Raw genomic sequence first — 92,921 nt, 5'->3', positions numbered from 1 at the left:
AGCCAGCCCAGCAGCCCAACCCCGGTAAGCTCACCGGGCCCTCCCACATAGCTTGACCCTGACCCCCATGCGCGGCGCCGACACCTTCACCGAGAGCCTGTTCTCTGTCCGCAAGCTCGAAGACTTCGTGCCAGCCTCGCACCCCCTGCGCCCCGTTCGCAAGATGGTCAACACCGCCTTGGCCAAGATGGATGCCCTGTTCTCGCGCATGTATGAAGCAGACATCAAGGGCGGGCGTCCCAGCATCGCCCCCGAGAAGCTGCTGCGCGCCATGCTGCTGCAGGTGCTGTACAGCGTGCGCTCTGAACGCCAGTTGATGGAGCAGGTGCAGTACAACCTCTTGTTTCGCTGGTTCATCGGCCTGTCCATGGACGATGAGGTCTGGGTACCCAGCGTGTTCACCAAGAACCGCGAGCGGCTGATCGAACACGACGCCGTGATCGAGTTCTTCAACGAAGTGCTCAAGATCGCCGACAAGAAACACTGGCTCTCGGGCGAGCACTTCAGCGTGGACGGAACGCTCATCCAGGCCTGGGCGGGCCACAAGAGCTTTGTGCGCAAGGACGACGATGACGCGGGTGGTGATGATCGTGATGGCAATGGTGACAACACAGATGATGGCCCTGATGCAGATGCCAAAGCCCACAGCGATGGCGGCAACTTCAAGGGCCAGCGGCGCAGCAACGACACCCATGAATCCACAACGGACGGCGATGCCCGGCTGTACCGAAAAGGCAAAACCGCCAGCGAGCTGCGCTACATGGGCCACACCCTGAGCGACAACCGCCACGGCCTGGTGGCCAATGCAGTGGTCACGCTGGCCGATGGCTACGCAGAGCGCGAAGCGGCCAAGGCCATGGTCAACGACGCCCGGCAGGCGCAGGCCGATCCCACGCGAACCATCACGCTGGGGGCGGACAAAGGCTATGACGCACGCGAATTCATTGAGGCCTGCCAGGCCATGAACGTCATTCCCCACGTGGCGCAGAACAACTCGGGCAGAAGCTCGGCCGTGCCCGATGCGATTGCGCAAAGCGAAGGCTACGCGGTATCGCAGCAAAAGAGAAAGCTCATCGAGCAAGGCTTTGGCTGGGCCAAAACCGTGGGCGGCATGAGGCAAGTGATGGTGCGAGGCCTTGAGCGCGTGGACCAGATGTTCGTGCTGACGATGGCGGGCTACAACCTGGTGCGCATGCGCACTTTGGAGCAATTGGGACAGGTGCGTCCGCAGGGGGCGTATTGAGGGCAAACGAAGGCCAAAGCGGCCTCTGAAGTGCAATAAAACGCTCAATTGGGCACGCTAATCCCGGAATGTGAAAAAAGCGAGCCAGCCTGCGGCTGTGGGGCAAGACGGGCTTGGAATCTGGGGAGTATTTCTTCAGCCTGCTAGGAGGCGCGTGTTTGGTCACTGCATATTCCGCCGCTGATTTATAGTCATCGCTTTGCCGGTCGGTGCTTCAGCGGGTATTTACTGAGATCGGGCCACGACATGCAAAAAAGCTAGGCCTGTGCCTTTCCCATGTTAACAGTAGCTGGCCAGCCGGCTATTGATCAGGCGCAAGCAGCTTGCCAACGATGCGGCAGTAATTCTTGCACCCGGCTAGCCCTGTGCGTGGGCAGCCGCGTCAGCACATCTTTGAGGTAGGCATAGGGGTCATGCCCGTTCATGCGGGCCGACTGCACCAGGCTCATCACCGCCGCCGCCCGCTGGCCCGCGCGCAAGCTGCCGGCGAACAGCCAGTTGCTCCTGCCAATGGCGATCGGCCGGATCTGGTTCTCGATCCAGTTGTTGTCTACGGGCAATTGCCCGTCATTGACGAAGCGCGTCAGCGCAGTCCAGCGCCGCAGGCTGTAGTCCAGCGCCTTGGCCGTCGCTGAGCTGTCCGGCAGTTTTTGCCGCTGCAGCGCCATCCATTCGTGCAGCGCATCAAGCACCGGCTTGGTGTGCTGCTGGCGGATGCCCTGGCGCTGATCGGCGTTGAGGTCTTTGACCTCGCGCTCTATGTCGTAGACCTTGGCGAGCTGCTCCAGCGCGAAGCCTGCGATCTGGCTTTTGTTCGCCGCATGCAGGTCAAAGAATTTGCGCCGCGCGTGCGCCAGGCAACCGACTTCCGTGATGCCCTGCGCAAAGCCCGCTTTGTAGCCAGCAAAGTCGTCGCAGATCAGCGCGCCCCGCCACTCGCCCAGGAAGTTACGCGCATGTTCACCAGCCCTGGACTCGCAGAAGTCGTACACAACGGCCTTGATATCCTGGAAGGCACCCGGTGCGTAGGCCCACAGGTAGGCGCGGTGGCTCGCACCCTTGCCGGGCTTGAGCATCTGCACCGGCGTCTCGTCGGCGTGCAGTACGCGCTGGCCCAGTATCTCGGCTTTGAGCGCATCCACCAGCGGTTGCAGCCGCACCCCGCAGGTGCCCACCCATTGCGCCAGGGTGGAACGGGCAATGGCCAGACCGGCGCGCGCAAAGATGGTTTCCTGGCGGTACAGGGGCAGGTGGTCGGCGTACTTGGCGACCAGCACCTGGGCCAGCAGACCCGTGGTGGGGATGCCCTTGTCGATCACATGCGCTGCAACTGGAGCCTGGGCGATGGTCTCGCACTTGGCGCAGACCCACTTGCCACGAACGTGGCGCTCCACCGTGAACACACCGGGCACATAGTCAAGCTTCTCGGCCACGTCTTCTCCGATGCGCTGCATCAGGCAACCGCACTGGCAGGTGCTCGACTCGGGCTCGTGCCTGATCTCGCGGCGCGGCAGATGGGCCGGCAGCGGCTGGCGCTTGGGTTGCTGCCTGGCCTCTGGGGCGGGCGCCGCAGGCGGCTGCAGTTGCGCGATCTCGTGGGCGACTGCAGCCAGGTCGGCCTCGATCTCGTCTTCAAGCAGGCTGCGCTGCTCGGCATTGAAGCGCTCGGACTGTGCGGCGAACTTCATGCGCTTGAGCAGCGCGTTCTCGTGGGCGAGCTTGGCGTTGAGCGCCTGGCTGTGGCGCAGCTCGGTGAGCAGGCGCGCGGTCATCTCGCGCAATTGCTCGGCGCTCAGATCATCCAGGGATTGCGGCTGCATCAACATGGCAGGCAGTGTGCCCAGGATGGCACTGCGCTGTCATGCGCAGATCCACGGATTGCAAGGCGGCTTCAGACCACGGTGATGATGCCGGCGCTTCCCATGCGCTGCCAGGGCAGACCCAGGACCAGGGCCTGAAGCTGATCGGACTCCAACTGCCACTGTTCATCGCCTGGTGCCGGCCAGACGAACTTGCCCCGGTGCAGGCGGCGAGCCGCCAGCCAGATGCCGATGCCGTCGTGCACCAGCACCTTGATGCGGTTGGCGCGCTTGTTGGCGAACAGATAGGCGTGGTGGGGGTGGGCGGCGCCGAACACGGTGACCACCCGGGCCAGCGCCGTGTCGGTGCCGGCACGCATGTCCAGCGGAGCAGTGGCCAGCCAGACTGCGTCGATGCGGATCATCGCAAGAGCTCGCGCAGGAGTGCGCCGCAGTGCGACAGCGGACATTGCAAGTGCACCAGCAATTCGCCGCGCTGAATTTGCAGACGCGCCTCAGGTACAGGTTGCTCGTCAGCAAGTGCCGCCAGCCTCGCAGGGGTCGCTTCACATGCAGGACCGCCAGTCTGCATCGGCAAGGATACGAACGCGGGCGGAGTCGACTTTTGTCGCTCCAGTTGCTCTCGCTGCTCACGCATCCAACGATGCACCATGTTCGAGTGCAGGCTATGGGCCAGGGCCACACCGCCTACACTGGCTCCGGGCTGTGCGCAGCGGGCCAACACCTCGGCCTTGAATTGCTTGCTGTATTCACGCCGCCGTGGGCGGACTTGATTCAAAGAGTTTTCCATCGTGTCCACGATCCTCCATCGTGGGGACGATGCCCGCTTCAAGCGGGGCGTTCAAGATGGGATCGCCAGCCGCATACTTTCCACACAGCCTCGGCCATCACCGGTCGGTCGATAGCAGTGGCCGAGAGCCGCCGCTCAGAGCTGCTCCCGACCCAGTGCTGCCGATCGACAACCTGCGTCAAATGTCCGCATGGAACGGAAGCTGTCGTTGGACAAGACCCCGTCGTGGTCTTGGTTCGGATTGCCAGCCAATTGCGCCACGAGGCGCTTGCAACCGATTGAGCTTGATGTACCAAGTAGCGCTTCTATTTCCAATCGCAAACTTGTCGAGCAGCGAAGCAACGGCTCAGCCGTACAGCCCTTTTTTTCAAAAGGCGTCACTGGCGCAAGTGATCAGTTCGCGCGGATCTTCGCCGCCTCCACCAGCTTGCCGAATCGGACGTACTCTTGCCGCATCATGCGCATCGTGTCTTCGCCATCCACGAACTTGACCTCGACGCCGAGCTTGGCAAATTGCGCCTTGACTTCAGGATCGTCCATCACGCGCTGCATGGCGGTCGCCAACTTGTGCTTGATCGGGGCAGGGCTCGCCGCCGGCAGGAACACGCCAACCCACGCGATCACTTCGGCGCTCGGATAGCCCGCCTCGACCACGGTCGGCACGTTGGGCAGGTCAGGCAGGCGGGTGGCCGAGGTCACGGCCAGCGCGCGCAGTTGCCCCTGCTTGACCCGGCTCACGGCGCCGATGGCGGTGTCGAAGCCGTAGCTCACCTCGCCTGCCAGAACAGCCTGCACGCACTGGGCGCCGCTCTTGTATGGGATCTCGGTGATGTTGACTCCGGCCGAGACTTTGATCGCCTCACCCGAAAGCTGCGCCGTACTGCCGACGCCGAATGAGGCGTAGCTGATGTTCTCACCCTTCTTTGCGGCCTGGACCACGTCGCCCAGCGTCTTGTAGGGCGAATCAGGCTTTACCAGGATGAGATTGGGGAACGACGCCAGCGTGCCGACCGCGGCGAAGCTGCGGATCGGGTCGTAGGGCACTTTGCCCATGACCTGTGGGCTGATCGTGAAGGCCGCGTTGGAACCCATGAACACCGTGTAGCCGTCAGGCTCGGCGCGCGCCACCGCATCGGCGCCGATCATGGTGCCTGCGCCGGGGCGGTTATCGACCACCAGCGGCTGGCCCAGGATCGCCTGGAGCTTGGGGATCAGCACCCGGGCCATGGCATCGATCGTGCCGCCGGCAGCGTAGGGCACGACGACCTTAATCGGCCGGCTCGGGTAGTCGGCGGCCATGGCCGGGCCGCCGGCTATGGCTAGCACGGTCATCGACAGCGCAGTCAGTACTTGTTTGAGGGGAATCATTTGCTAGTTTCCTTGAATTGTCTTGTGAGGTTTGTGCCGGCTCAAAACGTCGCCGACTGGCGGGCCTTGTCGATGAGCAGTTGCGGCGGTGCGAAGCGGGCGTCATAGCGCTCGGCCAGGTATTGGGCGCGCTGCACGGCCTTCTCCAGGCCGTACTGATTGAGGAACTGAAACACGCCGCCAGTCCAACGCGGAAAGCCGATGCCCAGCACCGAGCCGATGTTTCCGTCACCCGCGTTGTCGAGCACGCACTCTTGCAGGATGCGAACGGATTCGATAGCCATGCAGAACAGTAGGCGGTCCACCTTGTCCTGCTGCGGGTATTGGTTCTCTGGCTTGACGAAGTGTTGCGCCAGGCCCGGCCAGAATTGCTTGCCGCTCTCGGGGTAGTCGTAGAAGCCGCCGCCAGCGGCACGACCCTTGCGGCTGAAGTCGTTCAGCATGAGCTCCATCACTGCGTCCGCGCCATGGGGACGCAGGGGGCGCCCTTCTGCGGCGAAAGCCTTCAGTGTTTCCAGCCGGTTGTTGTAGGACAGGGCCAGGCTCACTTCGTCGAGTACGGCCAACGGGCCCACGGGGAAGCCGGCGAACATGGCGGCGGCTTCGATGCTGGCCGGATCCTGGCCCTCGCCGAGCATGGCCACGCCCTCGCGGGTTAAGGTGCTGAACACGCGGCTGGTGAAGAAGCCGCGGCTGTCGTTGACGACGATGGGCGTCTTGCCCAACTGCATCACTAAGTCCAGCGTCTGAGCCAGGGTCTCCTTTGAAGTCTCGGCACCCTTGATCACCTCGACCAGTTGCATGCGGTGCACCGGCGAGAAGAAGTGCGTGCCGATGAAGCGTTCGGGCCGGGTGGACGACTTCGCCAGCCCGGTGATCGGCAGCGTGGAGGTATTGGAGGCCCAGATCGCGTGGGGGCGCAGCAGTGGCTCCAACGCGCGGGTGATCTGATCCTTGAGATCGGGCCGCTCGGGCGCGGCCTCGATCACCATGTCCACATGGGCCAGCTCTTCGTAGCTCTCGACGGCGTGCATGCGGGCCAGGATCTGCTGGCGCTTGGCCGCGTCGATCTCGCCCTTTTCCTCTCGCTTGGCCAGCAGCTTGTCGGCAGCGGTAATCGCGCCCTGGGCCTGCTCAAACGTGGCGTCCTTGATCCAGACCTCGATGCCGCGCAGCGCCGCCACGTAGGCGATGCCCTTGCCCATCATGCCCGCGCCCAGCACGGCCAGCGTCTTGACGCTGCGCTTTTCGAAGCCCGGGGGGCGCTGCGCGCCATTCTTGATCTCGTTGGCGCGGAACCAGAATGTGCCGATGATGTTCTTGGACACCGATCCGGTGACCAGGCCGACGAAGTAGCGGGTTTCGATGCGGCTGGCAGTGTCGAAATCGACCTGCATGCCCTCCACGCTGGCGCAGACGATGGCCTCGGGCGCTGGGTAGCAGCCGCGGGTCTTGGCGCGGACCTGGGCGGCGGCGTTGGAGATCCAGCGCTTGGCCTCAGGCGCATCGCTCCAGCCGCCAGGCGGAGTGTAGCCCGGCGCGTCCCAGGGCTGGCTGCTGCCAGGGTGGGCGGCGATCCAGGCGCGCGCCTTGGACATCATTTCCTCGGAGGTGGCGGCCAACTCTTGCACTAGGCCGGCCTCGTGCGCCTCGGCGGGCGACATCAGCTTGCTGTCCTGCAGGAAGGGCTGGCTTGCGGCCAGGCCAAGTAGGCGCGTCATTCGCACCACGCCGCCGGCGCCGGGCATCAGGCCCAGCGTGGCTTCGGGCAGGCCAAACTGCGCCTTGGGCATGTCGAGCGCGATGCGATGGTGGCAGGCCAGCGCGATCTCGAAGCCCCCACCCAGGGCTGTGCCGTTAAGCGCGGCAACCACTGGCTTGCCCAATTTTTCCAGGCGACGCAGCGCACTCTTGCCCCGTTCGGTAGCGGCGAACAGCTTGTCGGCATCGGCCGGTTGCATGTTGTAAAGGCGCTTCAAGTCGCCGCCGGCAAAGAAACTCTCCTTGGCCGAGGTCAGGATGACGCCGGTGATGCGGTCCTTTTGCGCTTCCAGTTCGGCCACGCGTTGCGCGAGGCAGTCGCGCATGGCGTCGGTCATGGTGTTGACGCTTTGTTCGGGCGCGTCGAAGGTCAGGGTAACGATGCCGTCGTCGGCACGGTGGAATTGAATGGGTTCTTGCACAGTTGCGTTCCTCAAAATCAAAGACGTTCGATCACGCTCGCCACGCCCATGCCGCCGGCCACGCACAAGGTGGCAACTCCATAGCGCAGCTGGCGGCGTTCCAACTCGTCGAGCAGGGTGCCCAGGATGATGGCTCCGGTGGCGCCGATGGGATGGCCCATGGCGATGGAACCGCCGTTGACGTTGATCTTGTCCATGGGCACGCCCAGCGTCTTGGCAAAGTGCAAGGGCACTGCCGCGAAGGCTTCGTTGACCTCGAACAGATCAATCTGGTCGGCCCGCAGCCCGGCCTTGGCCAAGGCCTTCTGCGTGGCCGGCACCGGGCCGGTGAGCATGAGCGTGGCCTCTACCGTGACCAGACCCGTGCCAAGGATGCGGGCGCGCGGCCGCAGGTTCAACTCCTTGCCGATTTTCTCGCTGCCCACCAACACCAGGCTCGCACCGTCGACGATGCCCGATGAGCTGCCCGCGGTGTGCACCGCTGCGATGCGGTCGAGTTGCGGGTAGCGCTGGCGCGCCACGACGGCGTGGGCGCCGGCCGAGGCGCCGCCGAACGCGGGCTTGAGCGAAGCGAGCGATGCGGCCGTAGTCTCTTCGCGGATGTATTCGTCGTGGTCCAGCACGGTCAGGCCGTTGCCGTCCAGCACAGGAATCAGCGAGCGCTTGAAGTGGCCCGCACCCCGTGCCGCAGCGGCCAGCTGTTGAGAACGCAGGGCGAAGGCATCGAGCGTTTCGCGGTCGAAGCCGTGCAGGGCCGCGATCATATCGGCGCTGTAGCCCTGTGGCACGTAGGCAATTTTCAGGCTGGTGGCCGGGTCGTAGATCCAGGCACCGCCGCTGGCGCCCAGGCCCAGGCGCGACATGGATTCCACGCCGCCGGCCGCGATCAGATCGTGCCAGCCCGAGCGCACCTTCTCGGCGGCGAGATTCACCGCCTCCAATCCTGCGCCGCAAAAGCGCTGCAAGGCCATGCCCGGAACTTGGATCCAGCCACCCGGTGCGCACAGCGCCGCGATACGCGGCAGGCACGATCCTTGGTCGCCCACGGCAGAGCTGATTCCCAAGATGAGGTCATCAACGCGCCCGGGGTCCAGCGCAAGGCGTGTGCGCAAGCCCTCCAGCAAGCCAACTACCAGCTCGATGGGCTTTGTCTCATAAAGTGCGCCAGTCCCAGGTTTACCTTTGCCGCGCGGTGTCCGCACGGCGTCGAAAATCATAGCATCGGGCATATTTTCTCCAATAAAGCGAACCTAGTGTCTCGAAATAGTTTGTAGAAGTCAATTTTTTTGTGCATACTTCCCGCCAAGGATAGAAAAATGAATCAACCATCTCACTTTATGGATGCTCAAGCCGACTTGGACAAGCCAGGCAGCAGCGCGTTGGCGCGCGGCATCCACGTTCTGCAGGCCTTCGGCGTCGAAGCGCCCGCACTGACCGCCAAAGAACTCATGGCGGCCACTGGCTTGCCCAAGCCGACCTTGTTCCGCCTGGTCACCACCTTGTGCGAGGCCGGACTGCTGCGCTACGACGAGGACGACGGACGCTTTCTGCCCGCGCCGGGGCTGGCGCGCCTGGCCGCTCCGCTGCTGGCGCGCACCTCCATCCGGCAATTGGCATTCGGGCCGATGCAGGCACTGGCCGAGCGCGCCGTTGCGCAGGTGTCCTTGGGCCTGGGCCTGGGATTGGATCTCGTCTACATCGAGCTGGCGCAGTCCAAGGACTGCGTGACGGTGCGACCGGCCATGGGCAGCCACATTTCGCTGTCCCGGACCGCTTCCGGCCGCGCATACCTGGCCGCGATACCGCTCGAGCAGGCCCAGCGCTACCTGGATGGTGTGCGCGCCAGCGACGCGGAGCATGGTGCCTGGCTGGACGAGCGCTTGCAGGAAGCCCGGCGCGATTTGGCCGAACGCGGCTTTTGCGTCAATCGAGGCGACCTGCAGCGACAGCTCGAAGCGGTGGCCGTGCCAGTGCGTGCCGCCGGCAACCCCGACGAGATCTACGTCTTCGCTTGCAACGTCCCCAGTTTCGAATTGCGGCCCGGCCAGTTGCTCGACGACGTAGGCCCGCGCCTAGCCACGCTCGCGCGCAGCATCGAAGCCGCCTTGGGGACGACCACCGCATCGCCCCTCTAACAGATTTTTCACTCGCACTGTACTCCCCCACATGAACTTCGATCTCTCCGACGAACAGCAAGCCCTGTGCGACGCCGTTTCGCGCATCTGCACCCGCTTTGACGACGAGTACTGGCTGCTTAAAGACAAGGAGGGCGGCTTCCCGTTCGAGTTACACCAAGCGCTGGCCGAGTCCGGCTGGCTGGGCATCTGCATTCCAGAGAAATATGGCGGCTCGGGCCTGGGCATCACCGAGGCGGCGCTGATGATGCAGGCCATAAGCGCCTCTGGCGCGGGCATGTCTGGCGCCTCGGCTGTCCACATGAACATCTTCGGCCTGCAGCCGGTGGTGATCTTCGGCAACGACGCCCAAAAGAAGCGGATGCTGCCGCCGCTGGTCCAGGGCAAGGAAAAGGCGTGCTTTGCCGTCACAGAGCCCGACGCGGGCCTGAACACCACGCGGCTGAAGACCCAGGCCTTGCGCGAGGGTGACCACTACATCCTCAGCGGCTCCAAGGTCTTCATTTCCACCGCTCAGGTGGCCGAGAAGATGCTGATCCTGGCGCGCACCCTGCCGCTGGACCAGGTGAAAAAGCCCACCGATGGCCTGAGCCTGTTCTATACCGATCTTGATCGGCGCTTCGTGGAGGCGCGCGTCATCGACAAGATGGGACGCAAGGCGGTGGACACCAATCAATTGTTCATTGACTGCCTCAAGGTGCCGGTGGAAGACCGCATCGGCGAGGAAGGCAAGGGCTTCCACTACATCTTGCATGGCATGAACCCCGAACGCATCCTAATTGCGTCGGAGGCCATCGGCCTGGGCAAGGTGGCTCTGAAGCGCGCGACGCAGTACGCCGGCGAGCGCATCGTGTTCGACCGACCCATCGGCCAGAACCAAGCCATCCAGCATCCGCTGGCCGAGCGCTGGATGCAACTGGAGGCGGCCAACCTGATGATGCTCAAGGCGGCTGACCTCTTCGATCGAGGCCTTCCCTGCGGCGCCGAGGCCAACAGCGCCAAGTACCTGGGGGCCGAAGCGGGCTACCAGGCCTGCCTGCAGGCGGTGATGACTCACGGCGGCTACGGCTATGCCAAGGAGTATCACGTCGAGCGCTACCTGCGCGAGAGCCTGATTCCGCGCATCGCGCCAATCAGCCCGCAGCTCATTCTTTGCTTCATCGCCGAGAAGGTGCTGGGGCTGCCGAAGTCTTATTAAGCGCCACACCCATGACGACAGCTACCCCCATCGATCCTCAGGCGATCGACCGCTTGGCTCATTGGGCACAGGTCTGCCCCGAGAAAGTCGCCGTGCACCTTGTGGACGGCGACGCGGTCACGAGCTTGACCTATCGCGAACTCGACGCACGCGCCAGCGTGGCGGCCCAGTGGCTCATCGGCCTGGGCCTGGGCGAAGGCGAGGACATCGCGCTGCTGATGGATAACCGCCCGGACCTGTTCGCGCTGGCCTGGGGTGCCCGTCGTGCCGGTTTGTACTACACGCCGGTGAGCACGCACCTCAATCCCGGCGAGGTGGATTACATCCTGCGCGACTGCGGCGCGCAGTTGTTGGTCGCGACGCAAAAGACACTGCCGCTGGTACCTCAATGCGACAACTGGCGCGGCGCACGCTACCTGCTCGACGGAGACGCCGAGGGTTTCGAATCGATGACGCCGGCCCTGGCGCGCTACGCGCCTCGCGCCGCACTGCCCGAGCGCATGGTCGGGCGCGACTTTCTGTATTCGTCGGGCACAACCGGCAAGCCCAAGGGTATCAAGCGACCGCTCGTCCCCTTTGCGAACCGATTCCAGGACGCCTACGACGCAGTGGTATGGCGCGAGTTCTTCCAGTTTGGCGCGAACTCCATCTATCTCACGATGGCTCCGCTTTATCACGCTGCGCCACTGCGCAGTTGCATGCGCAACATCGACTGGGGCGGCAGCAACATCGTCGCCAGCCGATTCGATGCCGAGCGCGCGCTGCATCTGATCGCCAAGTATCGGGTGACGCACAGCCAGTGGGTGCCGACCATGATGGTGCGCCTGCTTGCCTTGCCCGACGCGGTGCGCGAAAGCGCTGACCTGAGCAGCATGCGCGTGGCCATCCACGCGGCCGCGCCGTGCCCGCCCGAGATCAAGCGCCGCATGATCGAGTGGTGGGGCGCGGTCTGGTATGAGTACTACGGCGGCTCCGAAGGCGTCGGGCTCACCGCCATCGACAGCGAGCAATGGCTGCGCAAGCCAGGGTCCGTCGGGCGCGTCCAACTCGGCGTCATCCACATCAAGGACGACGCAAGCCACGAACTGCCTGTGGGCGAGCAGGGCCGCATCTGGTTCTCGGGCACGCCCCGCTTCGAGTACCACAACGACCCGGCAAAGACCGCGGCGGCCTACGACGCGACGGGCTGCGCCACCTTCGGCGACATCGGCCATGTCGACGAGGAGGGCGACCTTTTCATCTCGGGGCGGCGCACCGACCTCATCCTCTCGGGCGGCGTGAACATCTACCCGCAGGAGATCGAGAACCTGCTCGCCACCTATCCGGGTGTCTCGGACGTGGCGGTGATCGGCGTGCCGCATGCCGAGTTCGGCGAAGAGGTGAAGGCCGTCGTCGAGCTGAGCGATCCGGCTCAGGCCGGCCCGGCGCTCGCCGAGGCGCTGATGATCTATTGCCGCCAACACATCGCACACCTGAAGTGCCCGCGCAGCGTTGACTTCGTCACCGCCCTGCCACGTCTCGAGAACGGCAAGCTCTACAAGCGCCTGTTGATAGACGAGTACGCGAAAGCTGCCGCCACTTCGCGCTGAACCGAATCAAAATCCTTTCATTTCCTAGGAATCACAACCATGCGTACGTCCCTCCGAGAGGACCACGAGCAGTTTCGCGACCAGGTTCGCAAGTTTGTCCAGCGCGAGATCGCGCCGCAGCACCACGGGTGGGAGAAGGCCGGATGCGTGCCGCGCGAGACTTGGCTGAAGGCCGGGCGCGAAGGCCTGCTGCTGCCGGCCATCCCTCAGGAGTACGGTGGCGGCGGCGGGGACTTCGGCCACTCCATCGTGGTCATTGAGGAGCTGATGCGGGTTCTGGCCACCGGACCGGGTTTCCCGCTGCACTCGGACATCGTGGCACCCTACCTGCTGGCCTACGGGACGGAGGCGCAAAAGCATGACTGGCTGCCCGCCATGGCGCGCGGAGAAAAGATCGGCGCCATTGCCATGACCGAGCCCGGCATCGGCAGCGACCTAAAGGCCATGCGCACCACGGCGCGGCGCGATGCCGACAGCTACGTGATCAATGGTGGCAAGACCTTCATCACCAACGGCGCGAATTCCGACCTCGTGATCGTCGCGTGCAAGACCAACCCCGATGCCGGCACGCGCGGCATCAGCCTGATCGTGGTGGATGCGGGAACGCAAGGCTTCACCAAGGGGCCGCTGCTGGAGAAGATCGGCTTGAAGGCGCAGGACACCTGCGAGCTGTTCTTCGACAACGTGCGTGTACCCGCTGCCAACCTTTTGGGCGAAGAAGGAAAGGGATTTGGTTACCTGATGCACCAGCTGGCGCAGGAGCGCTTGATGATCGCGGTGCGCAGCCCCATCGTGATGGAGACCATGCTCGAAGAGACCATCAAGTACACGAAATCTCGCAAGGCCTTCGGGCAGCCGATCTTCGACCACCAGAACACTCGCTTCAAGCTGGCCGAGATCAAGGCCAAGACCGTGGCGTGCCGGATCTTCGTGGACCACTGCATCTCGCTGCATTTCGACAAGGCGCTCTCGGCGGACCTGGCAGCCATGGCCAAGCTGTATGCGACCGAGGCACAGGGTCAGGCGGTCGATGAGCTGTTGCAGTTGCACGGGGGCTATGGCTTCATGCGTGAGTACCCCGTGGCCCGTGCCTTCGTCGACAGCCGTGTGCAGCGCATCTACGGCGGCACGTCGGAGATCATGAAGGAAATCATCTCCCGCGGGCTATGACAGACACCGCACATCCGCAGGCGCTGTCCGGCATTCGCGTACAGGACCTGACGCGCCTGCTGCCGGGCCCGTACGCCACTTAGATCCTGACCGGATATGGCGCAGATGTCGTGAAGGTCGGAGGACACCGCGGCCGGCGACTACGCGCGTCACTCGCCGCCGCTAGAGGCCAGCGACCTCGGTGCAGCTTTCACCGCCAGCAATGCAGGCAAGCGCAGCATCGCTATCGACCTCAAGACCGACGAAGGCCGCGCCCTTTTTCGTCGCATGGTGCAGGGTGCCGACGTGTTGGTAGAGAGCTTCCGCCCCGGCGTCATGCATCGGCTCGGACTTGGCTACGCCAAGCTCAGCGAGATCAATCCTTCACTCGTGTACTACACCATCTCAGGGTACGGGCAGCACACGCGACGGGCCGCGCTGACCGGTCACGACCTCAACTACCAGGGTGTCGCAGGCCTGTTGTCGCAACGCGTGGAAGGGGAACAAGAAGCGCTGCCGCCAGCGCTGCTGGGCTATCTGGTCGGAGGATCGTTTTCGGCTGTGATCGCGATCATGGCAGCGCTGCTAGAGCGCCGCGCAAGCGGACGCGGGCGGTTCATCGATATTTCCATAGCCCATGGCGCAATGGCTCTGATGCCTCCGGTTTCCGTTGCCGCAGTCAACGGCGAGGTAGTGAAGCCATTCGGCAGCACTGCGCTGAGCGGAAGCAACCCCGCGTACGGCATCTATGTGGCGAGCGATGACCGGCGGGTGGCGCTGGGTGCGCTCGAACACAAGTTCTGGAAGACCTTCTGCCTCAGAACTGGTCTCGACCACCTGGCCGGATGGCGACCGGAAGGGGCCGACGCCGCAAATGCCGTCGTGCGGCAGCGGCTGGAGACCTTGTTCCGCAGCCGGTCGGCCAAGGAATGGGAGACGCTAGACATCATGGTCGCCGCCCCCTGGATAGGCGGCCGGTCTCCGACATCGTAGATTGCGTTCAAGGACGTAGCGCTACATGCTGTGACTTGCGTCGTCAGCAACAAGGAGACCGACCATGCAAGAGAGTAGCAAGATTCACGTGGGCCTGGACGTCCACAAAGACAGCATCAGCATCGCAGCGGCCGAGCCTGGCCGAGTGCCCGGGCGCCTGATAGGCAAGGTCACGCACGATGTGAGCAAGCTGCTCAAGGTGCTGGCCAAGGTCGGCAACGCCGATCAACTGCACATCGTGTACGAGGCCGGCCCCACCGGCTTTGGCCTTCAGCGTGCTCTGCACAGCAGGGGCTACCTGTGCGAGATCATTGCCCCCTCGCAGATCCCGCGCCGCCCTGGAGATCGGATCAAGACCGACGGGCGCGACTGCGTTCAACTGGCCGAATGCTCTCGCGCTGGCCAGTTGACTGCCGTGTGGATCCCCGACCCAGAGGACGAAGCGATCCGTGACCTGTCACGGGCACGCGAAGATGCAGTCAACAGTCGCGTGCAGGCCCGCCACCAACTCAAGGGATTCTTGCTGCGTCACGACGTGCGATACACCGGCAAGACCTCATGGTGTGGGGCCTACTACCGCTGGCTGGGGACACTAAACTTCGGGGCGGGGGCCGCACAGACAGCGTTCACCGAATACTGGCAAGCCGTGACGGCTGCAGATGATCGCGTTGACCGGCTGACGAAGGCGCTGCAGGCCTCGATCACTGGCTGGCGCTTTGAGGCGGTGGTTGGTGCGCTGCAGGCACTGCGTGGCGTCGCCGCGATCACGGCGATTGGCTTGGCAGCGGAGATCGGAGACCTGGGACGCTTTGCCCATCCACGCAAACTCATGGGCTACCTCGGTCTGGTGCCCTCGGAGCACTCCAGTGGTCAGCGCACGAGCCGGGGCAGCATCACCAAGACCGGCAACGCGCACGCCCGGCGGCTGCTGACTGAAGCCGCCTGGAACTACCGCTTCAAGGCGCGCATCGGCAAACAAGCGCAGATCCGACAACAGGATCTGTCCGAGCCGATACGAAGGATGGCATGGACAGCGCAGTTGCGGCTGACACAGCGCTTCGCAGCGTTGAGTGCACGTGGCTTGCAGGCCAACAAAGCCTGCATCGCCGTCGCAAGGGAGCTGGCAGGCTTCGTCTGGGCCATCGGCATGCAGGCGCAGCGCGAGCAGGGCCAGCCAAACTGAAAGGGCATAACACGCAACAGGATCGATCTGGCGATGCGATACGAGCAACGATAGGGCAACCCTCGACGCTCCTACCAGGGCACCGCAAGGCAGATCCCCGATCCTAGAGCGAGGCAGGCCCGCGACGAATCGATGAAGTGCTGGTAACCAATCCGCGGATATGAGTCTGATTCATCGTCGCTGCAAACGCTCGTGTCGCATCACCCGATCGATCCTAAGAGAACGCACACCAAATGAGGCACTGACAGTATTGACAATGGCGACCATATGAGGAGGTTGTCGGACTTTCCATGCTCGCCAAACATGAGGCGATCCGAGAGAATTGCGTCAGTGCTTTTCATGACTACTTCGCAATGAGCCGCTTCATTTCAGTGGATCGAGATACCTCCTACCTGCTGCCACCATCGGTGGACGTGTGGCTGCCCAGCGACCACCTGGCGCGCTTTGTGGTCGAAGTCATAGAGCGTCTGGACCTGGATGATCTGACCAAGCAGTATGCGGGCCGCGGTTCAGCCGCACACCATCCGGCCGTGTTGCTGGGACCGCTGATCTACGGCTACGCCAGCGGCGTGCATTCAAGCCGCAAGATCGAACGCGCCACCTACGACTCGGTGGCATTTCGCTACGTGGCGGCCAACACGCATCCCGACCACGACACGCTGGCCACCTTCCGGCGGCGCTTTGTGAAGGAGGTCGAGGAGCTGTTCGTACAGGTGCTGGTTCTGGCTCGCGAGATGAAGCTGCTCAAGCTGGGCCACATCGCGCTGGACGGCACCAAGGTCAACGCCAACGCGAGCAAGCACAAGGCGCTTTCCTGGTCCCACGCCAACAAGATCGAAGCACAGTTGAGGCGCGAGGTGCAGACCCTTCTGAGCCTGGCCGAGAAAGACGACCGCGCCGCCGAGCCCGATGGCATGGACGTGCCCGCCGAGATCGCCCGGCGCGAGGATCGCCTGAACGCCATCGCACAGGCCAAGGCCAAGATCGCGCAACGTGCGGGCGAACGCTTCAAGGCCGAACAGCAGGAGTTCCAGGCCAAGCAAGCCAAGCGCCGTGCCCAGCGCGACGCAGGCAAGAAGCCGCGCGGCAAAGATCCCCAGCCACCCGAGGCCGGCCCCAAAGCCGGCGATCAGGTCAACCTGACGGATGAAGAGTCGCGCATCATGCCGGTGTCTGGCGGGGGCTTCGAGCAAAGTTACAACGCCCAGGCTGGCGTGGACATTGACACGATGATGGTGATCACCGCGCACGTCACAGGCATGCAACGACAAGCGCGAAGTGACCCCGACGCTGCAGCAGATTGCGGCGCTGCCTGAGGCGTTGGGCGCAGTGCAGACGCTCGTCGCCGACAACGGCTTCTACAGTCACGCAAACGTCATCGCCTGCGCGCAGGCAGGGGTCCAGCCACTGCTGGCGATCAAGCGAGAGTCGCATGACGAACCACTGATGGAGCGATTTGCTCCTGACCCGAGCGCGCCGCAGACGACGGATCCGCTCGCCCAAATGGTTCACCGGCTGTCCACGCAGGCCGGAAAGGCACTGTACAAGCTACGCAAACAGACGGTCGAGCCGGTGTTCGGCATCATCAAGCGAGTGATGGGTTGGCAGCAGATGAGCATGCGCGGGCTGCGCAAGGCTCAAGGCGAGTGGCACCTCGTGACGATGGCCTGGAACATCAAGCGCATGCACGTGCTGCGAGCAGCATGAGCGGGCGAAAGTGCGACCAGATTCGCCCTCCAACTGCACCTGAGGCGGCCTACGGAGTCGAAAAGAAGCAGCGAAGGCGGCGATTGCTCGCGGCGAACATCACAGCGTTCTGAAAAAACTCTTGGACTTGGCTAAACGACCTCGCTAAAAGCCAAGTCCGACGGCCTCCTAGTGTCGTGAGTTAGAAGTTCGTTGAACTAGTGATCACATGTCGAGTCAATCGTGTACCGTGTGCACACGAGGAGGCTGCGATGCGTGGACTACCCAAGGCGCAACTGGTACTGACGCAAGTCGAGTTTGAGCAGCTCACAGCGCTGACGCTGCGGCGCAAGACCGCGCAGGCGTTGGCGCTGCGGGCTCGCATCGTCCTGGCCTGTGCCCAGTACATTGACAACAAAGTGGTTGCCAGCCGCCAGCGCGTGACACCGCAAAACGTCTCGAAGTGGCGGGCCCGAATCGTGCGGGATCGACTCGACGGACTGCTCGATGCCCCTCGCACTGGAGCACCAGGCACCGTCGATGACGCTCGTGTCGATGCTGTGATCGCCAAGACGCTGGAGAGCGTGCCCGAAGCAGCCACGCACTGGAGCACCCGCACCTAGGCTATCGATGTTGCCAGCGAGTGCGCAGACTCGATGATCGAGCTGCTTTGATGATGCACAGTAAGCGGCCGGCCATCCCATCTTGACGGAAAGCAGTAAGCGGGCGGCCATCCCATCTTGACCGCCAGCTTTCGATAGCCTTGGACTTCCGCTCTGGGCTCATAGTCGCCGTCCGTCCGCCCGGAACCAGTCACTCAGAACACGCGAGGCGGGCGGGTGAGGCCAGCTTCGGCAAAGGGCCCAACCCGGGCGTTGGCGAGGCCAACATATAAATCACTCTTCAGCTGAACCGCCCTGACCGAAATGCCCATCAGCCCGGCCGATGGGGCGACAGATACGGTTTCTTCCACCGAAAGCACTGCAGGTCGCCCGAGGGGTGGGTGAACACCACCCAGTGGTCGCCCAGCTGTATGGCGTTGGCCATGGTGCCCGCCGAGGCCTGCCAGACCTGATCGCCGTTGAACTTGTCCCAGGCCTTGGGGCGGTAGTCCTCGATGCCGAACAGCAGGTCGCCCTCGGTGTTGATGGCGGTTATCTCGCGCCGGGTGTGCTCCACCCAGACGGGCCGCATCTTGTCGCCCGTCTCGGAGATTGCGACATACATCATGAACGAGCGCGACCTGGCGTTGAAGATGGCGAAGCCATCGCGCGCCGCGCTGATTTTGTAGGCGTAGCTGTTGCCGGTGAGGTGCCCGCTGGCCAGCAGGCCCTGCAAGACCGGCTCCTCCACGTAGTTGAGCTGATTCACCACCACCGCCGTTGCTGCTCTTGTATTCGGCCCCAGGTCAACGAGCAGCACCGTGTTGCCGGCCAGCACGAACAGCCGGTTTCCAGCCCGGTCCACGTGCTTCTTCAAGGGCCACTCGCCAATGCGGTAGGGCGCTAGATCCAGCTCCAGCAGCATGGCCTGCGTCTCAAGGCAGTAGACACGGAACACGTCGCGCGCCGTGCCGAAGCCGTAGAAATACTGGTCGGTGGGTGGGTATTCGAAAGCGATGTCCAGCGCGAGGTGGCCCACAACCTGGTAGTCCCGCACAACGTCCAGGCCCTGGCTGGCGTCGTTCCAGACCACGCTGCGGTACACAGCGCCGCCGTGGCTGAAGACCAAGCCGAAGTCGGACCACTCGGGGTTGGCGCGCGCCACGTACTCGCTGTATAGCACCTCGTTGGTCGTCAGGTCCAGGATCTCCGGGCGCTGGCCCGTCATGTACAGCCGGTTGTCGGCACAGAAAATGGAGCGGTACGACGTCGTGGCCTTCAGTGCATAGATCTGCTGGACATCGTCCTCTTCGCCATCAAACTCATTGAGCTTGAACTCTCGCAGGAAATTGATGCCTTCGTCCGCGGAAGGCTGGTACAGCACATACAGCGAATCACTACGCATGGTGGCAGAGACATACTCCCCATCTTCCGACGCTAACCGATGCACTGCTTTTTTTAATGGTAATCCAACGCTCACACTCACCCCCTTGTGCCTGACATTCACTTCGACGAATCTCACGTGCAGCCTACCAAACTAGCCGACCATGAATGCCTGCTTCCGCCGATATCGGCCATAGTAACGGAGAAGCAACGAAAGCCTATTTCAACGACCTCTCTGCGCTCCAGCGGTGAGGCAACAGCTCGCCGATCAAGCTGGCCTGCTGCGTTGGTAGCCGCTCAAGCACGTCGCGCAGGTAGGCATACGGATCATGGCCATTCATGCGTGCCGATTGGACAAGGCTCATTACCGCAGCCGCACGTTGCCCAGCCCGAAGACTGCCCGAGAAAAGCCAGTTGTTGCGCTTATGCGTAGCTGCGCATAAGCGCAATAAGGCGAACTCCGGTTTTATGCTCAGTCGACGCCGCGATGTTCAGTCGGTGGCGCTTCCTGCCTTTGCCGCGTCGGTCTGATCACCTGCTGGACTTCGCATAAGAAGTCGCGTCTCCTGGGGGGCCAACCCCCTTCAGGAGATCGCGATGGATGTCTTCGATGCCCTCACGGAACTGGCCGCTGCTCGACTTCGGGTGAGCGCTCTTGCCCCCTTTGTTCAGCCCTTCTGGGATCGGCTGAACGAGCAGCGTTACTCGCCGGGCACGGCTCGCCAGTACATGAACTGCGTTGCCCACTTCGCCCACTGGTTAAGGCGCCGTCGCGTCTCCCTTCAGACTCTCGATCAACACGTCGTTGCCTTCGTTGACGAACACCTGCCGCGCTGCACTTGCGCCGCTCCGGTGCAGCGCAGCCGCAACCAGGTCCGCGCGGCTCTGCATCATCTGTTGGCTGTTGTTTGCGCTTCGGGCGTCCAGCAAGATTCCCGACAGAGCAGTCTGATCGACGAGCAATTGCTGCGCTTTGACGAGCACCTGCTGCACGCGAAGGGACTCGTTGGCAGCACGCGTCTTCGGCGCACGAAGATCATTCATGCGTTGCTGTCTATGACATCGAACTCGACGACGCCGTCGGCCGATGAGTTGCGGCAATTCCTGGCCCAAGAGCTCTCGCGGGTGAGCGCCGCCAGCGGCGGCGTCACCGCGACCGCAGTGCGCAGCTACCTGCACTTCCGCGCCTTCGAAGGCGATCACGTCGAGCACCTACTGCCTGTGGTTGCCGCGCCGGCGCACTGGCGTCTTGCACCCTTGCCACAGACGCTCGCCCCGGACGAGGTCAGTCGGCTGCTGGTTGCCTTCCCGGTGGATCTGCCATCGCGCCTGCGCTGCTACGCCCTCGTGCGCTGCGTCGTTGACCTCGGCTTACGAAGCAGCGAGGCGATCGCGCTGGAACTCGACGACATCGACTGGGTGGCCGGCACCGTGCGCATCGGCACAAGCAAATCGCGACGCGCTGATGTGCTGCCGCTACCACAACTCACCGGTGCCGCCATTGCTGACTACGTACGATCGGAACGACCCCAGACCACAAGCCACCGGGTCTTCGTTCGGCATGTGGCGCCTGTAGATGAACCAGTGACCGCCGACGTCGTCAGGCGTGCCGTGCGCCAGGCCTATCGGCGCGCCGGGTTGCAATACACCCGGGTGCACATTCTTCGGCATACGCTGGCCAGCCGGCTCCTGAACACCGGCGGCACGCTCAAGGAAGTCGCCGATGTGCTTCGCCATCGCGAACTAGACACTTCACTCATCTATGCCAAGGTCGACTTCACTCGGCTGGGTGCGGTGGCCATGCCCTGGCCCGGGAGCCGGCCATGAGTGCGGCAACAACAATGCAAGCCGCAGTGGAGCGCTATCTCGAGGATCGCCGCCGCCTGGGTTTTGCGCTGACGGCACCGGCCACCGAGCTCGCCCGATTTGCCCGGTACGCCGATGCACGAGAGCACCGAGGCCCGCTCACGCAGGAGTTGATGCTCGGCTGGGCACGGGAGCATGTGCATCGAACCAGCGATGTGACTGCGGCACGCCGGCTGGAGATCCTGCTTCCATTCGCCGCGCACTACCGGCAGTTCGAACCGGCCACGGAGATTCCCCCGAGGGGGATTCTGGGTCGTGGTCATCGGCGCTTGGCGCCACACATTTACACGGACCAGGAGATCATCCAACTGCTGGACGCTGCCGGCGGACTGACCTTGACTTGGCCTCTTCGAGCGCTGACCTACCGCAGCCTGTTCGGGCTGATCGCAGCGGCTGGCCTCAGGCTGTCTGAAGCGCTGATGCTCACGATGGGCGACGTCGACCTACAGGCAGCCGCGCTCACCGTGCGCCAGACCAAGTTCCACAAGTCCCGCTGCCTGCCGCTTCATCCGAGCACAGTGCAAGAACTCAGGCGGTACCGGCAAGCCCGTGACCGATGCCGGAGCACCGACGATAGCGCCCCGTTCTTCGCCTCGCACGATGGTGGGCATCTTCCCAAACGCACAGTAGAGAACGTCTTCCGGCGCCTGCAGCCAAGACTCGGCTGGCGTGCCCGGGGGGATCATCCATACCCCCGGATCCACGATCTGAGGCACACGATGGCGGTCCGGCGCTTGCAGTGCTGGCGCGAGTCTGGTCAGTCGATCGACCAAGCGATGTTCTGGCTGTGCACCTATCTGGGCCACGCCAAGATATCCGACACCTACTGGTACCTGTCCGGCATCCCCGAGCTGATGGACACCATCAGCGCGAGGTTCGAGCGCTTCGTCGCGCAGGGGGACGAACAATGAGCAGTCAGACCACACCGACGTTCGCCGGTCTTGTGCAGGAATTCTTCACCGACTACATGGTGCAGCAGCGCGGCTTGAGCTCGCGCACGGTGGCGTCATATCGGGACACCTTCGTGCTGTTGCTGCGCTTCGCTGAAGACAAGCGACATCTGCCGGCGCACGGGATGACGATGGCCGACCTGAATGCCCGGTTCCTGGCCGACTTCCTGGATCACCTGGAGGTCCATCGGCACAACTGCGTGCGAAGTCGCAATGTTCGATTGGCCGCGGTACGGGCGTTCCTGAAGTTCGCCGCCAGGCGTGACCTGGCCAACCTGGGGGTGATCGAGAACGCGTTGGCCGTGCCGATGAAGCGCTTCGAGCGCAAGATGGTCGGCTTCGTGCCACACGAGCAGATGCTGGCGGTGATCGACGTGGCGATCGACACCTGGATCGGGCAGCGTGACCGACTGATGCTGACTCTCATGTTCAACACGGGCGCTCGCGTCTCCGAGATCATCGGCGTGCGAGTGGCCGACGTCGTGCTCGGGCCGAGCAACAGCATCCGACTGCACGGCAAGGGGCGCAAGCAGCGCTCGCTGCCGTTGTGGAAGAGTTCGGCGCGGGCCGTGCGCGAATGGCTGCATTTGAATCCGCAGTTACACGAGGATTCGCCGCTGCTGCCTACACGAGACGGACGGGCGATGACCAGGGCCAACATCGCCCAGCGGCTGAAGCTGGCCGTTGACGTGGCATCGGTCAAACACACGCAGCTCAAGACGATGTCGGTGTCGCCGCATGTCGTGCGGCACTCGACTGCAATGAGCCTGCTGCAGTCCGGGGTCGACCCTTGCGAGATCGCGCTCTGGCTGGGGCACGAGAGTCCGTCGACAACTCACATGTACGTCGAGGCAGACCTGGCCATGAAGGAGCGCGCGTTGGCGCGTCTGAAGCAGCCTGAGGTCAAGCAAACGCGGTACCAGGCGCCGAAAGCCCTGTTGGCATTCCTGCAAGGGTTGTGATTATGCGAAGCGGTATCGGTGCCTTGGGCCGGCCTGGCCCTGGTCGCCGACACCACAGCGCCGAGCCGACTGCGCATAAAACCGGAGTTCGCCTTATTGCGCCCGATGGCAATGGGGCGGATCTGGTTCTCGATGTGGTTGTTGTCAATGGGCAATCGCCCATCAAAGGCAAAGCGTGTCAGCGCCTCCCATCGCCTCAAGCTGTAGTCGAGGGCGCGTGCGATCGCTGATCCTTCCGGGACCTTCTGCCGCGTCTGGACCATCCACCAATGAAGCGCGTCGAGGATCGGTCTGGACCGAGCCTGGCGCTCGTTCAATCGCTCCTCGGCACTTGACCCCTGCAGGTCTCTCTCGACGTCGTAGATTCGGCCAAACTGCTTCAAGGCACTCTCGGCAACGACACTCTTGCTCGTGGCATGCAGGTCGAAGAACTTGCGCCTGGCGTGGGTCAGGCAACCGACCTCGGTGATGCCCTGGGTCATCAATGCCTTGTAGCCAGAGAAGTCGTCGCAGACCAGGCTACCCTGCCAGCCTTGCAGGAACGCGCGCGCGTGCGCTCCAGCACGGCTCTCGCAAAAGTCGTAGATCACTGCTCGGGTGTCTTCAAACGCACCTGGTGCATAGGCCCAGAGATAGGAACGGTGCGTCTTGCCTGTACCGGGCTTGAGCATCGCCACAGGGGTCTCGTCGGCATGAAGCACTGGATGGCAGAGGACGTCGACGCGCAATGCATCCACGAGAGGCTGCAGCTGAACTCCGCAGGTGCCAACCCACTGCGCGAGCGTGGAGCGCGGGACCGCATAGCCTGCGCGGCCGAAAATCGCTTCCTGGCGGTACAGCGGCAAGTGATCTGCGAACTTGGCCACCAGGACGTGCGCCAGAAGGCCAGCGGTTGGAACGCCTTTGTCGATGACATGCGCAGCGACCGGCGCTTGCACCAGCCGCTCGCACTTCCTACACGCCCACTTGCCGCGTATGTGGCGCTCGACGGTGAACACGCCTGGGACATAGTCCAGCTTCTCTGCGATGTCTTCGCCAATGCGCTTCATCTGGCAGCCGCATGGGCACACGGTCGATTCGGGCTCGTGCAGCACCTCGCGGCGCGGCAACTGGGGCGGGAGCAGTTGCCGCTTGGGCTGCATTCTGGCGTTGTGGGCCACCTGCGCCACTGGGGGGTGTGCGTCGATCGCCACATCCTCAACGAGACAGTCGTCGAACAGGCTGAACTGGTCGGTACCGAACCGCTCTGATTGCGCGGCGAACTTCATGCGCTTGAGGAGTGCGTTCTCGTGGGTGAGCTTGTCTATCAACGCCTGCTTGTGCTTGACCTCTGCAGTGAGCCGGACGGTGAGCCCGCGCAGCTGAACTGCGCTGAGACCATCCAGGGATTGCGACTGCACCACCATGGCTTGGCAGTGTGGATCCGATTGGGCCAGCGAGGAACTGTCGAATGCCCGGATTGCCAGGCGAGCGTAATTGCCTCAAACGAGCGCGATGACGCCATCGTCGCCAAGGCGCTGCCATGGCAGGCCGAGGACCAGGGCACTCAGCTGTGCCTGGCTGATCGAGAGCTGTTGCGCGCCACCTGGCATCGGCCACACGAAGCGGCCTTGGTGCAGCCTGCGCGCGCACAGCCAGACGCCGATCCCGTCGTGCACGAGCACCTTCAGTCGGTTGCCGCGTTTGTTGACGAAGAGGTAGGCATGATGGGGATGGGCAGCTCCGAAGACGATGACCACGCGCGCCAGTACCGTCTCGGTGCCTGCACGCATGTCCATAGGGGCAATGGCCAGCCAGGCGGCGTCGATGCGGATCATCGAAGCCAGTCGCGCAGCCAGGCCCCGCAGGACGTGGCACATTCGGTAGGCCAGTCGATGGAGACGACAGCCGATCCGCGGCGCACCTCGATGCGGATTGCACAGCTCGAACCGGTCGCCTCAGATGGCACAGGAGCTGTACCGGCCTCGGCTTCAATCACAGTGGCATCCTGCAGTTGAAGTGGCACGAACTGCTGACCTGATGCTTCAGCCGCCTCGACCAGAACGCGCTGACGCGCTTCTCGGATCCAGCGGTGGACCATGTTCGCGTTCAGGCTGTGGCTGAGCGCGACGCCCGAGACCGACGCCCCCTCCTGAGAGCATTGCAGCAGGACCTGGGCCTTCAACTGCGCGCAGTATGCCCGGCGCTTGGGCACTTCGAGTGTTGACTCTCTTAGCATCGTGTCCACGATCTCCTTCGTGTACACGATGCCCTATCGAGCAGAACGGCTCAAGATGAGTTCACCGTCCGCTTACGATGCACATCGATGCTATGCGGCTCGCAGTGGACCCTGTGGACATTCGTGCCGGGACTGCCTGATCGCCTGCGTGGTGCAGGTCTTTGGCGCAGCGCAGGCCCACCACACTGGCCATGGCTGCGCTTTGCCCCTTGCCTGGCATGGCAGCAACCGGGTAGCTTTATTTCGTCAACGGCCCTCCAACTGACGGTACCTAACCTAGACCAAGGCACACGCCATCGCGCAGGCTGGGTCAGTGCCGCCGTGAAGGCATGGACGGGAATCTGCGCCCTGCCTATGCTGGTCGCGAGTCGTCAGAACGCAGGCACCCCATCAGCATGACCTCTTGGGCCCCCACCTCGACAACATGCCCGGCCAGCGCGTACTCCCGCACTTGCTGCAACCCCCCGGCGTTGATCCGGTAGGCCTGCCCTCCCACCTGCAACAGCTCCACGCTGCGCAGCGTGTCCAAGTCGCCACTGGGAATGTGGCGCACCAGCACTTCGCGACTCTTGGTGCAGCAGGAGTAAGTCAGGGGCCTGACGCAAGCGGGCAGCAGCACGGGCGCGTTCACCCTCACCCTGGCGGGCCAGGCATGGCGCCTGGAAACCTCTTTGATCACACAGTCACCCTCGTGCCCAAACCCTGCCCTGCCCGCCTCGCCGTGACCGTCACACTGATCCGAGTGTGGACCTGATTGCTCCAACGGCAGCGATGGTGTCCTTCTGGTCCGCTTGCACGTAGATGGCCGTCGTCGCCATGGAGGAATGGCCAAGCACTTTTTGGACGATGGCCAGGTTCTTGCCGGTCACCCGCAGCAACAGGTGAGCAAAAGTGTGGCGCATCCAGTGCGTGGAGGCCTTCGAGAAGCGCGCCTGCTGGTCGGTATCCCGGCTGGTCTGGCCGCACAGCGCGAAAAACCGCTTGAGTTCCGCATAGATCGCGGGCGCCGACAGCTCCCCGCAGACACCGGCCTCGGCTACCGCTCCTCCAGGTGGCACATCTTGGCGTCCTGCCCCACCGCCGGCCGCAGCACCTGGTGCCTCACCTCGCTTAATGCTGCGCCGCTCGTCAAGCACTCCGATCAGGGGGAGTTCGCTATCGGGCACGTTCCCATAGCGCTTGAGCACGCCACTGGCGAGCAGCGCGCGCCGGTCCTGGCGGTGGGCCTCCAGCGCCCGCATGGCGTCGACATGGATTGGTACCTCACGCTTCTTGTTGCCCTTGCCCACCACCGCCAGCACCCAGTGGTCGCTTTCCCGGCCATCCACGCGGGCGCGCGAGAGCGCCCCCCAGCGCGCACCTTCCAACTCGGCACGGCGCAGGCCTGAGGTCTCCAGCAACTGGAGTACGGCCGCCAGCCGCCGCTTTCCGGGGCCATCGGGCAGCTGCTGAAACGTGGTGGCCACGAGTTCCATGTCCTGCTCCGACAATGAACGGCTGGTGTCCAGGGTGGCCTCCTCCCGGCCTGGTCCGGTGGGTATGCCCTCCGCAGGATTGGCGGACAGGTAGTTGGACGTGCGCCAAGCCGAGTACATCGAGCTGATCGCCGCAAACGTCAGGTTCAGGCTTCCTTGCTTCAAGGGCCCGCGCAGCGGCCGCCAGGCGCCGCCGTCGTTGCGACGTTTACCCGTATTGGAGTTCATCCAGTGCTCGGGCGGTTTCACCAGGAAATCCCGAAACTCCAGCAGGTCCATGCTGCTGAGCGAGGACAGCGCAGTGTTCTTCTCGTGCACAGCCCACATGACCAGCCGCTCGATTGCGCGTCGGTAGCTTGCCTGGGTGGCTGGCGACCTGCGCTCAATGAGCTTGAACCAAGCCTGCACGGCATCCAGGTCATCGTGCGCCTGCAGGGTATTGGGACTGTAACTCCTGTACACGCCCTGCTCGCCCCGCAAATGGCTGGGCCAGGTCGCCTGCGTGACCGGCGCCGGCCCGCGCTGCACAGGAACGAGCCCTTCGGCCGGCTTGGCCACCGTAAGGGCCGCGGCCTTGGCCAGCTGCAGCCCGATCTTTGGCAGACCCTGCGCAGGTTGCAGGCGCCATTTGAGGAGCCAGGCCTCCAGGGCACGGGCACGGGCAACGCCGTATCGCGGCACCCCTTTGAACCAGCGCTCGCCGCGCAGCGCAATCCAGTCCACCAGATTGCCCAGAGTGATCAGGCCCGCCGATGCCAGGGCCTGCTGCTGGTCGGGATTGAGCCGAATCCACTGCACGATGGGATGCCCCAGTTCGGGCACGACCGACAGGCGCGCTCCCAGCCAGTCGATCGCGCCGAGAAGTACCTCGATACGGCCGGCAGCGCTTCCTGTGGCCAACGTGGGGGCCTGGCGTGTAGCTGCGGCCACGGGCACGCCCTCCCCTCGCGCCGGTTCCAGAGGCAATTGCAGCTCCGGCGCCAAGGGCGCGCCTGCAGTGGCCGTGCCGCCGGGGTACTCGGCCTCGTACATCTCGATCAGCTCGGCCTCGCCGTACATATCCTCGTCGAACTGGCTTGCAAACTCTTCCAGCGTCGGCACCGTGGCCTCCGGCGCCGATGCGGGTTGGGATGCAGGCACATCCGGGCTGGACAGCAGAGGTGGCGCCGCTTCGGCGATCTCCTGGGCGGAAGGTAGACGGCTTTTGCCCACGGAAAGCAGTGCCAGCAGATCCTGCACCATGGCGCGCGCTGTGTCGCTGTCACCCAAGGTCACAGCCCCTGCGGCCACCCGCTGCAGCAGTTGGCGGTTGAACTGCTCGAGAGCGGCCCGCTCCGGCATGCGACCGGGCCACAGCAGATACTGGCGCGCGGCCACCGTCAGGTCCACGCCCTGGGCCAGCGCACGCAGAAACGCGAACTCGTCGGCGGTGACGTGTCCATGCTCCGTGCGCGTCTTGGAGCCCAAAGGCCGTCCGCGCCGGCGCTTTAGGCGGGCGCCGGGAGCGGCCAGCATGCCGCCAGGGGCGGCCTCGTCATCGATCAGCACGGGGCGGTGGTGGCGTACGCCTGGCTGGTCGGTGGAGTTCTCAGGGGGCATGTGATCGATTTCCTCGGCTTGCCAGGGAGTAACCATCCCCCGGCAAAGCCGGGGGCTTTCGGGATGTGAGCCGCTCAAAGCGGCTAAACGGGGTCGCTAACGCGGCCCCAACTCTTTGCGCCACCTATTCGGTGGCCGCTACCTCCACAATCCAAGCTGTTCCAATCTCGCGTCCTCCTCCTCTTGGTGCCTTATGTAGTTTCGGATCACCTCTTCGTCTCGTCCCACCGTCGAAACAAAGTACCCTCGCGCCCAAAAGTGTTGGCCTACAAAATTCCTTCTGCGCTCCGCATACACCCTGGCCAGATGGATCGCGCTCTTGCCCTTGATGTATCCCACCACCTGCGACACCGCGTATTTCGGCGGTATCGATAGCATCATGTGCACGTGGTCCGGCATCAGATGCCCCTCTTCTATCTGGCTCTCTTTTTGACTCGCCAATGTCCGAAACACCTCCCCCAGGTGCTTTCGCAGCTCCAGGTACAGCGTCTTTCTTCGACATTTCGGTATGAACACCACGTGATACTTGCAGTCCCATTTCGTGTGATTTAGGCTTTCTATCTTGTCCATCCAGTTCTTCCTTTCGTTTGCTTGGCGGCTCACGATTGGCAGTTTCTGCGATGGACATCCATACCTACGAATACGTCAAACTTCTACTGCCTCCCCGGCAGAGCCGGGGGGTCTCCCAACGGACTAGAGCCAATGGTGAGCTTGCACGGGGACCTGCTGCGAGGGCTGCGCTTAGCAAGTGGCATCTGCTGTTCCGCGCGGAACACCGCCCTCACCTACCCGCTTTGACCATCCGCATGCCTTCAAGCAGAGGCCATTTCCCGACGAAAAAGGAAATTCGCTCAATTAGCAAGCGATAAGATCAGAATCGCTCGCCACAAGCACCACGGACTTTTCCCTCACCTGTCATCGCGCGGGACTCGCCGAGGAAACACGAGCGTTAAATCGCTTACAGGTGGCCCGCAATACGCTTCACGGCGTCGGCGAACAATAGTTCTCCGGCGACTTCGACACTGCTGCATGCAAGCGTCACACCATTTAAGGCGCGGTGATTGCACCCCCGGCCCAGTGGCACATCAAAGCCGCCGATTTGCATTGCATACAAGGAACCGATTTCGAGATCAAGTAACGTGCTGCAGAGCGTCTTTCCAACACAGAAGAGGCTCTGGAATTCATCGGGGGCTTTTTTGGCCTAGTTTCCAAACGAATGCGTTCGCGCGTGAAAGCGGCCATTGACCGACTCCCTCTCGCTTGAGAACGAACCGCTCGACTTTCAGCGCTGAAAGTCACCAATGAAGCGCACCACACCCAGTAGATAACAAAAGAACGTCCAAGCCGAAAAAATATAAATTTTCTATACTGGAAAACTTGAAGTCGTATCGGCTTTGATAACCGAAAAATTCAGACCACTCCTGAGCTAAGAAACTCCGCGACGGGCAGACCGCACTCAGGCTTACAACAAAGAACAAGTTCCAGCTCGCTTTAAGGGAGTCATGAGATCACCCTCAAACAGGGAAGATTGATTCTGCGCTCAACTTTCAGCTCTGAAAGTCCATGAGGCCTCTCCGCTACTTACCAATAGTTGATCAACTCCTCGCTGCCACAGCACACCTACATACCCAAACAGCAAACACTCAGGCGAATGCACAAGGATTGACGATTCCACCTGCCAGTTACGCCGACTGGAGGAACTTTCAGCGCTGAAAGTTGTGACATTGCAGCATGACGAGGATGCCCCGCCCGAACACCCCTCGAAGAGCACCCAATGAGCAAATCTTGACAAGAAATTATTATTCCCTTGTTGTTAGATGTTATTTCTTTGTTTATTGGACTAAAATTCCGACATCAGTGAATCGGGCGAGACTTTCAGCGCTGAAAGTCCGCCCACCTCTAAGGAGTAGGCAATGACAGCAAAAGTGGTCACGGTTTTCAACCAAAAGGGCGGCTGCGGGAAGACCACCATCGCAATGAGCCTGGCCGGCTCATTAGGACTTCGCGGCTACACGTCGCTAGTGGTCGACATGGATCCACAAGGGACCGCCAGCCGGTGGGCGAGTTCTGCACCGGAAGAGCGTCCTTTCCCAGCTTCAGTGATGAGCCTTGCCCCTATGGAGGGGAAGATGCATAGGGAAGTAAGAAATCACATCGATAAATTTGATGTAATATTCATAGATTGTCCTCCTGCAATGAACTCTGCGGCTCCCACTTCAGCCATGCTGGTCTCCGACTTGGCGTTGATACCTCTGGTCCCCAGCCCGGCGGATATTTGGGCCGCGGAGTCTGCAAAGAAATTGGCAGAGGCGGCGCAGGCCAACAACGAAGAACTCGTCGCACGGGTCGTTGCCAACATGGTTCAGCGCTCGACTTCGTTGGCAAAGGAACTGTTGGAGCTCTTGGATGAGGACAAGGACTTTCCTCTCCTCAAAGCAACCCTGGGCTCCCGAGCCGCATTTAGAGAGGCTCAGATCCTTGGATCCACCGTTCACCAGGTTCCTCGCGCCACAGCTGCCGTGGAAGAGGTGGAGGCAATGGCCGAAGAAGTGCTCGGCTTATTGAACCTTCCCTCCCGCAAGAACTAAGGACTAAAGAATGACTTCCAAAGTCGACCGCAAAGCGGCTATGCGAGCCTCCCTCTCAGCTGAAAAGCGGGATGTACACGCCCGGTTTGCCGCAGCGGATGCAGTGCTTTCCGAGCGTCCAGCTGGCCTTGCTGTCGCAGCGCCCCCAGCAGTCGCCTCTGCAGAGGTGCCGGCCGGCCCGACTTTCAGCGCTGAAAGTCCCGTCCCGCTTCACCAGCGGATTGTCTCCGCACCTCTCGATAGGGTGCATGAGAACCCGCTGAATGCTCGCCACATCTACGATCCTGAAATCGTCAAGGAATTGGCGGCGTCGATTGCGACTCGCGGTCAACTCGTTCCAGCATCAGCGATAGAGCACCCGACGATTCCTGGCGACTACCTTCTGATCGATGGTCACTACCGAAAAAAGGCACTGGCCGCAGCTGGTCAACACACCGTTGACTTAGTAATCCGTGCACACGAGGGCGATCTCGAACTCTACCGTGTGAGCTGGCTGCTCAATGAGGAACGCAGCGCGCAAAGTTGCCTGGACAACGCGTTCGCGTGGCGAAAGCTGATCGACAAAGGCTTGGTGCAAACCGAGTTGCAGATCGCTGAGCTCCTGGGGGTTTCGCTCTCAACGGTGAACAAGACCATTGCACTGCTGAATCTTCCCACCGCTGTGCTCGACCGGATGCACGATAAGCCGGAAAAGTTCGGTGTGTTCGTTGGCTACGAGATTACTTTGGCCGCCAAGAAAGTGAACGAGACAGAAGTACTTGCGCTAGTAAACCGCATCATCGAAGAGGACCTGTCGTCTCGGGAGGTCAGCGCGATACGGGCGAAGCTTGATACGGGCGAGAAGCGCAAGCCGAAAGAAACGTCCCGTCAGTACAAGATCCAACGCACCGGTCAACAGATCGGATCCCTCAAGGAATGGGACTCTGGAAAGGTCGCACTGGAGGTTGTGCTTTCGGATCCAAAAGAAAGGGCCGCACTCGTCGCCGAGTTGAGATCCCGATTCGGCCTGGCTGACTGATCGAGAATTCGGTCCAAAGGTTGTGAACACGCGGCAATCCCCTGTTGACCGCATCCGCCCAGCCGGCTATCGATCAGTCGCTCGCAGCTTGCCAACGATGCGGCAGCAACTCTTGCACCCGGCTGGCCCTGTGCGTGGGCAGCCGCGTCAGCACACCCTTGAGGTAGGCATAGGGGTCATGCCCGTTCATGCGGACCCACTGCACCAAGCTCATCACAGCCTCCGCCCGTTGGCCCGCGCGCAAGCTGCCGGCGAACAGCCAGTTGCTCTGCCAATGGCAATCAGCCGGATCTTGTTTTCGATCCAGATGTTGTCCACGGGCAATTACCCTTCATCAACGAGGCGAGTCAGCGCAGACCAGCGCCTTGGCCGTCGCTGAGCTGTCCGGCAGTTTTTGCCGCTACAGCGCCATCCATTCGTGCAGCGCATCAAGCACCGGTTTGGTGTGCTGCTGGCGAATGCCCCTGAGCGAGTTTGGCGTTGAGCGCCTGGCTGTGGCGCAGCTCGGTGAGCAGGCGCGCGGTCATCTCGCGCAATTGCTCGGCGCTCAGATGATCCAGGGATTGCGGCTGCATCAACATGGCAGGCAGTGTGCCCAGGATGGCACTGCGCTGTCATGCGCAGATCCACGGATTGCACGGCGGCTTCAGACCACGGTGATGATGCCGGCGCTTCCCATGCGCTGCCAGGGCAGACCCAGGACCAGGGCCTGGAGCTGATCGGACTCCAACTGCCACTCTTCATTGCCTGGTGCCGGCCAGATGAACTTGCCCCGGTTCAGGCGGCGAGCCGCCAGCCAGATGCCGATGCCGTCGTGCACCAGCACCTTGATGCGGTTGGCGCGCTTGTTGGCGAACAGATAGGCGTGGTGGGGGTGGGCGGCGCCGAACACGGTGACCACCCGGGCCAGCGCCGTGTCGGTGCCGGCGCGCATGTCCAGCGGGGCAGTGGCAAGCCAGGCAGCCTGGATGCGTATCATTGCCGCAGCACCTGCAACAGACCCTGCAATGCGCGGGAACACTCGGCAGCAGCGCCCACAGGCCAGTTGACCGTCACGAGGGTGCCGTGATGGCAGCACTCGATGCGGATGTCTGAGGAGGCAGCTGCCGATGCAGCACTGGTGGGGGCCGCATGTGCACCCGCTGCCTGGGGACCCATCACTGGCGAGCCCAGTGTCATGGCGATGAAGGCGGGTGCGGGGTTGGCAGGCACCGGATGGGCCTGATGTGCTGGGGCGCAAACAGGCTGTGGATCGACCATGGGCTCAGCCGCTGCATCGTCGCAGTGTGGGGCGATGCAGCTCGCAACAGCATGCGCTGTATCGCATGCGCTCGGGTGTAGGCCCTGACGGTGCTCCTTGAGCCAGCGATGCACCACGTTGGCATTCATGCCATGTTCACGCGCCGTGGCGGCAATCGATGCGCCGGGCTGCTGGCACGCGGCGATCAGTTCAGCCTTGAATTGCGCGCTGTAGATCCGGCGAGTGCGTGGGGCGCAGGAGCGCTAATCGGAATCTCTTGAGGCATGGTGTGCACGATGGTGCTTGCAATTGCTCAACTGCGGTAGATGGGTTGGTCGGACGGAAACCAAAGGTGAGCTTCCACAGGGAGTGGATACTGCTATTGCCAAGAGGAAGGCCCGCAAGGAACGGCCTGGAAGCTCTTTAGCAATGCGATCTCGGCTTCACTGGTCTGCTGCCTCTCTGCGGATCTTTCAAGCGCTCATATGGACCTCGTTTTTCATCGAAGGTGAGCCTTTACAGGGAGCGAGAATAGACCCTTCTTTTCGCGCTCGCGGACGCACCCATCTCTGCGGGTGGGATGCAGTGCCAGAGTGGGCCCACACCCACGCAATGCCTAAAGGTGAGCTTTTCCAGGGCCCGCACAAACTGCGGTTCTAGGGAGGAAAAGAGGGCGGTTTAACCTACCTGCGCATCGAAGGTGAGCTTCTACAGGGACGTCCGATGCGCGACTAGTTCCCAGGGCGGGTGCCTCCAATCTGTCCAGGACGCGATTCTCACTGGTGGTGGCTAAACCGATCAGCACTTCCATTTCGTCCAACCAGACGTCTCTGTAGAGCACCAAAGGTGAGACTCAACAGGGACTAACAAGCGACTACTGGTCGGAGCAGAAGAATAGAAGTGTGTGCTTGCTCCTAAAAATAGCCTTATCCCAAGCCGATCCTGGGAAGGGTGAGCCTCTACGGGGAGCGAACAAATGGTGCCTATGCCGTTGTTTATCCGATCTGGACCGACCGCTATCGCCACGATCCTTACTAACCGACCGCAAAAGGTGAGCTCCATCAGGGACCTGTCTAACACCCTTTGCTGACCGTGCCCCGGTAGGATGGACTCGTACTCATCAGCTAACGGTGAGCTTCTACAGGGAATGCGGCCTACAGACGGACCTAGTTGGTTGGCCAGCCACTTAGGTAAAACGCCAGACTTCTCTAAGCGAGGCATCCGAGACGGTGAGCTTTTACAGGGACTGGCTCTGGATAGTGCGTTGGCGGTGGATCAACGTGGTTCGTCGCCGGTCAGCACTTTGGCGATCTGATGTTCGGTATTGGATCTCGCATGCAACGCCAGCGCGCAGTTGAGTCTTTTTATATTAAACATCCTTGGAAACCTTAAATACAATTAAGCGCTGCGAAACCTAAGGCCAGTGCGGCTTGCGAGCCGTTGAGGTGAGTGGATTCGGGGACTGAGGTGAGCCCGCACAGGGACATAGGTGAGACGCTCCGGGGGCCGGACACCCCAATGGTGAGTTCGTACAGGGACTACAGGTGAGTGGATTCAGGGGCAAAGTACGGAAAGGTGAGCCTCTACGGGGTGTGGACAATATGGCAGACCCCACAGACGCTGATTGCTTCGAATTTCAGCTGGGCCAAGCAACTGCCGCCCAATGTTCTGCACGGTCTCACCTGGCTCAGCGAATGGTTGCAACACAGCGATGTTTCAATCGTCAACGCCGTCATCACCTTCGGAAAGGTGAAACTGCCACAAACCGATACAAAGGTGAACACTCGACGTCCTCATCGAAAGGTGAGAGAATCTCGCCGAAATTTCACCGTTAGAGCCGGTCGCTTGGCAGCGCGCATCAGGCACCGTTCAGGAAAGGTCCATGCGATGGCGAGGAAGAGCAAGGCGAAAGCAGGGGAGGTCGTCACGATAGATGCCGGCGACCTTCGCGAGTTTCGCAAGACCAACGAAGCCATTGGCTTGCGGGTGGTAGAAGGCAACCTCTCGCTGCTTTCTCGCAAGGTGTTCAACGTGATGATGTACCACGCTCAGGAAATGAAAGTTCCTGGGCTCAACGCGCCGATCAACACAGCTGCGGCCAAGAAGTACTTCTGGATTCCTCTTTCAGATCTCGCCCGGGACGCTGCCTATGACAGCAAGGACGTGCAGTACCTGAAGAAGCAACTTGAAGAGATGCAAAACATCAAGCTGCTCATGGAGAACGAGCGACAATGGACGAGCGAGCGGCTGGTCTCCTCCGTTACTTTGGTGAACCCTGCGGGGCTAAACAAGCACGGGGGCCAAGTGTGGTTCGGTTTTGCCTTTCCCCCGGAGGTGCACGAGCAAGTAATGGCTCCGAGCACATACACCCGGCTCTCGATCGTCTACCAAAGCTCCCTCAAATCGGGGTCAGCGCTTGCGCTATACGAAATTTGTCGTCGCTATGCGACCAATCCATCGAAGGTCACGTTCATTCAGACCTATGAGCACTGGTACGGCGTGATCACCGGCAACTCCATTTCGGACTCGACGCCACCTGTCTACAAGTACTTCAAGCGCGACACGCTAAAACCGGCCATCGCAGAAATCAACGCGCTCACTGACATCAACATCGAACTGATCGAGCACAAGAACGGCCGACGCGTTGAGAAGCTGCAGTTTAGGGTCGAGCAGACAAAGCAAGCCCAGTTGGAGTTCCCCGCACCACCCATCATTGACATGGAGTTGATGACCCGGGTTATGAAGTTCGGCTTCAGCCAGGCAGACGCCAGCGACCTGGTCGCCCAGCACAGTGACGACGTCTTGCGCACCGCTATTACTCGGGTGGAAGCTCGTGCCGAGTCTAAGGGGATGACCCCTCTTGAGACGCCAGCAGGCTACTTCCGTTGGGCTCTCCAAGAACTCGCGCGCAATCCGACGCCCATGCCAGCCCTGGCGGCTCCAAAGGCAGGCTCGTTGTCAGGCAAGGCGAGCGGACGAAATGTCATGGAGCGCTTCCTTGCTGCTAGGGCCGTTGAGGCGCTTGGGGTCTACAAGGAGCTGGATGATGTAGAACGCAAGACGCTTTTCGAATCGTTCAAGGCACATCACGCCACGAAGTCTCTGAAGCTCGATAAGGGACTTGATAGCGCTGCGGTGCGAGGGATCTTCGCGCCCTGGTACGCGAAGGAGCTGTGGGGCGAGCCCACCGCCCAGGCGTTGGCCCAATTCATCGAGGAGTTTGGGGCCGCATCCAGCTAGCCAGTACCTGCACTTCGCTCTCAGCGATCTCTACGCCGCTGCTGCCAGTCCTGAGAAGGTAGAACGAGGCGCGACGTAGTCGGAGTGGGGCATCGTGAGAACCGGCCCCTTTCCAGCTAGCAAGTAAGCCCTGGTTCTCGCACAAGCTCAACCGAGACGGAATTCGACAGCAGGCCACTATAAGCACGCTTAACGCTGCATTTGGCGCAGGAGAGTCCTGAGCTGCAGAGCTTCTGTCGCCACCTCGTTGATGTCCAAAGGAGGCTAGGGCGCCTGTGAGTGACCATTTATTGAGCGCGCGACTCGCGCCTATAAGCGAAAAATCTCGCAAAAATTAGCTGTACCAGGCAACCCGGCTGGACCCAATGGGAAGTTCGAAGTCCAGCGCCCAGGCGATGTAATTTGCCGATCTGCGGCAGCTTGGCTCGGGTGAAGGCGGCGCTGCATGGGGCAAATTTAGACTGTGGCGGCCAGATCGAAAGCATTCCCTACTGCTGATTGCCTCGAAACGAGCTGTCCGGTCTATGATTTACATTTAATTTTATAGTGACGATAATTATAGTTATCGCCTTTTTAATTGAGTGAAAAAGTGCGGTAGCTACTATGAAGGCTGCGATTGGGCAGCAGAGCCCGGCGATCACCATCGACAACGACCCCGACATGACTGCAAGCGACAGCCTTCAATCAACGCGAACCCACGCTACGGTGGTGGTGGACGAACCTACCGAGGTGCCAGCCATTAAGTTGGATCGGCCCAAGCCCCGACGTGGGCGTCCGCTCGGCTCCAAGACGCGCACCGCCCACTGCCATGTCAGTGCGGACGAGTTTGCGTTCCTCAGAGCCATCGCCCAGGGCGTGGATCTGACGGTCGCATCCAGGCAGTACTTAGTCTGGCCCGGGCGCCCACCAGAACGCGCTGCATTGATTTCGTTCTGCCAAATACTGGTGGGGCGTATAACGAGTGGCGCGCGCGAACTCCCGGACTCTTCGACGGCGCGGCGAATGTTGGTTGACCTCCAGACCTTGCAAATCGGCGTGTCGCCGACACCGGTGGCCAGCGAGTCGTCTCGCGAGGAGGCTCGTCCAGCGAGTCCCCCGTTGCGAGTCGTACCGAGCCTTGAAGCGTTTGCGAGCGAGTTCGATGAAGGGATGTTTGGCGAAGCCGAGTTGATCGAGATGTATGCAGCGGAGTACGCAGCCGAATCCGCATCTGGCCCGTCGCATGAGCCTGGCTCAGGTTCAATAGATGAAGTTGCCAGACAGCGTGTGGCCGCGGAGCCTAGGGTACTGAGCAACGTCGCTCGTATGGAGATTCTTCTTGCAGCAATCGACTGGCTGAGTGCTCAGCTTGCCGTCGCACCTGAACGTGGACATAGATTGGAGCAATGGATCTCGCTGAGCTCGGCGCAGCGCGATGCCATGAACCGCGCCGGAATTATCTTCCTAGGGGATCTTGTGGACTGGATCGCGCTGCGGGGCACTCGCTGGTTCAACGAGGTGCCGAGGTACGGGATCACCCGCGCGAGCGCGTTGGAGAATTGGCTGCTTAAGTGGGGTGTCAGGCCCAGCGAAGGCCTCCCCACGTTGGGCATGGCTGCGCTTGCGAGCAGCCGGGTGGAGAAGCCTTCGGCCATCTTGCCGCTTGCCCACTCGAATTGGCCGCTCGAGCTGCGGGGCGAAAATGGGACGTTTCGCAGTGAGCGGCCCAATACCTTCAATGCTGCCAATGACCTTGAAGCGGTGCAGGCTTGGTTTTCGATCATTCAGGAGAAGTCACAGGCGACGCAGACGAGCTATCGTCGAGCCGTGGAACGCCTTGTGCTTTGGGCGATCCACGAACGCCGTACGGCTCTGTCGTCGCTCACCACGGTAGATTTGCTGGAGTTCAAGGCATTCCTCCGTAACCCACCTGCGCACTGGGTGCAGGAAGGCAATGCACGGAAGCTGAAGGCTGAGGCTGACTGGCGGCCGCTTCGCGCGCCACTGAACGATCACAGCGTGGTTCTGACATTTGCCGCCATTGGCGCCATGTTCGCGAGCTGGAAGTCGCAGGGTTACCTCATCAGCAATCCTGCGCAGGGCATCGCAACGCAAAGGCGCGAGACCGCGACCATGGATGTCATGCGTTCGTTCTCTGTGCAGAACCTTCAGGTGATCGGAGACACATTCCAAGGCCTGGAAGAGGGGGGCAAAAAGCGAAGGCTGGCTGCGATCATCCGCTTGCTGGAATCGTCAGGACTGCGGCGGGAAGAGGTGGAGAAGGCCAAATGGGGTGACCTGGCGCGAGCCCGTCTGGAAGGGCGAGACACTGACGACCTAGTCTTGAGTGTTGAGGGCAAAGGCCGCCGCATGCGCATGGTGCCAATCAACGAAGCGACCTACCAAGCGCTGCTAGCGCATCTCACGGACCGGCAGGAATTGGCGGCAGACGGCGTGCTCGCGCACTATCGCGGACTCAAGCTTCAGGACATGCCCCTCATCGGCATACTCGATGAGCGCTGGATCAAAGGGATGGCCAAGAAGCGGCACGCTGACCGACGCCGTTTAGCCGGCGAGGCTACGCAGTTGGTCGTAGATGGTATGTCGACAGCGCACTTGGAGGACTGGTCGGTCAATGTGGATGGGGGATTGTCAGCATCGGCGATGTACTCGCAACTCAAGAGCTTCTTTCGTGAATGCGCAGTGCAAGCGGGGGAGGACCTGGAGGCGAAGGGCGCCATGCGCGGCACGTTTTCAAAGGCCTCGACCCATTGGCTACGCCATACATTCGCCCACCATGCGCTAAAGTCCAGCGAGAAGGATTTGACTGTAGTGCAGGCGTTGCTAGGGCATGCATCGATCAACACGACCGCGATCTACGTCAAGGCCGATCTTGGTTCTCGGGTGGCTGCGGTGGCGAAGATTTCGACTGCAGTTTGATGGGGCGCCGTTCGTCAGAGCAATTGCGCCATATTCCCACTCTAAGAACGCCGAGTCGTGCACGGCTGGAGATCTTTTGAATGGCCCATTTTGAACTCGACGGACACATTTTCATCGCCGAACGGCTAGTGGACGGCGTTCTATTGAATCCTGGACTGCATACAGAAGAAATGTGCACTTCAGCGAATGAAATTTCGCGATGGCTCATGCGCCCATTTGTTCTCACGGAGCGCTATGAGAGGCCAAAGAATGAATTGCTGCACGAGGAGTTGAGTGCAGCGTGGGAGCGAGCTTGGCCTACCGGCGTGAAGTTTGATGTTCGATGCGTGGACCACACTACGGTTGGTGAGTGGTCAGACTGGGGCTGTTTCCCGACACTTGAAGAAGCCCTTGAGTGCATCCGAATGCGCAGGGAGGTAGCTTTTGGGGCCATGGGAACCAGACTGCGAGATTGAAAATTTTCGCTGCAGTAGCGAGCGACTTTCAGCGCTGATAGTTTTGAAAATCTCAATCCTGACCGTCAGTGTGCTATGCCGATCTGCTCGATGGCACGGCCGTGGGCGGGCGCGGGATCTTTCGATTTCCTGGAGTTGGGGCCTTGGCTTTCCTACATGCCCAGGTAGCGCTCGAAACTGATCCGTTCGTTCCACCGATTGCGCGCCATTGGTGCGCCCCTATGCCGCTTCAGTTGTCTCGATCAACCCAATGCTCCATTGAAGCGGTGGCCAGAAACGAGAAAGGGCCCCAAGGGGCCCTTCGATCCGCCGCATGAGCAGCAACGGGGTTACAGGCCTCAGTCCGCCATTGCGAACTGGGACCTGTCCTTGTCCTTGATCCATAGTGGCGGCTTGCCACGGCCTGTCCAGGTCGCGCCTGTCGCAGGGTCCTTGTACTTGGGCGCAACCGAAGAACCGGCGGTGGTTCTACGACGAACCGGGAAAACGTCTTCGGATGTCAGTCCAAATTCGGCAATCAGCGATCGTACTTGCGAAACAGCGTCTCCCTGTTCCCGCTTTTTCGCCTCGAGGATTTGCTGATCAAGGCGCTCACGTTGCGCCAATAGTGTTTTATAGCTGCTCATCGGTTTAAACCTATTTTTTACGGTATTTCATCTTAAACCAAATCAATTGAACGCCGCAGCTGGTTTGCGCCAAGTTGCGAGTTCGGGGGTGAATGTCTGCCAATGGTGGACATCCATTTCATATTCACCATCAAGAGATGGCCAATGGTCGACGTCACTGCAGGCTTTGATGGTCGCAAGCGCGGTTGCATATTTCCTTTCACCGTTGCGGAGAAAATCGTTGCTGCACGGCATGAAATGGACGCCATGGGGGGCAGCCGAATCCACAGGCACCAGGACAAATGGCTTCGCGGCGGGGGTTTGCTCGTAGAGCACCCGGGAAAGTGTGTACATGTAGACCGAAAGGTCGTAATGCAAAGCGATCGCGTCCTTCTGAAACTGGGCTGGGGCGCTATGCCGCGTGGATTTAAGGTCGAAGGTGAAATCGGGGTGCAGTAGGTCCAGGCGCGTGCGGCAGGCGATACCCGTGGTCGGGTCGTCAAAATAGAAGCTTGCCTCCACTTCCCCTTCCTCGATGTACTTCCAGAAGGGGCGACCCCGGAATGGCGCTTCCCGCACCTTGTCCGCCATGGCCTTGGCTGCAAAGAAGTCCGCCAGGCTCAGGCACAGCCGGCCCTCATTGATCTTGCGGAACTCCCTGGAAGCGGTGTCCTTGCCGAGCAGGCCGGGGTAGAGGGCCACTACCTGGTTGACGGTCTCCGGCTCCAGCACCAGCGCGTGGATGAGGGTGCCAAACAGTTTCTGGGGCGAGGAGGTATTCAGCTCGGTGAGGCTCGCGATGTAGTGAGCGGGATTGACCAAGGCCGTCTTGAGCATCGTGGATGACAGCACGTCCTTGTCCGCGTGGTACTGGGCATTCGACAGCGTGCGCTTTTCGCAGAGCTGGCGTTTGGTCGTGGTGATGGCGTTGTGCATGTACTCAAAATACCCTGCATTGCATCCCTGTCCAGTCCCTTTGCGGGGTTGACCGAGCGATGGCGTGGGCTAGATTGAGGCAATGACCTTTGCACCCAGCCGACGAATTGAAACAACCAACGCAATCCAACAACTGCCCGAACTCTCGGACCTCCTGGCCGTGTCGCGCGCCTTAGCCCGCGCCGACGACGTGACGCTGGAGCAACTGGTAAGGACAAGTCCTCAGCCTGAGGAGGTCTATCACCAAATCAGGCTGACGGCGCCGTTCGCATCGCACGCTTTGGGCAATGTCGGCGCGTGCGAACACTCTGCGCTGTGGGTGATCCCCATCACCACCAGCAGGGGCAGCAAGCCCGCGTCTCGCCAAGGATCAAGCTCGCCCGCCAAGGGCTCGACACTCGTCGCTCAATGGATCAGCGACTGGTTCGGCTTCAGGAATCAGGCCCGGTACTTCAATTTCATCCCAACCTACGAGGTCATCGCGCGGTTGACAGCAGGGGAGGTACGCCGTGCACTTGATGTCCTGGTGAGGCCGTCGGCATTCGCCATTCCTCGATTCAAGATAGAAAAAGGCGAGGCGACAGATCGATGCTTCGTACCGGAACTTGCCTTTATCTTGGGATCGGTGTCTCAGTTGAATGAGCCGCCCATTTTCCCGGGGGACGTTGGGGGTAGGGCGCATGCCCTCCAAGAAAAACTTTGCGGGGAGCTTGCATTTCAGAATGAGGAACGCGCTGTTCAAACGAAATCGTATTGGGCTGGCACACCTGCAGTTTTCTCCGAAGGGGTCTTGGAGGGATTGCTCCTCTGGATTGCAGCGGTACAGGCAGGATTTACGACGGAGGATCTTGATGTCCATCCGAGCGGCTTTGATGACGTAACTTTGGAGTGGACGGTGCGGTGCAATGAGAGCAATCAGCGATTGCTGCTCACGAAGCACCTCAGGTACAGCCAGCTTGGCGCAGAAGGGGTCGAATCGGTTATTTCGGCGACGGCGCACGCGGAGCGCTCGGCAATGAAGGCACACATCGGCCTCAATGCTTGACGAAAGCGCGGAGTGTGTTTTCATGGTTTGCAAGGAGATTTAAACCATGAACCTTTCAGCTGACAAGATTGGCCCATTCACCGAAGGCAGAGTGCAAATCGTCACACCCGAGGACGGCGGTGAGTGCCATTTCGCTATCACGGGCCACACGCATCAGAAAATGACCGACGGCGCAGTGCCCGCCTACGCTGATCACCCAGTAGCGGCGAAGGTAGGCCCGCCAAGCGCACGGTTGTGCGAGATCCCGGTGAAGGTGATGTTCGACCAGGTCAACCACAACCTGTTTACCCGCTACGAGGCCTGGAGCCCGGGCGTGCCGGACATGCCTGTGTGCATCGGCGACGGCGCGATTGCGAACGCGGTCAACGTAAGCACAGGGCAACGTCACGCCCACGTCTGCAAGGGCCCAGCGCTCTGTCGGTTGATCCTGGACAACAACCTGAACTGCTCGATCAGTGTGCGGATGCCGGTGCTGGTCCAAGGCGTTCCGCTGGAACTCAGGTCCAACGCGGTAAACACTCTTGCCGCCTTGACTGCCAAGCTGACCGAGCTGAGGGCGAGATTTGGTGGCCTGCGCCACCTGTCGCTCAAGCTGCGGATCTGGGAGAAGAGCACCAGGGCGTCGAGCTACCGTCGCTTCGGTTGCGCCACCATTGATCTGGAAGCCGACGCGGAGCGGGCCGAGGTATGTGAAAGCACCGACGATCGCAATGACGGCTATGGCGGCGCCATGCAACGCGCGTGGGCCGCGACATTCGTACCAAGCGCTGCTGATATGCGTCCAGAGCCAGCACTGTGCCTCTCGGTGCCAGCAGCGGGCCCACGCCTCTCTGCGGTACCCGAGCGGGCGGCGCTAGCACATGGCGATTCCACGTCGATGTTTGCGACGCCGCTGCGAGCCGCGCTGGATTCCTGCCACATCTTCGAGGCATACCCTGGTTCACAGGTGAAGAGCATCATGACAACGGACGGAGTTAGACAATGACAACGCCAGCCACACCAGAGCGCATCTGCAATGTGTTGCGGGAGCGCGGCATTCCAGCCGCGACGGTGCAGCAGTACCGCAGCCTACTCTTACGGGTCGACGAAGAACTGAAACTCACCGTTTCGCGACACCTGGCCAAGGTGGCAAGCGCGGTCGACGATTCTCAAAGCATCAAATGGGTCTCTGCGCTCAGCAAGATTGCAAAGGGTGAAGTGGTGGACACAGCGTTGTTCCAGGAACTTGCGCCCCTCGTCACAGTGCCTGGCTCGCCGGAATCTCCAGGCAGGTTGGATCCGCCCGTCGAATCCAATGCTCCCATCATGAAGACCAAGGCTGCACCAAAGAAGGACGCAGAACAGCGAGCGAAGGAGCGCCAGACCATCCACGTGTATGGGGCAAAGGCAGCGCTGTGCCTTGAACTCGACCGCTTGCGCCCCGACGACGCTGGCAGGGAAAAGGCGACCTTGACCATCGAGGCTGCGCTTCGCCGAGAGGACAAGGCATATGGCTGGAAGGACAAGGTTGCCGTGCAACTGGGGCTTGCCGAATTGCCGGCGTTCCTAGGGGCCGTTATGGGGTGGGTGCCCGAATGGTCCGTCAAAGCCCACGGCTCTGAACACGACAAGGTGCTGTTTGTCAAAAGCCAGCCCGGTGGCGTTCAGATCCTCGTGGCCCAACGCGCGCTTGGACTTTCAGTGCCCGTGACCTATGCCGACACCTATGCCATTTGCAGCCTTGCCCTGAAAGCCCTCCTTGAAAACGATCCCCACCTCTCCAGTGACACTGCCCTCCAGCTCTGCCGTCGGGCATGCGGAGGAACGGTCTGACGCTTTTGCAGGCACCGGTACCCAGAAGTGGGCGTCTCTCGGTCGATACGCACCGCTGGCATGGGCGCTTGTAGGCTGGCTGCTGGGAGCGCTCGCATGGGGCGGTAAGGGCGCGCCTGCGCTGGCGATCCTGGTGCCCGTGGCGGTGGTCCTCGCTCGGGTTAGGCTATCCGTCTATCTCTACTGGGTGGCCTACCACTTGGCGGTCGTGCGAGCGTTGCCTGCCTATGCCGAGGCGTGGTTTGACAGCGCTTGGCCCGGCACTGTGTCCTGGCTGCTGCTCGGACTCGTATGCGCGGTTCCCTGGACCCTGTTCTGGACAAAAAGTCACGAGCAAGGCCGCAGCGTAACGATGGTGATCCTCGGCTTTCTGACCGCATTGCTGCCGCCAATCGCAGCGGTCGCCCCCGGCCATCCGCTGGTGGCTTGGGGCTTCGTGCTCCAAGGGTGGGGGTGGGGCGGTTTGGTGTTTGGGGCCGTGTTGACGGGCTACGCGGCCGCGGTGATCTGCACAAAGCAACCGAAGGTGGCATGGGCAATGATCGCTGCCGGGGCGCTGGCCCTGTGGCTTTGGGGTGCCTCAGTACCTCAGCTTCCAATGCGCAGTGTGGGCATGCTGCACCCCATCGGCACGAAGTTCGGGAAGCCGCCGGTCAACGGCGAGGAAATGGTGTCGCGCCTGGAAAAGGTTGGCACGATCGTTCGACGCCTTGCTGCCAATCCAAATTTCGCTGGGTCTGTTCTGGTCTTCCCGGAGACGACTCTCGGGCGCTACGACGATACCTTCGCGCCGATCCTGCGCGGCGAGATTCTCGCCCCGGCACGTGAAGCCGGCATCCACCTGGTGCTCGGCATGGAGGTCAAGAACAAGGCGGGAGAGCGCTACAGCGTAGCCACTCTGTTTCGGGCCGACCAGGCTATGCAAACGGTGGCGCAGCGGCAACCTGCGGTTGTCTCGATGTGGGCGCCATGGCGCGCTGGATCGTTCTCTGCTGACTGGACAGGGGATGCCACGCTGCGACTGAACAAGGACATCGAGCTGCGGGTAGTCGTCTGCTACGAAGAGTTCCTGCCGTTCGTGCACCTGCTTGATGAGGCGCGAGGGCATTACATCGCCAAGGTCGTCATGTCCAACAATTGGGCGGCCAGCTCGATGGGATTGCCGATAGTGCAGCGGCAGCACACCGAGGGCATGGCCCGGCTGTTTGGTCGACCAGTGGTGCGAGCGGAGAACGTGCCGATCAGCTGAACATATGGAGAGCGCTTACTTCCGCGCTAGACGTAGCTTCCTCCTTGGTCACAAATCGGTTGCCACTGGCAATACCCAGCTCAACGCGACCGGTAAGATTTGATCAAGCGGTTTCAAGATTCGTTGATCCTTTGTCTGCGACATCTGCAATCCGCCAGTCATCCACCGTCCAAGCAGGACCCAAGGTCTTGCCAGGCTGTCGGGTTGTTGAGTACTTCTATCCGGCGAGGCCCGAAATCATTCCTGAACTACTCCGGCGACGAGGTGGCCCGCACAAAATGTATTTGACTGGGCGAAGATCAAATCTTGGTTGATTTCCGCAACCGCAGTCGGTCCAAGCCTTTTTCGTTTTTTAATCCCAAGTAAGGCACTAGCTCTGCCCTTGTCATTCCACCTCGGTACATTTCAACGATCGCAGTGTTGCGAAGCACCTGCGGCCCGACACGCATAGGCACAAGCTTGCGATCCTTGATCGCAGGGTCCTGACCAGCCCGAACCACTACCGCGCTTACCAACGTGAAAAGTGCGGGCACGGTCAGTTGGTGTCCACGGCTCGAGAAAAACAGCCACTCGACCTCCGCACCGGTCCGCGCGCAATGTTCGGCCCTTATGAAGAGCCAAGACTGCAGAGCGGATCGAACACCAACCTCAAGATGCAGCGCACGGGGCTGGCTGGCGCGCTTGCCGACCACGCTCAGAACGGTAGGGCTCGGTGCACCAGGGGGGCTGCTCCCATCGTAGGTCAGATCCGCCGGACGCAGATTGCGTACCTCCTCAGGCGCCAGCGCCAGTTCATAGAGCAAAGTGAGGATCGCCCGATCGCGCACATCGACCATTTCCTCGCCGGAAGGGAAGTGCGCCGGTAAAAGTTTCCAAAGCTCCGGCGCAAGCACATGACCGAGTTGTTCTACCTCAATCGGCTTCTCGCTTTCGTTCATATCAGCAGCAGGGTTGCTTGGCACCCAGTCTCGGCCTTTCGCGAACTCGTAAATCCGGTCGAGTAAAGTGAAGTAGCGCCGGCGCGTAACCATGCTCAACCGCCGCTCGGTGTTGTGATTGGCTCGCTGGCCGTGTCTCGGGGCCACAAACTTAGCCACTTGAGCCGCAGTTGCGTTTGTCCAGGAAGCCGTTTGGCAGGCGGCCTCATCTGAGACACATTCGGGACGTGGGAGGCTTTTAAGCCAAGCCGACCAGATGGCGATGTATGGTGCCGCCGAGTCGGGCTGAAGCGGATTTTTGGGCTTGGAGGACTCAACCTCAAGCCACAAATTGAACAGCTCCAAACCGTTGGGAACGGTTTTCATAGGTACACTCCCATAACTTATAAACCAACTTACATGGGTTATTTTAAGATAAAACACCTACCGTCCCCCTCCTTCTTGGTTAACTTGGGCTTTGGTTGTGGCGCAGGCGGCGGGTGGGGAAGCGAGCGGTCGTGTTGGAGGGGTTCGGAGGGAGTGTGAGGGGGGAAGAGGTGAATCAGGAAGGGGCAAACGCTTGGAAGAGGGCGCTAGTAAAAGCTAACACCCATGTAAGTTAGATATGGAGGTGTTCAGGCTATGAAGCTGTCGCATCTCGGGCAAAGTTAACGAGGACGGCTACTCGCCCGCGTGTCTCGGTTGCCGGCAATTTGGCCGGGCATGGGGTTCCATTGCAGGTCTGAGCAGGTTTGTCACGGCGGTTGAATCAAAATTGCAGCGTGACGTAGTTCAAATGTTCGTTTGGGGAATTCCAGAGAGGCAATGCGCAGGTAGTGTGGTTGCACGCCTTTGCGGCCTTGAAAGTCCCGATCAACTTGGTAAGCTCATCCCCAACACCTAAGGAAAATGCACATGCCTAAAAGCAGTACCAAGGTTCCGCAGTCGAATCCCGGCCCGATCAAGGTCGGCCATCGGGTCCCGCCTGAGACACAGTACGAAGGGCTCAAGCAACTGTTTCGCGACAACGGGTTTGTCGATTCAACCGGGCGCCCTACGGCCGCCGGGCGACGCGCTCTCGCGCGATCGGCCGCAGCCTGACACGCAGAGCGAAATTCTTTTCGCCCATTCAGTTCCTCCCAGAGCAACAGGATTTCCACTTCGACCGCAAAGCACAAATTGCTTGACGCCCGGGCGCACGAAGCCGGGAACGCTGGCAATGATCAGCACAGCTGCTCAACAGATCATTTGCAGCCCATGGACTGAGGGGAGGAAAGCTTCAAGCCTTCATCTATCGATGCTATTTCAGGGGCCAGCCGCACGAGGCATGCGAGGGGGCTTGCATCACAACCTTCGTGCTCAAGCCCATGGTCACGAAAGGCGATCAGCTCACAGTTTCAGGTGTACAAGTGAAGGCGACCGGACACCGCGGCGAGGGAGGGAGTTGGACGAATAAGTCTTGAGATCGCGTTCGTTCCAGCAAGCGTTTCGGTGCTGTAATTCCATCCAGTCGTGCACAATCACCGGATGGAACTCGATCAGATCGCCATCGCCTTGTTCGGAGCACTAGCAGCCTGGCTGTCCCAGGCGCGCAGCGAGAGGCTGCGGCGCTGGGCCTGCATCTTCGGCATGCTCGGCCAGCCCGCCTGGTTCTACGCCGCATGGAAGGCCGACCAATGGGGCATCTTTCTCGTGAGCGTGATCTACCTGGGCGCATGGATGCGCGGCGTCTGGGTCCACTGGATCGCTCCGCCGCCTGATTCGGGCGTCGGCACCATCCAGATCGTTCCTCGCAAGTGACGTTGCCGCGAGGTCCGGCCGTGGCAATCAACAGGAGACTCGCTCGTGAAATTCATCCACACCGCAGACCTGCACCTGGACAGCCCCCTGCGAGGTCTCTCCTCCTACCCCGATGCCCCCGCCGAGCGCCTGCGCACCGCAACCCGCGATGCCTTCGAGCGCCTGGTCACGGTAGCCATCGAAGAGAAGGTGGACTTCATGGTCATCGCCGGCGATGTCTACGATGGCGACTGGAAGGACTTCAACACCGGGCTCTTCTTCGTGCGCCAGATGGGCCGCCTGCGCCAGGCCGGGATCCCCGTGTACCTGCTCTACGGCAACCACGACGCGGACAGCGAGATGACCAAGGGCCTGGAGCTCCCGGACAACGTCCACACATTCGCCTCGCGCAAGACCGAGACCTTCCGCATCGAGCCGCTCAGGGTCGCCTTGCATGGCCGCAGCTTCAAGATCGCAGCCACCACGGAAAACCTGCTCCCTGGCTACCCCATGCCCATGGCCGGCTGGCTCAACATCGGCGTGCTGCATACCGCTCTCGAAGGCAACAACGAGCACGCCAAGTACGCTCCATGTTCGGTGGCCGAGCTCCAGGCCAAGGGCTACCAGTACTGGGCCCTGGGCCATGTGCATGAGCACTGGATCGAGCGCGGTGACACCACCATTGCTTACCCGGGCAATCTGCAAGGCCGCCACATCCGCGAGACTGGCCCGCGCGGAGCACTGCTGGTCAGCGCCGAAGGAGGCGAGATCACCGAGGTCGAACGGGTCGAAGTCGACGTGCTGCGCTGGCATGCCTTGGCCGTCGATGTCAGTGCTTGCGAAGACCTGCGCAGCGCCGTCCGGCTGGCGGGCCAGGCCATCGAGGATCTGCTCACCAACTCGCCTGCTGGTCTGCCTTTGGCAGTACGCGTGAGCTTCACAGGCCAATCCGGTGCCCACGCAGCCCTGGCCAGCGACGAGGGACAGCTGCGGCAAGAGATGATCGCCCAGGCCGTGGCGCTGGATCCGGACCGCATCTGGATCGAGAAGGTGCGCGTCGACACTACGGCGCAGGCGACACAGGCCGCCGGCCTGGAGGGCGAAGCCCAGGACGCGCTCAACGCATTGCAGGAACTGGCCGCCTCTGCCCACGCCGACCCAGAGTTCCTGCGGTCGCTCCAAGCCGACTGGCAGGCCATGCTGGAGAAGCTCCCGCATGACGTGCTGCTGGCATCTCTTGAACTCGCAGAGCTTCGCCAGGCAGATCCATCGCTCATTGCAGACCGGGTCCGCCAGGCAACCCCAGTACTCATGGCCCGCGTCGCCGGCGCCAGCGCCGCTGCCTGACCCCCCTACCCAGCTCGACACTCATGCGCATACGCGAACTCAAGCTGATCCGGTACGGAAAATTCACCGACCGCCACCTGTCGTTGCTTCGGCAGGCGAGGGACATCCACCTCATCGTGGGGCCTAACGAGGCCGGCAAGTCCACCGTCCGCTCGGCCATCGGGGACTGGCTGTTTGGCATTCCGGTCAGGACATCCTTGGGATTTCTGCACCCGATGTCCGAGCTGCGGATCGGGGGCGTGCTGGAGCGCATGGCCTCGGGCACAGCAGAGGACCAGCAGCTTGCCTTTGACCGCACCAAGGCCACCAAGAACACTGTGCGCTCGCCCGAAGACGCGGTGCTGCAGGACGCTGTGCTGCAGCCCTGGCTGGGCGGAATGCAGCTCCAGGCCTTTACGCGCATGTATGCGCTGGACCACTCCACACTCGTCGAGGGCGGCGCCGGCATCCTGTCGGCGTCGGATGATGTCGGACGGCTGCTGTTTCAGTCCGCCGCAGGCATTGAAGGCCTTGCAGATGTTCTGCAGAAGCTGGAGGCCGAAGCAGACAGCCTCTGGGGAACCCGGAAGGCCGGCCATCGGGTCTACCACCAGGCACACGAAGCCTACGAGGCGGCCGGCACCCAGTTCAAGCAGGCGGTGCTCAAGACCAAGGATTGGAAATCCCAGCACGACGCCTTGCTCGCTACCGAGCAGGCGCTCGCAGACGCACGCCAACGCGACCGGGATACCCGTCAGCAGCTGAACCAACTGGAACGCATTCGCCGCGTGCGGCCCATGCTGCAAGCGCTGGATGCTGCGCAGGCCCAAAGGGAAGCACTGGGCCTCACTGACGACGTTCCGCTACTGCCCGAGAACGCATCCTCCACCATTCGGGATGCGGCCCAGGCAATGGCGCTGGCTCAGGTAGAAAGCCAGCGCCTCGAACAGGAAAGCTCTGCGCTTCGCACACAACTGGATGGCATCCACGTCGACCAGGCTCTGCTGTCTTTGGCTGCGGATATCACCGACCTCAACGAACGCAGGCTGCAGTACCGCAGCCACAGGGCGGACATCGTCAAGCGCACCGAAGAGATCCAGATGCACTGGACTCGGGTGAAAGAACTCGCCGGCGGTCTGGGTTGGACAACCGACACCGAAGACGCCGTACGCAAACGCCTGCCGGCCATGACCACGCGCAGCCGCCTGGTGAGCCTGCTCAAAGAGCGGGGCGCACTGAACCAGCAACTGCGCAGCGCCCAATCCGCGCTGACCGATCGCGAGCAGCAGATGGAGCAGGCGCAGCAAGCGCTGGAGCGCCTGGTTGCGCGCGAGGTACATCCAGGGCTGGCAGGCACTGTCGAGAAGGCGCTGAAGCTTGGCGACCATACCGGAGCAGTCTCCCAGCTAGTTCATAAGGCGGATGCACAGAGGACATCCCTTGCGGCTGCCCTGGTCGGCCTTGGCAAGTGGCGAGCCGAGCCGGACGCTCTCGCAGGCATGCTCGTGCCCGACGACACAGTTGTGCAGGGCCTGCTGGATGAGGGCCGCACTGGAGTCGCAGAGGCCCAGGCGTTGCAAGACGCGGTAGCGACTAAGGCAGAGGAGTTGCAACGCCTGGAGTTGGAGCTGCAGCAGTTCGTCCAGGACTTCCAACCGGTGACCCGAGAACAGGTCGACGAGGCCCGCCAGTCACGAGACCAGGAATGGAGAGCGATCAAGGCCGCGCCAAGCGAGCTGATCGCCAAGGCCAATGCCTATGAGCAATGGGTGGGCAAGGCCGATGGGCTCGCTGACACCAGGCTTGATCGCGTCCAACATGAAGCGACCCACCGGTCCAGGGCCGAACGCATCGAGCATGTGCGTCTGGAGTTGCAAGGACTGCAGGTACGACTGCAGGGTGCGAATGACCGGAATGAGACCCGAGTGCGCCAATGGCAAACCTTGGCGGAGGCGAGTGGACTGCCACAGCTGCCGCTAGAGATGGCGCCGGTGTGGCTGCGCCAACGCAGGACAATTCTGGAAATCAGTGCCGAGTTGGGCCAACTCGACCAGCAGCACAAGGATCTGGTGACCGCCGGTGTAGAAGTCGCAACTGCCCTCTGGTCGATGCTGGGCGGTGCCGCGGAAGAGGCCGAGAGGCCCATTCTTCACGACGGCCTGCAGCGAGCACGCAAGCTGCTGGCTGCTGTCGACCAGGCGCAAGGCCAGCGCAGCGCGCTGGAGCAGCAGGTGGCCGACGCCCAGAACAGCGTTCCCAGACTGCAAAACTTGGTGCAGCAAGCGCAGTCAGCGTGGAGCGAGTGGGAGACCGCCTGGCAGGCGGCCGTGAAAGCCGCAGGCTACGAAAGTGCGGCGACCGCTGTCCAGATCGAAGCGGAGTTCGAAGCAGTCCAGGAGGTTGAACGGTTGCTGACCCTGATCCGGAGTATTCGCAGTGAGCGCATTGAACCCATGCAGATGGATCTCTCCGACCTGAAAGCGTCCGCAGATGCCCGTGCTCAGCGTGTCGCCCTGGACTTGGTCGAGCAGGATGCCGACGTGATCGCCCAGGAACTCTTCGCCCGTCTCACGACCACCAAGCAGTCCGAGAAGACGCAACGCGAACTGCGGGCCAAACAAGCCCAGGTCGAGGCGGAGCTCGCCGAGGTCCAGCAGCGCCAAGCGACTCAAAACGCGCGCTTGGCGCCATTGATGGCCACGGCAGGTGTGGACGATATCAACGCGCTTGCCGCGGCAGCCGATCAGTCCGAACAGCGCCGAGCCTTCGAAGCCAAAGTCAGTGCAGCCCAGTCCGACCTTGTGCAAGGCGGGGATGGACTGGGCCTGGACCAACTCCGCCAGGAGGCGCAAGGCGTCGCTCCCGACGAGCTGATGGCCGAGATCGAGCGACTGGGCGCGCAGTCTGCCCAACTGGTGGAAGAGATCGCCCAGTTGAGCAGCCAGCACGGGACACAGCGCAAATCGTTTGAGGCCCTGGACGGTACCGCCGCCGCGGCGACGGCCGATGCGCGCCGCCAGGAAGCGGTCGCATCCATGGCCGACGCTGCAGAGCGCTACCTCAAGCTCCACACGGCAGCCCGCCTGCTGAAATGGTCGATGGAGAAATTCCGCGAGACGAGGCAAGGCCCGATGCTGGCCAAGGCCTCGGCGACCTTCAACACCCTGACCTTGGGCTCGTTCGAGCGCCTGCTCGTTGACTCCGCTGACGAGAAGCCCAGACTCTTCGGGATTCGCCCCAGTGGTGCACAGGTTGAGGTATCGGGAATGAGTGAAGGATCCCGGGACCAGCTGTATCTGGCACTGCGTCTCTCGGCCCTGGAGCTGCAGATCGAGCAGGGCCTGAACATGCCGCTGATCGCGGATGACCTGTTCATCAACTTCGATGACCGGCGCACCGCGGCCGGGCTTCAAGTTCTGGGTGAGCTGTCGAGGAAGATGCAGGTGATCTTCCTGACCCACCATGATCATCTGGTGCCCCTGGCCAGGAATGTGCTTGGTGACGAGCTCAATGTGGTGACGCTCTGACAGAACAAGCTGAGCTGCAAAGTCTGCCTGCTATGCTTTCTTCATCAGCAATTTGAAGCGGAGGAATGAATGGATGCCAATGAACGCTTGGTGGCTTTGACCCGCATGCAAGAGACGTCGGATGCGTTCTATCGCAGCGCCGTCTCCATCGGCAACCATCCATTCATCGAGTTTGCAGGGCTCATGAATGAGTACATCACGGCCTGCCGTGCCGCGCACGCCAAGGGCATTGATTTCACGCAGTGCAATGTCCACAACGGGCAGGCACTGCCTCTTCATCCTGTGATGTCGGACTACATCAATGAGAAGCTGGAGTGCATCTTCTCTGGCTCGAAAGTATTGGCCGCTGGCGAGGCGGCCTGACTCCGCTGCAGCGGGACTGAAACGACTACTGCGCCTCGGCTAGCAGGGCGAGGGCTTTTCGCTTACCCAGATTGAGCACGTCGTGGATTCGTTCCAACTGCGCCGCACGAGGATTGGCCTTCCCAGTCTCCCACTTGTACGCAGAGAGAGACGATGCCTGCAAGAGCTTTGCCATGTCCTTCTGCGAGATGCCTAACTCCACTCTCTTTGCAGCCAAAGCCTCGGGCTTGAATACCCACTTTCTGCCTCCCATGCGCGCAGGAGCTTCTTCACTCGTGGAGTCATTCTCCGGTGCTTTGACAGTTCTTTGGGTTGCCTTGAGCTGAATCGCCCCGGCTTATCTAGACACTTTTGAGCCGTTGGGAATGTCGCTGTTCGAACTCTACAGGGGATAGTCCTGCCGCCGATGAATGACGGCGCTGTGAGTTGTAGAACATTTCGATGTAGTTGAAGACGTCCGCTCTCGCATCATCACGGGTTGCATAGACCCGCCTGCGGATGCGTTCGCGCTTGAGCAGTTGGAAGAAGCTCTCGGCCACAGCGTTGTCGTGGCAGTTGCCACGCCGGCTCATGCTGCTGACCAGGTTGTGCTCGCGCAGGAAGGTCTGCCACTCGTGGCCTGTGAACTGACAGCCTTGATCGGAATGAACCATGACAGGTGCACGCGGCTGGCGGCGCCATAGCGCCATCAGCAGTGCATCGAGGACCAGGCTCGTGTCAATGCGGCTGCCCATGGACCAGCCCACTACCTGGCGTGAGAACAGATCGACCACAACCGCCAGGTACAGCCAGCCTTCGTGGGTTCGGATGTAGGTGATGTCAGTGACCCAAGACTGATTGGGCTCATCCACCTTGAACTGACGCTTCAGATGGTTTGGTGCGACCACGGCGGGCTTGCCGCCTCGCATTCCAGGCCGGCGGCCGTAGCCCGTCTGCGATCGCAGGCCTTCGATCTTGAGCAACCGCGCCACGCGATGCTTGCCGCAACGCTCGCCCAGGTCGCGCATGTCCAGCGTGAGCTTGCGGTAGCCGTAGACACCGCCACTCTCCAGCCATGCCTGCTTGAGCAAGCCCAGAAGCCTCTGGTCGTCCTTGGCCCGTGGACTATGCGGCGCTGCCTTCCACGCGTAGTAGCCGCTGGGGTGTAGCTGCATCACCTTGCACATGCGCCGCACGCTGTGTTCCTGCGCATGCTGCTTGATGAACGCGTACCTCACCCGCACTGCCTGGCAAAGTACGCGGCGGCTTTTTTTAGGATGTCACGCTCCTCGGTCACGCGCTTGAGTTCAGCCTTCAGCCGTCGCAGCTCCTCGGTCTGGGACGTCTGCATCTGTCGTTCTGGCGCAGGCACCGAATAGACCTTGATCCACTTGTACAGGGGTGATCTCGGTTTCAGTGCAATTTCGGAATCCATCTCCGAATAAGCCACTGGCGACAACTACTTAGCTGCGCTTTATAGTGTTCTCTGGAGCGAAGGAGAACGCTGATGTCGAGCTACCGATACAGATTCGTAGGCTACGAAAAACTGCCGTCCGGCTTGAATGCAGGTGACGTGGAACTGCACTGTCGGCTGCCAGATGAGCTGGTCAGGGAGATCAGGAACAGTGGCTACGCGAAACGCTATCACCTGGGACTGGCGGTGCAGCTGTCATTCCTCGCGCTGACAGGCAGAAATGCCGATGCCGCGCTCAAGATGCCGACTGCGATGTTGAATATGCTGTGTGAGCAACTGGGCATCCACTCGACGGCGATTGCTTCCCTGAAGTCGCTGTACTCGAATGCCGACCGGACCATCAGCAACCATAGGGCTTGGGTTCGCGAAAAGCTCCTCTTCTCTACCTACGACTCCAACGCCGAAGAACGCCTCAAAGCGGCCCTGTCGCAGCAGGCGATCGACGCCTCGTCCGTCGATGAACTCCTCGCCTCCGCCCAGGAATGGCTCTTCGACAACAGGATCGTCCTGCCAGGCCAGCGTGTGGTGCTCGACCTGGCCCGATCTGCGTTTCAGGTTGTCGAGAACCTGGCCCTGGCAACAATTCGAGCAGCGGTCACTCCAGTACGCCTTCGCGCGGTGCTCAAGGTGATGCACGAAGAGAGTCCGACTCCTGGCATCTCGTTGCTGGAGTGGTTGAAGCAATCGGCCGGCAAACACGGGGTGAAGGGCCTCAAAGAAGTGAACTCACGCATTGATGCGCTCAAGACGCTGGGCGTGCACCTGTGGGATCTGCAAGGGCTCTCGATCGGCCGCATCCATGCGTTCGCCCAAGCGGTGGTCAATCGGCCGCCCTCCGAGACCGCCCGCCGCATCGAGGACACCCGCTCGATCGAGATCGTGTGCTTCCTCAAGCACCTGCTCGGTGAGCTCAGCGATGAGGCGATTTTTCGGAACAATCGGCACACCAGCGATTTCGTCCACAGGGCTAAAAAGCGTGTCCAAGCCAAACAGGCACAGCGTGCAATCGAGTACCGCCATTCCATCGAATCGATGCGGAGCATTGCTGCGGACAGCGGGCGTGAGGCGCATGAACGGCTGGCAGCCATCATGGCGCTGGCTGACGATATGCTGGGCCGTCCGCTGGTCAGCCAGGCTGAGGTTGTCCGGGAAACCTTGACCGAGCAGAGCACTCAGGTTCGCACGATCCTGGACGGCATGGGCTGCTTGGACCTCAAGGGCGATCCCGAGCACGCCGACAGCCGCCTGGTGTTGGCATTGCAGGCGCTCCGAGCAGCAGGCGCCAAGGAGCTTCCAGTAGGCTTTGATACCTCCCTGGTCGAACCGAAATGGCGCCCCTTTCTCGATGTTCCTGATCGCAAGGCGGCACTCAGGGCTTTTGAAGGTTGCGCATTAATGCGCATCAGCAAGGGGCTGCGGGGAGGAAGCCTGTATGTGAACCACAGCGCTACCTACCAGAACAAGGCGAGTTTGCTGATTCCGCAGGACGAGTGGGAGCGCGACAAAGTCGCGCTCTGCGAAGCCTATGGTCTGGAATTGGATCCGCGCAAAGCGCTTGACCTCCAGTACGAGTTGCTGCGTGCCGGCCTTGCCGATGTGGAGGTCGGACTTGAAAAAGGCCTGCTTGAGATCGATGAAGACGGGTGCGTGCGTATACCGGCGATTCGCGCCGCGGAGGAAGACCCGGAACTTCGACACACGAACCAACGCCTCAGCGACTTGATTGGCGCAACCCAGCTGCCGGACGTCATTTTGGAGATCGACAGTCGGACCCAAATCAGCACCATGTTGCTGGGCCGCCAGCCGGAAGACGCCGAAGAACTCATTGCGCTGTATGCGGGCTTGCTCGCGCATGGCACCGAGATCGACGCCAAGGCTGCTGCCGCAATGATTCCCGGCGTGCCCGTCAGCCGCGTCTCAGCCGCCATGCGCATGCACGAGGCGCCTGGCCGGCTGCGCGCAGCCAACGACAGCGTGGTGGCGTTCCAGCAGCGGTTTCCGATCGTCAAGCTGTGGAGCGATGGGAAGAAGGCCTCCTCGGACATGATGGCGCTCGACGCAACTCGCCACCTGTTCATTGCCCGAACCGATCCCCGTCGCAAGACCGCGGCGGCAGGCATCTACACCCATATCCTGGGCAGCTACCCGGTCATCTTTGACCAACCCATCGTGTTGTTGACGCGCCAGGACGCGCCGGCAGTGCATGGAATCGAAGCCTACAACTCCAACAGCGAGGACCGCATCAAGGTCGACCTCTTGGCAGTGGACACCCATGGCTACACCTACTCCGGCATGAGCGTGGCCAAGCTGCTGAAGTTCGACTTGTGCCCCCAGTTGGCCGGCCTGCCAGACCGCAAGATCTGGACACCCCGCTCGATCAAGGTGTCCGAGGCCCTCGAGCAAATCGCCATACCGGCCATCACCGAAAAAGCCATCCGGGAAGGCTGGGACCGGACCATGCGCCTCATTGCCTCGATCAAGTCTGGCCGCGTAAGCGTCGCGTGGGCGCTGGCTCGCCACGGGAGCGCCGCTGCTGGGGATGAGGTTCGCCGCTGCCTGGACCAGTACGGTCGATTGCTGCGTTCGGTGTTCCTGTGCGACTACTTCACCAACGACGTCTTCCGGCGGGAAATCCACACCTTGCTCAACCGCGGTGAGTCGGTGCACCTTCTTCAGCGGGCCATCTACTACGGCCGAATCACCGCCGAACGAGGCCGCCGCCGCGACGAGCTCAAGTCGATCTCGGGATCGCATGCGCTTTTGACGAACGTCGTGATCGGTTGGAACACGATGAAACTGCAAGAAACCGTTGATCGCCTGAAGTCCAGCGGGCAACGCATTGACGACAGCATCCTGCGCCGAATCGGGCCGGTCCACTTCGGGCACATCAACTTCCGGGGCACCATGAGCTTCAGTGTGGCCCGGTATGCCAGCGTGCTTTTGAAGGGAGAAACAGCCTCGAAACGCGCTCCCGTCAAACGGGCCGAAAAATGACCCTATTTCGTCGTTTTGCATTTCCGTCTGCAAAATCGGAAAGCTGCTCTATATAAATCAACCACTTAGCGCGCCGGTGCATTTCGCCATTTCATTTATTCAGTGCAAAAAAGGAAATACCCGACAAATTTAGTAGGCTATTGGGTGCTGGGCGGAGTTGGCGTGCAGTGCACAAATTATTCCGTTGGCGGCCCAAGAGTTGTCCCCGCATCCGCCAGCTGCCGCAACGTCGCCAGCTCAGAAGGCATGTGGAGCACCCGGATGTTGGCGAGCGCCTGTATCGCGTCGCGCTTGGACCAAATGTCTGTCTTGTCGCTCGTGAGAAAGACCGTGCAACCGGCCTTGGCCGCCGAATCGAGGTGCTGTGCGTCGACCTGGGCGCCCAACAACTTGCGTAGCGGTTCGAAGAGAGCGGACGATTTGTAGTCGTTCCAGGTTCCAGGAGCCTCTTTCGAACTCAGATTGCTCTGCTTCCAGGTAGCGCCCGAGCCGGGGACGAAAGTTTTGACCCGGCGATTTCGCTGCTCGAAAGGAAAGTAATGGGTTTTCAGAAGGCCAGCAGCCTCCAAGGCGGCCACTTCCTTGAGCATTCCGCCGGTGTCCACATACACAAGAAGCATCTCATCTCCCAGAATTTGATGGGCTCATTGGCTCACGGTTGGGCGAGCTCGCTGCGTCGGGTGCCAACGAACATCGGTGGAATTGCCCGCAAGGCTCCAGGTGACAAGATTCTTTTGCAGCTCGACTTCAACTGGGCCAGATGCGGATGGCTCTCTCCTGCCGAGTTTCAAATTGGCCAAGCGTTCCGTCAGGCTCATCTGCGATGAATTTCGTCCCCTCGTACTGGGCCTCGGTGGCTGATTTCAAGACCCAATTCCAGCGGGCCAGGGCTCCACGCTTGTCCTGCCAGGGTTCTTCGAAGTCGTTGCCGTTCACCACCACCAGGCAGTCGATGCCGCTCGGTTGGGGCAATGCCGCGCGCACAGCGGCGAGAAACCCGGATGAGCCGAACACAAGCAGGTCTGTGTCAGAGCCCGCCTGGGCTCGGCCACTGGCCTGCGAGCCGATCAGCCACACCGATGAAGGCAGTACCGGGAGACCCGTCAGGGAGTCGACGAAGGTGCGCACGTAAGGGGCAAGAATCGGCTGCATGCTGGCCTTTGGTTGGAGAGTTGTCCAGACAACGTCAGAGGCCGCTTTCGAAGCGCTCCTGTAGTCCCGCGGTTGGGACATCAAGGTACCTCAATGCCGACTCCATGTCACGCCATCCAACGTACTCCATCATCTCCTTGATGTCCCACCCACTGGCGCGTGCCCATCCGGCAAATCCGCGCCGCAGCGAATGGCTCGAGTAGCCCTCGGCAGACTCGACGCCGGCGTCATGGAACATCTTGCGCAGCAAGGGAATCAGGCTGGTGGGGTGCATGGGTCGATCGGACATGTGGCCCCACTGGTCGATGCTGCAGTACACCGGGCCCGCCTGGCGGCCGCTGACGGCGATCCATTCCAGGTAGGCGTCCACCGGACACAGCCGGGACAGAGCCGGGCAATGGAAAGTGCGACCCTCCAAAGCGCGATCCGTCTTGCTCCTGTCCAGTCTGCAGGTCAGGCCTGTTCCGGCAACGGCCGTCACGTTCTCCACTCGCATGTTGACGATCTCATCGGATCGAAACGCGCGCCAGAAGCCCAGCAGCACGATGGACCGGTTGCGCGTCAGTTGCAGCAAGGCCGTTTCATCGCCTTGTTCGTGTGCCGCGCGCTGCGCGGCTTGCAGCCAGTCGGAAATCTTTTGGAGCTGATCGAGCTCCAGTGGTCGCGCCTGCTTTTGCTTGGCCGGGTGCTTCGCCACAATGCCCCTGAGCACCTTGCGCACCAGCGGTGTCTTGGTCGGGTCCGCAAAGCCCTGTTCTGCATGCCAACGCGCGAGCGCCGCCAGCCTTTGCCTCAAGGTGCTGACCTTGTGCGTGCTCGCGTAGGCCACGAGGTAGCGAGCGACGGTATCGCTGGTGGCCGGTAGAAGCCCTTTCCAGTCCTGCTCGAAGTGCTTGATCGCGGCTGCGTAACTTCGCACCGTGGTCTCACGGTCGGCAGCCTGCAGATAGTCATCCAGTTCACCCACCACGCCTCCTTTGCACTCGGCCCCGAAGCCGCATCTCACCGAGAACAGGCCCACCTGCCGGCACTATAGGCGTTCGAGCCGCTTTCACAACGACCCGCGGGCCGGGTCCGTCAGAAATATCCCGCCTACGTGTTTCGGGACCTCTTCAACTGCAAGCTGCGTATTTCGGATCTCCTGGACAGCCGGCTCGGTACCGTGGACACCGAGTTCGACACCGCGGTCGGAGGTCGGCAGATTGTCTAACTCTTCGCTGAGTAACAGTCGGGGCGGTCGGCTAGACTTCGGCAATCGGTCAGACGCGGCCATTTGGGAAGTGAAAGTCAACGACCGCTCCAGGCTGATCTCCGACACTCGAACCTAACGCCTGAAAGTTCGCGTGTTGCGCAACTGGTCATTGGCCGAGCAGGGTCTCAAGCGACCGCTTTGTTGCTCAGACCGGTCACTCTATTGATGCGAGCCGGGCAAGGTAGCAGGAGCAACTGATCACACCAAGGATGAATTGGTTCTCCCGACCCGCTGCGGTCGGTGTTGATGTAGGCAACGATCCCAGAAAACCGTCCGAGAAGGGGTCTCCTCGTTTTCAGTGCAATAAGTGACGGTACGCAAAGCTAGCACTGGCGCGGGGGTGGTCTGGGTAGACCGTTGATTTCATTGACTTTCCTGTTCGCTTTGTAAACGGGTATGGTGGCCTCCCACTTTTGAGGTTCACGATGCAGGGTTGGCACACAACGTTTTTGGGGATGCGTGGGCTCCCCCGCGATATCAGCGACTTCGAGATGAAGGCATTTTTCACCTTCGATGGTGCCGAGCGCGACGCAATCAATGCACGCCGAGGTGATTCCCACAAGCTTGGTCTGGCGCTCCATATTGGTTTCCTGCGCATGAGTGGGCGTTTGCTCGGTGCCTTTCGGGTAATTCCAGTAGCCTTGTGGCGCCACCTTGGCAACGAGCTTGGCATTGCAGCACCAGAAGTCGCCTCGCTGAGAGCCATGTATGAACGCGGGCGCACGCTATTCGATCACCAACAAGTAGCCTGCACGGTCCTTGGATTCCAGTGGATGAGCGAGCACCAGCGCCGCTCACTGGTACGTGAACTGCGCGACGAAGTGGCGCGCTGCGCCGACCGCGATCAGCTACTCGTGCGGGCGCGTCAATGGCTGTACAAGAACAAGCTGGTGATCGTGCACGAGCGGGCAATTCGGACACTGATTGCGGCGGCACTTGCCCAGCTTGAAGTTGAAACAGGCACCGCCATCGCCGCCAGCGTTGATCCAGCAACACTTGATCGCTGGCGAGCCTCAGTTTCAGAGCTGCGCCCAGATGGACAAACCCAGCAGAGTTGGCTATGGGCTGCACCGGCGAAACACTCAACCCGCCAAATCAGCGAGGTACTGGAGCGCATCGACCTGCTTTACACGCTGGACGTTCATAAGCACCTGGCAGACATCCCCGATCTCATCTTGCGCCGCTACGCGCGCCGACTTGTCTCCAGGCCGCCCTCAGCCGGAGCCAAGATCAAAGAGCCAGCGCGCACCGTGGAGGTCGCATGCTTTCTTCGGTATTGCCTGTTCACCACCACAGACCAGTTGATCCTTATGGTGCAGCGCCGGATCGCCGATCTGTGGCGTCAGGCTGCCGCCGATGTCCCCGCTACCGTCAATTGGGCCGCAATGTACAAAACGCTGCTCGGCGAACTTGTTGCCTTGAGCGCGCAAGGTGCGGTGCCAGATGCTGAGTTGCGTGCCCGTCTTGAAGCCTTGATCACCGAAACCCAGAAACGCAAACCACCGAGCAGGGCCTCCCTGGTCCGCGAGGGATTGATTGATGGAATTCGCCCCGTGCGGTCGTTGCTCGTCGCCATTGCAAAGCTGCCCTGGCAGGCCACCGGCGAGCATCCTGCCATCGAGTACCTTGCCAAGCTGCAAGCTTTATATCTCAAAGGATCCAGAAAGCTGCCAGTTGAAGTGGTGGCACCAAGTCTGGGAATGATCTGGCAGGTTTCGATCTCCAGCCCAGACCGGGAACGGGCGTTTCAGGCGTTGGAGGTGGCCACCCTGTTTGCCCTGCGCCGCGCGGTGCGCAATGGCTCGGTCTGGATTGAGCACAGCCTGAGCTTTCGGGGTCGTGCGCGCTTGTTCTTCACGGACGAGCGTTGGCAGGCAGAGTCCAAGAAACACTATGCCCGTCTATCGTTACCCAGCAAGGCTGCCACTTTCTTGAAGCCTTTGCTGGCCAGAGTAACTGCCGGTGTCGATGCGGTGGCCGCTGCAGCCCGCAGTGGCGTACTGCGCGTGGATGATGAACTCCATTTGTCGCCATTGCCCGCAGAGGACGAAGACCCAGAAGTGACCAAGCTGCGCGCGGCTTTGGATCACCGCATCGGTGAGGTTCAATTGCCGGAAGTGATTCTGGCCGTTGACGCCCAGGTGCGCTTTAGCTGGATCATGCTCGGACGTGAGCCGCGCTCTACCGACGAGCTGCTGATGGTCTATGCCGGCATCATGGCCCACGGCACCAGTCTGACTGCGGTCGAATGCGCGCGCATGATTCCGCAATTGTCTGCCACCAGCATTCGCCAGGCCATGCGCTGGGCGCGGGACGAACGGCGTCTGAGCCAGGCCTGCCAGGCTGTGCTGGAATTCATGCAGCGACACCCGATTGCCGCCACCTGGGGGCGGTCCGATTTGGCATCTTCTGACATGATGAGCATGGAGACCACCAAACGGGTGTGGCAAGCCCGGCTTGATCCTCGGCGCAACACACCTTCCATTGGAATCTACTCCCATGTAAAAGACCGGTGGGGCATCTTCCATGCGCAGCCCTTTGTGCTCAATGAGCGCCAGGCGGGCGTGGCCATTGAAGGTGTCATCCGCCAAGAAAAGCTGGAGACCAGCCAGCTTGCTGTGGATACCCATGGCTACACCGACTTTGCCATGTCACATGCCCGTTTGCTTGGTTTTGATCTTTGCCCGCGGTTGAAGGAACTCAAACAGCGCCACCTCTTTGTGCCACGCGGCACCAAAGTGCCCGCAGAAATCGCTGCGGTGTGCGAAGCCAATGTCGACGTCGCTTTGATCGAAAAGCATTGGGATAGTCTGGTGCACCTGGCAGCCTCGGTCATGAGCGGACATGCCAGTGCGGTGGCAGCTCTTGCGCGGTTCGGTTCTGCCGCCCAGGGCGATCCAATCTATGAGGCTGGCGTGCAATTGGGGCGGTTGCTGCGTACGGCGTTTTTGGCTGACTACTTTGTCAAGGACGCTTTCAGGAACGAGTTGCGCCGGGTGCTCAATCGGGGCGAGGCTGTTAACGCCCTCAAGCGCGCCATTTATACCGGCCGGATCAGCCCGGCGCAGGCCAAACGTGTCGATGAAATGCAGGCTGTGGCCGATGCGTTGAGCCTGATGGCCAACATCGTGATGGCGTGGAATACCTCACAGATGCAGGCGGTCCTGGATCGCTGGTCGAACCGCCGCCAGGTCATTCCACCGGAACTGATCGAGAAGATTGCGCCCACCAGGCTGGAGAGCATCAACTTGCGGGGTGTGTTTCGCTTCCCGGTTGACCGCTATGCTGACCAAATCCTGCCTTCGCGGCCAAATGCATCGATAACTGGCACCAATGGATGAAACCGACCACGGTTTGACGCCACGAATCGCAGATTTGAAAGTGAACAGGAAAGTCAATGAAATCAACGATCTACCAACACCACCTCCGCGCCAGTGCTAGCTTTTCGTACCGTCACTTATTGCACTGAAAACGAGGAGACCCCAGCATTGATTGAAACCGTGAAATCCAGCACAGGGTGCGGGCGGTCAGGCCAGCGTGGCGGGTTTCAGCGCCGCGTCGGCCTCGCTGCGCAGCCAGCGCACGAAGTCCTGCGCATCGGGGTTGGCGCCGCCGCGAACACCCGACACCATGTAGTAGCCGCGCTGCGACGAGGCACAACTGCCGAACGGCGTCACCAGTCGGCCGCTTTCCACCAGCTCGGCCAACAGCGGCAGCCGGCCGATCACCACGCCTTGCCCCTGCATCGCCGCCGCCACCGCATCGGCGTACTGGGTGAAGCGCACGGTGTTTTTCATGCGCACTTCCGACACCCCCATCAGCCGCGCCCAGGGGGCCCATTCCACCGTGAGCGGCATGCCAGGGTGCTGGTCCACGGCGAGCAGGGTGTGGCGCACCAGGTCGGCGGGCTGCTGCAAGGGGTTGGCTGCGTTGGCGGCCAGGGCAGGAGAGCACATGGGGACCACCCATTCCTCAAACAAGGGAGTGCCCAGCCCATCCTCGGTCGGGCAAAAGCGCACCGCCAGGTCCAGCTGGCTGCGGTCCAGGTCCAAAAGCTCCAGGGTGGCCGAGATGCGCACGTCCACATCCGGGTGCTGCGCGGTGAAGTGCGCCAGCCGGGGGATGAGCCACAGCGATGCGAAGCCCGGGGTGCAGGTCATTGCCACCTGGCGCAGGGCCGGGGCGGCGCGCACCCGAGCGGTGGCATCGCGCAGCCGCTCCAGCGCATCCACTGCCGCCCGGTGCATGACGGCCCCCGCCTCGGTGAGCACCAGGGACCGGTGCCGGCGCTCGAACAGGGCCACACCGAGCCAGGCTTCCATCTGCTGGATCTGGCGGCTGACCGCAGACTGGGTGAGGTAGAGCTCCTGCGCCGCTTGCGTAAAGCTCAGGTGCCGCGCCGAGGCCTCGAAGCTGCGCAGCAGGTCCAGCGGCGGCAGCTCTTCCCGACCGATGGCCGAGGAAGACGTTTTCACATTCTGGATTGGCATGCGAAGGATTCCAAATGACCGTTTGAGTACAGAGAGTCGTCTCACTATATTCATTCCATCAGCGAATGGATAGGAGCATTTACCATGATCATCGAACTTACCCACCGCGGCTTGCACCATGTGCCCGACGCCGCGGGCCAGAGCATGCATTGCCAGAGCGGCACGGTCTGGATCACCCTGGACCACGACACGCGCGACGTCGTGCTGGAGGCAGGAGAGAGTTTTTCCACCCCCGAGCACAAGAGGGCGCTGGTGTATGCCCTAGCACCAGCGCGCCTGCTCATCGAGCCGCCAGCGGGTGATAGACCCGCCGTGCGCCTCCTGCAGCGCCGTCCGGAGCCGTTCCAGCCAGCGTCACCCCTGGCGGCGGGCGCTTGAGGCTCAGCGCCGGCTGTCGATGCTCACCACGTTCTGCATCTGGGCGGCGGGTGGTGACACCGTCTGTCCAAGCAGTTGCGCATACAGCTGCACGTACTGCCGGGCCGCAGCTTCCCAGCCGAAGGGCTGGGACATTCCCCGGCGCTGCAGGCCGCGCCAGAGCGCGGGCTGCGCCCAGGCCTGCAGCACGCGGCCCAGTGCACGGTCGAATTCTGCCTGCGTGGGAGCGGCCATCATGAAGCCGGTCCCCTCGTCCAGGCCAGGGCCGGCATCGCTCACCGTATCGGCCAGGCCACCGGTGGCCGTGACGACTGGCGGCGTGCCATAGGCCTGGCTGTACATCTGGTTCAGGCCGCAAGGCTCGAAGCGCGAGGGCATGAGAAAGCAATCGGCACCGGCCTCGATCTGGTGCGCCAGCGCCTCGTCGAAGCCCAGCGTGGCGTGGACCTGCCCCGGATGCGCTTTGGCGAGCGCCCGCAGACCAGCCTCCAGCGGCTCCTCGCCCCGGCCCAGCACCACCAGTTGGGCCCCGCTCGCAAGCAGGGCAGGGGCCCCCGCCAGCACAAGGTCCACCCCCTTTTGGGAGGTGAGCCGCCCCACCAGGCCCAGCAGCGGACCTGGCGACTCGGCCAGGCCGCAGCGCTTGCGCAAGGCGGCTTTGTTCACCGCCTTGGCCTCCAGGTTTTTCACCCCGTAGTTGGCTGCGATCAACGGATCGATCTCCGGGTTCCATACCGTTATATCGATGCCGTTGAGCAGCCCATGCAGCCGGCCGGCCTGGGCGCGCAGCACACCGTCGAGCCCGAAGCCCAGGGCCGGTTTCTGTATTTCTCGCGCATAGGTCGGACTCACCGTGGCGATGGCGTCAGCGAACTGCAGGGCGGCCTTGAGCATGGACAACTGACCCCAGAACTCCACGCCCTCCATGCCCCGGTACATCGGTGCGATGTCCAGCACCTCGCAGGCATCCATGGGGAACACGCCCTGGAATGCCAGGTTGTGGATGGTGATCAGGCTTTGGGCCACGCCCTGCTGACCGGCGGCCCGCGCCTGGTGCAGGTACAAAGGGGCCAGCCCGCAGGGCCAGTCGTTGGCGTGAACGATGTCGGCGCGCCAGTCGCAGGGGCTGTGCTCCGTGCCGATCAATGCCGCAACGCGGCTGAGCAGGCCAAAGCGCAGGGCCTGCTCGTGCATGGGCGTGTGGGCCGGATCGCCGTACGGCGTGCCGGCACTCGCATACAGGGCCGGGCACGACAACAGCAAAAAGGGCATGCCGTCTGGCGACATCACCTGCAGCAGCTGCGCGGCCGGCCAGGGGCCGTAGGCAGGCACGGGCACGATGGCGTCGAGCGTGCCGTCGATGGCCATGCCGCCATACGCGGGCATGAGGATGACCACCTCGTGCCCCAGCGCCTTGAGGGCACGGGGCAGGGCGGCACTGACATCACCGAGCCCACCGGTCTTGACCAGCGGGGCGCATTCGGGCGTGGCGAACAGGATCTTCATAAAGGGGTATCTTGCGCCACCAGAATGGCAAAGGGCAGGCGGGCGCTGGAAGGGCCGACATCGCCCAGCACATCGTTCAGGGAATGCTCTGCTGCATTGGCCAGCGTGTTGCCGGTCATCCAGTCGCGCCAGCGGCCTGGGCGCGCCAGGGCCGGGTGGGCCGAGGCCAGGGCCACACGGGTGTCACCCCATCCGTTCTTGCCAAGGCCCAGCAGCAGGCGGGCGCAGACCACCACCACGGCCTGGTCCCCGCCAATGCGGGCAAAGGCCAGTGCGTGGGCCTGAGACGCGCCCTCCACGGCCAGCGGCAGGTACAGTGAATCGCGGAACAGCGCAGGCATCTCCCGGCGCAGTTGCAGCAGGCGCCAGGTGACCAGTTGCTTGGCGCCGGGGGGCATGGCAGGGCCGTCGCCCAACAGCGCATGCCAGTCGGCAGGGCTCGGAAATTGTGCATTGCCCTGGTACAGCGCGCGCAGCGGCTGCAGCGAAGCGGCCAGCTCCGCCAGGTCAACGGGGCGGCGGTTGTCCGGGTCCACCAGCGAGAAGTTCCAGACCTCGCAGCCTTGGTAGATGTCCGGCACGCCCGGCGCCGTGAGCTTGAGCGCCAGCTGGCCCAGGCTGTTGCGAAAGCCATGGGGGGCGATGCGTTGCACGAAGTCCTCGAGCACGGCGACGAAACGTTCCGTGGACAGGGCCTTTTCGATGTAATCGCGCAGGGCCGCCTCGTAGGCCTCGTTGGGGAACAGCCAGTTGCTCATGAGTTTGGCCTCGCGCATGGCCTTTTCCTTGTAGCGCTGGATGCGCTGCACCAGCTCCTGGCGCTCATGGGCGTCCGTGGCGCGGGCTGGCCAGATGCCCACCATGGCCTGGTACAGGCCCCACAGGTCGTGGGGCAGCGGCGATGCCTGCCCGTCGATTTCGACCTCGAAGCGCTGGCCGACCGCCTGCAGCGCCTGCACCGTGTCCTGCCAGGCATCAGGCATTTCAGACAGCACATTGAGCCGTGCGCGCACGTCTTCCGAACGCTTGCTGTCGTGCGTGGAGGTGGCCAGCAGTTCGTGCGGCAGATGCCGCGAGCGCTGCAGGTTGCCCTGGTGGAAAGCCGCCACCGAGACGCCAAAGCGCCGCGGCTCCGCCCCCACGTCGTTGAGCGAGACCAGCCGCACATAGCGGTAGAACAGCGTGTCCTCGACCGACTTGGCCATCACCGGTGCCGTGAACTGCTGCCATCGGCGGGTGAAGCGCGCGCGCAGAGTGGGCTCGGCCCCGGGCTCGCCTTGCAGCACTGCCTGCAGATAGGCCAACACGCCGCCTTCGGCAGACCCCAGGCGCCGGCGCGCGGCGCTGATGGCCCAGGCGATGTGCTGCCGGTCTGCCTCGCTGGGCGGCGCGCCGCCGGGTACCACGTAGGTGCGGTACACGGGGAACTGGGCTGCCACCTCCACCAGGGCCACGCGCAACTGGTTGCGCGTGAAGTCGCACACCGCGCGATCGGCCCGCGTGATCTTGCTCAGCGTGGCCACTAGCCAGGCCATGTCGCTGAACAGCGCCGTCTCGATGATCAGGCGCTTGCACTCGTAGGTGGCTTCCTCGAAGGGCTGGATGTCTCCGGTGAATTCGCCATAGATGGCGTCGAAGCGCTCCTGCGCGTCGGCTGCAATGAACAGGCCGTTGACCAGGGTGCTGAAGCGGTAGCCGGTGCCGCCATGCACCAGCCAGGCGGCAGGCAGCGGTTCGTGGTCGGCCATGATCTTCTCGACCACCAGGTACAGCGCCTGCTGCGGCTGCCCTCGGGCCTGGCGCTGCGCGGCGTGGCGCTGCTGCAGCCGCTCGAAGTACCGGGCCGGGTCGGCCAGGCCGTCCGGGTGGTCGATGCGCAGGCCCGTGACCTTGCCCTCGGCCAGCCAGCGCAGGGGCAGGGCGTGCACGGCCTCGAAGACCTCGGGCTCTTCCATGCGGATGGCGGCCAGGGCGTTGATGTCGAAGAAGCGCCGGTAGTTGATGTCGTCGCCCGCCACGCGCCAGTCGGCCAGCCGGTAGGCCTGGGCCTGAAGCACCGTGTCGAGCAGGTCGAAGCTCGCGGCATCTCCCCTTTGCCCGTTGGCCCGAACAATGCAGGCCTGCACCCAGTCCGATACCCAGTGGTAGGCCTGTGCCATCTCTGCCAGCCGGCGCTGGTACAGGGGAGCATCGCGCAGACGCGCCGCGCGCTGCTGCGGATCGTCGCTGCCCTGGGGCGGCACCTGGCCCAGCGCATCCACGAGCGAGGCCATTTCGGCCAGTTCCCCAGCCGGTGCGGCCGCCGGCATGGACACGGCCGTCAGCACGAGGGCGTAGCTGCGTGGATCGAGCGGAAACGCATGGTCCCAGTAGCCCACCTGCAAGCGGCCCTGAGCGGCATCGAAGCGCAGCTGCAGCTCGCCTGCCTCCAGCAGCTTGCCGTAGTGGTCGCCCAGCACCGGCAGCAGCACGCGCCGGCCGGTCTGGGGGTTGGCCGGCTGCCACTCGATGTCGAAGGTGGCCGCGTGCGGCGAGGCTTCACCATGCTCCAGCATGTCCTGCCACCAGCGGTTGGCCGGGTCCTCCACGCCCATGTGGTTGGGCACGATGTCCAGCACGTGGCCCATGTCGCGTTCGGCCAGCGCCTCGCACATCGCGGCATGCTCGGCCTCGGTGCCGATCTCGGGGTTGAGCACCGTCGGGTCCACCACGTCGTAGCCATGCATGCTGCCGGCGGCGGCCTTGAGGTAGGGGGACGTGTACAGGTGGCTCACGCCCAGCGCATGCAGGTAGGGCACGACCGCAGTGGCCTGCGCGAAGGTGAACCCGCGGTTGAGCTGCATCCGGTAGGTGGCGCCGGGCACGTCCGCCGATACCAGCGGTGGCAGTTCAGCGGCAGGTTCGACCAGCGCAGCGCGGCGGGCATTGCCCACGGCCTGGCTGATGGCTTCGAAATACGGATCGCCGCTCAACTGCTCCAGCGGCACCGGCATGCGGTGGCGCCAGTTGGGGTAGCGGTCTTCGGTGGTGCCCGGTACGTTGAGCTGTTCGCGCTGGCCGGTCAGGTCCTCGAGCTGCACGCCCAGCAGCTGGCATGGCGTGCGCGCCAGGAAGGCATGCACGGCAGCGGCCAGTGCGGGTGTCATCTCGGGGGTGGATTGGGCGTCGAGCGTGGTGCCCTGTGGCAGCAGTTGCTGGGCGTCGAGGGCGGCCAGCAGGTGGGTGCGGTCCTGGGCGCGCGCCAGTTGGGCGCGCACCTGAGCATCGCTGTCCCCAAGCCAGCCCAGCGAGTGCTGGATGGCGATGTCGTCCCCACCCCAGAAGCCCTTGAGCGTGGGCAGGTCGTGCGTGCTGACCACGGCCAGCGCCTGTGGCTGCCAGTCGGCCGGCGGGCGAAAGGCGCCGTCTTCCAGGCGTTCGAAGATCAGCGGGCGATACGACAGCAGCGCATGCTCGGCCATGGCCTCGCGCATGCGCGGCGCCACATTGCCTAGATCTTCCCCGATCACCATGCACTGGTGGCGGTGGCTCTCGATGGCCATCACCGCAACCAGCGCCTCCAGCGGGTAGCGCACATAGGTGCCGCCCTCGGGGCTGTTCCAGTACAGCCGCATGAGCGCCATGGCATGGTCCATGCGCAGCGCGCAGGCGTGGCGCATCACGCTGGCCAGCAGTTGCCGAAACGGCAGGAAGCGCGCATCGCTGAGTGCCACGGGATTGACGGGAGGCAGGCCCCAATCCTGGCCCTGAGTGCTGAGGGGGTCGGGCGGGGCGCCCACGTTCATGCCCCGGGCATAGAGGCCGGGGGACATCCAGGTTTCGGAGCCGCCGTCACTGGCGCCCACGGCCAGGTCGCAGTACAGGCCCAGCGGCATGCACGCGCGCGCCTGCTCGAACGCCTGGCCCAGCTGGACGTAGGCCAGCCACTGCAGCCAGTACCTATACGCCACCGCATCGGCATGTTCGCGTGCGAAGACCAGTGCCGCAGCGCCTTGCGGGTCTTGCAGATCCTGCGGCCAGGCGGGCCAGCCCCAGACCTGCGGATCCCGCGCACCCAGGTTCAGCTGGATGGCCTCGTAGCGCGCATGCAGGCCCAGTGTCGCCTGGTGCTGCGCCATGAATGCATCAAACTCCTGGCCTCTTGCTGTGGCGGCCTCCCAGTGGGTGGAGCGAAACTCCTGCCACAGCAAGGCCAGAACGGGTTCCTTCAGCGCCGCCACCTCGGCGTAGCGCACGGTCGGGCTGGCACGCACCTCGCGCAAGCGCTGCTGAAAGCCGCTGTCCGCTAAAAGGGCCTGGGCTTCGGTGCTGCAGGCAAATTCGGGCACAGCCGCCACGTCGATATGCAGCACATTCAGCGCCAGTCGGCTGCTGGGGCTGTAGGGGCTGGCCTGCTCGGGGTGTTCCGTGCGCAAGGCATGCAGCGGGCTCACGCCGACGAACGCGGCACCCCGCGAAGCCGCCAGCCGGACCAGGGTGGCCAGGTCGGTGAAGTCGCCGATGCCCCAGTTGCGCTCCGAACGCAGCGCGTACATCTGTGCGGTGATGCCCCACCAGCGCTCGCCAGACTGCAGGCCCTCGGGGAGCCAGCAGCGCCGGGGCGCCACGATGAGCAGCCTCTCGGCACCGGGCGAGTGCAGGAGGTAGTACCCAGAGCCCAGCGTAGCAGGCAGTTCTGCGACGCTGCCGGTCCCCTCCAGCAGTGCTGCCGCGCCGGGTTCTTCGGTTAGCAGTTGCCATGGGCCATCCGCGTCCAGCGGCACCTGCGCGGCATGGCCCTGTTCCACCACGATGGGTTGCGGCGCATTGCCATCGGCATGCGCGCCCATGGCGGCCAGGGCCCTGGCCAGGACTTCGGGGCTCACGGTCAGGGTTTCGCCCCAGAAGCTTGCGTATTCGGTAGCGATGCCGGCGCGCTCGGCGCGCTGGTGCAGGTCTGAACCGAGCGCATCATGAACAGCTGGCTCCTGGCTCATGCCAAACCTTCGGTGCAGGTCCACCGGGCCGACCATGGGGCCCACAGCCGCTCGTCACCTGTCCAGTGGTGGCTGAATACCTCAACGGCAGCGATGTCCGCCGCAGTTGCGGACGGTGTGGCGTCCACCGTGTCTGGTCCCAGGTTCATTTCCATCCTCAGTATTGCTCCGTCCTGGTAGTGCCAGGCCACGCGCAGGCCGCTCTCTCCCACGAACTCCGCCGTGTGGCCCCCTGCGCACAGTTGCTGCGCACGGGGCTGCAACCAGGTGCGCCGCGCCTCCAATGATCGCTGCACCAAGGCCCGGCGAGTCTGCCCGATTGACGTGTCCGATTCGTCCCATTGCAGTCGGCTGGCCTGAAGAGTGGCCACGTCGCAAGGGTCGGGCAGCACGGCATCGCTGGTCAACGCGTGGCCGAACTCGCGCGCGCGCCCTTCGCGCACCGCGTCGCGCAGGCCACCGTCCCAGTTGGCAAAGTACCGGAACGGCGTGGACGCTGAAAATTCATCGCCCATGAACACCATGGGTGTGGCCGGGGTGAGCAAGGCCAGCAGCAGCGCCAGTTCTGCCCCCTCGGCAGGCGCCAGTTGCCCCAACCGCTCGCCGAAGGCGCGGTTGCCGATCTGGTCGTGGTTGCCGACGAAGTTGACCATACACGTCAGCGGCACCGGATCGCCGCCGGCCACGTTGGCCGCCTCGGGAAAGGCGAAGCCATGGGTCAACACCCGCGCCAGCAAGGCCAGCGGGTGGCGCGCAAACTTGGCATAGTAGCCCTGGGATTCTTCCGTTAGAGCCACATGCACTGCATGGTGAAAATCGTCGTTCCACTGGGCATCGTACAGGCCGGGCTCGGGCGAGGAGGACAGCCGGGCGGGCTGGTTTTTCTCGTTTTCCAGCACCAGGTGCACCAAGCGCCCGCTGGCCGTGGCCAGCTCGCGCACGCGTGCGCTCAACTCCTGCAGGATGTCGGGACGGCTGTCGTCGGCGATGGCGTGCACCGCGTCCAGGCGCAGGCCGTCCATGCCGAACTCATCGATCCAGTACAGCGCGTTGTGCACGAAGAAATCGCGCACCACGGCGCTGCCCTCCTGGTCGAAATTGATGGCCGCACCCCAGGGACTGGCATGGCTGCTCGAAAAGAACTGGGGCGCGTACGCATGCAGGTAGTTGCCGTCAGGCCCGAAGTGGTTATAGACCACGTCGAGGAAGACGCATATTCCCAGCGCATGCGCCTCGTCGACCAGGCGCTTGAGGTCTTGCGGGCTGCCATAGGCCGCATGCGGCGCGAAAGGCAGCACGCCGTCATAGCCCCAGCCCCATTGCCCGCCAAAGCCGGCCAGCGGCATCAGTTCGAGCGCCGTGAAACCCAGGGCCGCCAGCTCCGGCAGCTTGCGGATGGCGCCTTCATAAGTACCCAGCGGGCTGAAGCTGCCCACATGCAGCTCGTAGAAGACCAGTTCGTTCCAGGGTCGGCCGGCCCAGTCCGTCTTCCATTCATGGCTGGCGGGATCGGTGACGACACTGGGCTCGTGCGGCCCCCAGGGATTGCTGCGCGAGGCCGGGTCGGGCACGGTGAGCTTGCCGTCGATGAGCCAGCGGTACGGGGTGCCCGCACCGGCGTCGGCGGCATTAGCCTGCCACCAGCCACCGTCGGCCCGGGTGGCGGGGAGGGTTCGGGCCGCCGCCTTCGGCGTCGGGCGGTACCACAATGCTGCTTCCTGAGCCGCAGGCGCCCAGAGCGAGAACCGGGCACCGCCACCGGCCAGCAGCCGGGCGCCGAAGGGCATGGTGTGCGTGCGCCTCATGCGGTGGCAGGGGGGCTGGGTGCGAAAGGTGCCGTCAGTATCGCCATCGAACGTGCCAGCAGGGTGTGCTGCCCGCCGGCTGCCACGGTGGGTGCGCCGGCTTCCTCGCCCACGGCTACCACGCGGGCATCGCGGGTGTCCATGCGCAGCGTCCAGCTGCGGCTGGAGCCCTCAGCGGGCAGGGTGAAGACGGCATCGGCATCGCTGGCGTTGAACAGCAGCATCACCGACAGCTCCTCCTCGGCCACGCTTTCCATGACCGCACCCACGCAGCGCACTGCGGGGTCATCCCATTCCTCCGCGGTCATGTCCATTCCCCACACGCTGTGCCACCTCACGGTGACTAGCTGCGGCAGGCCCGCCTCGTCCACGGGCCAGGTGTGGGGCCGGACCACGGGCAGCGCCCGACGCAAGGCCGCCAGCGCCTGGGTGAAGGACTGCAGTTCGCCGTGCCGGCCCGCGCGTTCCCAGTCGTACCACGACAGGGCACTGTCCTGACAGTAGCCATTGTTGTTGCCCTGCTGGGTGCGCCCCAGCTCGTCGCCACCCAGCAGCAGCGGCGTGCCGTGCGACATGAACAGGGTGGCCAGGAAGTTGCGCACCTGCCGCTCGCGCAGCGCGAGCACGTCGGCATCGTCGGTATCCCCTTCGGCCCCGCAGTTCCAGCTGCGGTTGTGCGATTCTCCGTCCTGGCCGCCTTCGCCGTTGGCATCGTTGTGCTTTTCGTTGTAGCTCACGAGGTCGGCCAGGGTGAAGCCGTCGTGCACGGTGACCATGTTCACGCTGGCCGTGGGCCGGCGCCGCCGGGGCTGGTACATGTCGGCCGAGCCGCACAGGCAGGCCGCAAACGCCGGCAGGCTGCCGTCCGCGTTGATCCAGTAATCGCGCACGGCATCGCGGTAGCGGCCGTTCCACTCCATCCAGCCAACGGGAAAGCCGCCCAGCTGGTAGCCATAGGGCCCCAGGTCCCAGGGCTCGGCGATGAGCTTGGTGCGCGAGAGCACCGGGTCCTGCGCCATCGCTGCGAAGAACGGCGCGCGCAAGGTGTAGGCACCTGCGGCATCGCGCCCCAAGGCCGAAGCCAGGTCGAAGCGAAAGCCATCCACATGCATCTCCTGCACCCAGTAGCGCAGGCTGTCCATCACCAATTGCAGGGCGGGCGGGCTGCTGGTGTCCACCGTGTTGCCGGTGCCGGTGTAGTCCATGCACATGCGCCGGTCTTCGGTCAGGCGGTAATAGGCGGCGTGGTCTATGCCCTTGAGGCTGAGCGTGGGCCCCAGGTGGTTGCCTTCGCCGGTGTGGTTGTAGACCACGTCGAGGATCACCTCCAGGCCTGCCGCGTGCAGTGCCTTGACCATGGCCTTGAATTCATCGACCCCGCCGTCGGCGCCCGCGCGCGCCGCGTAGCGCGGCTCGGGTGCGAAGAAAGCCACCGTGTTGTAGCCCCAGTAGTTGGCCAGTTGCATCTCCACCAGCCGGTGGTCGTCGATGAAGGCCTGCACCGGCAGCAATTCGATGCTGGTCACGCCCAGCTGCTTGAAATATGCGATGGCAGCCGGCGATGCCAGGCCCGCGTAGGTTCCCCGCAGGTTCTCCGGCACGCCCGGGTGGGTCTGCGTGAAACCCTTGGCGTGGACCTCGTAGAACACCGTGTCGCGCGCCGGCACGCGGGGCGGCCGGTCGTCGCCCCAGTCGAAGCGCGAGCGCACGACGCGGGTTTTGGGTGCCGTGCGGCCATTGTCCCGCTTGCTGGGCACCAGGTCTTCATCGGGCTGAGCGAGTTCGTAGCCGAACTGATCCGCCGCGCCGCGCACGGGCCTGTCCAGCGCCTTGGAGAACGGGTCCATCAGCAGCTTGGCGCTGTTGCAGCGCTGTCCGGCCTCGGGTTCATAGGGGCCATGCACGCGCAGGCCGTACTTCTGGCCTGCCTTGACGCCCGCCACATGGCCATGCCACACGTCGTCGGTCAGGCAGGGCAGGGCGATGCGCTCCATCTCCCGGTCGTTTTCGGAAAACAGGCAGATCTCCACGCGGGTCGCCACAGAGGAATAGACGGCGAAGTTGACGCCCAGCCGGTCCACGGTCGCTCCCAGGGGCCAGGGTCGGCCGGGGCCGACTTGCCTCACAGGGCGCACCCGCTTGAAGTGGTTCGTGGGAAGGGGGCCTGCGGCATGTACCTCGGGCTTCATGCAGCGGCTCTGAAGTCGTTGCCCAGGGCGGCTGGCACGGGTTGGCGCACCCGGTCCACCTTGAGCGTATTGCTCACGAACGCAGTGCGCGTTGGAAAGAACTGCCGCGGCACGACCACGATGCCGCTTTCCGTGACGTGGAACCGGCGGCGGTCCTCCGCTTCGTCGAAGCCGATCCGCTCGCCTGGGGGGATATCGTTGTCCTGGTCGATGATGGCGCGGCGCACGTGGGCACCTTGACCGATACGCGAGCGTTCCATGACGATGCAGTGCTCCAGCGTCGCATCGCGTTCCACCAGCACCGAGCGGCGCAGCATGGCATGGTTGAGCGTTGCGCCATCGACGATGCTGCCCGAACCCACCACCGAGCGGTGTATCACGCCGTTCTCGATCTGGGCCGACTCGGCCTGGTCGGGGCTGGCGTAGATTGGCCACTCGCGGTTGGTCATGCGAAAGCGCGGTGTGGCGCCCAGAGTATCGAAATGCGCATCGAAATACGCATCGATGGTGCCCACGTCGCGCCAATACGCATGCTCTTCATAAGACGCGGTACCGGGGATCTCATTGGCGGTAAAGTCATAGGCCATCAGCCGATGAGATTGCAGCATGGTGGGCAGGATATCGCGGCCGAAGTCGCTGTGGCCTGTGGCGTGCGCCTTCTTCAGAGCGTCGAGCAGAACATCGGCATCGAACAGATAGTTGCCCATGGATGCCAGCGCATGCGTGCTGCTGCCGGGCATGGGGCGAGTGTTCTTGGGCTTTTCCACGAAGTTGGCAATGCGATGGTGGGCGTCGATCTCCACGATGCCGAACTGGTTGCATTGCGACAGGGGCACCGGCAGTGTTGCTACGCTCACATGGGCTTTGCTGTCTCGGTGGAAGTCCACCATCTGGCGCACGTCCATGCGGTAGATGTGGTCAGCACCAAAGACCGCCACGATGTCGGGTTGGAAGGATTCGATCAGGTGGATGTTCTGGTACACCGAATCGGCCGTGCCCTGGAACCACTCGGGGCCGTTGCGCATCTGCGGCGGCACCACCGTCACGAAGTGCTGGGGGATGAAGCGCGTCATGGTCCAAGAGCTGCGGATGTGCTCGATCAGGGACTGCGACTTGTACTGCACCAGCAGGTAGATCGAATAGATCTCCGAGTTGACCAAATTGGACAGCACGAAGTCCACGATGCGGTGCTTGCCATTGAAGGGCACTGCAGGTTTGCAGCGCTCGTCCGTCAGGGGGTGCAGGCGGGAGCCTTCGCCCCCTGCCATCACGATCGCCAACACATTTCGGGTACGCGACATAGCATCAGCTCCAGTGAAGAATCAAGCCCTTGTGGGGCGGTTGGAAAGAAGAACGGTCGAAAGAGGGGGCACGGTCAGGTGCACGTGGGCCGGTTGGCCTTCGAGCGGCGTGGGCGTTGCATCCACTCCGCCAAAGTTGCCCATGCCGCTGCCGCCGTACGCTTCGGCATCGCTGTTGAGCAACTCATGCCAGTGCCCGGCCACCGGCACGCCAACCCGCAGTGCGGCGACAGGCTGCGGCGTCAGGTTGTGCACGGCCAGTACGATGTCGTCGCCAGCGCGGCGGATGAAGGCCAGCACGGTGGTCTGGTGCGGTGCCATGGGCGCCCAGGCAAAGCCTTCGGCATCGAAATCGTGCGCGTGCAGGGCAGGGCGCTCGCGGTAGGTGCGGTTGAGGTCGGCCACCCAGCGCGCCATGCCGCTGTGGCGGGCCTTGGCCCACAGGTGCCAGTCCAGCGTGCGCTCGTGGTGCCATTCGGCGATCTGGCCGAACTCACCGCCCATGAAGAGCAGCTTCTTGCCCGGGTGCGACCACATCATTCCGTAGAGCGTGCGCAGGCCGGCAAAGCGCTGCCACTGGTCGCCCGGCTGGCGAGACAGCAGACTGCGCTTGCCGTACACCACTTCATCGTGGGAGAGCGCCAGCACAAAGTTCTCGTCGAAGGCATAGACCATGGAGAAGCGGATATCGCCCTCGTGCCAGTGCCGGTGCGCGTGGTCACGCTGCATGTAGCGAAGCGTGTCGTTCATCCAGCCCATGTTCCACTTCATGCCGAAGCCCAGGCCGTTGGTATCGACGGGGCGCGACACCCCGGCCCAGGCAGTGGACTCCTCGGCGATCACGTGCACGTCGGGGAACTCGGCGTAGACGGCGCAGTTCAGGTCCTGCAGAAAGCGCACGGCTTCCCAGTTCTGGTGCCCGCCATCGGCGTTGGGCACCCATTCGCCGGGCTTGCGCGAAAAATCCAGGTAGAGCATGGATGACACCGCATCCACGCGGATGCCATCGAAGTGGTACTTGCCCAGCCAGAACAAGGCGTTGCTGATGAGGAAGTCGCGCACCTCATAGCGGCCGTAGTTGAAGATCAGGCTGTTCCACTCGGGGTGAAAGCCCTTGCGCAGGTCTTCATGCTCATACAGCGCCGTGCCGTCGAAGCGGGCGAGGCCATGCGCATCCGATGGAAAGTGCGACACCACCCAGTCCAGCAACACGCCGATGCCGTGCTGGTGCAGGGTGTCCACCAGCACCATCAGGTCCTGCGGATCGCCATAGCGCGCCGTGGGTGCGAAGTAGCCAGTGGCCTGGTAGCCCCACGATCCATAGAAAGGATGTTCTGTAATGGGCATCAGCTCCACGTGCGTGAAGCCCAGGGCGTTGCAATGGGCTGCCAGGCGCTGCGCGATATCTCGGTAGTTCAGAAAACGCCCGTCTTCCTGGCGCTGCCAGGAGCCCAGGTGCACCTCGTAGATGGACATCGGCGCGCCCAGCGCCTGCCGCTCGCCGCGTGCGGCCATCCAGGCGCGGTCGTTCCATTCGTAGTCGAGGTTCCAGATCTGGGAGGCTGTGCCGGGAGGGTGCTCCTGCCGGGTGGCATAGGGATCGGCCTTTTCTGCCCACTGGCCATGCGAATCCTGGATGCGGTACTTGTACAGATCGCCATGGCCGGCGCCATCCACGCGCGTGCTCCAGCGGCCCGAGCCGTCCTGTGCGCGCTGCATGGCCAGGGGCGCCCAGTTGCTGAAACTACCGATGACTTCGACCTGGCGGGCATTGGGCGCCCATACCGTGAAGGTGGTGGCTGTGGAATCCACATGGGCGCCCAGCACTTCATAGTGATGAAAGTGGGACGACGCCGCAGCCGAAGTGGCTGCGAAGGGAGTCGATTGCGCTGCGTCGTTCATGATGGAGGGGTTGTTGACCTCCATGTTCTGCTGCACTGCAATATGCGACCGCAAGACCGGTGCGCATGCGCTGGTAGGTATTTACCTACACGGTGTTCGTGCAGAGGCGTTGCAAAAGGCGAGAGCCCTGATTTGCCGTAAAGGTGCGCATGGAAGGAAGTGGCTCAGGTAGCGATGCCCGTCTTTTGGGGCATAGCGTTCACCTTCATGCGTCTACGCAGCCGATGTCGGGGACAGAAGCCTCTACAAGCGCCAATGGCACCGGCACACACGAAGTTCACTGCGAGCCAAGTCGCAGCTGAATGGGAGCCGTACCTAGGTTTCCCGGGAAATTCGCCTCAGGACAACGCCGCCCAGGCGGACGACACCTCGGGGCTTCGCTGTCGGATGACCTGTTTGGCGACTTCGGCGAGCAGCGAGGCCCTGCCCAGGCCGGTGATGGCGACCACGCGGGCCGGGCTGCCGCGCTCCTGCGTGAACTGCACTTCCACCATGCCGGCGGCTTCCAGCACCCGCAGCTTGTCCACGCCTGCCTCATCGTCCACGTCGAACGGAAGCATCTCGACAGCGATCACTTTCAGGTACTCCATCGGCATAGAACCCCCGCATGGTTGGAGACAGGGCATTCTGAACCGCAGGGAACGGGAGTCGGGCAACCATTCGCAACAGCCCTGGCACGGGAGGGGTTTCGACGCAGCGCAGCACAAAAAGGAAAGCCCGCGTTGAGCGGGCTTTCTGCTTGCAGTGATGCAAGTGGGGGGATGTCGACTGCGGTATCGACAAGCCAATGGTAAGCGGGAGCAGGGCCTCTGGATGTAGGACGGCACCGCAAAGGGCGTGCGCTGATCACAGGGCCCAGGCTGGTGGCTTGTCCTGTGCGAGCAGCGCTGCGGCCAGGGCGGTATCGTCGCGATCACCCTGACTCTGGCGCATGAACGCCGGCAGGGCTGCCGCCATGCGCGCAAAAAACGTGTTCCGGCTGAAGGCCGTGCCCTCCAGAGCGCGCCCCGTTTCCTCCAGGACCCGCAAGGCGCCATTCCCCACCGCCTGCCGCGTGCGCAGGGCCAGCGTCATCGCCGCATCGCCAGGGTGGGCGTCGATCCAGGACGCGCTGTCACGCAACACGGCCGCGGTACTGTTGACGACCACATCCACCCTGCCCAATGCTGCAGCGCGCGTGGCATGCAGGGGGTGGGTGGACGGGCATTGCTGCACTGCCGCATACAGCACCTGGGCCACCGCGCGAATGCCACCGTGCCAGCACGCAGCGATACCGGCCCCTCCATGCCAGTAACCGCAGCGCCGCATGAAATCGCCTGGGGACCCGAGCATGATCGCGGGTGTGTTGTGGAAGGTCACATCCGCACTGCCGGTGTCCGCCATGCCCACGGCGTGCCAGTCATTGGTCTGGATGGTGACGCTGGGATCATCGAGCTCCACCGCCATGAGTTGCGGTTGCTGCCCGGGAAGCCACGCCGTAAGCAGCGCATGGCTGGCACCCAGGGCGCCAGCACACGAGGCCTTGGAGCCCGACAACACGATGCCTGCAGCGCCCCGGTCGATGGCTTCGAGCCGCCGCCCTGGCGACTCGGCCGCCCACATGGCCCACACCTCGCCGCGCGATCGTGGCTGACCGCCCAGTTCACGCAGTATGGAAAGGGCGTCGGTATGGCTTTCGTACAGCCTGGCCAGCGACAGGTCGTGGCCGGCCACCAGGCTCAGCGCCTGCCAGCGCTCCAGCGTGCGGCCAGTGCCGGGCTGGGGCAGATCGGCCAAGCCGTTGTCCACCAGGTGCCGCAGCTGCCGGATGACTGGGGCAGAACCCATCGACGCCAGCGCACCAGGCAAGGCCTGCGCTGTGCTGAAAAGGTTTTGCGAATCGGTCATCATGGCGGCACCTCTTGGCCAAAGGGGCCTGGCTGCGGGCAGCCGCAGTTGCAGGGATGACTGATCGTACGGATCGACCGGTTCCAGCCTTGTAGGAGGATGCAGATGCGGCGCATAGGCGCCGGGAGCAATCGTTATGTGTTTGAATCAGTCAACCACCACGCCGGCATCGCGGATGACCTTGGCCCATTTCGCTGTTTCGCTGGCGATGAAGGCATCGCACTCCTGCGGGGTGGAGCCCTCGGCGAACGTGCCCATGCTCTGCTCCAGGCGGCGCGACACCTCCGCGCTGCGGATGATGCGCGCTACTTCTGTGGACATGCGCTGCACGATCTCGCGCGGCACACCCGCCGGTGCCAGCATGGCGGCCCAGGTGCTGCCGACGATGCCGGGATAGCCTTGCTCGGCGAAGGTCGGCACGTCCGGCAACGCCGGTACGCGCTTGTCGCTGGCCACGCCGATCAGGCGGATCTTGCCGGCCTTGGCGGGCTGGATCAGGTTGGGTGGTGGGTCCAGGAACAGGGGGATCTGCCCGCCCATCAGGTCGGCCAAGGCGGGGGACGCCCCCTTGTACGGCACATGCACCATGTCCACCTTGGTGACCAGGCGCATGAGTTCGGAGGTCAGGTGCGCGGCCGACCCGGAGCCCGACGACGCGTAGCTCAGCTTGCCAGGGTTGGCGCGCCCATAGGCCACGAGCTCCGCCGTGGTCTTGTACGGGGCATTCGTGGCGACCGCAGCCACCAGCGGCGAAATCCCCATCAGGGACACGCCCACCAGGTCCTTCTTCGGGTCGTAGGGCAGCTTGGGGTACAGCGTGGTGTTGGCCGCATAGGCGGCAATCACCACGGCAAAGGTATGCCCGTCGGGTGCGGCCTTGGCCACCGCATCCACGCCGATGATGCTGTTGGCCCCCGGCTTGTTGTCGATCACGACCGGTTGCCCTAGCGCCTGTTGCAGCCCGACCTGCAGCAGGCGCGTCATCTGGTCGGTGAAGCCGCCTGCGGTGTAGGGCACGACGATGCGGATCGGCTTGCTGGGCCACGCTGTGTTGGCCCAGGCGGGTGCTGCAGCGGCGGCGATGCTCGCCGTGGCGGCTGCCAGCAGTCGGCGGCGGTTGAGGGGTTTGTTGTTGTGCATGCTTGTCTCCTGAACTGGTGAAATGTCGTTTCCGGTTGCGCCTTACAGCGCCTTGACCAGCTCCGGCACCGCCGTGAACAGATCCGCCTCCAGCCCATAGTCCGCCACACTGAAGATCGGCGCCTCCGCATCCTTGTTGATCGCCACGATCACCTTGGAGTCCTTCATGCCGGCCAGATGCTGGATGGCCCCCGAGATACCCGCCGCGATGTACAGCTGCGGCGCCACGATCTTGCCGGTCTGGCCCACTTGCCAGTCGTTCGGTGCATAGCCCGCATCCACCGCAGCGCGGCTGGCGCCCAGCGCAGCGCCCAGCTTGTCGGCCAGGGGGGTCATCACTTCGTCGAACTTTTCCTTGCTGCCCAGGGCCCGGCCACCGGAGACGATGATCTTGGCAGCAGTCAGCTCGGGGCGGTCGCTCTTGGCGATCTCGCTGCCCACGAAGACGCTTTTGCCCGTATCCGCCGTGGCGGCGGAGGTTTCGGTGGCTGCGCTGCCACCGGATGCCGCTGCCGGGTCGAAGCCCGTGGTGCGCACGGTGATGACCTTGGTGGCGTCGCTGCTCTGCACGGTGGCAATCGCATTGCCGGCGTAGATGGGGCGCTCGAAGGTGTCGGGGCTGACCACCTTGGTGATGTCGCTGATCTGGGCGACATCGAGCTTGGCGGCCACGCGGGGGGCCACGTTCTTGCCGCTGGCGGTGGCGGGGAACAGGATGTGGCTGTAGTTGGATGCGATCGCGAGGACTTGCGCGGCCACGTTCTCGGCCAGGCCGTGTTCCAGGCCGGGGGCATCGGTGTGGATGACCTTGGCGACACCGGCGATCTGGGCTGCAGCAGCGGCTGCGCCAGCGGCATTGTGGCCGGCGATCAGCACATGCACGTCACCGCCGCAGGCAATGGCTGCGGTCACGGTGTTCAGCGTCGCGCCCTTGACGGCGGCGTTGTCGTGTTCGGCAATAACGAGTACGGTCATTTTGTTGTTCTCCTTATGCTTCAGATGACTTTGGCTTCGTTCTTGAGCTTGTCGACCAGGGCAGCCACGTCGGCCACCTTGACGCCGGCGCCGCGCTTGGCGGGTTCGGTCACCTTCAGGGTCTTCAGGCGGGGCGTGACGTCAACACCGAGGTCTTCGGGCTTGACGATATCCAGCTGCTTCTTCTTGGCCTTCATGATGTTGGGCAAGGTGACGTAGCGCGGCTCGTTCAGGCGCAGGTCGGTGGTGATGACTGCGGGCAGGGTCAGGGACAGGGTTTCCAGGCCGCCGTCGACTTCGCGGGTCACGCTGACCTTGTCGGCAGACAATTCCACCTTGCTGGCGAAGGTGGCCTGGGGCAGGTCGGCCAAAGCGGCGAGCATCTGGCCGGTCTGGTTGGCATCGTCGTCGATGGCCTGCTTGCCCAGGATCACGAGGCCTGGCTGCTCTTTGTCGACCAGGGCTTTGAGGATCTTGGCCACGGCCAGGGGCTGCAGTTCGACGTCGGTCTCGACCAGGATGGCGCGGTCGGCGCCGATGGCCATGGCGGTGCGCAGGGTTTCCTGGCACTGGGCCACGCCGCAGGAGACGGCGATGACTTCGGTCACCAGGCCTTTTTCTTTCAGGCGCACGGCCTCTTCGACGGCGATTTCGTCAAAGGGGTTCATGCTCATCTTCACGTTGGCGATGTCCACACCCGTTTGGTCCGACTTGACTCGGACTTTGACGTTGTAGTCCACCACGCGCTTGACGGCGACGATTGCTTTCATGGAATTCTTTCTGAAGATGATGGAGGAGCACTCAGCGGGCCAGGCCCGCCAGGCGTTCGTGGATGAGGGCATGGGCCTGGGCCATGGTCCGGTCGATCAGCTGCTGCACCGTGGGCACGTCGTGGATCAGGCCGGCGACCATGCCGCAGGACCAGGCGCCCGCATCCATTTCGCCGCTTTGCATGATGCGCGGGTAGACACCGGCCACCTCGGGCAGGATGTCTTCGAAAGTGATGGCGGCACCCAGCTCGCGCTCCTTGAGCAGCAGACGCTCCACGGCCGCGTTGCTCAGCACCCGTTCGGTGTTGCGCAGCGGGCGCATGACCAGGCGCGTATCGAGCTCGCTGGCCGCGACGATGGCGCGCTTGACGTTCTCGTGCACCGGCGCCTCTTGCGTGGCAATGAAGCGCGTGCCCATGTTCATGCCCTCGGCGCCCAGCGCCAGCGCGGCGACGAGCGAGCGGCCGTCGGCCATGCCGCCCGATGCAACGAAGGGGATGGTCAGTTCTTCGGCGGCCCGCGGCAGCAGGATGAAGTTGGGCACGTCGTCCTCGCCGGGGTGGCCGCCGCACTCAAAGCCGTCCACGCTGATCGCGTCGCAGCCGATGGCCTGGGCCTTGAGCGCATGGCGCACCGAAGTGCACTTGTGGATGACCTTGATGCCGGCTTCCTTGAGCGCCGGCAGCCATTTCTGCGGGTTATTGCCCGCGGTCTCGACCACCTTCACACCACCGTCGATGATGGCCTTCACGCAGCCCGGGTAGTCGGGCGGATTGACCGAGGGCAGAAAGGTGAGGTTCACGCCGAAAGGCTTGGCGGTCATTTCGCGGCAGCGCGCGATCTCGCGGGCCAGCAGCTCGGGCGTGCGCTGGGTCAGCCCCGTGACCATGCCCAGGCCGCCCGCGTTGGAGACCGCCGACGCCAGTTCGGCCAGGCCCACATGGTGCATGCCGCCCTGGATGATCGGGTGCTGTATGCCGAAGAGTTCGGTGATGCGTGTCTTCATGGCCGTGTCACTCCGAGGCGATGGACTTGTCGCGGATCAGCTGGCCCCACTTGGCATAGTCCTGCTGCAGGTGCTGGCCCATCTGTGCCGGATCCTGGAAGCGGGCAATGGCCCCCGCGTGCAGCAGCTTCTCCTGGGTTTCCTTCTCGGCCAGGATCTGCCGGACCTCGCTGGCGATGCGATCCACCACGGCCTTGGGCGTGCCTGCGGGGGCCAGCAGCCCGCCCCAGGACACCGCGTCATAGCCCTTGAAGCCCTGCTCGGCGATGGTCGGCACGTCGGGCAGCATGGCCACGCGCTGGGGCGACCCCACGGCGATGGCGCGCAGCTTGCCGGCCTTGATGTGGGGCAGGGCGGCCACCAGGTCGGCATACATCACCGGTACCTGGCCGCCGATGGTGTCGGTGATGGCCGGCACGCCACCCTTGTAGGGCACGTGCTGCATGTCGAAGCCGCCCATCTGCTTGAGCAGCTCCATGCTCAGGTGGCCGAAGCTGCCCGCGCCGGAGCTGGTGTAGTTCAGCGGGGTCTTCTGCGCCTTGGCGTTGGCGATGAGCTTGCGCAGGTCGGTCACGTCCGGCAACTGGGTGGGGTTGACCACCACCACGATGGGCAGGTCGTACACCGTGGCCACGGGGGCGAAGTCCTTCACCGTGTCGTAGCCGGCCTTCTTGTACAGGTGGGGCGCCAGCAGGGTGGGGGTGGCCAGCATCATCAGCGTGTAGCCGTCTGGTTCGGCCTTCATCACCTGCAGCGCAGCGATCGAGCCCGAAGCGCCGGGGCGGTTTTCCACCACCACGGCCTGCTTGAGGCGCTCGGCCAGCTTCTGCCCGACGATGCGCGAGGCCGTGTCGGTCGGGCCGCCCGCAGGGAAGGGCACGATCAGCTTGATGAGGCTGGCAGGCCAGGCGTCCTTGGCGCTCTGGGCCAGGCTGGTGCCCAGTAGGCCCGCGCCGCCCAGTGCGGCCAGGCCCTGCAAAGCGGTGCGGCGATTCAAATGCGTTGTCATGGTCTTGTGTCTCCGGTGTCGTTGAATTCAGTCGGCAAAGGTCAGGCCGGTGCGGGCGCTTCGGGCAGGGTCAGCACGCCGCGTTGTTGCAGTTGTTGCAACTGCTCGTCATTCAGGGATAGCAGGCGGTGCAGCACTTCGCGTGTGCCTTCGCCCAGTGTGGGCGGGGCATTGCGCACGGGCAGGCGCTGCCCGTCCAGGCGGTAGGGCGGCGCAAACACGGGCGTGGTGCCCGTCACGGGGTGGGGCATGTCGTGCACCAGGCCGCTCGCGCGCGTGCGCTCGCTGGTCAGGGCCTCGTGCAGGCCCGCAACCCTGCCGCAGGGGATGCCGGCCGCCGTCATGCGTTCGAGCAGTACGTCGCGGCCGAGCGAGCGGATCATTGCGTTGAGCAGCGGCACCAGGGCGGGCCGGTTCTTGGCACGCTCCACATTGGTGGCAAAGCGCGGGTCTTCGACGATGTCCGGCCGCCCGATGACCTGGCGGCAGAACTTGTCGAACTGCGCGTTGTTGCCCACCGCGATGATCAGCGGGCCGTCCGCCGCCTCGAACATGCCGTAGGGCACGATGGAAGGGTGTGCGTTGCCGTAGCGCGCGGGGTCCCGGCCCAACTGCAGCGCATCGAGCCCGTAGTAGCCCGTGACCATGATGCCGCAGTCGTACAGCGCCATCTCGATGAGCCGGCCCTTGCCCGTGCGCTCGCGGCTGAACAGGGCGGCTAGCACGGCCTGGGCCGCATGCATGCCGGTCACCAGGTCCACCACCGCCACGCCGAACTTCAGGGGCGGCTGGTCGGCTTCGCCGTTGAGCGCCATGAGGCCTGCCTCGCCCTGGATCACCAGGTCGTAGCCGGGGCGCTTGGCCTCGGGGCCGCTCGCGTCGTAGCCAGCCACGGCGCAGTAGATGAGATCGGGCCGGATGGCCTTGAGCTGCTCGTAGCCCAGGCCCAGCTTCTCGGCGCCGCCGGTCTTGAAGTTGTGGATCACCACGTCACACTGCGGCAGCAGGTCGTGGATGATCTGCAGGCCCTCCGGGCTTTGCAGGTCCAGCGTGATCGACCGCTTGTTGCGGTTCATGCTGTTGTAGTAGGTGGTCTCGGTCTTGCCGATGCGCATGCCCCAGTCGCGCGTGTCGTCGCCGCGGCCCGGGTGCTCGACCTTGATGACCTCGGCACCGAAGTCGGCCAGCACTTGGCCGCACAGCGGCCCGGCGAAGACGCGCGACAGGTCCAGCACGCGCACCCCTTCGAGGGGCAGGTCAATTTCCTGGGACGGTTGTTGGTTGGTCATGGTTCAGTCTCCTTGGGGTGTCCCGGAATATTCAGGCCCGGTATCAGCTGTGCTGGCCCAGTGCCATGTAGCGCGCCAGGTGGTGGTCTTCGTCACCGAGCTGGTGGTCGATCATCACCAGCCGCTTGGCATAGTGCGACAGCGGCAGCTCCCAGGTCATGCCGATGCCGCCGTGCATCTGGATGCTCTCTTCGGACACCAGGGTGCCGATGCGGCCGATGGTGAACTTGGCGGCCGACAGCGCGCGCTCGCGCACCACTCGCTCGGCGTCCATGGCCGCAGCGGCGTTGATGACGGCCGAGCGCGACTGCTCCACCTCCAGCAGCAGGTCGGCCATGCGGTGCTGCAGTGCCTGGAAGCTGCCGATCGGCACGCCGAACTGCTTGCGCGTCTGCAGGTATTCGAGTGTGTCCTTCTTGGCCACTTCCATCGCGCCCAATGCCTCGGCACACAGCGCCAGCACGCCCCAGCCCACGGCCAGCTCCAGCGTGGCAAAGCCCTGGCCCTCGGCGCCCAGCAGGGCGTCCGCACTCACCTGCACGCCGTTGAAGGTGATGTCGGCCGCGCCCCCGCCGTCAATACGGCCATAGCCCCGGCGCACCACGCCCGGTGCATCGGCGGGCACGAGGAACAGCGAAATGCCGTCCTCGCTGTCCACCGCGCCGGCAGTGCGGGCCGATACCAGCAGCAGCTGCGCCTCTCCACCCTGCAGCACCACGGCCTTGGCGCCCGAGAGTGTCCAGCCCTGGGCGTTGCGCACGGCCTGCGTGGCGACGCGCTCCAGTTCGTAGTGGCTGCCGGGCTCATCGTGCGCCAGCGCGGCCACGGTGCTGCCGTCGATCAGGCTGGCAATGCGCTCCTTCTGTGCTGCCGTACCGGCCGCCGCCAGGGCGCGCCCGACCAGCAGGGCGCCCAGGAAGGGCTCCACCACCAAGCCACGGCCCAGGGCCTCGAAGACCACGGCGATATCGAAGCCGGCACCGCCAAAGCCCCCATCGGCCTCGGGGAAGAGGGCGCCGATGGCGCCCAGTTCGGCAAACTGGCTCCACAGGGCGCCCGACATGCCGGTAGCACCATAGGCAATGGCGTTGCGGGTCTCCATGGGGCACTGCCCGGCCACGAAGCGGTCCAGCGTGTCCGCCAGCATGCGGCGGTCTTCGGTGTGTTCAAAGTTCATCGCATCAGCCTCACAGGCCCAGGATCATCTTGGAGATGATGTTCTTCTGGATTTCGTTGGAGCCGCCGAAGATCGACAGCTTGCGGTAGTTGAAGTAGTTCGCCGCCACCGTGGCCGCCTCGGCGGGGCCTGCGGATGCGTCGGCCAGGTCCTGGTACTGCGCTTCCTCGATGTAGGGCAGGGCATGGGGGCCCATGGCGCGGCGGATCAGCGACAGGATCTCCTGGCGGATCTCGGTGCCGCGGATCTTGAGCATGGAGCTCTCGGCCCCCGGCACGCCGCCACCGGCCACGGCGGCGATCACGCGCAGGTTGGTGGTCTTCATGTTCTCGAGGTCGATCTCGACCTTGGCCATGCGCGTGGCGAACTGTGGGTCCTGGGCCAGCGGGCGGCCATTGCGCTGCACCTTGGCGGCAATGACCTTGAGCTTTTCGAGCGCGGCGACCGAGAAGCCCACGCCGGCGATGCCGGTGCGCTCATAGGTCAGCAGGTACTTGGCGTAGGTCCAGCCCTTGTTCTCCTCACCCACCAGGTTCTCGGCGGGCACGCGCACATCGGTGAAGAACACCTCGTTGACCTCGCTGTCGCCATCGAGCGTGCGGATGGGGCGCACCTCCACGCCCGGGGTGTCCATGTCCACCAGCAGAAAGCTGATGGCCGCCTGGGCCTTGGCCTCGCGGTCGGTGCGCACCAGGCAGAAGATCATGTTGGCGTGCTGGCCCTGGGTGGTCCAGGTCTTCTGGCCATTGACGATGTAGTGCTCGCCCTCTCCATCCGATCCGCGCACGGCCGTGGTCTTCACCGAGGCCAGGTCCGAGCCCGCGCCCGGCTCGGAGTAGCCCTGGCACCACCAGTCGGAACCATCGAGGATGCGCGGCAGCCAGTGCTGCTTTTGCGCCTCGTTGCCGTATTTGATCAGCACCGGGCCCAGCATGTTGAGCCCGAACGGCACGATGCGCGGCCCACCCGCGACAGCGCACTCGGTGTCGAAGATGAACTTCTGCACCGCGCCCCAGCCGGGGCCGCCGTACTGCGCGGGCCAGTGGTTGGCCAGCCAGCCGCGTGCGTTGAGGATGGCATGCCACCCCTCCTGGTCGGCCTTGGTCAGGCGCTGCCCGGCCTTGACCTTGTGCGCCAGGGCGGCGGGCAGTTGGTCTTTCAGAAAGGCCTGCACTTCTGCGCGGAAGGCCTGCTCTTCAGGGGTGAATTGGAGATCCATGTCGTGCCTATCTTCAGAAAATCTCGAACAGGCCAGCGGCGCCCATGCCACCGGCGATGCACATGGTCACCACGCCCCATTTGGCCTTGCGGCGCCGGCCTTCGAGCAGGATGTGGCCGGCCAGGCGCGCACCCGTCATGCCGAAGGGGTGGCCTATGGAGATGGCGCCGCCATTGACGTTCAGCCGCTCCATGGGAATGCCCAGCCGGCGCTGGCAATAAAGGGCCTGCGATGCGAAGGCCTCGTTGAGCTCCCACAGGCCGATGTCCTCGACGCTGAGGCCATGGCGCGCCAGCAGCTTGGGCACCGCGAACACCGGGCCGATCCCCATTTCGTCGGGCTCGCAGCCGGCCACGGCCATGCCGCGGAAGGCGCCCAGCGGTTGCAGGCCCAGGCGCTCGGCATCCCTGGCTTCCATCAGCACGCAGGCCGAGGAGCCGTCCGACAGCTGCGAGGCGTTGCCGGCCGTGACGAACTGGCCGGGGCCCTTGACGGGTTCGAGCGCCAGCAGGCCTTCGAGCGTGGTGCCGGGGCGGTTGCAGGTGTCGCGCGTGGCCACCACCTCGCGGTAGGTGACTTCGCCTGTGTCCTTGTTCTTTTCGGCCATGCGCGTGGCACAGGGGATGATTTCACCGTCGAACAGGCCAGCCGCCTGCGCCGCCGCCGTGCGCTGCTGGCTTTGCAGCGAGAAGGCGTCCTGGTCCTCGCGCGAGATGCCGTAGCGCTGGGCCACCACGTCGGCCGTGTCGATCATGGCCATGTACAGGGCCGGTTTGTGCTCAACCAGCCAGGGGTCCATGTCGGTGGGCAGGTTGTTGCCGGGGCGCATGCCCGAGATGGTTTCCACCCCGCCGGCAATCATCGCTGGCACGCCTTCGGCCACGATGCGCCCGGCCGCGATGGCGATGGACTGCAGGCCCGAGGCGCAAAAGCGCGTGACCGTGGTGCCCGCCACCGACAGGGGCAGGCCGGCGCGCAGCACGGTCTGGCGGCCCAGGTTGCGGCCCTGGAAGCCGTCGGGGTTGCCGCAGCCCAGGATGAAGTCCTCGAACATGGCGGGGTCCACGCCCGAACGCTCGACGGCCGCCGTGACAGAAAACGCGGCCAGTTGGGCGGCCGGCGTGGCATTGAATTCGCCGCGGTGCGACTTGGCCAGCGGGGTGCGGGCGGTGGAAACGATGACGGCTTCGCGCATGGTGGGTGTCTCCTGGTTCAGGCGGGTTGGTTCAGACTGTCGAAATTGCGGCCCTCTGCAACGAGCTGTTCGAGCAGGGCGGCGGGCTTCCAGAACAAGGGGTCGTCGTTGGCGAATTCACGGATGTCGGCCAGCACCTGGGGCAGACCGCGCATGTCCGCCCACTTCATGGGGCCGCCGCGAAAGCGCGGAAAGCCGTAGCCCGACAGGAAGGTCACGTCCACATCCAGCGGGCGCAGGGCAATGCCCTCGGCCACCACCTTGGCGCCTTCGTTGACCATGGCGGCCATGTAGCGGCGCATGATCTCGTCGGCGCTGAACGGGCGCGGCACCACGCCCTTCCTGGCGCGCTCGGCGTCAACGATGGCCAGCACCTCGGGGTCGCTCTGGCCCACGCGGGCGCCGTCGGGGTAGAGGTAAAAGCCCCGGCCAGTCTTCTGGCCGAACCAGCCGCGCTCGCAGATGCGGTCGGCGATCTCCACATAGCGCGCCTTCGGGTCGCGCGTGGCGGCGCGGCGCTTGCGCGTGGCCCAGCCGATGTCGCCACCGGCCAGGTCGGTCACCTGGAAGGGGCCCATGGGGTAGCCGAAGGCGCGCACGGCGGCGTCGATCTCGTAGGGGCTGGCGCCGTCTTCCATCAGGTAGTCCGCAGCCTGCTTGTAGACAGCCAGGATGCGGTTGCCGATGAAGCCATCGCACACGCCGGCACGCACTGGCACCTTCTTGAGCCGTTTGGCCAGCGCGAAGGCGGTGGCCACCACGTCGGCGCTGACCTGGGCGGGCACCACGATCTCCAGCAGCTTCATGATGTTGGCGGGGCTGAAGAAGTGCAGGCCGATCACATCCTGCGGGCGCGCGGTGGCCGCCGCAATGGCGTCGATGTCGAGGTAGGAGGTGTTGGTCGCCAGCACGGCGCCGGGCTTGCACACGCGGTCGAGCTCACGGAACACGGTTTTCTTGACCTCGATGTCCTCGAACACCGCTTCGATCACCAGGTCGGCGCTGGCAATGTCCTCGTAGCGGGTGCTGCCGGTGTAGCGCGCCATGGTGGCGGCCTTGGCCTCGGGGGCCATGCGGCCCTTGGCCACCAGGGCGTCGTAGACCTTTTCCACATGGGCCCGGCCGCGCGCGATCGATTCCGCGTCACGCTCGATCATGGTCACGGGCAGGCCGGCGTCCAGCGCCGAGACGGTGATGCCGGCGCCCATGGTGCCCCCGCCGATCACGGCGATGGAGGTGATGGGGCGCGGCGCGGCGGCCTTGGCCTCGGGCACCTTGGCGACTTCGCGCTCGGCAAAGAAGGCATGGATCAGGCCGGCGCGCTGCGGGCTTTCCAGGCAGGCGAGGAACTGGGCGCGCTCGAACTGCATGCCTTGGTCAAAAGGCAGGTCCAGCGCGGCCTGCACGCAGTCGATGATCTTCAGCGGCGAGAACAGGCCGCGCGCGGCCTTGGCGGTGTCGGCCCGAAGCACATCGAGTTCAGCCTGGGCGGCGGCCTTGTCGGCCAGGCGCCCGGGCTCGGCGCTGGTGGGGCGCACCGGTGCCTGGCGTGCCAGCAGCTCGCGCACATAGGCCAGCCCGGCGGCGACGGGATCGTCACCCTCGGCTACCACGTCCACCAGGCCTGCGGCCAGGGCCGCCTGGGCATTGAGGTGCTTGCCGCTGAGCATGAGTTCGGTGGCAGCCTTCACCCCCATGAGGCGCGGTGCGCGCTGCGTGCCGCCGGAGCCGGGCAGCAGGCCCAGCAAAACCTCGGGCAGACCGAGTTGGGCACCTGGCAGTGCCAGCCGGTAGTGGGCCGATAGGGCTACTTCCAGGCCCCCGCCCAGTGCCGCACCATGGATGGCGGCCACCACCGGCTTGGTGCAGGCTTCGATGCGCTGGCAGACCTCGGGCAGCGCAGGCAGCACGGGCGGCTTGCCGAACTCGCGGATGTCGGCCCCGGCGATGAAGGCCCGGCCGTCCCCCACGATCAGCACCGCCTTGACCTCTGCATCGGCCTCGGCCTGGGCGATCGCCGCCAGCAGCCCCTGGCGCACCGCAGCACCCAGGGCATTGACGGGCGGGTTATGGATGCTGACGAGCTGTACGCCGTCCTGCAGGGTTGAACGAACGACGGAAGCCGGGGATTGAAGGGTCACGCGCATGTCTCCATTGGGGCTTGAACAGCAAACCAGGATTCTTGCGGTGACAACCATTTATAACAATCCCTGCTTGAATTGGGGTCTCCTCGTTTTCAGTGCAATAAGTGACGGTACGCAAAGCTAGCACTGGCGCGGGGGTGGTCTGGGTAGACCGTTGATTTCATTGACTTTCCTGTTCGCTTTGTAAACGGGTATGGTGGCCTCCCACTTTTGAGGTTCACGATGCAGGGTTGGCACACAACGTTTTTGGGGATGCGTGGGCTCCCCCGCGATATCAGCGACTTCGAGATGAAGGCATTTT

General features: G+C 63.2%; 67 protein-coding genes and 7 pseudogenes (1 of these 74 cut by a window edge). 29 read left to right on the top strand and 45 right to left on the bottom strand.

The genetic code is table 11. The features are described from left to right. Window positions 1-67 precede the first annotated feature (67 nt). Complete coding sequence (locus tag ACSQ3Y_RS34545) at window positions 68-1,243, top strand: IS5 family transposase (protein WP_436180495.1); 1,176 nt, start codon at window positions 68-70, stop codon at window positions 1,241-1,243. Window positions 1,244-1,551: 308 nt separating this feature from the next. Here ACSQ3Y_RS34545 and tnpC (ACSQ3Y_RS34540) read toward each other — a convergent pair whose 3' ends face one another. The 6 genes from tnpC (ACSQ3Y_RS34540) to ACSQ3Y_RS34515 all read right to left on the bottom strand — a co-directional run bounded on the left by tnpC (ACSQ3Y_RS34540) (window position 1,552) and on the right by ACSQ3Y_RS34515 (window position 8,633). Next, window positions 1,552-3,069, bottom strand: coding sequence for an IS66 family transposase (gene tnpC, locus ACSQ3Y_RS34540; RefSeq protein ID WP_436180484.1), 1,518 nt, complete (start codon window positions 3,067-3,069; stop codon window positions 1,552-1,554). Between the two features lie 65 nt (window positions 3,070-3,134). Continuing rightward, window positions 3,135-3,467 carry an IS66 family insertion sequence element accessory protein TnpB gene (gene tnpB / locus ACSQ3Y_RS34535; protein WP_436180483.1) on the bottom strand — a complete coding sequence of 111 codons (333 nt, stop codon included), beginning with the start codon at window positions 3,465-3,467 and terminating at the stop codon, window positions 3,135-3,137. Further along, window positions 3,464-3,853, bottom strand: a complete 390-nt coding sequence (gene tnpA / locus ACSQ3Y_RS34530; protein ID WP_436180494.1) for an IS66-like element accessory protein TnpA — start codon at window positions 3,851-3,853, stop codon at window positions 3,464-3,466. Before tnpA (ACSQ3Y_RS34530) ends, tnpB (ACSQ3Y_RS34535) begins: the two co-directional genes overlap by 4 nt. Before the next feature lie 393 nt (window positions 3,854-4,246). After that, window positions 4,247-5,221, bottom strand: a complete 975-nt coding sequence (locus ACSQ3Y_RS34525; RefSeq protein ID WP_436180482.1) for a Bug family tripartite tricarboxylate transporter substrate binding protein — start codon at window positions 5,219-5,221, stop codon at window positions 4,247-4,249. 41 nt (window positions 5,222-5,262) lie between these two features. After that, window positions 5,263-7,404, bottom strand: coding sequence for a 3-hydroxyacyl-CoA dehydrogenase NAD-binding domain-containing protein (locus tag ACSQ3Y_RS34520; protein ID WP_436180481.1), 2,142 nt, complete (start codon window positions 7,402-7,404; stop codon window positions 5,263-5,265). Between the two features lie 17 nt (window positions 7,405-7,421). After that, window positions 7,422-8,633 carry an acetyl-CoA C-acetyltransferase gene (locus ACSQ3Y_RS34515; protein WP_436180480.1) on the bottom strand — a complete coding sequence of 404 codons (1,212 nt, stop codon included), beginning with the start codon at window positions 8,631-8,633 and terminating at the stop codon, window positions 7,422-7,424. Window positions 8,634-8,720: 87 nt separating this feature from the next. Here ACSQ3Y_RS34515 and ACSQ3Y_RS34510 point away from each other — a divergent pair, with 87 nt between their 5' ends. From ACSQ3Y_RS34510 to ACSQ3Y_RS34475, 8 genes and pseudogenes are all read left to right on the top strand, one after another. Next, window positions 8,721-9,539 (top strand): IclR family transcriptional regulator, encoded by an 819-nt coding sequence (locus ACSQ3Y_RS34510; protein ID WP_436180479.1) that lies wholly within the window; start codon window positions 8,721-8,723, stop codon window positions 9,537-9,539. A gap of 31 nt (window positions 9,540-9,570) precedes the next feature. After that, window positions 9,571-10,737 carry an acyl-CoA dehydrogenase family protein gene (locus ACSQ3Y_RS34505; protein ID WP_436180478.1) on the top strand — a complete coding sequence of 389 codons (1,167 nt, stop codon included), beginning with the start codon at window positions 9,571-9,573 and terminating at the stop codon, window positions 10,735-10,737. An 11-nt stretch (window positions 10,738-10,748) separates the two neighbouring features. Beyond that, entirely contained in the window at window positions 10,749-12,326 is a 1,578-nt protein-coding gene (locus tag ACSQ3Y_RS34500; RefSeq protein ID WP_436180477.1) for an AMP-binding protein, read from the top strand. A 39-nt stretch (window positions 12,327-12,365) separates the two neighbouring features. Beyond that, window positions 12,366-13,496: an acyl-CoA dehydrogenase family protein gene (locus ACSQ3Y_RS34495; protein ID WP_436180476.1), complete on the top strand. Its 1,131-nt coding sequence runs from the start codon at window positions 12,366-12,368 to the stop codon at window positions 13,494-13,496. Between the two features lie 135 nt (window positions 13,497-13,631). Next, window positions 13,632-14,468: pseudogene (locus ACSQ3Y_RS34490) on the top strand (CaiB/BaiF CoA transferase family protein); the annotation flags it as partial. 64 nt (window positions 14,469-14,532) lie between these two features. Continuing rightward, window positions 14,533-15,651 carry an IS110 family transposase gene (locus ACSQ3Y_RS34485; RefSeq protein WP_057202909.1) on the top strand — a complete coding sequence of 373 codons (1,119 nt, stop codon included), beginning with the start codon at window positions 14,533-14,535 and terminating at the stop codon, window positions 15,649-15,651. A 353-nt stretch (window positions 15,652-16,004) separates the two neighbouring features. Continuing rightward, window positions 16,005-17,358, top strand: a pseudogene (locus tag ACSQ3Y_RS34480) (transposase). Window positions 17,359-17,609: 251 nt separating this feature from the next. Further along, a pseudogene (locus ACSQ3Y_RS34475) lies at window positions 17,610-17,957 on the top strand (helix-turn-helix domain-containing protein); the annotation flags it as partial. Between the two features lie 313 nt (window positions 17,958-18,270). Here the strand turns inward: ACSQ3Y_RS34475 and ACSQ3Y_RS34470 are convergent. Together ACSQ3Y_RS34470 and ACSQ3Y_RS34465 are read right to left on the bottom strand one after the other, a co-directional pair. Further along, a complete protein-coding gene (locus tag ACSQ3Y_RS34470) occupies window positions 18,271-19,344 on the bottom strand; it encodes a hypothetical protein (RefSeq protein WP_179684531.1) in 1,074 nt (357 codons plus the stop codon). A 196-nt stretch (window positions 19,345-19,540) separates the two neighbouring features. Further along, window positions 19,541-19,744 (bottom strand): annotated as a pseudogene (locus ACSQ3Y_RS34465) (transposase domain-containing protein); the annotation flags it as partial. Between the two features lie 175 nt (window positions 19,745-19,919). Here ACSQ3Y_RS34465 and ACSQ3Y_RS34460 point away from each other — a divergent pair. Genes ACSQ3Y_RS34460 through ACSQ3Y_RS34450 form a run of 3 tightly spaced genes read left to right on the top strand, consistent with a single transcriptional unit; the run spans window position 19,920 to window position 23,100 of the window. Further along, window positions 19,920-21,149: a tyrosine-type recombinase/integrase gene (locus ACSQ3Y_RS34460; protein ID WP_436179040.1), complete on the top strand. Its 1,230-nt coding sequence runs from the start codon at window positions 19,920-19,922 to the stop codon at window positions 21,147-21,149. Next, the gene (locus tag ACSQ3Y_RS34455; RefSeq protein ID WP_436179039.1) at window positions 21,146-22,099 is read left to right on the top strand and encodes a tyrosine-type recombinase/integrase; all 954 of its coding nucleotides are present in this window, start codon (window positions 21,146-21,148) and stop codon (window positions 22,097-22,099) included. The genes ACSQ3Y_RS34460 and ACSQ3Y_RS34455 overlap by 4 nt, the downstream gene beginning before the upstream one ends. Continuing rightward, complete coding sequence (locus tag ACSQ3Y_RS34450) at window positions 22,096-23,100, top strand: tyrosine-type recombinase/integrase (RefSeq protein WP_436179038.1); 1,005 nt, start codon at window positions 22,096-22,098, stop codon at window positions 23,098-23,100. The genes ACSQ3Y_RS34455 and ACSQ3Y_RS34450 overlap by 4 nt, the downstream gene beginning before the upstream one ends. Window positions 23,101-23,114: 14 nt before the next feature. Here ACSQ3Y_RS34450 and tnpC (ACSQ3Y_RS34445) read toward each other — a convergent pair. The 6 genes and pseudogenes from tnpC (ACSQ3Y_RS34445) to tnpA (ACSQ3Y_RS34420) all read right to left on the bottom strand — a co-directional run. Next, a pseudogene (tnpC, locus tag ACSQ3Y_RS34445) lies at window positions 23,115-24,506 on the bottom strand (IS66 family transposase); the annotation flags it as partial. 75 nt (window positions 24,507-24,581) lie between these two features. Beyond that, window positions 24,582-24,917 (bottom strand): IS66 family insertion sequence element accessory protein TnpB, encoded by a 336-nt coding sequence (tnpB, locus tag ACSQ3Y_RS34440; protein ID WP_436180475.1) that lies wholly within the window; start codon window positions 24,915-24,917, stop codon window positions 24,582-24,584. Continuing rightward, window positions 24,914-25,345: an IS66-like element accessory protein TnpA gene (gene tnpA, locus ACSQ3Y_RS34435; protein WP_436180474.1), complete on the bottom strand. Its 432-nt coding sequence runs from the start codon at window positions 25,343-25,345 to the stop codon at window positions 24,914-24,916. Before tnpA (ACSQ3Y_RS34435) ends, tnpB (ACSQ3Y_RS34440) begins: the two co-directional genes overlap by 4 nt. Window positions 25,346-25,670: 325 nt before the next feature. Next, window positions 25,671-25,847 carry a hypothetical protein gene (locus ACSQ3Y_RS34430; protein ID WP_436180473.1) on the bottom strand — a complete coding sequence of 59 codons (177 nt, stop codon included), beginning with the start codon at window positions 25,845-25,847 and terminating at the stop codon, window positions 25,671-25,673. A gap of 199 nt (window positions 25,848-26,046) precedes the next feature. Beyond that, window positions 26,047-28,392 (bottom strand): tyrosine-type recombinase/integrase, encoded by a 2,346-nt coding sequence (locus tag ACSQ3Y_RS34425; protein ID WP_436180472.1) that lies wholly within the window; start codon window positions 28,390-28,392, stop codon window positions 26,047-26,049. Between the two features lie 138 nt (window positions 28,393-28,530). Continuing rightward, complete coding sequence (gene tnpA, locus ACSQ3Y_RS34420; RefSeq protein WP_007849472.1) at window positions 28,531-28,962, bottom strand: IS200/IS605 family transposase; 432 nt, start codon at window positions 28,960-28,962, stop codon at window positions 28,531-28,533. Window positions 28,963-30,305: 1,343 nt separating this feature from the next. Between tnpA (ACSQ3Y_RS34420) and parA the strand changes: the two genes are divergently transcribed. Both parA and ACSQ3Y_RS34410 read left to right on the top strand, forming a co-directional pair. Continuing rightward, the gene (parA, locus tag ACSQ3Y_RS34415) at window positions 30,306-30,980 is read left to right on the top strand and encodes a ParA family partition ATPase (RefSeq protein WP_436180471.1); all 675 of its coding nucleotides are present in this window, start codon (window positions 30,306-30,308) and stop codon (window positions 30,978-30,980) included. A 10-nt stretch (window positions 30,981-30,990) separates the two neighbouring features. Next, on the top strand, window positions 30,991-31,998 hold the full coding sequence (locus tag ACSQ3Y_RS34410) for a ParB/RepB/Spo0J family partition protein (RefSeq protein ID WP_436180470.1): 1,008 nt from the start codon (window positions 30,991-30,993) through the stop codon (window positions 31,996-31,998). A gap of 73 nt (window positions 31,999-32,071) precedes the next feature. Here ACSQ3Y_RS34410 and ACSQ3Y_RS34405 read toward each other — a convergent pair. The 4 genes and pseudogenes from ACSQ3Y_RS34405 to ACSQ3Y_RS34390 all read right to left on the bottom strand — a co-directional run. Further along, window positions 32,072-32,476, bottom strand: a pseudogene (locus ACSQ3Y_RS34405) (IS66 family transposase); the annotation flags it as partial. Beyond that, on the bottom strand, window positions 32,427-32,579 hold the full coding sequence (locus ACSQ3Y_RS34400; RefSeq protein WP_436180469.1) for a hypothetical protein: 153 nt from the start codon (window positions 32,577-32,579) through the stop codon (window positions 32,427-32,429). The gene ACSQ3Y_RS34400 and the pseudogene ACSQ3Y_RS34405, both read right to left, overlap by 50 nt. A 65-nt stretch (window positions 32,580-32,644) precedes the next feature. Further along, the gene (gene tnpB / locus ACSQ3Y_RS34395; RefSeq protein ID WP_436180468.1) at window positions 32,645-32,977 is read right to left on the bottom strand and encodes an IS66 family insertion sequence element accessory protein TnpB; all 333 of its coding nucleotides are present in this window, start codon (window positions 32,975-32,977) and stop codon (window positions 32,645-32,647) included. After that, a complete protein-coding gene (locus tag ACSQ3Y_RS34390; protein WP_436180493.1) occupies window positions 32,974-33,474 on the bottom strand; it encodes a transposase in 501 nt (166 codons plus the stop codon). The genes tnpB (ACSQ3Y_RS34395) and ACSQ3Y_RS34390 overlap by 4 nt, the downstream gene beginning before the upstream one ends. 1,339 nt (window positions 33,475-34,813) lie before the next feature. On the opposite strand from ACSQ3Y_RS34390, the gene ACSQ3Y_RS34385 reads away from it, so the two are divergent. The 3 genes from ACSQ3Y_RS34385 (at window position 34,814) to ACSQ3Y_RS34375 (ending at window position 39,852) form a co-directional block, all read left to right on the top strand. Beyond that, entirely contained in the window at window positions 34,814-36,478 is a 1,665-nt protein-coding gene (locus ACSQ3Y_RS34385) for a replication initiation protein (protein ID WP_436180467.1), read from the top strand. 603 nt (window positions 36,479-37,081) lie between these two features. Beyond that, window positions 37,082-39,397, top strand: a complete 2,316-nt coding sequence (locus ACSQ3Y_RS34380; RefSeq protein WP_436180466.1) for a tyrosine-type recombinase/integrase — start codon at window positions 37,082-37,084, stop codon at window positions 39,395-39,397. An 80-nt stretch (window positions 39,398-39,477) separates the two neighbouring features. Then, window positions 39,478-39,852, top strand: coding sequence for a hypothetical protein (locus ACSQ3Y_RS34375; RefSeq protein ID WP_436180465.1), 375 nt, complete (start codon window positions 39,478-39,480; stop codon window positions 39,850-39,852). A gap of 338 nt (window positions 39,853-40,190) precedes the next feature. Here the strand turns inward: ACSQ3Y_RS34375 and ACSQ3Y_RS34370 are convergent, their stop codons facing one another. Together ACSQ3Y_RS34370 and ACSQ3Y_RS34365 are read right to left on the bottom strand one after the other, a co-directional pair. After that, entirely contained in the window at window positions 40,191-40,478 is a 288-nt protein-coding gene (locus tag ACSQ3Y_RS34370; protein WP_436180464.1) for an H-NS histone family protein, read from the bottom strand. Window positions 40,479-40,520: 42 nt separating this feature from the next. After that, a complete protein-coding gene (locus tag ACSQ3Y_RS34365; RefSeq protein ID WP_436180463.1) occupies window positions 40,521-41,393 on the bottom strand; it encodes a PD-(D/E)XK nuclease-like domain-containing protein in 873 nt (290 codons plus the stop codon). 82 nt (window positions 41,394-41,475) lie between these two features. On the opposite strand from ACSQ3Y_RS34365, the gene ACSQ3Y_RS34360 reads away from it, so the two are divergent. Genes ACSQ3Y_RS34360 through ACSQ3Y_RS34345 form a run of 4 tightly spaced genes read left to right on the top strand, consistent with a single transcriptional unit; the run spans window position 41,476 to window position 45,499 of the window. Then, the gene (locus tag ACSQ3Y_RS34360; RefSeq protein ID WP_436180462.1) at window positions 41,476-42,438 is read left to right on the top strand and encodes a hypothetical protein; all 963 of its coding nucleotides are present in this window, start codon (window positions 41,476-41,478) and stop codon (window positions 42,436-42,438) included. A 46-nt stretch (window positions 42,439-42,484) separates the two neighbouring features. Continuing rightward, window positions 42,485-43,423, top strand: a complete 939-nt coding sequence (locus ACSQ3Y_RS34355) for a recombination directionality factor (RefSeq protein WP_436180461.1) — start codon at window positions 42,485-42,487, stop codon at window positions 43,421-43,423. After that, the gene (locus ACSQ3Y_RS34350) at window positions 43,420-44,250 is read left to right on the top strand and encodes a hypothetical protein (RefSeq protein WP_436180460.1); all 831 of its coding nucleotides are present in this window, start codon (window positions 43,420-43,422) and stop codon (window positions 44,248-44,250) included. Before ACSQ3Y_RS34355 ends, ACSQ3Y_RS34350 begins: the two co-directional genes overlap by 4 nt. Continuing rightward, window positions 44,177-45,499 (top strand): hypothetical protein, encoded by a 1,323-nt coding sequence (locus tag ACSQ3Y_RS34345; RefSeq protein WP_436180459.1) that lies wholly within the window; start codon window positions 44,177-44,179, stop codon window positions 45,497-45,499. The genes ACSQ3Y_RS34350 and ACSQ3Y_RS34345 overlap by 74 nt, the downstream gene beginning before the upstream one ends. Before the next feature lie 299 nt (window positions 45,500-45,798). Here ACSQ3Y_RS34345 and ACSQ3Y_RS34340 read toward each other — a convergent pair whose 3' ends face one another. Next, on the bottom strand, window positions 45,799-46,803 hold the full coding sequence (locus ACSQ3Y_RS34340) for a tyrosine-type recombinase/integrase (protein WP_436180458.1): 1,005 nt from the start codon (window positions 46,801-46,803) through the stop codon (window positions 45,799-45,801). A 1,140-nt stretch (window positions 46,804-47,943) separates the two neighbouring features. On the opposite strand from ACSQ3Y_RS34340, the gene ACSQ3Y_RS34335 reads away from it, so the two are divergent. The 4 genes from ACSQ3Y_RS34335 (at window position 47,944) to ACSQ3Y_RS34320 (ending at window position 53,411) form a co-directional block, all read left to right on the top strand. Then, complete coding sequence (locus ACSQ3Y_RS34335) at window positions 47,944-48,216, top strand: hypothetical protein (RefSeq protein ID WP_436180457.1); 273 nt, start codon at window positions 47,944-47,946, stop codon at window positions 48,214-48,216. 45 nt (window positions 48,217-48,261) lie between these two features. Then, window positions 48,262-49,542 carry a metallophosphoesterase gene (locus tag ACSQ3Y_RS34330; protein WP_436180302.1) on the top strand — a complete coding sequence of 427 codons (1,281 nt, stop codon included), beginning with the start codon at window positions 48,262-48,264 and terminating at the stop codon, window positions 49,540-49,542. Between the two features lie 23 nt (window positions 49,543-49,565). Then, window positions 49,566-53,048 carry an AAA family ATPase gene (locus ACSQ3Y_RS34325; RefSeq protein WP_436180456.1) on the top strand — a complete coding sequence of 1,161 codons (3,483 nt, stop codon included), beginning with the start codon at window positions 49,566-49,568 and terminating at the stop codon, window positions 53,046-53,048. 69 nt (window positions 53,049-53,117) lie between these two features. After that, window positions 53,118-53,411 (top strand): hypothetical protein, encoded by a 294-nt coding sequence (locus tag ACSQ3Y_RS34320; protein ID WP_436180455.1) that lies wholly within the window; start codon window positions 53,118-53,120, stop codon window positions 53,409-53,411. Window positions 53,412-53,436: 25 nt separating this feature from the next. On the opposite strand, the gene ACSQ3Y_RS34315 is transcribed toward ACSQ3Y_RS34320, so the two are convergent. Together ACSQ3Y_RS34315 and ACSQ3Y_RS34310 are read right to left on the bottom strand one after the other, a co-directional pair. After that, window positions 53,437-53,664, bottom strand: coding sequence for a helix-turn-helix domain-containing protein (locus ACSQ3Y_RS34315; protein ID WP_436180454.1), 228 nt, complete (start codon window positions 53,662-53,664; stop codon window positions 53,437-53,439). Window positions 53,665-53,752: 88 nt separating this feature from the next. Next, window positions 53,753-54,789: pseudogene (locus tag ACSQ3Y_RS34310) on the bottom strand (IS3 family transposase); the annotation flags it as partial. Window positions 54,790-54,897: 108 nt separating this feature from the next. Between ACSQ3Y_RS34310 and ACSQ3Y_RS34305 the strand changes: the two are divergent. Beyond that, window positions 54,898-57,858, top strand: coding sequence for a Tn3 family transposase (locus tag ACSQ3Y_RS34305; RefSeq protein ID WP_436180453.1), 2,961 nt, complete (start codon window positions 54,898-54,900; stop codon window positions 57,856-57,858). Between the two features lie 176 nt (window positions 57,859-58,034). On the opposite strand, the gene ACSQ3Y_RS34300 is transcribed toward ACSQ3Y_RS34305, so the two are convergent. The 3 genes from ACSQ3Y_RS34300 to ACSQ3Y_RS34290 form a co-directional block, all read right to left on the bottom strand. Further along, complete coding sequence (locus ACSQ3Y_RS34300; protein WP_436180452.1) at window positions 58,035-58,478, bottom strand: hypothetical protein; 444 nt, start codon at window positions 58,476-58,478, stop codon at window positions 58,035-58,037. A gap of 127 nt (window positions 58,479-58,605) precedes the next feature. Continuing rightward, window positions 58,606-59,010, bottom strand: coding sequence for a nucleotidyltransferase domain-containing protein (locus tag ACSQ3Y_RS34295; RefSeq protein ID WP_179684610.1), 405 nt, complete (start codon window positions 59,008-59,010; stop codon window positions 58,606-58,608). A 34-nt stretch (window positions 59,011-59,044) separates the two neighbouring features. Further along, window positions 59,045-59,977: a tyrosine-type recombinase/integrase gene (locus tag ACSQ3Y_RS34290; protein ID WP_436180451.1), complete on the bottom strand. Its 933-nt coding sequence runs from the start codon at window positions 59,975-59,977 to the stop codon at window positions 59,045-59,047. Between the two features lie 710 nt (window positions 59,978-60,687). On the opposite strand from ACSQ3Y_RS34290, the gene ACSQ3Y_RS34285 reads away from it, so the two are divergent. Continuing rightward, window positions 60,688-63,603: a Tn3-like element IS1071 family transposase gene (locus ACSQ3Y_RS34285; protein ID WP_015061186.1), complete on the top strand. Its 2,916-nt coding sequence runs from the start codon at window positions 60,688-60,690 to the stop codon at window positions 63,601-63,603. Window positions 63,604-63,789: 186 nt separating this feature from the next. Here ACSQ3Y_RS34285 and ACSQ3Y_RS34280 read toward each other — a convergent pair whose 3' ends face one another. Beyond that, window positions 63,790-64,752 carry a LysR substrate-binding domain-containing protein gene (locus ACSQ3Y_RS34280; protein WP_436180450.1) on the bottom strand — a complete coding sequence of 321 codons (963 nt, stop codon included), beginning with the start codon at window positions 64,750-64,752 and terminating at the stop codon, window positions 63,790-63,792. An 84-nt stretch (window positions 64,753-64,836) separates the two neighbouring features. On the opposite strand from ACSQ3Y_RS34280, the gene ACSQ3Y_RS34275 reads away from it, so the two are divergent. Further along, window positions 64,837-65,130: a DUF2917 domain-containing protein gene (locus ACSQ3Y_RS34275; protein WP_057205298.1), complete on the top strand. Its 294-nt coding sequence runs from the start codon at window positions 64,837-64,839 to the stop codon at window positions 65,128-65,130. A gap of 3 nt (window positions 65,131-65,133) precedes the next feature. Here ACSQ3Y_RS34275 and glgA read toward each other — a convergent pair whose 3' ends face one another. The 18 genes from glgA to ACSQ3Y_RS34185 form a co-directional block, all read right to left on the bottom strand. Beyond that, the gene (glgA, locus tag ACSQ3Y_RS34270) at window positions 65,134-66,636 is read right to left on the bottom strand and encodes a glycogen synthase GlgA (protein ID WP_428000789.1); all 1,503 of its coding nucleotides are present in this window, start codon (window positions 66,634-66,636) and stop codon (window positions 65,134-65,136) included. Then, window positions 66,633-71,612: a malto-oligosyltrehalose synthase gene (gene treY, locus ACSQ3Y_RS34265; protein WP_436180449.1), complete on the bottom strand. Its 4,980-nt coding sequence runs from the start codon at window positions 71,610-71,612 to the stop codon at window positions 66,633-66,635. The genes glgA and treY overlap by 4 nt, the downstream gene beginning before the upstream one ends. Beyond that, window positions 71,609-73,417, bottom strand: a complete 1,809-nt coding sequence (treZ, locus tag ACSQ3Y_RS34260; protein ID WP_428000787.1) for a malto-oligosyltrehalose trehalohydrolase — start codon at window positions 73,415-73,417, stop codon at window positions 71,609-71,611. The genes treY and treZ overlap by 4 nt, the downstream gene beginning before the upstream one ends. Next, window positions 73,414-75,606, bottom strand: coding sequence for a glycogen debranching protein GlgX (gene glgX, locus ACSQ3Y_RS34255; RefSeq protein WP_436180448.1), 2,193 nt, complete (start codon window positions 75,604-75,606; stop codon window positions 73,414-73,416). The genes treZ and glgX overlap by 4 nt, the downstream gene beginning before the upstream one ends. Beyond that, window positions 75,603-76,907, bottom strand: a complete 1,305-nt coding sequence (glgC, locus tag ACSQ3Y_RS34250; protein ID WP_057267539.1) for a glucose-1-phosphate adenylyltransferase — start codon at window positions 76,905-76,907, stop codon at window positions 75,603-75,605. Before glgC ends, glgX begins: the two co-directional genes overlap by 4 nt. Before the next feature lie 21 nt (window positions 76,908-76,928). Then, on the bottom strand, window positions 76,929-78,833 hold the full coding sequence (glgB, locus tag ACSQ3Y_RS34245) for a 1,4-alpha-glucan branching protein GlgB (protein WP_436180447.1): 1,905 nt from the start codon (window positions 78,831-78,833) through the stop codon (window positions 76,929-76,931). Window positions 78,834-79,147: 314 nt separating this feature from the next. Then, window positions 79,148-79,399, bottom strand: coding sequence for a hypothetical protein (locus ACSQ3Y_RS34240; RefSeq protein ID WP_235514773.1), 252 nt, complete (start codon window positions 79,397-79,399; stop codon window positions 79,148-79,150). A 256-nt stretch (window positions 79,400-79,655) separates the two neighbouring features. Then, the gene (locus ACSQ3Y_RS34235) at window positions 79,656-80,696 is read right to left on the bottom strand and encodes an acyl-CoA dehydrogenase (protein WP_436180446.1); all 1,041 of its coding nucleotides are present in this window, start codon (window positions 80,694-80,696) and stop codon (window positions 79,656-79,658) included. A 147-nt stretch (window positions 80,697-80,843) separates the two neighbouring features. Beyond that, the gene (locus ACSQ3Y_RS34230) at window positions 80,844-81,836 is read right to left on the bottom strand and encodes a tripartite tricarboxylate transporter substrate binding protein (RefSeq protein WP_436180445.1); all 993 of its coding nucleotides are present in this window, start codon (window positions 81,834-81,836) and stop codon (window positions 80,844-80,846) included. 42 nt (window positions 81,837-81,878) lie between these two features. Beyond that, the gene (locus ACSQ3Y_RS34225) at window positions 81,879-82,811 is read right to left on the bottom strand and encodes an electron transfer flavoprotein subunit alpha/FixB family protein (RefSeq protein ID WP_436180444.1); all 933 of its coding nucleotides are present in this window, start codon (window positions 82,809-82,811) and stop codon (window positions 81,879-81,881) included. A gap of 20 nt (window positions 82,812-82,831) precedes the next feature. Further along, window positions 82,832-83,581 carry an electron transfer flavoprotein subunit beta/FixA family protein gene (locus ACSQ3Y_RS34220; protein ID WP_436180443.1) on the bottom strand — a complete coding sequence of 250 codons (750 nt, stop codon included), beginning with the start codon at window positions 83,579-83,581 and terminating at the stop codon, window positions 82,832-82,834. 31 nt (window positions 83,582-83,612) lie between these two features. Further along, the gene (locus tag ACSQ3Y_RS34215; RefSeq protein WP_436180442.1) at window positions 83,613-84,587 is read right to left on the bottom strand and encodes an NAD(P)H-dependent flavin oxidoreductase; all 975 of its coding nucleotides are present in this window, start codon (window positions 84,585-84,587) and stop codon (window positions 83,613-83,615) included. 7 nt (window positions 84,588-84,594) lie between these two features. Further along, a complete protein-coding gene (locus tag ACSQ3Y_RS34210; RefSeq protein WP_436180441.1) occupies window positions 84,595-85,596 on the bottom strand; it encodes a Bug family tripartite tricarboxylate transporter substrate binding protein in 1,002 nt (333 codons plus the stop codon). Between the two features lie 41 nt (window positions 85,597-85,637). Next, complete coding sequence (locus ACSQ3Y_RS34205) at window positions 85,638-86,885, bottom strand: CaiB/BaiF CoA transferase family protein (protein ID WP_436180440.1); 1,248 nt, start codon at window positions 86,883-86,885, stop codon at window positions 85,638-85,640. Window positions 86,886-86,928: 43 nt separating this feature from the next. Continuing rightward, entirely contained in the window at window positions 86,929-88,062 is a 1,134-nt protein-coding gene (locus ACSQ3Y_RS34200) for an acyl-CoA dehydrogenase family protein (protein WP_436180439.1), read from the bottom strand. A gap of 10 nt (window positions 88,063-88,072) precedes the next feature. After that, entirely contained in the window at window positions 88,073-89,281 is a 1,209-nt protein-coding gene (locus ACSQ3Y_RS34195) for an acyl-CoA dehydrogenase family protein (RefSeq protein WP_436180438.1), read from the bottom strand. A gap of 13 nt (window positions 89,282-89,294) precedes the next feature. Further along, window positions 89,295-90,476 carry an acetyl-CoA C-acyltransferase gene (locus ACSQ3Y_RS34190; protein WP_436180437.1) on the bottom strand — a complete coding sequence of 394 codons (1,182 nt, stop codon included), beginning with the start codon at window positions 90,474-90,476 and terminating at the stop codon, window positions 89,295-89,297. Window positions 90,477-90,493: 17 nt separating this feature from the next. After that, window positions 90,494-92,623: a 3-hydroxyacyl-CoA dehydrogenase NAD-binding domain-containing protein gene (locus ACSQ3Y_RS34185; RefSeq protein ID WP_436180436.1), complete on the bottom strand. Its 2,130-nt coding sequence runs from the start codon at window positions 92,621-92,623 to the stop codon at window positions 90,494-90,496. 219 nt (window positions 92,624-92,842) lie between these two features. Between ACSQ3Y_RS34185 and ACSQ3Y_RS34180 the strand changes: the two genes are divergently transcribed. Next, on the top strand, window positions 92,843-92,921 hold the beginning of the coding sequence (locus ACSQ3Y_RS34180; protein WP_015061186.1) for a Tn3-like element IS1071 family transposase. 2,837 nt of this gene lie beyond the right edge of the window; only the first 79 of its 2,916 coding nucleotides appear in the window; the start codon lies at window positions 92,843-92,845; its stop codon lies off the right edge, out of view.

The sequence above is a fragment of the Acidovorax sp. LjRoot66 genome (assembly GCF_964253305.1).
GTDB lineage: Bacteria > Pseudomonadota > Gammaproteobacteria > Burkholderiales > Burkholderiaceae_C > Acidovorax.
The sequence above is the reverse complement of the archived record's forward strand: the minus strand, read 5'-3'. Positions and strand labels throughout refer to the sequence as shown.

Excerpts from the sequence above, each read along its gene's own strand:
- ACSQ3Y_RS34545 (WP_436180495.1), top strand. The coding sequence starts at position 68 with ATGCGCGGCGCCGACACCTTCACCGAGAGCCTGTTCTCTGTCCGCAAG.
- tnpC (WP_436180484.1), bottom strand. The coding sequence starts at position 3,069 with ATGTTGATGCAGCCGCAATCCCTGGATGATCTGAGCGCCGAGCAATTG.
- tnpB (WP_436180483.1), bottom strand. The coding sequence starts at position 3,467 with ATGATCCGCATCGACGCAGTCTGGCTGGCCACTGCTCCGCTGGACATG.
- tnpA (WP_436180494.1), bottom strand. The coding sequence starts at position 3,853 with ATGGAAAACTCTTTGAATCAAGTCCGCCCACGGCGGCGTGAATACAGC.
- ACSQ3Y_RS34525 (WP_436180482.1), bottom strand. The coding sequence starts at position 5,221 with ATGATTCCCCTCAAACAAGTACTGACTGCGCTGTCGATGACCGTGCTA.
- ACSQ3Y_RS34515 (WP_436180480.1), bottom strand. The coding sequence starts at position 8,633 with ATGCCCGATGCTATGATTTTCGACGCCGTGCGGACACCGCGCGGCAAA.
- ACSQ3Y_RS34510 (WP_436180479.1), top strand. The coding sequence starts at position 8,721 with ATGAATCAACCATCTCACTTTATGGATGCTCAAGCCGACTTGGACAAG.
- ACSQ3Y_RS34505 (WP_436180478.1), top strand. The coding sequence starts at position 9,571 with ATGAACTTCGATCTCTCCGACGAACAGCAAGCCCTGTGCGACGCCGTT.
- ACSQ3Y_RS34500 (WP_436180477.1), top strand. The coding sequence starts at position 10,749 with ATGACGACAGCTACCCCCATCGATCCTCAGGCGATCGACCGCTTGGCT.
- ACSQ3Y_RS34495 (WP_436180476.1), top strand. The coding sequence starts at position 12,366 with ATGCGTACGTCCCTCCGAGAGGACCACGAGCAGTTTCGCGACCAGGTT.
- ACSQ3Y_RS34485 (WP_057202909.1), top strand. The coding sequence starts at position 14,533 with ATGCAAGAGAGTAGCAAGATTCACGTGGGCCTGGACGTCCACAAAGAC.
- ACSQ3Y_RS34470 (WP_179684531.1), bottom strand. The coding sequence starts at position 19,344 with ATGCGTAGTGATTCGCTGTATGTGCTGTACCAGCCTTCCGCGGACGAA.
- ACSQ3Y_RS34460 (WP_436179040.1), top strand. The coding sequence starts at position 19,920 with ATGGATGTCTTCGATGCCCTCACGGAACTGGCCGCTGCTCGACTTCGG.
- ACSQ3Y_RS34455 (WP_436179039.1), top strand. The coding sequence starts at position 21,146 with ATGAGTGCGGCAACAACAATGCAAGCCGCAGTGGAGCGCTATCTCGAG.
- ACSQ3Y_RS34450 (WP_436179038.1), top strand. The coding sequence starts at position 22,096 with ATGAGCAGTCAGACCACACCGACGTTCGCCGGTCTTGTGCAGGAATTC.
- tnpB (WP_436180475.1), bottom strand. The coding sequence starts at position 24,917 with ATGATCCGCATCGACGCCGCCTGGCTGGCCATTGCCCCTATGGACATG.
- ACSQ3Y_RS34425 (WP_436180472.1), bottom strand. The coding sequence starts at position 28,392 with ATGCCCCCTGAGAACTCCACCGACCAGCCAGGCGTACGCCACCACCGC.
- tnpA (WP_007849472.1), bottom strand. The coding sequence starts at position 28,962 with ATGGACAAGATAGAAAGCCTAAATCACACGAAATGGGACTGCAAGTAT.
- parA (WP_436180471.1), top strand. The coding sequence starts at position 30,306 with ATGACAGCAAAAGTGGTCACGGTTTTCAACCAAAAGGGCGGCTGCGGG.
- ACSQ3Y_RS34410 (WP_436180470.1), top strand. The coding sequence starts at position 30,991 with ATGACTTCCAAAGTCGACCGCAAAGCGGCTATGCGAGCCTCCCTCTCA.
- ACSQ3Y_RS34400 (WP_436180469.1), bottom strand. The coding sequence starts at position 32,579 with ATGTTGATGCAGCCGCAATCCCTGGATCATCTGAGCGCCGAGCAATTG.
- tnpB (WP_436180468.1), bottom strand. The coding sequence starts at position 32,977 with ATGATACGCATCCAGGCTGCCTGGCTTGCCACTGCCCCGCTGGACATG.
- ACSQ3Y_RS34380 (WP_436180466.1), top strand. The coding sequence starts at position 37,082 with ATGAAGGCTGCGATTGGGCAGCAGAGCCCGGCGATCACCATCGACAAC.
- ACSQ3Y_RS34375 (WP_436180465.1), top strand. The coding sequence starts at position 39,478 with ATGGCCCATTTTGAACTCGACGGACACATTTTCATCGCCGAACGGCTA.
- ACSQ3Y_RS34370 (WP_436180464.1), bottom strand. The coding sequence starts at position 40,478 with ATGAGCAGCTATAAAACACTATTGGCGCAACGTGAGCGCCTTGATCAG.
- ACSQ3Y_RS34365 (WP_436180463.1), bottom strand. The coding sequence starts at position 41,393 with ATGCACAACGCCATCACCACGACCAAACGCCAGCTCTGCGAAAAGCGC.
- ACSQ3Y_RS34360 (WP_436180462.1), top strand. The coding sequence starts at position 41,476 with ATGACCTTTGCACCCAGCCGACGAATTGAAACAACCAACGCAATCCAA.
- ACSQ3Y_RS34355 (WP_436180461.1), top strand. The coding sequence starts at position 42,485 with ATGAACCTTTCAGCTGACAAGATTGGCCCATTCACCGAAGGCAGAGTG.
- ACSQ3Y_RS34350 (WP_436180460.1), top strand. The coding sequence starts at position 43,420 with ATGACAACGCCAGCCACACCAGAGCGCATCTGCAATGTGTTGCGGGAG.
- ACSQ3Y_RS34340 (WP_436180458.1), bottom strand. The coding sequence starts at position 46,803 with ATGAAAACCGTTCCCAACGGTTTGGAGCTGTTCAATTTGTGGCTTGAG.
- ACSQ3Y_RS34335 (WP_436180457.1), top strand. The coding sequence starts at position 47,944 with ATGGAACTCGATCAGATCGCCATCGCCTTGTTCGGAGCACTAGCAGCC.
- ACSQ3Y_RS34325 (WP_436180456.1), top strand. The coding sequence starts at position 49,566 with ATGCGCATACGCGAACTCAAGCTGATCCGGTACGGAAAATTCACCGAC.
- ACSQ3Y_RS34320 (WP_436180455.1), top strand. The coding sequence starts at position 53,118 with ATGGATGCCAATGAACGCTTGGTGGCTTTGACCCGCATGCAAGAGACG.
- ACSQ3Y_RS34315 (WP_436180454.1), bottom strand. The coding sequence starts at position 53,664 with ATGGGAGGCAGAAAGTGGGTATTCAAGCCCGAGGCTTTGGCTGCAAAG.
- ACSQ3Y_RS34305 (WP_436180453.1), top strand. The coding sequence starts at position 54,898 with ATGTCGAGCTACCGATACAGATTCGTAGGCTACGAAAAACTGCCGTCC.
- ACSQ3Y_RS34300 (WP_436180452.1), bottom strand. The coding sequence starts at position 58,478 with ATGCTTCTTGTGTATGTGGACACCGGCGGAATGCTCAAGGAAGTGGCC.
- ACSQ3Y_RS34295 (WP_179684610.1), bottom strand. The coding sequence starts at position 59,010 with ATGCAGCCGATTCTTGCCCCTTACGTGCGCACCTTCGTCGACTCCCTG.
- ACSQ3Y_RS34285 (WP_015061186.1), top strand. The coding sequence starts at position 60,688 with ATGCAGGGTTGGCACACAACGTTTTTGGGGATGCGTGGGCTCCCCCGC.
- ACSQ3Y_RS34280 (WP_436180450.1), bottom strand. The coding sequence starts at position 64,752 with ATGCCAATCCAGAATGTGAAAACGTCTTCCTCGGCCATCGGTCGGGAA.
- ACSQ3Y_RS34275 (WP_057205298.1), top strand. The coding sequence starts at position 64,837 with ATGATCATCGAACTTACCCACCGCGGCTTGCACCATGTGCCCGACGCC.
- glgA (WP_428000789.1), bottom strand. The coding sequence starts at position 66,636 with ATGAAGATCCTGTTCGCCACGCCCGAATGCGCCCCGCTGGTCAAGACC.
- treY (WP_436180449.1), bottom strand. The coding sequence starts at position 71,612 with ATGAGCCAGGAGCCAGCTGTTCATGATGCGCTCGGTTCAGACCTGCAC.
- treZ (WP_428000787.1), bottom strand. The coding sequence starts at position 73,417 with ATGAGGCGCACGCACACCATGCCCTTCGGCGCCCGGCTGCTGGCCGGT.
- glgX (WP_436180448.1), bottom strand. The coding sequence starts at position 75,606 with ATGAAGCCCGAGGTACATGCCGCAGGCCCCCTTCCCACGAACCACTTC.
- glgC (WP_057267539.1), bottom strand. The coding sequence starts at position 76,907 with ATGTCGCGTACCCGAAATGTGTTGGCGATCGTGATGGCAGGGGGCGAA.
- glgB (WP_436180447.1), bottom strand. The coding sequence starts at position 78,833 with ATGGAGGTCAACAACCCCTCCATCATGAACGACGCAGCGCAATCGACT.
- ACSQ3Y_RS34240 (WP_235514773.1), bottom strand. The coding sequence starts at position 79,399 with ATGGAGTACCTGAAAGTGATCGCTGTCGAGATGCTTCCGTTCGACGTG.
- ACSQ3Y_RS34235 (WP_436180446.1), bottom strand. The coding sequence starts at position 80,696 with ATGACCGATTCGCAAAACCTTTTCAGCACAGCGCAGGCCTTGCCTGGT.
- ACSQ3Y_RS34230 (WP_436180445.1), bottom strand. The coding sequence starts at position 81,836 with ATGCACAACAACAAACCCCTCAACCGCCGCCGACTGCTGGCAGCCGCC.
- ACSQ3Y_RS34225 (WP_436180444.1), bottom strand. The coding sequence starts at position 82,811 with ATGACCGTACTCGTTATTGCCGAACACGACAACGCCGCCGTCAAGGGC.
- ACSQ3Y_RS34220 (WP_436180443.1), bottom strand. The coding sequence starts at position 83,581 with ATGAAAGCAATCGTCGCCGTCAAGCGCGTGGTGGACTACAACGTCAAA.
- ACSQ3Y_RS34215 (WP_436180442.1), bottom strand. The coding sequence starts at position 84,587 with ATGAAGACACGCATCACCGAACTCTTCGGCATACAGCACCCGATCATC.
- ACSQ3Y_RS34210 (WP_436180441.1), bottom strand. The coding sequence starts at position 85,596 with ATGACAACGCATTTGAATCGCCGCACCGCTTTGCAGGGCCTGGCCGCA.
- ACSQ3Y_RS34205 (WP_436180440.1), bottom strand. The coding sequence starts at position 86,885 with ATGACCAACCAACAACCGTCCCAGGAAATTGACCTGCCCCTCGAAGGG.
- ACSQ3Y_RS34200 (WP_436180439.1), bottom strand. The coding sequence starts at position 88,062 with ATGAACTTTGAACACACCGAAGACCGCCGCATGCTGGCGGACACGCTG.
- ACSQ3Y_RS34195 (WP_436180438.1), bottom strand. The coding sequence starts at position 89,281 with ATGGATCTCCAATTCACCCCTGAAGAGCAGGCCTTCCGCGCAGAAGTG.
- ACSQ3Y_RS34190 (WP_436180437.1), bottom strand. The coding sequence starts at position 90,476 with ATGCGCGAAGCCGTCATCGTTTCCACCGCCCGCACCCCGCTGGCCAAG.
- ACSQ3Y_RS34185 (WP_436180436.1), bottom strand. The coding sequence starts at position 92,623 with ATGCGCGTGACCCTTCAATCCCCGGCTTCCGTCGTTCGTTCAACCCTG.